Source organism: Methanobrevibacter olleyae, assembly GCF_900114585.1.
Taxonomy (GTDB): Archaea; Methanobacteriota; Methanobacteria; order Methanobacteriales; family Methanobacteriaceae; genus Methanobrevibacter; species Methanobrevibacter olleyae.
The window spans coordinates 1-101,841 of record NZ_FOTL01000006.1; the positions used below are offsets into that span (position 1 = coordinate 1).

Below are 101,841 nucleotides of genomic sequence, written 5' to 3' on the forward strand. Positions count from 1 at the left end.
GACATCTAGCATAATTCATCCTAAAATAAGGAACATCCTTTTTAAAAATTAAATCAAAAGATTTAAAAACTTCACGACAAGAATTAAATAATCTTACAAAATGAGGATTTGAAAGAACAAAATCATCATTAAAATCGCAAAATATATATTGTTCAACATCTAAAATACTATTTGGAGCAATTGTTTTTTGTTTTATCATGAAAAAAACTTTGCTCCAACTCTTTATTAAATTTTACTATTTTTAAATAAAAATCAAACAATTTTTTAAGAAAAAATTCTAAAAACCACTACTTTTTATTAAAAAAATTTTCAAATCAACAAAGTTTTTGAAAGAGCCCAAAATATTTAAAATATATCTTTAATTATATAAATATTTAGGCATCAAATATTTTAAATTGTTTATATAATCTAAGTTATAGAAAATAAAATTCATACTAATATCTTAATTTAAAAAAATAGTTATAATACTTAATTAATTTAACTATAAAAGATTTTATTTTAAAATGAGGTTAAATATAAGATATATTGTAAATATTTATAAATTTAAGATAATATTTATAAATTTAAAAATCAATATAAGATAAAATAAATAAGCTCTAAAAAACATATAAAATAATGATTTTAAAAAATAAAAATCAGGTTTTATTATGACAAATACAATAAGAGAAGATATAAAGCAAATTATTAAGTTTAGTATTTACTTAATTTTAGAAGTTAGTATTTTCTTTCTCATTACCAAAACTATTGGTGGAATAAGAATACCTAATTTTGAAACTGCCTTTATAATCATAATATTATTATCCTTAGTAAATGCAATATTATGGCCTATTTTAAGCTATTTTTCTCTTAGATTTATTGTATTAACCCTTGGTTTTGGAACCTTTTTAATAGACGGAATGCTATTATACATCATCAGTTTATTTATTCCAAATGTTTATATCGAAGGAATATCATTATTTTCCATTCCACTTCTTATTGGATTAATATCTTCTCTAGTTTCACTTATACTAAACATCGATGATGATGCAAGTTACTATCATATTATTTTAGAAAAAGAAATGAAAGTGATTCATAGTAAATCTGCTGGTAAAGAAGGTTTTATATTTTTAGAAATAGATGGTTTATCTTATTCTACCTTAAAAAAAGCATTAGATAATGAAGATATGCCTACATTATCCAGATGGCTAGAAGAAACCCATAAATTAACAGAATGGGAAACAGATCTTTCAAGTCAAACATCTTCATCACAGGCAGGAATACTTCATGGAAATAACAACAATATTCCAGCATTTCGTTGGGTGGAAAAATCAAATAATAATCGGATAATTTCATCTAATGGAATAGATAACTCTAAGCTAATAGAAAAAAGGATTTCAAATGGAAAAGGCCTACTTTCCAATAATGGAGCAAGTCGAAGCAATTTATTTTCAGGTGATGCAAAAGACCATATATTAACATTTAGTAAATTTTACAATTCCTCAAGTATAAAATCAAATAGTTGGTACTATCTATACTCTAAGCCTTATGTAATTACAAGAATTCTAATATTATTTATATTTGATATTATTATGGAATTATTATCAAGAATTAGACATTTATTTAAAAATATTCAGCCTCGTATTAAATGGAGAGGTTTAGCTTACTATATTGCACGTGCTGGTTCTAATGTATTTATGAGAGAAGCTACAACCTTTACTATAATTGGGGATATTTTTGCAGGACAGTACAATGTAATTTATGCAACATATATGGGTTATGATGAAATAGCTCATCACTCTGGTGTTGAAGATTATGATGCATTTTATGCACTTAGACAAATTGATAAACAATTTAAGCGTTTAGAAAAGGCAATAGAAAAATCTAATAGAGATTATAAAATAATTGTCTTATCAGATCACGGCCAATCTAAAGGATTTACATTTAAAGAAAAATTTGGCATAAGCCTAAATGACTTAGTTAAAGATTTATTACCTAAAAATATTTCAATACATAGTATTTTACACTCTAATGATGACCATTTTAGAGAAAAATATTCCCTAAAACCATATGTTGAAGAAAACATTGAAAAGATAGATAAAAGGATTACTAATAGAATAGATAACACAAAAGAAAAAATAGACAATACTATAGATAACACATTTGAAAGAATAGACAATAATATAGATATTAACTTTTCTAATTCATGGGATAGAATTGTTGATTTAAAAAATAAGGCTAAAGATTCAGAATATTTTGAAAAATTAAGAAGTGAAAATGGATTTTTAAATAGTGATGAGCCATTTTCAGTGAGATTAAATAATATTTCAAATGAATTAAATCTAAATATTAAATTTTCAAATAAAACTACAGTTAGTGATGATATTGCACAAACAATAGTACTTTCATCAGGAAATTTAGGATTGATTTATTTTACAGATTGGTCTAGTAGAATGACATATGAACAGATAGAAGATGCATTTCCTAGACTCTTAAATGGATTAGCCCATCATGAAGGAATAGGTTTCATCATGGTAAAATCTGATATATATGATACAATAGTTTTATCAAATGATGATGTCTTTTACTTAGATAGAGAAGAATATTATGGAAATCATTTTCTTGATAAATTTGGAAAAAATATAATTAAAAAACTTAAAAGAACAGATAAATTTGGACATGTTCCAGATATTTTAGTAAATAGTGAATATGATATGGATAATGATGAAGTATATGCTTTTGAGGAATTGATTGGAAGCCATGGAGGAGCTGGGGGTAATCAACAATACCCATTTATCTTATATCCTAATAGCTGGAATTTAGAAGAAGAGATATTAGGGGCTGAAAATGTCTATAAATTCTTTAAAAGAGAAATAGAAAAGTCATGGGATGAAAAATAAATATTAAATATAAAAACAATATTAACTTCAAATCAAAGTCTAGACCCAACGATTAAAAACTATATTAACTTCAAATCACAGCCAACAGACCTAATGATACTAAAATCAGTATTAAAGTAGATATGGAATCTGTTAGACTTGTAGATAATGGAATAACAATATTATCTGGGTCAAGCCCTCTTCTATATGAAATTGTAGATATATAAAATACTACAAGTAACATTATTAAAATTAAAATCAAACCTGCTATAAAGCTTATCAATAGAGAATTAAGGTATCCGACACCAATATTATGGAAAGCTAAAGTAGAAGATTCAGCTAAAAACCCAATTAAAGGATACATTACAATTGATAAAGTAATAATAGCTATAAAATTTTCCATAGTATGTTTTTTAGGTCTAAGTACAGGATCTATTAAACCAGAATGAAGACCAGAGGATAATCTTGCACCTAAGATACTTACTAAGCCACCACTTTCACCAGAGAACAATGGAACTAAGGTTAATAATGTTTGATTTTTAAGTAAAGTGCTAAGTGAATTATTTAATATTCCACCTGCAACTGTTCCTAAAATAGAACATAAGAAGAGTACTGGAGTAGATTGCCTTACAATATTTCTAACTTCATTATCAGAAGTATAAGCTGAAACTAAAGAGACTAGAGTTATTAAAATCACTACAATAAATAAAACAATCTTAACAATCGGATTAAAGCCAAGGAAGTTTACAATTAAAACACTTAAGATAATTGCAGGTAATGTAAAAAAGTCTCCAACTGCTGCAATAAATGGTGTTGTAACATTGTCTGGATCCCAACCACCTTCAAAGCTCTTAAGAGAAATAAACATAGTAATTGGAAGCATGATAATTGTTGATGCTAAACCTGCTATAAATGAAATTAAGACAAAGTCATAAACACTAATACTAGGGAACTTAAATATTATACAAATTACTTTAGCAATAACTGCAAGTAAAACAGAAAGTACCATTGTTAAAATTAAAGAAGCAGTAATATTTTCATCTAAAATATCTGATCTTTTAAATTCAGGAGATAAAGTACCAATGTGAAGGTGAGTACTTAACCTTGAGCCAAAAGATCCAAAAATATTACCTCTCATGCCAATAGCCCCTGGAATAATTACCATAAGGCCAGGATAGGTTTTTAAAAAGAAATCCATATTTCCTAAAATAATACCTGCAGATAAATCACCAACAGCACATATAGAAAGAGCTATTAAACTTTCTTTTAAAACAGAATCAGTGTCAGCTAAAAACTCTCTAATATTGCTTACTAAGCGTGCAGGTAGTGAAACTATGAATTTTATACCATTGAATAAAAATAGAATAAAATTAACAACTAATGTGACGGAAGAGTCCCCAAATTGACGTATCATCTTCAATAGATTTTTCAATTGGTTCACCTCCCATCATCATAGTAGCCACATCCATACATATTAAATTAAATAGAATTTAAAAAATTTTATAAAATATTTAAATTAGTTTTAAAAATTAATAATTAAAATTTATGATTAATCATCATCAATAAATTCTTCAATGTTTCCTAAATCTTCTAGATTAATTTCTCCATCTGCTAATTTTTCAATAATTTCAGTACCAGTTTCAGATCCTTTAGCTATTAAAACATCCCCTGCAAGGATAACAGTATTTTTATCTGGACCATAAATCCAAGAATCTCCACGCCTAATAGAAATAATTCTCATACCAGTACGGTTAAGTAATAATAATTCTCCTAAAGAATTATTTACTAAAACTGAATTTTCATAAACTTTAAAGCGAACGATATTCTTTTCTGATTCTTCCATTACCATTTTAAAAACAGGGTGTGGTTCAAATCCTTTTAAAGTCAAGTCAGCTAAATCCTTTGCTGCATTTCCCATAGATTCAGCAGCTTCTGCAATTTCAAGTAAAGTAGTTAATTTTTCTGCATCTTCAAGTGAACGAGCAGCTACAAGAGATTGCTTTTTAATTTCATAGTTCATACTGTTAAGTCTATTTTCAAGAGTAATTACTTCATCTGCTGCAGCTTTATTATTAAATAAAACAGCAGAATAAGCTAAATCAACCATTAATTCCGACATATCTTTCATTTCAATTAAAATATCTTTAACACTTGGCATTTTAAAACCTTCTTTAATTTTAATATGAATAAACAAGTATAATTTTAAATTATTTATTATTCTTTTTTTAGTTTTGAATAAAACCTTCATTTATCAATAGCTATTTTAAAGTCTTTAAAAGACATCTCCGTCTTAATTTTAATAATTCAATATGTTTATTTTTTAAATCATCAACATCTTCTAGTATATCATCAAGTCCTTCCCTAATATATTGACATGGTTTTTCTAGATGGATCCAATCACAGTTTTGACAGCTCCAAACACCTTTATCTTTAATCCACAGCCCACCAGTTATACCATCGGCACATGGATAGAAAGGACAATAACAGAAATCACATGCCTCTAATGATTTATGGCATGGTAGATAATCACAGTCATAATCAAGACCTTTAGGACTTTCACCATTTAAATACTTTTCAAAAAACTCCATATTGTATGAAATAAACTTTGGTTCAACTATATAATCAGAGGAAGTAATCATATAATCATCAATTTGATAAGTTAATTTATTTCCAATAATTAAAGTTGAATTTTCTTCTAGTTTTCCTTCATCAATATCTTTAAATTGGCAAATTTCATATGAATCCCTATTTACAATTCCAACTAATAATTCATTATTAAAATTAGTTATAATTTCTTTCAATTTCTTAAAGTTATGAAACTTATCTTCATTATTGATAAGATTTAATTTGTCAATTAGATTATGTATAAATAAAACTAAATTATTTTCTATAGCTAAATTAATCTTATTTTCTAGCTCTGTTGAAGATACAATTGGATTATTTAAATTAATAGCTACAAAATCATTTAATGGAGCTCCTAAAATAGATGCTGTATAATCAATTGGAGAAACTCCTGGATAAATTTTTAATTTAACATCATGATATTTTGAACTGATTTGAATTAAAAGATTAGATATAGCTTGAATATTTGAATCATTAGAGCAAATTAATGTTAGATTATTATCAAAAGATTTGCTAATAGATAATTCTATTTTAGAATAAGATTGCTCGAGTTTAGAATAAATAGATTCATTAGAATCTGAAGAAGCTGAGTCACTTTCTTCTATAGTTGAAATAATTTCTTTATCCTTTAAAAAATAATCCAACTCAGTTAAATCTAAATTATCATAATTCATTATAATATCAGAGTCTCTAATAGCTTCTAATGCATTTAAAGTAATGTTTCCAATATCAGACCCAATGTAAATAAGATTAATCATCATATCACCTTTTTAAAAAGGATTTTAATAAGATTTATAATTTTTGTATTTTTTAAAATATTAACCAAAATAATAAATTTAATGAATATCGTATTTAAAAACAATGATTAAATAATTATATTTTGATTAAGGAGAATAAAGGTACTATTAAGTCACTTGTAGCTGCACTAGAGGAACCACCAGAAGAAGACCCACCACCAGAACCACTAGAAGAGGAACCACCAGAAGAACCACCAGAGGAACCACCAGAAGAAGACCCGCCACTAGAGGAACCAGAGGAACCACCAGAAGAAGACCCGCCACTAGAGGAACCAGAGGAAGAACTTCCACTAGAACCACTAGAACTTGAACTACTTGAACTAGAACTTGAATGTTTAGAACGTGACTTATATTTAGAGCTGGAACTTGACTTATATGAAGAGTTAGTATCATCATCAAGGATAGAATATTTATTATTATCGTCAGCATCAAATATTTTTAAAATTGAATCAACTTTTAAAGTATCTAAATCAACTTCAATACCATTAATAGTATGTTTTGCAAGACCTGTAACTATGATTTTATAATCAGGCTCTCCATTAATTATAATAGAGCCAGATTTACCTTGAGGTTTTGAATATCCAAAAGCTGTTACTGTAACATTGAATTCATCATTATCAGTATCTTCAACTGTTGTAATAGTCATGTTTTCTACATTTACACCATCAACATCGGCTATCTCTGATACTTTATCAGCTAATTCATACCTATTAGTTACATTGATTTGGTCTGGATCTTTAATAAGTAAGTTACCAATATTTTCACTACTAAATATTGAAGTAACAGTACTAATTTGCATATTTATTAATTCTCCTGGATCAGGAACTTCTCCAGTTGCTAAAGTGTAAGAACTGAAAAGTCCTATTTCAAAAAATACAAAAAATAGCAATATTATAAGTATGATTCTTGATATTTTCATTTTTTTATCCCTTTTTGAATTAATTTTTCCGAATATGATTGTATTTTCTTTTTCAAATCATTTCGACGATTTTCAATTTTTCTTAAAATTTTTCTTATAGATATCTATAGATAACATCTTTTATTTAAATTAATAAAATTTATATTTGATAAAAATATTATAGTTAATATCTTATAATAATATTGTTTATATTATTTATGTATAATAAAATTATCGAAAAATAGCAATATATAGATTATTTTATTAACTAATAAATAAATAATATATGTATAAAGTTTTAATTGAAAATAATTATTCGAATATGATGGAACTATTTCAAAACTAGTAAAAAAATAACTAGAAAAAAGAAAAAAAGTTAAATACTGGTAAAAATAGCTAAAAAAAGAGATGATAAAGTGTTTGCTGAAATTCTAATTAAATTTGCAAGGAAAGGTATAATTTTATCTCCAGAGGCATATAATATAATTAAAAACTCTGAAAATCCTATAAATTTAAGTTCAGATATTATTTTAAAGTTAAAAAGCGGAAATTACCCTAAAGATATAGTTCCAGTAGATCTAAAAACATTAGAAACTATTGAAGGTATCAGTTTAAATATAAAATCTGCAAATAAAATCATGAAACAGGCACCACAAGACAAACAAAAAACAATAGAAAAAAAACAAACACCACAAGAAAAAACAGAAATAAAAAAACCAAAAACAATAGAAAAAAAACAAACACCACAAGAAGATATAAAAGTTAAAAATCCTGCTTATGCTATTGAGCATGTAGTTAAAATTGAAGATACAGCTGTTTCAGAAGATGCTATATCAAAATACAAACGTAATTTAACTGAATCTAAAGTTAATTTTGATAAATTTAAAGTGCTTAAAGATACAAGTAATAAATCTTATACAAGTGGAGAAATTGGAAACTTAATAGAATATTTCCAAAATAGATATAAAAAATTATCTGGAATCCTATCTAAAAGACCGGAACTTAGAACTTGGCAGAAAATCAATGAAATCACTGATAATCAAACTGATTTAAACTTAATTGTAATGATTACAGAAATCAGAACCACAAAAAATGGCCATTATTTAATTGAAGTAGAAGATGAAACCGGTTCTATACCTATTCTTGTAAGTAAAGATAATGATGAATTAATTAGAGCTACTAAAAACCTTATGAAAGATGAGGTTATTGGAATAATTGCTCAAAAAAGACAGGGAAATGAACTTGCAATATGTCAAAACATTATAGATCCTGGTGTTCCAAGAATGCCTAGAAAAGAAGTTGACTTTGCTACAGTATTTACATCAGATATTCATATTGGCAGTGTAACATTCCTAGAAGAGGCATTTGTTAAATTTACTAGATGGTTAAATGGTGATTTTGGTAATGAACAACAAAGAGAAATGGCTAATAATGTTAAATATATGATTGTTGGCGGAGACATCGTAGATGGTATTGGTGTTTATCCAAATCAAGATAAAGAATTAGCTATTAAAGATATTACAGCTCAATATGATGAAGCTGCTCGCTTGCTTGGTGATATTAGAAGTGATATTAAAATCATCATCACTCCTGGAAACCACGATGCATCAAGAGTTGCAGAGCCTCAACCTGCAGTACCTGAAAAATATGCTAAATCATTATATCAATTAAATAATGCAGAGTTCCTATCTAATCCAAGTATAGTAAGTCTAGATGGTTTAGAAGTATTAATTTACCATGGAAGAGGTATAGATGATATGGTAATGGGTTCTAATGACTTTTCACATGAACGTAACGACCTTGTTATGAAAGAGTTTTTAAATAAAAGGCATTTGGCTCCATTATACGGTGAAAGGACTCCTCTTGCTTCAGAACTTGAAGATCATTTAGTTATTGATAGAGTTCCAGATGTTTTACACACAGGACATGTTCATATTAATACTTATAAAAATTATAAGGGAATTCATTGTATTAACTCTGGTACTTTCCAGACCCAAACAGAGTTCCAGAAAATTTATAATATTGTACCAACTCCTGCAGAGGTTCCTATCATTGATGTAGGTGGCAATTATAAACAATTGAAATTTATAGATTAATCTAGATAGTATTCATTTAAAATAATTTATTATTTAATAATTTAATAAATTAAATTAGTTTTTATATCGTTTAAAGGATGATAAAATGGAAAAAGAAATTGTAAAATCCCTTGTAGAAATGTCAGCTTATGTATTTGAAAGAGGATTAGTTTCAGGTAAAGCTGGAAATCTTAGTGGAAGATTTAAAGGTGAATCTGGTGATATAGTAGCTATTACTCCAACACTTAAATCACTTGCTGATTTGTCTGAGGAAGATATTGTTTTAGTTGATGAAAATGGTAAAAATTTAACAAAGGGAAAGCCCTCTTCTGAACTAGCTATGCATTTAGCTATCTATAGGGAAAAGCCAGATGTTTTTGGAATTGTACACACTCACTCACCTTATGCAACTGGATTTTCATTTTCAAATAAAAAAATCAAGCGTCTTGAAGGTTTTGGAGCTATAAAGTCTAAATATTTAAAAGAGATTGAATATTTTAAACCAGGTAGTGTAGAATTAGCTGAACATGCTGCAGAAGCTTTAAAGACCGAAGATGCAATTGTTTTAAAAAATCATGGTGTTATAGCAACTGGAGAAACTGTAAAAGAAGCAGCTACACTAGTTGAATTTGTTGAAGAAATAGCTAAAACACAATTTGTAAGTCATCTTTTAAATTCTATTGAATAGATTTTAAATCGTTATAAAGATTTATATATATCAAAACCCAATATGATAGTATGAAAATTGAATTTGATAATATTGGAACAATTCATTCCCCATTTAAAGAACTTGAGGGTATGCCTATTCAACCAACTGGTGCAAAAGGCATTAAAGGAACAATATATCTTAAAGATGAATATAAAGCAGGATTAAAAGATATTGATGGTTTTTCACATCTCATATTAATATATCACTTACATAAAACAAAGGGAAATGCTATTGAAGTAAAACCATTTATGGATAATAATACACGTGGTGTCTTTGCAACAAGATCTCCTAAAAGGCCTAATAACATTGGAATGAGTACTGTAAAATTAGATAAAGTAGAGGAGGGTATTTTACATATTTCTAATGTAGATATTCTTGATGGAACTCCACTTCTTGATATTAAACCATATGTTCCACAGTTATTCCAAGACACTTTAGTAGATGACATTAAAATAGGATGGTTTGAAACTAAACACCAAAAAGCTAAAAATCAGAAAGCAGATGATAGATTTTTTAAATAAATATATCATCAATTCTTTTTTTTATGAATCGTTTAAATGTTTTATATACTACGAATTAAATGAAAATAACTAAAATATAATCTTTTTAAATAAGAATAGCTAAAATAATAAGAAATCCCTTAAAATAAGATTATATCGGTTAAAACATTTATCATTCAATGAAAGTATTTCTTAAAATACGAACAATATACATTAAATATATATACTTTGAAGATTATAATACTTAATGTTATATAACTATTTACTATTTTTGAAACTAATTTTACTTATTTTGATAATTTTTCAAAAATTGATGAATAGGGAGGAATTATTATGACTAATGGAACTTTTGAAGAAGTATCTGAAATTTTAAAACATATTATGGAAAATCCAAGTGTACCACGTAATATCAGAAGAGCTGCAGATGAATCTTTTGCTACTTTAAATGATGAAAGTGAAGATGTTACTGTTAGAGCTAGTGCTGTTATTTTGAAATTAGATGAAATTAGTAATGATCCTAATATCCCAGTTCATGCAAGAACCTTAATTTGGGAAATTTTGTCTAAATTAGAAGCTGGTTCAGCTTAACTAAGCTTCCAAGAAGCTTTAAAAACTTTAATCAAAGCTCTTTTTCTTTTATTTTTAATAAAACCCCATATCTATACTATTTTTTATCTCTTTTTATTCTTTATTAAGTATTTTTTTTTAAAAATTATACTAAAATGAAATATGCTATTTTTTAATTAATGAATATGACAATTTCTCAACTGCTAGTTAGAGGAAATTAAATATTACTTCTAGAAAAGTTTGGATATAATTTTAAAACTCTCTATAATATCTATAAACTTATATAGGAAATTTAGACATTAATTTCAAATGTAAAATTAAATAATCTCCTATTTACTTTTTTTATAGTTATTTAAATCCCTCTTTAAATAAAAGATCAAAATTTAAGTTCTGATTCTATAGTTAATATTTAAATCTTTAGAAGAATCAAATCCATAAATACGAAAAAGAAAAAGATTGTAGTTAAAAATATAGTAAACCTGGTTATATCAACCGCTTTATCGATACATTCTACCTTTAATGGATGAATATTATCACCTAAAGTATAAACTCCTTCTTTTTCAAGTTGAATATTTAATGCACCTGCTACAGTTGCCATTGTATAACCTGAATTAGGACTATCACAATTTCTAGCATCTCTTCTCATAATAAAATTAGCTCCTCTCCAATTAAGGCCTAAAATTCCAGAAGAAATAACTATCAATATTCCAGATATTCTTGCAGGTATATAATTTAAGGCATCATCTAAAATAGCAGGTATATAGCCAATATTATAAAGTTCATCACTTTTATATCCAAGCATAGAATCCATAGTATCAACTGCTCTGTGGATTAATGCTGCAAGTATTGCAAGGATAATAACATTAAAGTCATTCAATCCTAAAAGACTTGCTATTATACCAACTATTGAATAATAAAATATTGTAGAAACATAAGAATCAGGTATATTCTCAGTTAACGTTTCAATAACTGCAGATATAATGTGTTCTTTGCTTAATTCATTAGTTTTTCTACTTACTAAATAACTAAGAGATTTACGTGCCTTATTTAAATTATTATTTTTTAAGTCTTTTCTAAGATTGCTAGCTGAATCTAACAATAATTTTACAGAAAATGTAGAAGATAATAATAAAACAGCAATAATCTTAAATAAATAAATCATTCCATCATTAAGGTATAATAAATGCTTTATTAATAACAATGGCACTAAAACAATTAAAGATGAAGTTAATATTATAGATATTGATATTAAAAGCCCAGATAATTTATTGTTTATATTGATAAAATACTTTTTAAAAAAGTTTATTAAATTTCCAATCCATACAACAGGATGTATCTCAACTGGAAATTCAGCTATTAACAAATCAATTGCTATTGCAAATAATAAAGTTGTAAGTAACATATAAATTGAATTTGAATAAATTTCACTTATCATTAAAATTAAATATATTAGCCAACTATATATAATTTATTGATAAGTAAAAAAAAATTAATTAAAATTTATATTTTAAAAGGATATTAAATTAGGAATATTTGAAAAAGTTCATAAAGTGATAAAATGGCAATAGATGAAGAAAAAATTAGAACCTGGTTAATGGAAGAAGATATTATCCGTGAGAAGATTTATGATGAAAATGCTAATTTCCATTATATAATCAATTTTCCAAATGATAATGCAATGGATATCATTCAGCCTAAAACAAAGGAAGATGTTCTTTTAATAGGTTGTGCTACAGAAGTCTCAAAAGAGGAACAGAATATCATTAAAAACAGCTCTAAAAGCACCAATCAAGAATTCATCTGGAAGATAAGATTTACATTAAACGAAATGCTACTTGATTTTAAGCTGGAACATCCGAATGATGAGCTAAAGAGTTTCATTATAACAGAAGATATCTTTGAAGATGGGCTAACAAAACACCTACTTATTAAATCTATTAAAAAGGTATTTAAAGGAAAGTTAGAATGCATTTGGATTCTTGGTAAAACATATGGATCTAATCAACTAAAGAATATATCTGATGAAGAATTTCAATTATAATGATTTATTTAAAATTTTTTATTTTTTATTAATTTAGTTTAGCTTATTATGATTTTTTTTCATTGAATTTTATTATTTTTTATTATTTTTCATGCTAAAATTCTTCATATTTTTTTATTTTTTAGAGAGTGAGAGATGTATTTCAAGTGTAATGATTTTGATGGTCTTGAAAAGATTGACAGGTCTATTTCCACTGAATACATTTGAAATTTAACTCCCTTTCTTTTTATGAAAAATTCCTTTTTAAAATGCTTTAATCATGATTTAGATTGCTTAAATTTGATTTTAATTTTTCAGCTAAAAAATTTTACAGTTGAAATGCATCCCTTAATTTTCCTTTCTTGCAAAAATTCTTTACAGTTGAAATGGTACTCTCTGTCATTTTTTTACTATTTTTAATAAAAAATTAATTTTTAAACTATAATTTTCTTCTTAAATTAATATTGAATTAGGATTTTTGCATAATTTTTAATTTAGATTTAAAAATTAGTTTTATTTTTAATGATTATAATAATACCTTTAAATTTTTTCAATTAAAATATTAATTTTAATTTATTTTAAAATAGACCATCATTTCAACTGTAAAATTTATTTAGACAATCTTAAAACTGATTTTTACACATGAAATTCTACCATTATCATTAGAGTTTCTTCATTGTTTGATTTTTTAAGAATGTTCCTTAATTTTGAAATTATAAAAAACTTTAAATATAAAATTTTATATACAATAGTAATACAGTTGAAATTTTACTTTGAAAATGAAAATTTCTATTTTTAAAAATTATTTTTAATTTGATTTTATTAAAATTTACTATTTTAATTATTATTAAACTTTTTATTATTTTATGAGATGATGTGTATGAGTGATAATATATTTGAGGGGCTTGATGAATACTTACCAGTTGATGATACTATTTTTAAAGATAAAAAACCTTTAGATCATCGTTTTTTACCTGAAAATTTACCACACAGAAAAAATCAAATTACTGCAATTGCAAGATATTGGGTAGAAGCTTTAAAAGGTACCACTCCCTCTAATATAACAATCTATGGAAAAACAGGAACTGGTAAAACAGCAGCAGCTAAATTTGCAAAAGAACAATTAATTGATGCTTCTAAAGATAAGCCTGTTTTTATTAGAGTAGAATATGTTAGATGTACTGATTTTAATACAGAATATCAAGTACTTACTCATTTATGTCAAAGATTAGGTAGAGATGTTCCAAGTCGTGGTTGGACTAAAGGTGAGATTGTTAATGCATTTAGAGATATCTTAAGAAGAAATGCATTTGGGCGAAACTTAATTTTAATTGTTATTTTAGATGAGGTTGATATTCTTCTTGAAAAGGATGGGGATGGTTTATTATACACTCTTACAAGAACTGACAATATTGCTATTTTATCAATTAGCAATTATCTTAACTTTAAACAGTTTATTAAACCAAGAGTTGCAAGTAGCTTAATGGATAAAGAAATAGTATTTCCACCTTATGATGCAGAACAGTTAGCTGATATTTTAGAGGAAAGATCTGAACTTGCATTTTTTGAAGATACCCTTGAAGATAGTGTTATTCCATTATGTTCAGCTATGGCTGCAAAAGAAGAAGGAGATGCAAGATATGCACTTGATTTATTAGAAAGTGCAGGTGATATAGCTATTGATAATGGTTTTGATAAAGTTTTAGGTAAATTTGTACGTGAAGCTAAAGATGTTATTGAGTATAATAAGGTTAAAGATGTTGTTATTACATTACCTACTCAACAACAAAGAGTCCTTGCAGCTATCTTAAAATTAACTCAAGAAGGTGAAGAGATAACTTCTGGTAAGTTATTCGAATCCTATAAGGAGATTTCTAAGGGGGATGCTGTAACTTATAGAAGAATCTTTGACTTTGTTAATGAGTTAGAGATGTTAGGTATTATTTCTACTAATACTGTATCTAAAGGTAGAGCTAAAGGAAGAACTAATATTATTAGTTTACAAATAGATACAGATTTATTAGAAGAGAATTTGTATAATCTTTTATAATCGATCTTCTTTTAATATCTGATTTTAAAAGGTATAATCTTTTATAATAGATCTTCTTTTAATATCTGATTTTAAGGTATAATCTTTTATAACTAGCTTTTTTTTAATATTTAGGCATAATTTTTTATATTCAATCTTTTTTTAATATTTAAAAACCTTGATGAAATTTTTTATCTATTTTTTTTTACTAACTAGCAATTTAATTTTTTTTAAAAAAAGAACTACTCATATCTATGGGTAATTAAGTTCTTTAAAATAGCCATTCTAATAGGTAATGCATTAGCTGCTTGTTCAAAGTATTTATTGTACTTAGTATCATCAACATCATATGCAATTTCATCTATTCTTGGAAGTGGGTGCATAACAATTAAATCCTTACCTTCAAGTAAATCTTTATTGATTGAATAAGCACCTTTAGTTTGTTCATATTCTTCTAAATCTGGGAATCTTTCTTTTTGAATTCTTGTAACGTATAAAACATCAACATAATCAATAACATCTTTTAAGTTATTAGTTTCCTTATACTTAATATTATTATTTCCTAAATCGTGTAATGTTTCTTTAGGCATTTTAAGCTGTTCTGGTGAGACAAAGGTCATTTTTACATCATACATACCTAAGGCACATGCTAGTGAATGTACAGTACGGCCGTATTTTAAATCTCCAAGAAGTGCAATATTTAATCCATCTATTTTTCCAAAGTGTTTTTTAATAGTATAAAGGTCAAGTAATGTTTGAGTTGGGTGTTGGCCTGCACCGTCTCCTGCATTAATAATTGGCACATCTACAATATCTGATAAAAAACGTGATACTCCTTCAAGGTCATGTCTTATTACAATAGCATCACAATAAGATTCAAACATCTTTGCTGTATCTGCAATACTTTCACCTTTTGCTACTGAACTATTTGCTGCATTTCCAAGCTCAATACATTCTCCTCCAAGTCTTTTCATAGAGCTTTCAAAGGATAATCTTGTTCTTGTAGAAGGTTCATAGAATAAAAGTCCTAAGATTTTACCTGCAAGCTCTCTAGATTTTTCTTTTGATTTAGCTACATCTTCAAGTTTACTTGCTTCATCTAAGATAAATTCTATTTCTTCTTTTTCAAAATCTTTTAATGAGATAAGATTTTCATGGCCAAAAATACTATTACACTCCTTAAATTTTACACTTGAAATACAAGTCTATTTTAATAAATTTATTTTTAATATACTTTTTAAGCTTTATTTATATTTTTCTTTCATTGTTTATTATTTTTTTTTAATTACAATGTATTGCTATTGTTTTTTTATTAATTTTTTAATAAAACAATTCTATGCTACTTTTCTTATAATAATAAACCCATTATAAAAAGAGCAATTAATATTGCTATTGCGATTCCTACAAATCTCAATGCAATATCCATGATTTTTTTTGCAACAATTACTAATATTATAAATATGATTGAAAAAATAACAAGTTCTGTAAACATATTCTAACCTCTTAATTTATATGATGTTTTTTCTTCTTAATAATTTTTTATTCTTCTTTTATTAAATAATTTTTTAATGTTCCAATATTTTCTATTGTAACTTCTACAATTGAATCTTCTTTCATTTCTCCAACACCTGGAGGGGTTCCTGTAGCTATTATATCTCCCGGATTTAAAGTCATTGTTTGACTTATATAAGATATAATTTCTTGTGGTGAGAAGATCATCATAGATGTATTTGAGTTTTGTTTTAGCTCTCCATTAACTTTTGTAATTATTTTTTGATTTAATGGGTCTAGTTCTGTTTCTATAAAAGGACCAATTGGTGCAAAGCCATCACAACTCTTTCCTCTTGTCCATTGACCATCACTTAATGTAAAATCTCTTGCAGTTACGTCATTGATGATTGTGTATCCAAAGATGTAGTTATCTGCTTCCTCTAAGCTGACCTGTTTAGTTTCTTTTCCAATAACAACTGCAAGCTCTCCTTCATAATCAACTTGTTTTGACATTTTTGGATAAATTATCACTGAATCATTTTTATTAATTGTTGTAGATGGTTTTATAAATATTACAGGACTATTTGATAGGTCTAAATTTAGTTCTTTAGCATGGTCTTTGTAATTTAGACCAATACAGACTATCTTTGATGGATCAGTTGGAGCTTGTATTTCAATATCTTCTAAGCTATGAGATTCTAATATATTATCTAAAATTGTTTTAATGTCTCTGTTAAAATAGTCTAAAATATCTCCTTTTAGCTCAACTACTTTATTATCTTCATCTAAATACCCTGTTTTAATTTTTTGATTGTTATTTAGACTATTTTCCCTGTTTTTAAATCTTAAAAATTTCATATAACACCATTAAAAAAGTTTTAATAGCTCGAATTTAGAGCCATTATAGTCATTTTAATTATTATTGGATTATTCTTTTATTGGAATTTTAATTTTAGAACTATTAATTTTTAATTATTATTGGATTATTCTTTTATTGGAGGGATTGTTTTTTATTATTGGATTATTCTTTCTATTGGAACTACTAAAATATCACGAGCTCCAGCATTTCTGAGTTTATTTACAAGTTCAAATACCTCGTTTTCATCTACTACTGCTTGAACGGCCATAGTTTCTTCTTTTGATAAAACTTCAGATACAGTTGGTCCACTCATTGCAGGCATAACTTTTTGAACTTCACATAGGTCTTTTTTTGCTACATTCATCATAACTAATTTTTTTCGCCCTGCTTCAAGTACACCTTGAATACTTGTACTTACAGCTTCTACAAGGTTCTTTTTTTCTTTATATGACTCTTTATTTGCTATTAATTTAATTGAACTTTCAAGTATAGTATCAACTATTTTTAAATGATTCATATTTAATGTTGTACCAGTACTTGTTAGGTCTGTTATAGCATCTGCTATTCCAATAAATGGAGCTATTTCAGTTGATCCTGTTAATTTTACAATTTTTATATCTAAATTATCTGATTCAAGATATTCTTTTGTAAGCTTAGGGAATTCTGTAGCTATTGTCATACCATCTTTTAAGTCTTCTTTGCTTTTTATTGGACTGTCATCTGGTGAAGCAAGTACGAGCTTAGTTTGACCAAACTGTAAATCAAGAAGTATTTCAACATCTGCATCATTTTCCTCTATAAGGTCATAACCTGTAATTCCCATGTCACAGATTCCTTCATCTATAAATTCTGGTATGTCTGCTGCACGTGCAAACATCACATTTATATCTTTATTATAAGTTTCTGAGAATAATTTTCTATTTGAGGCATCTTTAAGACCAAGCCCTGCTTTTTCTAATATTTTTACTGCAGGATCACTAATTCTACCTTTTGATGGTACTGCAATTTTAAGTTTCATCTAACTCTTCCTTAATAATTTTTTAAATAGATTTTTTTAATCTTATTTTTTAAATAAATTTCTTTTATCTACTCTTATTTTAGTTTTATTTCTATTTAATTTTAATTAATTTTTAATTTTAAAACACTTAAAAGATTTATAAATTTTAATTAATTTTTAATTTTAAAACACTTAAAAGATTTATAAATTTTAATTAATTTTTAAGTTTAAAAAAACTTAACAACTATAAATTTTTTTATTTTCTAAATTGCAAAATATTTATTTCAAATCATCCGAACTAATATTTTATATCTTATATAAATAGTTGAAACTTTGTTTATATTATATATACTTTATGTTTTTTCATTATAAATAATGTAAAATTATTAGATTTAAATTTCATATTATTATTTATCATATTTTTTAAAATAAGGCATTATATTACCCTATTTTTTAGAAAATTTTATATACTAGTAATTTATAAGATTATATTGTACTTATAAAAAAAGCTTATTTAGCTAGTATTTTTTTAAAATATTTAGTTTAAATAATCTTTTTGTAAAAATATTTTTAAATTTAATGAAAATATTATTGCATTAGTATATAGGTATATTTTTTAAAATAAAATTATGGAGAATGATATTTATGAGTATTCCTGTAGCTCCTATCGGAAGAATTATTAAAGAAGCTGGTGCTGAAAGAGTAAGTGAAGATGCTAAAAAAGAATTAAATGCTTATGTTGAAGCACAAGCTACAGAAATTGCTAAAAAAGCTATCAAATTCGCAGAATTAGCAAAAAGAAAAACCATTAAAGCTGAAGACATTGAATTAGCTATTAAAGAATTATAATTATAAAATTGAAATAATGTTTTTACATTATTAATACAAGCTTTTTAAGGCCTTTGGCCTTAAAGAACTTGAACAAGGTTTTATCACTATAATTAATGGCTTAAAAAGCTTTTTAAAAAACTTTTTCTAATTTTTTTACTATTTTTTACTATTTTTTACTATTTTTTACTATTTTTTATTTATTTAATTTTTTTTAACATCAACTTCTTATCTATTTTTCAAAACTTTAAAAAGGCTTGATTAAAATCATTTCCATATATTCGCTAAAAACCACGATTTTCATTTTATTAATTTTTTAAAGCTTTTAATCTTTATAGATAGCGGTATTTTGTATTTTATAGTATTTGAGTTATTTATTTTTTAAAATTAATTAATTAATTAATTATAATGATACTAAATAATTTAACAACTTTATATTAATTTTTAAATTTTGCTAAATTTTTCAAGTTTAATTAATTCAATGTTTTTTAAATTTTAATATAATATTGAAAAACAAAATCAAAATTTATTTATATAAATTTTAATATAATAAGATTAAAGTGGTGATTCTCATGAAATTTAAATATTTATTTTTGAGTTTAATACTTTTAGTATTGGCATGTAGTATAGCAACTATTGCAGCTGAAGAAGCTATAATCGATGATTATAGTTTTACTATACCTGATGGTTATTCTATTGTAAATCAAAGTGAACAGATGGTTTCAATGCAAATTGATAATGATCATGCTATAGTTATGTCAGCTCCTGATGATGTTCAAAGTCCTAAACAATTTAAGACAGGTCTTGAAAAACAAGGTTATAAATTTGGAGATGAAGAAAATTATACTAAGGGAAATTTTGATATAGAACAATATAATTATGATTATGATAAATATCAGGGATTTTTATATATCTGTGATGATAATACTGATAAAGATGATGATGTAATTTTAATTACCCTTGTAATTCCAAAAACTGATGATGTACCAAGTGAAGATGAAAATCCTGTAACTGGTATTTTAGATTCTTTAAAAGAAGTTGATTAAATTTTCTTTTTTTCTTTTTTCATTTAATTTTTTTTAAATATTATTTTTTATATATTAATATTATAAGTATATCTTGAAATAAAACTAATTTTTTTTAGATAAATGAATAAAAATAGGGAAATTCAAAATTATAAGTATATCTTGAAATAAAACTAATTTTTTTTAGATAAATGAATAAAAATAGGGAAATTCAAAGGAATTTTCATCTAAAAAAATTTTGACCCCTAAAATTTTATATTTTATTAAACAAATAAATATAATTAGCTATTTTAAAAATTTTATGTAATTGAGGTTAATTTAATGAAAGAACTTAATGTGGTTGCTGCTATTATAAAAAAGGATAATAAAATCTTAACTACTCAAAGAGGATATGGGGAATTTAAAGGTCTTTGGGAATTTCCTGGTGGTAAGATAGAAGAGGGGGAAACTAAAGAAGATGCTTTAATTCGTGAAATAAAAGAAGAATTAAATGCAGATATTATAGTTGAAAAATTTGCCTTAGATTTAGAGTGGCAATACCCTAATTTTTACCTTTATATGTCTTGTTTTGAATGTAGTTTAAAAAGCGATATAAAATTATTAGAGCATATGGGTGCTAAATGGTTATCTTTAGATGAAATTGATTCTGTAGAATGGATTGAAGCTGATATTAAGGCTGTAAATTATATTAAAGAATCTTTAACCTTCTAATTATAAAAGATCTTTTTTAAAGGTGAGCTAATGAGTAAAGATATGAATGACATCATTTTAAAAGGAGCAGAAACGGCTTTTATTAATGAAAATTTCCAGTCTTCATTAGAATATAGGCCTAAATTATTAGTTAATAATAGTTGTCACAAGGTCTTAAATTCAATCAAAGATGAATTAAAGGATTGTGAAGAGTTTTTTATTAGTGTTGCATTTATCACTAGGGGTGGACTTACTCCACTTTTACAAGATTTAAAAGAACTTGAGAGGAAAAATATAAAGGGAAAAATACTCACCACTAACTATTTAAATTTTACAGAGCCTAAAGCTTTAAAAAAGCTCAATGACTTATCAAATATAGAAATAAAGCTATACAAAACTGCTGATACTGATGGTTTTCATACTAAAGGATATATTTTTAAAAATGATGGGATATATAAGGCTATTGTAGGTAGCTCAAACCTTACTTTAAATGCTTTAACAATCAATAAAGAGTGGAATATTGGTTTTTCATCTCTTTATGATGGAGAAATTATTAAAGATTTAATTGATGAATTTAACGATTTATGGGATAAATCTTTTATAATAGATGATATCATTGAAGAATATGAAAATATTTATAATTATAAAAAGAACTTTAAAGATTTTAATAGAGATTATATAGAAATTAAAGAAGAAACAAAAGAAAATTTAGTACCAAATTCTATGCAGAGAGACTTTTTAGATAATATCAGAACTCTTATTCAAAATGGAGAAGATAGAGCTCTTTTAGTATCAGCTACTGGTACTGGAAAAACTTATGCAGCTGCATTTGCTGTAGAGGATTATAAACCTCAAAAATTCTTATTTTTAGTTCATAGAGAACAAATCCTAAATCAAGCTACTGAATCATTTAAAAAAGTATTTAATGGTGAAGATAATAAATTTGGCCTTCTTTCAGCTAATTCAAAAGAGTATGATAAAGATTATTTGTTCTCAACTGTACAAACAATGTCTAAAGAGGATGTCTATACAAGATTTGATAGAAAAGAATTTGATTATATAATAATAGATGAAGTTCATAAAGCAGGGGCTCTTAGCTATAAAAAGCTTTTAAATTATTTTAAACCTAAATTTTGGCTTGGAATGACTGCTTCCCCTGATAGAACTGATGGTGAAAATATTTATGAAATATTTGATTATAATGTACCTCTTGATATTAGACTTCAAGATGCATTAGATGAATACTTATTATGTCCTTTCCATTATTTTGGAATAAGTGATTTAACTGTTGATGGTGAAGTTTTAGATGATGAAACTGATTTTAGATATTTAGTATCTAATGATCGTATAAACTATTTACTTGAAAAATCTGAATATTATGGCCATACAGGAGATAGATGTAAAGCTCTTGTATTTTGTAGTACAAAAAGAGAAGCTAATGAATTAGCTCAAGAATTTACAAGAAGAGGCCATCCTTCAGCATTTTTAAGTGGGGATGATTCACAAAAGAAACGTGAAGAAGCTATTAGAAGATTAACTGATGATAATGAAAAAGATTATTTAGAATATATTTTCACAGTAGATATTTTTAATGAGGGAGTAGACATTCCAGAAATTAATCAAGTATTGCTTGTTAGACCAACACAATCTTCTATAATCTTTATTCAACAATTAGGAAGAGGATTACGTAAATTTAAAGATAAAGAATATGTGGTTATCATTGACTTTATTGGAAATTATAAGAATAATTTCTTAATTCCTATAGCTTTATCAGGAGATAGAACCTATGATAAAGATAATATTCGCAGATATTTAATGGAAGGATCTAAGATAATTCCAGGTCAATCTTCAATTAATTTTGATGAAGTTTCTAAAAAGAGAATCTATAAAGCTATTGATAATACAAGCTTTTCAAGAGTTGCTTTATTTAAGGAAAAATATCAAAATCTCAAATTTAGACTTGGAAGAATTCCTTATCTTTGTGATTTTTATGAAAATGGAGAATTTAACCCAGAATTAATTTTAAATCATAATAAGTACGATTCTTATTATAATTTCCTAAAGAAAATAGATGATAGTTATAAGAATTCAATTGATGAATTGGATAATCTTTCTTTAAAATTTATCTCATCAAAAATACTTAAGGGAATAAGGCCACATGAGGCGGTTATTCTTAGATATTTAAGATATAATAAATATTTCACTATAAAATCTATTGAAGAAGTTTTATATGATGAATATGGCCTTAAAGATCAATTCGAATCTATTAAAGGTGCTATTAATTTACTAAGTTTGAATTTTTATAAAAAGGAAAGTAATCAAAATAAAAATAATCAAACTACTTTATTTGAACCGAAAGATAGAGTAAGTTTTGAAGATTATCAAAAAAACACAGTATCAAGTGCTATTGGTAAGATAGATGATTTTGGTTATGAAAATATTTTCTTTAATTTAGATATTGGTTTAGATAGTTTAGAAAATAATAAAAAGCATAAATTTATTATTTCTGATTATTTTAGAAAAGCTTTAACTAATAATACTTATTTAAAACACTTTGAAGATGCTATTGAGTATACTTTATTAAAATATGATTCTGTTTATAGAGTTGAGGATGATGAATTTAAATTAAATGCTAAATATTCAAGAGAAGATGTCTTAAAAATTTTAAATTGGAAATTCTTTATGAACGGCCAAAATATTGGTGGATATAAAATAAAGTATAACACTTGCCCTATTTTTGTAACTTATGATAAAAAAGAAGACATCTCAGAAACTATTAATTATGAAGATGAATTTGAATCAAGAGATGTATTTAGTTGGATGAGCAGAAATAATCGTAAAATTGATAGTAATGAGCTTAAACCTTTAGTTAATTATACTGATATAGATATTCGTTTATTTGTTAAAAAAAGTGATGATGAAGGAATTGACTTTTATTATATTGGCAAATTAAGTCCATTAGGTGAGCCTATTCAACTTTATAGAACTATTGATGGTAGAGAAAATCCTATTGTTAATTTTAAATTTAAAATAGAACATAGTGTTGATGAAAAGCTTTATAATTACTTTATGGATAAATTAGATGAAGAGTAATTAGTTATTAAAATTTCTTCATCTTCTATAATTATTTCTTTAAATTTTATCTAATTCTTTTATACCAATTTCTTGTATGACCTTATAAACAGGGTCTAATTTACGCTAATTAGGTATAAATACTATAAATCCATCTCTACCTCGTGTAAGTAGTACTCTATAAGTATTTCTTCTATATGTATTTTTTTGCTGTTTTATCTTCAAATAGTTTGTATTTTTCCCATTCTTCACCATTCCAAATCCAATTCCCCCTGCTTCAAATCTATTATTCATTCCATATTTTGGAAGGATTCTACTTCTTGATGATGATATCGGCCGTATTTTTTATTTGGTTCATTTTTATATCTATTTCTACAATAAGATTTAGAAGTTTCAACTCTTGTGCAGTACATATTGTATCCTTCAGCAAAAATACTTTCTCCCAATCTTTTTCACTACTATTTATTGTTTTTTACATAATTTTATTCCTTCATTTTCTCCTTTATGTATTTCTTGCCCTTCAACTACTAATCTTAAAAGAACACACCAAATTTAAAACGTTCTTTAGAGAGTTTTATCATTACTTCAGGTATTTAAAACTTTTAAGAAAATTAAGCTTAAATTACTTTATTTTAAAAAATACTTAAATGAAAAAGGTAAAAATTTGTTAAGTAGTTCAGTGAAATTTTGTAAAGTAGTTCGGTAAAAGTTTATTGAGTAGTTCAGTGAAATTTTGTAAAGTAGTTCGGTAAAAGTTTATTGAGTAGTTCAGTGAAATTTTGTAAAGTAGTTCGGTAAAAGTTTATTGAGTAGTTCAGTGAAATTTTGTAAAGTAGTTCGGTAAAAGTTTATTGAGTAGTTCAGTGAAATTTTGTAAAGTAGTTCGGTAAAAGTTTATTGAGTAGTTCGTTCATATATTATAATTAAGAAAATATTTTCATTATAAGTTCTTCATTGCTTAATTAAGGATAGTATATTATTTAATTTTTTATAAAGAAAATTATATCTCCTAGGATTATCATATTTTAAACAGTCAAATATAGTATACAATAGTTCTTTCCTAAAATTTGGGGAATGTTTATTTTCATTTAAAAAGTCTATTAAATATTCAACCAAATCTAATTTGAGTTCATTAAATATTTTAAAATTTCTTATTGAAATTGGGGTCTGACTAATTTTTTCACCAACATGTACTAATCTTGTTGGTTCATCATTTAATAGTAATGATACAAGTTTGTTTAAATAATCTTCATCTATCTCTAATTTAGAGCAACTTAAAATTTTTTGATCGATGTGCAATTTCAAGTGAAAAAGGATTTCAACAAAGTGATTTTTTATTTTTTTACTATTATTATAATATTTATATTTTGAAAAATTGATTTAATCTTGTTTAATTATAATTTAATTATAATTTTTACTATTTATTGAAAATAATTTATAAATTATTATTTTTTAAGGATATGAATCTATATTGATGTTAGTTTTAATAAAAAACTTATATACTCCTTTTTAGTAATACATATACTTTTGTTCTAATTTTTAACTTATCAATCTAATAAACAAATTCTTTAATTGTTTTTAATGTAGGTGCTTGAGCAACTAAAGGAACTGTCATAATAAGAATATCTCCATTTTTAACAACATCTTAATTCAAGAGAAATATCATAATCTTTAAGCTCATCAATAGTTTCATTAGCAACTTTCAATGCTTTTTCTTCTTTTCTTGATTCTACAATTAGATCCTCACCTTCAATAGATAATGTTTTACTATTCCTAAAGTTTGAGGACCTGTAGCTCATATTATACTAATTTTCATTTAAACACCTCTATTTTTGGAATCAACTTTGAATTCTGATAAATATCCATTATTAGTCAAAACAAGGTTTTCATGTTTATTTCCAATAGCTTTATAGATATTTTTAATTATCCTATAAACCGTGTTTCTACTACAACCTACATGATTTGCCATATCGGTTACTGACATAGTATCCATATGGAATAATATAAATTCAATAATACTTATTGGGACTTTTGAATTCTCAAGGAAAGTATTTGTAAAGTCATTAAAATTATTATTACATTTTTTACAGGTGTATTTTCTAATTTTACCTTTGTAATCAGATTTTTTAAGAAATCCTTTTTTATACACATCAAAAGACTTACATTTAGGACAATATACTCCATCAGCCCATCTGATAGATCTAAAAATATCCATAAATAATGTTTCATTTAGATAAACATCAGAGGATTCTTTTGCAATTATTTTTTTATAATCATATGCTCCCATGAGAATCACCTCAATTAAATATCTCCTTTGTTGAAATCCTTTTCACTTGAAATTGCACATCGATCAAAAAAATTTTAAATTACTTTAAATTAGATATAATATTCTAAAAATGATTTAAATTTAGTTAAATTTGAAATATTATTTTAATGTCAAAAAATAATAAATAATAAACTATATTTAATGAAAAAGGGAATAAATATTATTATACATCCTAAAATATTAATTCCTCAATCTTATTTTGGTCATTTATTACAATTAAATCTTTTGGATTTTAAATTAGAAAATCCAGTTGGAACATACATTGAAAGAATAATCAAAGAGCTTGAAAGTAAATCTAACAAGAACGAATTAGAGTGTTTTATCATCTTATGCATTTGAATATTCTAAAATAATATTTCAGGATTATTACAGTAAGTATTCCAAGCATAAAAATGTAGCTAAATTCACAATATTATGTATAAAAACTTATTTAAATTTAACTTACAGAGAAATTTGTGAAGTGATTGAACTTTCAAGTGAAATTCGTAGGATTTTAAAGATTCAGAAAGTTCCCAATTATTCAACTTTGAAAAAATTCTTTAAAAAGCTTGCACCAAATATTCGTGGTTTAAATGAAGTTATTTTAAATAGATTTGTCACTAAATATTAATGAAGAAAACAAAAGCTTTTGCCATCATTCAAAATAAAAAACGAGGCAAAACAGGTTATTTCTAGAACTCAAAGTCCTTATGTTTTCACCAAACCAATATATTCAAGGCATAACTGTTGAAAGTGTATTTAGTGTAATTAAAAGAATATTCAGTGGAATAAATACAAGTAGAAATACTAATTTATCAAATAAAGAAACTAAATTCAAATATTTGATGTATAACATCCACAGATTAATTCAATTAATTAAAAAATAAGGATTTCAACAAAGCCTAAATATCTAAATGGAAAAAAAAATAAATAATTATTAAATTAAGATTCAATAATTATTTTAAAAAAACACTTATTTTTTTGGATAGAAACCGCTTGGTTCTTCTGATAAATTGATCATGATGTTTTTCATTTGAGTATAATGTTCTAAAATAACTTTATGAGTTTCACGACCAATACCAGATTGTTTATAACCTCCAAATGGGGCACCTGCAGGAATTGAATTATAAGTATTTACCCACATACGACCAGTTTCAATTGCATTACACACACGTATAGCACGGTTAATATCACGAGTCCAAACTGCTCCACCTAAACCATAGGCATTGTCATTTGCCATTTCAACAACATCTTTTTCATCTTTAAATGGAATAACAACAGCAACAGGTCCAAATATTTCTTCTTGAGCAACTTTCATATCGTTAGTAACATTAGTTAATAAAGTTGGTTTAAAGAAACTTCCTTCTGAAAGTGAACCTTCAGTATATCTTTCACCACCTACAGCTATTGTAGCACCTTCATTTACACCATCTTGAACACATTTTTCAATTTTTTGAACTTGTCTTTCATCTATTTGGGAACCCATTTGAGTATCTTCTTCCCATGGCATATTAACATTTATTTTGCTAAATTGATCTACTGCTTCTTTAACAAATTTATCATATATCTCCTCTTGTACAAATACACGAGAACCTGCACAACATACTTGGCCTTGGTTAAAGAGAATACCAAGTTGTAATCCATCAATTGCTATATCCCATTTACAATCTGCAAAGTATATATTTGCAGATTTACCACCTAATTCAAGAGTTGATGGAATTAATCTACATGCAGCTGAATCTGCAACATTACAACCAATTTCAGTTGAACCAGTAAATGCTAATTTTCTAAATCCAGGATGATCTAATATATATTGGCCTGATTTTGAACCTTTACCAGTGACAACATTAAATACGCCTTTAGGAATTACTTTTTCAGTTAATTTAGCAAATTCAAGTACACTTAGTGGAGTTGAACTTGACGGTTTAAATACAGTACAACAACCTGCTGCAAGTACAGGTGCTAATTTCCATGCTGCCATTAAAAATGGGAAATTCCAAGGTACAATTTGACCAACAACACCAATTGGTTCTCTTAAGATTAAACTTAAAGTATTGTTATTTAACATTTTTGCAGAACCTTCTTCAGTACGAACAGCACCAGCAAAGTAACGGAAATGATCTGAGGCAAATGGCATATCTATAGCTCTATTTTCTCTTATTGGTTTACCATTATCTAAAGTTTCAATCATTGCTAATTTATCTTTGTTATCATCAATGATATCTGCAATTTTAAGTAAGATTTCTTCTTTTTCAATTGGATCAACTAATTTCCAATCTTCAAAAGCAATATTAGCAGCTTTAACAGCTTCATCTACATCTTCTTTAGTTGCTTCTGCACAAGTAGATAATTTTTCACCATTTGCAGGACAAAATGTATCAAATTTTCCACCATCAGATGCATCCTTCCATTGACCATTGATATATAATTTATATTCTTTATCTGCAGGGTTTTCTGGGATTTTCATATTATTAACTCCTTTAATAATTTACAAATTTAAAAATCAATTTCATCAATACCATAGTAAATATTGTGTAATAATTTTTCAAACAATTCTTCTGTCATTTCTCTAGGGTTTGCAGCAGTACAAGCATCACCCATAGCATTCTCTGCAATCTCTTTTACTTTTTCATTAAATTCATCTTCTTTAATACCAAATTCTTTTAAGTCATGAGGTATACCTAAGTATTTGTTAAAGTCTGCAACAGTATTACATAATTTTTCAACAAGTTCTTCATCTGTTCCTTCCCAACCAAGATATCTACCAATTGCTGCATATCTTGAAGGATCTTTCCTTGCATTAAATCTTGTTGCATATGGTAAATAAATAGCATTAGCTTCACCATGTGGAATATGACCAGTTGAAAAAGCTGCACCAGTTTTATGTGCCATTGAATGAACAATACCTAATAATCCATTAGAAAATGCAATACCTGCTTCACATTGAGCATAATGCATCATTTCTCTTGCATCCATATCACCATCAAATGAAGATTTTAAATTTTCAAATACAAGTCTAATTGCATCTAAAGCCATTGCATCAGCAAATGGTTGGTGAGTTGCTGCAGTATATGCTTCAATAGCATGAGTTAATGCATCCATTCCAGTATGAGCTACTAATTTCTTAGGCATAGTTGCAGGTAATTGAGGATCAACAATTGCAACATCAGGTGTAATTTCAAAATCAGCTATAGGCCATTTTATACCAGTATTATAATCAGTAATTACAGAAAATGCAGTTACTTCAGTAGCAGTACCACTAGTAGAACCAATAGCACAGAATTTTGCTTTATTCCTCATTTTTGGTAAACCAAATGGAACACAAGCTTCTTCAAAAGTTAAATCAGGGTATTCATAGAAAATCCACATTGCTTTTGCTGCATCAATAGGAGAGCCACCACCCATAGCAACAATCCAATCTGGTTCAAATTCACACATTTGTTTAGCACCTTCCATTACAGTATCAACAGAAGGATCAGATTTTACACCTTCAAATAATTTTGTTTCAAAACCTGCTTCATGTAAATAGTCCATTGCTTTATCAAGGAATCCAAAACGTTTAAGGGATCCACCACCGATAACTACAAAAGCTTTTTTACCTTCTAAATCTTTTAAATTCTCTAAAGAATTTTCTCCTACATATATATCTCTAGGTACTGTAAATCTAGTTTTATCCATATTATCTCCTCTAAATAGAAATATTCTCTTAAATATTTTAAAAGTTCATACAAAGACTCACAATACATAAAAAATAATGTTCATTAAAATAAAGAAGAGTAATAAAAAATATTAAATTCCCTTTAATTATTGTTAAAATTCCATAAAATATAATAAAAAAGAAGTAAATTAATAATAAAACTTAAATAACGAATAAATCAAAGGTAAATATCATAAAAATTTAATTTTAACTATTACGAATAGTTTTAATATTAATTAACTTTTTTTTACATATTTTGAACATTATTAGGGCCTGTATTGATTTTACGATTAATAATATAAAATTAAGTTCTATTTAAAGAGTTTGAAATTTAGACAAATGTTAAGAAAATGTTGCAATGTGAAATGTTAGATAAAAATAAAACAAAAATTTAAATCAGAAATATAAGAAAAACAATGAATTAGAAAATAGAATGATTATAAATAATAAATATAAAATAAAAAAATAAACAATTATTAATTCAGAAGAGTAAAGTTTCCAGATTTCCAAATAAAAACGAGTCAAAGCAGGTTATTTCAGAAAGTAGCTATGTTTTCCACAATCCAATATATTCAAGGTGAAACAACGTTAAAAGTGTATTTATTGTGATTAAAAGAATATTTAGTGGAATTAATGCAAGTAAAAGTACTAATTTATCAAATAAATAAACTAAATTTAATGTTTGATATATAACATCCATAGATCAATTCAATTAATTGCGAGATAAGGATTTAAACAAAGCCATTTATTTTTTATTTTTTTACTATTTTTATAATATTTATATTTATTTGCAAATTGATTTAATCATATTAAATTATAATTAAATTTATTCTAATTTTTAATCTATCAAGCTAATAAAGAAATTCTTACTTATTATAAATACAAATTTCTAAAATCTTGATGATATCGTGTAAATAATATAAAAAATGTTATATATTATATCTAACATAAATTCTATTACATAACACAAAACATATTACATATTATATCTAACATAAATTCTATTACATAACACAAAACATATTACATATTATATCTAACATAAAATATCTTATGTTTTTAAATCTTTAAAAAGTTTTATTTTCATATAATTTTTCTTATTAATGTTTTATTTTATTGTAATTTAATTATTTGTGTTGTTTTTATATTATATTTGTTATTTACGATTTAATTCTGCATTACTTTAAAAATAAAAAATAAAAGTGATTAAATGTCTAAATTACCATGGGGAAACAGCAAAGTCTTAACTGATGAAGAGTTTTTTAATAGAGAACAGGAAATAAATAATTTAAAAAATTTATTAAGCTCAACTGGAGAGAATAATGCTCCAGACATACTTTTAACAGGAATAAGAGGAGTGGGAAAAACAGTTTTACTAAATAGAATAAAGAACATCATGGATGATGATTATTTGGTAATATACATGGATTTTACAATATCTTCAGTATATCAAAAAAATCAAATGTCAGTTAAAGGACTACTTGACTATTATTTTCAAGAAATTATTAGTGAATGTAGGGATAAAGGATTGAAATCATTAGATAGTCAAATAAAGAAATTTTTTAAGACAAATAACTTTAAACTAGAGAAATTTTTAAACATTAATGGTATTCCCATACCTCTAATCAGCACTGAAAGAGACATAGAAAAATATAGGGATTTCGTATTTAAGCTAGCTGAAGATATCTATAAAGAAAACCAAGATAAAATAAAAGGAATCATTATAATCATCGATGAATTTCAAGTAATTAAAGAAATAGGAGATTATTTAAATTCTTTTTTATGGAACTTTAGAGGATATGTTACAAGTCAAAGAAATGTCGCCTATGTTTTAAGTGGATCTATGAGTCTGCAAGATAATTTAATATCTGAAATAGCAGGTCAAAATGGAGCATTCGGTGGCAGAATGTTAACAATAAATATCAATCCATTTACAAAAGAAACAGCAAATACTTATTTAAAAGAAAAAGCACCGGAATTAAATTTTACAGAGGAAGGATTTGATAGATTTTATAAATGCACCTCTGGAATACCTTCATATATTAATATTTTTGCAAGACAATTAGATACAAGTACCACCCTTAATGAAGAAGAGGTAATCAATGCATTTGATAATAATTTATCTTTAATACTAAGTCATTTGATTAATGAGTGGAATAGATTAACAATTAAAGAGAAAGACATAATCATTACTTTAATTCATGAGCCATTAAAAAGAATTGAAATAGCAAGAAAATTAAATGTTAAATCAGGCTCTTTAAGTAATAAACTTAATAAATTACAAAATTTAGGACTTATTAAATTTATCGATGGAAAATATGAAATAAATGAGCATTTATTAAAAAGATGGTTAAAATTAGAACATGAACAAAAGGGCATTTATCCCTATAGGGTTATTTAATCATTATCAAAAGTAAATAATCTAGTAAATATGGAGTTATTTAATCATTATCAAAAGTAAATAATCTAGTAAATTGGAGTTATTTAATTATTATTAAGACTAAATAATCTAGATAAAGCTATTTAGATATATACAAAGATAATAGGGCCCTATTTAAATTCCATGATGCACCTTCAGACAGATCAATATTAACTTAATATTAACTTATTTAAGTATAGCATAATAAAATAAAAAAATTAATATATCAATATTCACATATATATCTATAAGAGTAATAGCATGCTATTATTTTGATTATAAGGGTTGGTTACAGTTATCCTAATTAAGAAGGTTTTGTTGATTCTATTAGAAACTTATGACAATTATTAATTATCCTTAGAATTAGACATTAATAATCTTTAAAGGGGTTTGATTAGTATTTCTTAATTTTAGAGATTTTTAATATAAGAAATTGTTATATGGTGAAATAGGCTTGACTAATTTTTTTAAAAAAAGGATAATATTGAGAGTTTTAGTTATTTTTAACTAATATTGTAGGGGTCGGTTATTTGTATTAAATTAATCTATAAGATTGATTTAGCATTTCTATTTTTTTTATTTTTTTATTTTTATTGTGAAACTTCATTTTTCTATTTTTTTTCCTGTTTTAATCTTTTTATAATTTGATATTGATTAAATTTCTTTATTTTGCTTAAATGATTTATTAGGCTTATTATTTTTTTAAAATTTTAGTTTATTTTATTTTATATTTTTAAAAAGTGTTAATCAAAGGATTAATAGCCATAAGTTAAAATATTCCCATCACTATCTACGATTCTAAAGTAGCCATCATCGTATATTATCCTTTGGTTTCCATCTCCAAGGTCTTCACGAGAAACTTCATGTTCACTTGGATTCCAACCATTAATTACATCATCAACTTTATAATTACTTTTATAGTCCTTTTTAGCAGTATCATTTGTATTAGCTACTACTTTCTTATTTACATGTATTTCTCCACTAAGGGTAGATGGTTTATAGTGTTTGTTTCCATAGTATTTAGCTTTAAGACTAAAGTTACCTGCTATTAGATCCTTTAAGCTACATTCACCACTTGAATTGGTTTTTAATGTAAAATTCTCACGAATTCCCTTATCATCAGTTAAATTTATTTCAATCTTTTGATTAGAAATAGCAGATCCATTTTCATCATTGAGCTTTAATATTAAACTATCTCCTTCATTTAGGTTTGAACTACTTGTCATAGTAAGTATTGTAGTTTCACTGCTACTTGAATTAAAAAGCATAAATATTCCAATTGAAAGAAGGAGGATTATTGTTATAGCTATGATTATTAAATCCCTTGCGTTCATATTTACCACCTATCTAAGACTTAATTCTATTTAATTTTATTTTTTATTTTATATACTTTATAATTTTTTATCTTAATATTACTATAATTTTAATACTTTATTAAAATCACTTTCTAAAATTATATTTCATAAGGATAATTAACTTCTTTATAAAATTTTTTAATGGTCAAATATTTCAATAGGTTTATATGAATTATAGAATTTGATATTTTAATCTAATTTTATTAGAGGGGTATATCACTTTAGTTATCAAATCATATTAAGAGCAATATAATCAAAAAATGCTTGTATTGCTCTTTTTTAAAGCTTTTTTTATTTATCTTATTTCACTATTTTTAAATAATTGATTTTTAATTCTAAAGATTAGCTATTTTTTTAAATTTATTCAACACAATTTATAAAAGTTCAATTACATTTAATAAAATTTATATATCACTATTGATATATAGATATTATATAAGGTATGTTGGATATTTTTTCAATTATACTTTATTATGAGGTTTTTATGCTAAGAACTTAAGAATTAAATTACCCTAAAACTATATAATTAAAGTTTATTTAAACTATCAAGCTAAAATTGTAAATAACAACTTATTATTTTCCTTAAAGTATATGTTTTTTAAAAGAGCAAATTCTTCTATAAAAATTATTTAATAAGAAATAGTTCACTTTTTTAAACTAAAAAAAAATCAAAGTCTTTTTATTCATATATTTTAAAATTAAAATCTTATTTTCTTAGCTTTTGACCTTATTATTTTTATAATGAGGTGAAATTTTGAAAATGAAAAAAACGCTTCTTATTTTTTTAGTATTATTATCTCTTGTATCTATAGCTATTGCATCTGTAAGTGCAGCAGGTGATGATATTACATCAGATGGCTCTGATACAATTCAATTAAGTATGGATGATAATAATATAGAGAAAGTTATTTCTAGAGAAAATGATAATTCTATATCTGATTCAATCCAATCAGATGTGGATAGTAGAAAAACTAATGATAAATCTATAGGAGAATCTCCTTTGAAGGATGGTGAAACAACTATCTATGTTTCAAATGATAATGGAGATGATTCTAAAGATGGATTAAGTGAAGAGAATGCTGTAGCAACTATTGCTCATGCAGTAGAAATTGCAGGTGATGGTTCTACAATTAATATTGCTAATGGTACATATAATCAAGCTAGTTCTATTACATTTGATAAGTCTCTGACTTTTATTGGTGTGGATGGTACTATAATTAATAGAACCGGAACTGAAAGTGTATTTACATACATTGGGGAGGATATAAAAACCTTTACTTTTAATAATTTAATATTCACTTCTCCCAATAAAGAAAATCGCCCTATTATAAATATTGCTGGGGCTGGTGTTTTAAAATTAAACAGCTGTAAATTAACTGATGCAGTTCCTGGAAATGGTAATGGGGCTATAAAGTTATATAATGATGCAAAAGCAACTTTAGATTCCTGTGAATTTTATAGCCTTAATGGTACAAGTTCTTCTGGAGCACCATATTTAGCTATTTCAGGTAATTCAGTTGTAGAAGTTAAAAATTCTATTTTCCATAATATTATAATAGCTGATGGCTCATTTTTAAGAGCTATTATTTATGTAAATACAAATACAGCAACAGCTAGTGTTTCTAATTGTAAATTCTATAACATTAGTGGAAATACAATGGGTATTGTAGAAAATAAAGCAGGAACTTTAACTGTATCCAATTCTAGTTTTGAAAATATCACTCTTAATGGCGGAAACTGTAAAGGCATAATATATGTTTCCGAAACTACTGCTGTAGGTAATACATTAGTAAGTGGAAATTCATTCAGTGATAATAATGCAGATTATTCTATTTGGATTTCAGCTTCTCCTACTACTGTAGAATACAATGCATTTGATGTTGCTAATGGTCAATATGCAATTGGAAACAATAAAAATGCAGAACTAACTGTTAACTATAACTACTTCGGTACTAATGATAACCCTAGTGCATTACTTGACAATGTAACTTCTCCTAATTGGGTAATAATATCAGCTAATGCAAGTTCAGACTCTGTAGCTACTGGAGAAGATATTACAATAACTGCTGACTTCAGTAAATACACAGATGGAACTATTACTAGTGATTTAACTGGTCCTATGGCAGAAGTTCCTGTAAAATTCACTAATTCAGATAGCACTAAAGGTATCTTATCAGAAATCACTTATGATAAGAATAAAGCTATTGTAACTTATACTGGTGCTAATGAAGGGAATGATAGTATAACTGTAACAGCTGCTAGTGTATCTACCACTATTCCTATAACAGTAACTTCTGGTGGAAGCTTTACTGGTCCGATTTATGTAGCTAAAGATGGGGATGATGAAAATGAAGGCAGTGAAGATGCTCCTGTAGCTAGTATTAAAAAAGCTATAGAACTTGCTAGTCTTCTAGATGGATTAGTTAAAATCATCATTAAAGAAGGTACTTATACAGAAAATAATATTAATATTAGTGATGATTTAGAAATCAGCACTGTTGGAGATGTTATTTGGGATGCAAATGGTTTACAAGCGTTTAAAATGCATTCTGGCAATGTTAATATTTCTAATATTAGATTTATAAATGGTAATCAATCTACTTCTGGCAGTCTCTTCCTTGTAGATGGTGGTAGTTTATCTATGGATGGATGTAAAATCGCAAGTAACGGTGGGGATGTTAGTGCTGCCAATGGAGTCATTCATATAAAAACTGCTATTTTAAACTTAAAAAATTGTATAGTTGAGAATAATACAGCTACTCAAACTGGAACTAGTTATGGTGTTTTCTATATAGCTGGCTCTAGTTTAATTGTTGATAATTGTAATTTTACAAATAACTATAATAAACAAGGAGTATTCTATATAAGCTATTCTGGCTCTTTACCATCAGTTGTTGTAATTAATAACTCTAGATTTATTGGAAACAATGCTAGTTCATCAAGTGGAGGTAGTGGTGCTGGAATTTATGCTGGTGGTTCTAAAAGTGTTCCTTCTTATTTATATCTAGAAAACTCTCAATTTATAAATAATTCTGCAAAAGCTGGTGGTAGCTATTATGCTGGTGAAGGTGGAGCTATTTATTTAAATAATAATGTAGATGCTACTATTCTAAATTGTAGATTTGAAAATAATTCTGCAATTGATAATACATTTGCTTCTGCTGAGGGTAGAGGTGGAGCAATAGCTAGCTCTGGATGCAACCTTACTGTAATAAATTCAGTATTTCTTGATAATTTTGCTACTAATGCTAGTGTTATCAATATGAAATATAATAAATATGCTGGAAGTCCAGGATTTATGAATATTACTAATTCTATTATTCTTTCAAATGGTGAAAACCAAGTAATTGTAAATAATATTGAAAATGGTACTTTTCTAGCTAATAATAACTGGTGGGGTAATAACTCTAATCCATCAGATAAAGTAAGTGAAGGAATTACAATTGATAATTGGGTAATAATGAATGTAAACACTAATTTAACTACAGATAGCATTGATATTGGTGATGAAGTAGAAATTACTGTTGACTTTAAGCACTATACTAATGGCACTACTACTGGTGATTTAGCTGATAGTATTCCAGAAGTAAATCTTAAAGCTACTGCTACTACTGGTAGTTTAGATAAAGGTGAAGCAATCACTGAAAATAATCAAGCTAAGTTTATATACACTGGGGTAGCTACTGGTGAAGATACTGTAAATATTGAATCTGGAACAGAAAATATAGCTATAAATATTAATGTTATTAGCACCAGTTATGAAGGTATTATTTATGTCTCTAAAGATGGTTCTGATTCTAATGATGGTGCTGAAGGTAGCCCTGTAGCTACTATTGCAAAAGCAGTAGAACTTGCTCAATCTGGATCTGGTCAAATCATCATAAGAGAAGGAATCTATAATGAAAACAATCTTAGCATTAATAGCACTATTCCTATTTCTATTCTCGGTGAAGGGGATGTTTTAATTGATGGCAGTAATCTAGATGCAAACAGCATATTTAATATTAGCACTCCTCAAGCTGTAACTATTGAAAACATTAAATTTACTAATAACAAGGCTAAATATGGAGCTGCTATTAATATAGCTGGTAGCCGTAATGCAAGATTAGATGCTGATTTAACTATTAACAACTGTACCTTTAATAAATTAGAAGCTACTAGTCAAGGTGGAGCTATTTGGACTCAATACCTAGATGGCAAATTAGTAATTAATAATTCTATTTTCACAAACTCTAATTCATCTGGTTGGGGTGGAGCAGTATGTGTTGGATACTCTGCCTATGAAAATGGGCTTGATTTGATTATTAATAATACAGTATTTGAAAATAACTTTGCTAACAATGCTGGTGGAGCATACTTAATGGCAAACACTGTTGCTATTGAAAATACTAGTTTCATTAATAACTCTGCAAAATATTATCCAGGTGCATTAAACTTATACAACTGTACTTGTACTATAAATAATTCTACTTTAGTAGATAATAATGGTTCTAAACAAGCAGCTGCTATAAAGATAGAAGGTGTAACAGGTCAAGCTATAACTACTGTATCTATTAATAATTCTATTATTGAAAATAATGTGGGAATAAACGAAAAGGCAGCAGCTATTTATGTTGATAAGGCTAGCTTAGAAATTTCATACTCTTCAATTGCAAATGATCATGTAATTGAAACCCGTACTGCAACTGGCTATAATGCTGTATATGGTCAAGGTATTGCTATTGCAAATAATAACTGGTTTGGAACCAATGACCCAAGTACTGTTGTAAATGGTACTAATATCACTATTGACAAATGGGTGATAATGAATGTAGAAGCAAATGCTAGTGATGTTCAAGCTGGGGATGAAGTAAAAGTAACTGTTGACTTTAATCATCTAAATACTACTGCTGGTGGTGTTGAAGAATTAACTGGTGGACTAATTCCTAAAGAATTTTATACTGTAAGATTTATTGTTGAAAACGGTACTATTTCACCTGAAACTATTGAAGTAGCAAATGGTGGAAGTGGTGAAGCAGTATTTAGTGCAAATGACTCAAATGCTTTTATTACTGTAAGTAGTGATAATGCCATTGTAAAGCTTATATATGAAGGTGAAATCCCTGAACCTTATACAGGAATTGTATATCTATCTAAAGATGGTTCTGATAGTAATGATGGTTCTGAAGAAGCTCCTGTAGCAAGTATTGCAAAGGCTATTGATATTGCAACTGCAGAAAATGGCTCTGGCCAAATCATTATTAAAGAAGGTACTTACACAGGTAATGATTACTTGATTACTAAAGATTTAACTATTACTGGTGAAGGAAATGTTGTAATTGATGGTGAAGGTCAAGGTAGATTATTCTACATGAACTATGGTGCTGATGTAGATAAATTCTCACTTATAAATTTAACCCTTACTGGTGCAAACAGCAGATACGGTGCTACTGTATACTCCTTTGCAAAAGAAACTGTATTAAATAATCTAACTATAGTAAACAACCCTGGAGCTGGAGATTTAATTACTAGCTATGGCAATTTAACCATTAAAAACTCTTTAATTTCTGGCCATAATGGTGGGGATGTAATACAATCTTCTGGAGATGCAGATATTATTATTAATAGTACTGTATTTGAAAATAATATAGTTACTAGTTCCACTTCTGATTATGGGATTGTATACATCTCTAGCGGTAAAGGTAATTTAATTATAGAGGATTCTAAATTCATTAACAACACTGCAAGACAAGGTATTGTAATAGGGGCTTCTGATACTAATATCACTGTAAAAGGCTCTGAATTTATCAATAACACTAACACTGTATCTTACGGCGGAGCTATCTGTTCATCTGGTAAATTAGATTTAACTGAATCTGTATTTATAAATAACAATGCATACAGAGGTGGTGGAGCTATTTATGTTGGATTTAGAGGAGATGCAACAATCACTAAATCTGAATTCATTAATAACTCAGCTGGCACTGGATACCATGGTGATGCAATATACAATGCTAATAAGGCAACTGTAAACTACTGTATTTTACTTACTAACTCTACTAACTATCTTATCTATAATGATGGTGAAGATAATGTTGTAAATGCTAAATACAACTGGTGGGGTACTAATGATGATCCTAAATCCTTAAATGGTAAAGGTAGCTATGAAGATGACTATGGTGATGAAATTGACTGTGCTGATGTAGATTCCTCTAATTGGATTATTATGAATCTAATATATAATTCTTCTAATCTTAAAGTTGGTTCTAAACTTACTATTACTGTAGACTTTAATCACTATATTGATAGTGCCACTATTGATATTAAAGAACTTGATACTAAATTAGCTCAAGAATTAACTGTAGACTTTAGTTCTATCACTGGTAGCTTAGATAAAGCTACTGTAGAAACTAATGATTTAGTAGCTGTAGCTACATACACTGTAGTTGAAGGGTTTAATAATATTACAGTTAAATCAACTAATGCAGAAATCAATATTTCATTTGATGTCATTCCACCTATTGCAACTGATTTAAGTGCAGATGAAGAAATTACCATTGTATTTGGTTCAGGTAGTTTAGATGTTACTTTAACTAGTGAAGGTAGTCCTATTGAAGGTAAATTAATCATTGTAAAAGTGAATGATGATATTAGTTTAACTGGAACTACTAATGCTCAAGGTATTGCAACAATTGATTTAAGTACTTTAGCTGTAGGAACTTACAATGCAGAAATTAAGTTTGAAGAAGATAATCAATATGCTGCTTCCGCTCTAAACATTAAAATAATTGTAAAAGAAGCTCCAAAAACAGCAAGTGACCTTCAAAAACTCATTGATGAAACACCAATCGCTGGAGTATTAAATTTAACTAATACTGAATTTGTTAATGTTTCTGGCATTAATATAACTAAAGATATTAGTATTGTAGGTGATAATTTATTTATTATCACTGCTGGTGATGGTAAAGCTGTATTTAATATTGCTTCTAATCTAAGTAATGTATGTATTAGTGGTGTTGAGTTTAAAGCTAATAATGGAGATGTACTTGTCAAAGCTATTGCTACTAACGGTACTGATGATTTGTCTATTGTAAATCCAGCTATTGAACTTATTAACAATACTGTTTCTAAAGTAAATGATGATGTAGTTGCTGAATCTATTATCTTTTTTGAACTTGAATCTGAAAGAGCTGTTCTTGCTCCTTTAAATGAAATTAATATTAAAGATAATAATCTAGTAGAAGGTGTAAAAACATTTAACTTTGAGATAACAGGTTTAAACAATGGATCTGGAATTAATATACCTAAAGGAGGATTTATTAATACCAATGGTTCAAATGCAGATTCAGATACTAATAATGGTGCTAACACTGTTAAACAAGCTACAACTATTTCATATAAAAATATGCTAACTACTACTTTTAATACTAAGATCAATGGTAAAAAAGCTGGTAAAAACTTTAGTATTATTTTAAAAGATAAAAATGGAAAAGTTTTAGCAGGTAAAGAAGTTATCATTGCTTTAAATGGTAAGGTTTATAAACGTACTACTAATGCAAAAGGAATTGCAAGCTTAAAAATCAGAATTGCTAAAAAAGGAACTTATGGCATAGTTGTTTCATTCCTTGGTGATGATAAGTACAATGCAAGCTTTATAATAAGTAAAGTTAAAGTTAAACTACAAAAAGTTAAATTAACTGTAGCTAAGAAAAAATATAAACTGAAATCTAAGAAAAAGTACTTATATGCTAGTCTTAAAGCTACCAATAAGAAAGCTATTAAAGGTAAAAATCTTATCTTTAGTGTAAATGGTAAAAAATACAGTGCAAGAACCAATAAAAAAGGTATTGCAAAAGTAAAAATTAAGCTTTCTAAAAAGAAAACTTATAAATTTAATGTAAAGTTTGCAGGAGACAATACTTTTAAGAAAGTTAGCAAAAAAGGCAAAGTTATAATTAAATAAAAAATTTAAAATTAAGAATAGTTTTTCTATTCTTAATCTTTTTTTTTATTCTGTTTGTGTTATTTTTTAGTTTTTATTAATCTTTTTTTTTTGTTCGGTTTGTGTTATTTTTTAGTTTTTTCGGTTTTTAATCATTTTTAGCTATTTAAATAATATTTTTTCATTCTGTTATTTTTATAAAAATCTTTAAATTTATTTAAAATAAATAATAAAATAAATAATAAGTCTATATATTAAAAAGTTAAAAATACCAGCATGCTTAAAAATAATTAATTAGTCGTTTATTTAAACAAAGGTGTTTTAATGGAAAGTCAAAATATATTAATTAAAAATGCAAAGATATTAAATCCATTGGGAAATGGAAAAACAGAAGAAAAAAATGCAGATGTTTTAATTGTTGAAGATAAAATTTCAGAAATAAATAAAGAGATAGAGGAGTCAAATGCAGAAAAAATAATTGATGCTAGTGATAAGATATTAATGCCTGGTTTAGTAAATACTCATACTCATATTTCAATGTCACTTCTTCGTGGTATTGCAGATGATTTAGAATTAGATAGTTGGCTAAATGATTATATATGGCCTATGGAAGCTCACCTTAATAGAGAGTACTGTTATATTGGTGCACTTCTTGGTGCATCTGAAATGATTAAATCAGGCACAACTTGCTTTTCAGATATGTACTTCTATATGGATGGTGTAGCACAAGCAGTTGAAGAAATTGGTATGAGAGCTGTTTTATCATATGGTATGATTGATTTTGGTATTAAAGAAAAACGTGAAAATGAATTTAAAGAAAACATATCCTTAATCAAAAATCACAACAATACTGCAGATGGTAGAATAACTACTATGTTTGGTCCGCACTCATCTTATACAGCATCAGTTGAGCTTCTTGAGAGGGTTAGAAAAGAAGCAGACAGGTATAATGTTGGTATCCATATTCATATGAACGAAACCATGAAGGAAATTAATGATAGTAAGGAAGCTCATGAAAATAAAAGACCTTTTGAGTTATTAGATAGCATTGGCTTCTTAAATAGTGATGTTGTTGCTGCTCACTGTGTATGGTTAGATGAAAAAGAGATAAATTTGATTAAAAACAATGATGTTAAAGTTTCACATAACCCATGTAGTAATATGAAACTTGCCTCAGGTGTAGCACCAATAGGTGAATTATTAAAAGAAAATATTTGTGTATCTCTTGGTACAGATGGAGCAAGTAGTAATAATAATCTTGATGTCTTTGATGAGATGAAATTTGCAGCACTTCTACAGAAAGTTCATACACTTAATCCAAAATTAGCTAATGCTGATGAAGTTATTAATATGGCAAGCTATAATGGTGCTAAAGCATTGAATATTGATGCAGGAGCTATTGAAGTAGGTAAAAAAGCAGATTTAATATTGCTTGATACAAAGCATCCTAATATGACTCCTCAAAGTAATACACTTTCATCAAACCTTGTTTATTCTGCTAATGGTTCAAATGTTGATACTACCATTTGTAATGGTAAAATCCTTATGGAAGGTAGAAAATTACTTACAGTAGATGAAGAACATATACTTTCTGAGGCAAAAAGAGCTATTATAGAAATGAAAGAATTAAAAGAGGCAGAATCTGAATAGATTATTATGTATTAATTTTTTTAATTCTTTTGTCTATTAAACTGATATTAAATAATAAAAAAGAGATACTAGGTGAAATAAATGGCTGATTTAAATTTTGAAGATGAAAGAATTTCTTTTACACCGATTATTTTGTATATGGAATATATTAATTTACAATATGCTCGTTATTTAAGAGAAAATTTTAAAGAAATTACCTCTGGAGATTCTACTTATTTGATTAATATATTCTATCATCAAAATATATCACAAAGAGAATTAGCAGATTTATTATTTGTTTCAGAGTCTAATGTAGCTCAAATAATTAAAAAATTAGAAAATAAAGGTTTTATCGAACGTTTAGTTGATGAGAATAATAAATGTAGAAAAAATCTTCGCTTAACCAATATAGGTAAATTAACAGTATTTTCTTTAATAAAAGTTATTTATGAGGGAGAAAGTAAACTTAATGAAAGCTATAGTCAAGAAGAAATAGAACTATTTAAAAAGATGCTTTATGATTACTCAAATTTAGCTATTGCTGATATTTAAACTATTTTTATTTTTTAGATTTTTTCTACTATTTTTTAATTTTTTTAATTATTTTTTTATGTTCATTGTTTTTAGATATCTATTATATTTTAGTTAAATTTAAATATTTGATTAATAAAAATATTAATAAGACTTAAGAGTCTAAAGTCTTTTATTTATGGTGAAAAAATGTCTGATAGAGAAGAAACAATTAAAATACTACAAGCAATCGTCACTGGTTTATCTGCAAATTCATTTGGACACAGAATTCAATCAAAAATCTTTGAGGGATTAGGTTTTCAATCTCTTGGAGATAAATATGCAACTCATGCAACTGAAGAAATGGATTTTGTAGAACAATTTATGGACCGTATCCTTGATTTAGGTGGAGATATCAAACAAGAAGCACAAGAAGAAAAACCAATTTATTCTGATATTATTGAATTTATAGAGGCAGATTATAATGTATCTGTTGAAGGTATTGCTTTTGTAAATGAAGCAATGGATTCTGGTATCTTTGATGCTACTACTTATGATTTAATGAAATTATATCTTAAAGATGAAGAAGAAGATATGTATTGGAGTGAACAGCAATTAGATCTTATTAAAATGATTGGAAAACAAAACTATTTAACCCAGTTGTTAATTAATGATCAAAATACTACTAATTAAATTTTAAAATATAATTAATTAATTTTCAGATAAATTTAATTTAGTTTATACTTGAAATTTCTAGGAAATAAATAGTTTAATACCTATTATGGTTGAAGCTATTTATTATAAGTATGATGGTGATAAATATGGAAATAAAAGCAATTAAAACCTATGAAAATGGGTTTATGACACAAGCTTTTGCATTTGGTGGAGAAGAAGGAATAGACAACTTTGATTCTTCAATTAAATATAGGTCAAGTATTCAGAATTATTTAATAGATACTGGGGATGAAGTAATTTTAGTTGATACTGATATGCCTATTGAGTTTCCAAAACAAGAAGTTGATGAATCAACTACTTTATTTATGGGTAATAGAATCAATGATTATTTATCTGCTTTAAAAGAATTAGGTTATGAAAAAGAGGATGTTACTAAGATTTTAATAACTCATAAACATCCAGATCATACGGGAGAACTAAGACATTTTCCTAATGCAAAAATATATCTCTCAAAAACAGAAGCAGATGAAGTGGATTATGATGGAGATAATTTAGTGCCTGTTGAATTTAAAGATGGGGAATATTATAACTTTAAAAAATCAGAAAAAATACTTGAGGGTATATATTTAATTGAAGCTATTGGCCATACTATAGGTAACAGCATTGTAATTATAGAAAATGATGGTTTATTTTACATGATTCATGGTGATGTTACATATACTGATGAGGCATTGTATGCAAATAAGTTATCAATTGTTTTTGAAGATGTCGAAAAATCAAGAGAAACTTTAGATGCAGTACGTGAGTTTATTAAAAATAATCCAACAGTTTATTTATCAACACATACACCTCTTGGCTATGAAAATCTTGAAAATAAAAAAGTTATCGATTTAGAAAATCCTCCAAAGAGTATTTATCCAAATTATTAAAAGCAATAATGTGCTTAATTAATTTAAATTAATTTAATTTTTAATTTAATTATTTTTTTCTTTTTATCTTTTTTTAACATTTTTTTTAAAAATATAAAAATATTGTTTAGAGGCTTGAGGATTTTAGTTTTTTCTAATACTATTTTTCTTTTGGAAAATTTAAATGAATTTTTACATGAAGAAATTCAGACCCTCCTAAGAATTTTATGAATTATTAATTTGTAATTTATAAATTTATTTATTCCTATATATTCAAACTATTATAAAATTTAAAAAAATATAGGAAATGAATTACTTATTCATTTACCCAATTTTTAATTTCATCATCTGATTCTCTACCATATAATCTTCTACCTGCTTTCCAATTGATTTTAGGATATGCATTTTTTAAATCATTCTCACAAGCTCTAATTCCAGTTCCACCAGAGGTACAGAAAGCAATAGCAGTTTTTCCAGCCATATCACAAGATTCAATAAAGGTATTTATGATTGTAGGGGCTGTATACCACCATACTGGAAAACCAATCAATATAATATCATATTCGGATATATCAATAGTTTCTTTAATTGGAGGTCTAAAAGATTTATCATTCATTTCAATAGTAGATCTACTGTTTTTATTTGTATAATCTAAATCTGCAGAGCTATAAGGGGTTTCAGGTGAGATTTCAAAGATATCTGCATCAATTGCATCTGCTATTTTTTCTGCTACTCTTTTTGTTACTCCACTTGCAGAGAAATAAGTTACTAAAGTTTTCATTTTTTTCACCTTCATTTTTTATTATTTATTTTAAATTTAATAATTAAGCTTTTTTAATTTTAATTTATATAATATTTTAATCAAAAATTGTCAATTGTTTTCCAATTTATTTTCCAGAATTCTCAAAACAATCAACAACATCTTTTAATAAATCTGGAATATTTAATTTTTGAGTACAGATTTCCATACAAGATTCACATTCACTACATTCAGATGCTGGAGGATTTGTTGCGGATGTTGTTCCATAAATTGCATGTAATGATGGAAGAGAAAACATTTTTTCACTATTATACAATTCAAAGTAATCCGGAATTGGAATGCCTATAGGACATTCTTTTAAACAATATCCACAGTAACTACAATCAATTGCAATAAGTTCTTTAATTTCATTGGATATTTCTAAAACAAACCTGCTTTCTTCTTCATTCAATGGTTTAAATGGTTTAAAGACTTCACAGTTTTCTTTCATCTGTTCAATATTACCCATTCCACTTAAAACTACCTTAACATTTTTAGGACTTCCTGCAAATCTTAAAGCAGCTTCAACTAAGCTCATATTATTGTTTTTGAACTTTTCTTTAATATTATCTGGTAAATTAAATAAGGTTCCACCTTTTATAGGTTCCATAACAACTACATCAATGCCGTATTTTTCACAAATCTCATAGTTTTTTCTTGATTCAGTTAAATTACTTTCCCAGTCAAGGTAGTTTAATTGTAATTGAACAACATCAATTATATCTCCATATTTTTCAAGAATCTCCTTAAGTAGCTTGGATTTATCGTGATAACTGATTCCAATTTTACAAGCTACTCCTTCTTCTTTTGCTTTTTTAATATAGTCAAAACTTTTACAATTTTCAGCTATTTTAAAGAAAGCTTCATTAATATTATGTATTAATAATAGGTCAAAATAATCTATACCAAGTCTTTCAAGCATGATGTTTACATATTTTTCATTGTCTTCTTCACTTTTTAATAACCATGTAGGTATTTTATCAGCTATTTTAAATGATTCACGAGGGTATCGTTCTACAAGTCCGAGTTTTAGCCCCTCTTCTGATGCTCCTTCGTGATATGCGTAGGATGTATCAAAGTAGTTAAAGCCTTGATTCATATAATAGTCAATCATTTCTGTAAAATCATCAAAATTTATTGAGCTTGGATTATTTTCATCTTCTAAGTCTAATCTCATAGCTCCAAATCCAAATATAACATTGTCTGACATTTTTAATCTCCTTAATTAAATTATTTTTATTTTTTTATTAGTAAATCACTAAAATTATTAAAAGCTTATATACTATCGTTTATATATTTAATTATATAAATCTTTCCTTAGGAAATAATTATTTAAAGAAAAAGTTATTTTAAAAACTTTATTAATTTATAAAATAGATATATCTTTGTTAGGAAGTTAATTTTTAAATAATTACTATCGGTAATGAATTATTTATTAAATGATATATAAGTCATAAATAAGATTAAAAGTGGTTTTAATGGTAGTACCTAGTCAGTTTAATGAAGAAAATGTAGAAAGTATTAGAATTTATCATTTTGTAGAAGAGTTAGTAGCTAGCTTTAAAAATTATATTGATGAAGAATTTATTGATGATGATATTAGTATGGTAGAGCTTCCATTTTTACTTAGAATAAGATTTTCAGATAAAGGTAGTCAAAAAGATTTAGTAAATTTATTTAAAGTAAGTGATGGATATACTGCAAAGCTTTTAAGGCGTTTTGAACTTGCTGGCCTTATTAAAAGAATCGAAGATCCATCTAATAGACGTAGAAAATTAGTTAAATTAACTGATAAGGGCCTTAAAAGAACTGATAAAATCCTAAAATCCATTGATTACTGGGAGGATGCAGTAATGGATGGAATGAATGATGATGAAAAGAAAGTTTTAAAAAAAGCTTTATTAAAATTAGTTTTAAACACGGAAAAACTTTAATTATTTTTCAATTAATCTTCATCTTCTTTAATTAATCTTCATCTTCTTTTTTTATTTTTTAATATTTAAAAATTTAGATAAGTCGAGTTTTTTATTTTATTCAATTCTATGAATAGCTTCTGAAGGACAGTTTTCATAACATAAGCCACAATGTAAGCAGTGATTTTGAGCTATTTCAAAGGGACTTCCTTCTTTTATAATTTTTTGTGGACATAAATCTTGACAAGTTCCACATTCAATACACTCTTCACTAATTAAAAATCCTTTTTCTTTTATTTCCCAGTTTCCTATTGTAAATTTTTCTCTTAAAATAGGTTTTTGAGTCAAATCGAAGAATTCTATTTCTCCTTTTTCAATATAAAATGGTTCAAGTATATATCTTGCATCACCTGGATAAACGTTGTTCATATATTTATTTTCCTCAAACATTTTGTCTATCCATTCTTTTTGATTATCTAATTTTTTAGCAATACCAGTAATGCGAACAGATTTATTAGCTCTTAAATTAAGATAACTAACTTGGGGATGATTTATAATTTCTTTATAAACATCTTTTCCACGTGCAGTTAAGAAATAAACGGTTTCTTCATCAATAAGCATTATATCAATAACTCTGCTTTGTGGATTTCCCTCTTCATCAACAGTACTTAGAATACCATCAATAACTTCTCTAATTTGTTTTAAGCAATCTTCTTTTCTAACCATTTATACCCCTCTAAAAGCTAATTTAAATTAAATTTTTTTTAGTATTTTATTTAAGATTTTTTTAAGTTTTTAAGGTTTTTTTATTCATTATAAATCTCTAATTTAGATTATAAATCTCTAATTTAAATTATAAATCTCTAATTTAGATTATAAATCTTCTAATTTAAAAATAATTTTTCCTTGAGCTTTATTTGATTCCATAAGTTTATGTGCTTTAGAAATATCTTCTAAATTAGTGAAAATTTTTGAAATATTAGTTTCTACATTATAATCTATAATAAATTTAAATAATTCATCTATTGCTTCTTGGCTTGGATAATTACTGAAAAATCCTGTAAGATATTTTCCATTAGGAACATAAGTAATTGGATCGAAGTTTTTAATATATTCTTCTCCTCCTAAAACACCAGTAACACAAATTATTCCTCTAAATTTTAATGAATTCATAGAGTCTTTAAGTGATGTAGCACCGATGAAATCTAGTACTTTATCTACTCCATTGTGGGTGATTTTTAAAACTTCATCACTAATATTTCCATTATCTATAATAGTATAATCCACATCTAAATCTTTTAATTTAGCTATTCCTTTTTCGCTACGACTTGTTGCAATGATAGTGGCATTAATAGATTTAGCTAATTGAATGGCACTTAAACCTGCTGCACTTGTTCCTCCTCTAATTAAAAGAATATCTTCTTTTTTTAAATCTAAACATTCAAATAATGAACCAAATGCAGTAAAATAGGTTTCAGGGATTGAAATTAATTTTTCAAGACTTAATTTTTCTAAACTTTCATCCTGTATTTTAAAAGTGTTCTTTATAGGTATTAATGTATACTCTGCATAACTTCCATCATAAGTTCTACCCATTCCTCCCATTAAACAGCAAACGATATCTCCTTTTTTAAAATTACTATTAGATGGATTTATAACCTCTCCAACACATTCAATTCCAGGAATTCTTGGAAGTTTAATATAAGATTCATCAGCTTCATAATCTCTTAAAATAACTTCAGAACGATTTATACCAAATCCTTTTACTCTAATAAGTACTTTATCTTCAACTATTTCTGGAATTGGTACTTCACTTACTTTTAAGTCTTCTGCTTTACAAGTTCTTTCAAGGACTACTGCTTTCATTTTTCCACCTTTAAATTATCATTGTATTGTTTTAGTCATTTACTTAATATTCTCTTTAATACTAATTATTTTCTTAATAGGGGGTTTATTGGGGGTTATTTTTTATTTTACTTTATTTTTAAATCTCTTTCCAGCATTGTGGGTCTGGAGAGTAATAATTGTGAGTATAACCATAACTTATTGATGGACAACCTCTACAGAATCTAAGTAATTCACATTTAGAACATTTTTCAAACTTATCGTATTGTCTGTAGTAATCGATTTTTGGCCCTGTAAAGATATCATAAACACTTTCTTCAAGGGCATTTCCTATCTTACTTTCCATTCTACGACAAGCAAAAACGTCACCATTAGGTAAAATTGTTAAGTGACCTATTCCACAGTTACAACCATCATAGATAATATTTTCATCAAGATTTTCTGGTATTCTAAATAGGCCTTTTTCATATAGGTAAAGTGTCCATAAGTGGTCTTTTAGGCTAAAATTAGTTCCACTATTATTATATTTTTCATATAGTTTAAAACAAGTATCTAATAGATCTCTATATTCTTGTGCTGTCATTTGAGCACTTTTTTCAAAACTTGTTGGAGAGTACCTTGCAAATGTAAATAAATCTGCTTTATATTCAACAACTTTTTCTATTATTCCAGGTATTTCATTAATATTTGTTTTAGAAACAGTTGTCATGATATTTGCATGAATTCCTGCATTTTTTAGTGGAGCTATTTTTTCAAGTGTTGTATAAAAAGACCCTTCCTTTCTAAAATAGTCATGTGTATCTTTAAGCCCATCTAAAGATAATTGGTAAAATCGACAACCATATGATTTTAAATCTCGACAAACATTTTCATTTAGGTGAAATGGATTACCTAAGATTCCAAAGGGTGTTTTATTATCTTTTAAAAATTCTAGAATTTTCCAAAAATATGGGTGTAAGATAGGGTCTCCACCAGTTATTGTAAAAAAAGTTTTTCTTTCTAATCTTTCACACATATCATAACAATTATTGAAGATTTTTATAATATTTTCATAATCCATTGTAATGATTGCTTTATTGTTTTCTTCTGAGAATATGTAGCAATGTTTACATCTTTGATCACATTCATCAGTTATGTGAAATTGAAAAGGGAAAAATTCTGTCATTTTAATGCCACAAAAAATAAGAAATTCCTTAATTTTATAAAAATTATTTTTTTATCTATTTAGATCTTTTTAAAACTTTTTATTATTTTTGAACTATTTTAAAATTATCTTTTTATCTATTTAGAATTATTTAAATAATTTTTTAATTAAGGAATAGGGTTGTTTTAATTTATTTAGTATAAATCAGTTCCACAAGCAGTAAATACTTCTTCTCCGCATGCAGTATTTATTTCTTCTCCACATGCTGTTGAGAGTTTTTCTTCTCCACATGCAGTATTTATTTCTTCTCCGCATGCTGTTGAGAGTTTTTCTTCTCCGCATGCAGTAGAAATCATAGATTTTTTCATGCCAAAGTAATTTCCTGCGATTTTAGAGCTGTAATAAGCATCTTGTTTAGTCCAAGCATTTAATTTGTACATAATTTTATCTCCTATTTTTTAAAAAGTTTAAAGAATTTTTATTTTAATCGATATTTTAAAATGTATTTTAAATTATTAATTAAAACATCACTATTTCAAACTTTTAATAATATTTTATATTAGTATATTAATAAACTAATAAGTTACTTTAAAGTAACTTTTAAACTTTTTATCACATGCCATCTGTTTATTTCCTGTATTAATTTAAATTAATTTCTTTTAGCTATTTTTAACTTAATTTTTACTTTTAATTTTAATTTAAAGAATTATTTTAATATAAAGTTACTTTATGGTTACTTTAGGTTTTTATAAATGAATTTATAAAAATATCATTAGTATTTTAGGAGAATTTAAATGGTTGAAGAAAAAGCAAAGAAATGTCCGGTTGAATTGGCAATGGGATTAATTAATAAAAAATGGGTTATTCAATTATTAAGAGATATGTTTTTCGGTGTGTCTCGTTTTAATGAATTTAAAGAGGATAAACCTAATTTATCTAATAAAGTACTATCTAATTGCCTTAAAGAAATGGAATATAATGGCCTTATTCAAAGGATTGTTGATGATGAAGATCCTTTAAATATTGAATATAAATTAACTGAAAAAGGATTAGCTCTTAATAAAGTTATCTATGAACTTGTTATGTTTTCTTTAACTACTGATATTGATAATGAATATTACTCTGAGGAGGATAAAACAGAAATAGCAAAAATTTTTGAAAAACAACTTTTTGGATAATTATATTTTTTAATAATTTAAATAATTCTTATTTATACGAACTATTATCCCTTTAATAAAAAATGTAGAAAATATATAACTCCATAATAAAAAAAAGTTTTGGTCAAGGTTTTTGAGCCGAAGGCTCAAAAAGCTTGGATTAACGTTTAGCAAATCTAATTTTGGATTTTCCCATAATAATGCTCTTTTTCCAAATATCGTCATTGGTTTGTGGGAAATCTTCTCTAAAGTGTGCTCCTCTACTTTCTCTTCTAAGTATCGCTGATTTTACAATAAGTATACAAATTTCAACCATATTAATTACTTCAAGAGCAGTTAGGAGTGATTCATTAAATTGAGTTCTATCATCAACATCAAGATCTTTTAATTCTTCTTTCATTTTAATAAGCCTTTCTAGAGCTGATTTAAGATCTTGTTCATTTCTAACAATAGACACCTTCTCCCACATTAGTTGTTGGATTTCTTTTTTCATATCTATTGGATTAATAGAACCTTCCTTAATAAGACCTTCAATTCTATCTTTTTCAGCCTCTACATCACTGAAGTTATATTGTATTTCAGATAAATCACATGCAAGAGCAGCTGCAAATCCTGCCCTTTTACCAAATACTTGAGTATCTGCTAAGGCATTTCCACCAAGACGGTTTGCACCATGAACTCCTCCACAGACTTCACCACAGGCAAAGAGATTCTCAACAGTAGATTGGCCATCTTCGTTGATTTTGACCCCTCCCATATGGTGGTGTGCAGTTGGTGCTACTTCCATTGGCTCTTTTTTAATATCTACACCAATATCTTCAAATTGAAGTACCATAGTTTCAAGCTTTTCATCAATTAAATCAGGGTCGAGATGACTTAAATCAAGGTAAACTCCACCATGTTCACTACCTCTTCCCTCCATGATTTCATTATAAATAGATCTTGCAACAACATCACGGGTAGCAAGCTCCATACGGTCGTCGTAACGACCCATGAATCTTTCACCTTCACTATTGATAAGCCTTCCACCTTCAGCTCTTACAGCTTCAGTTACAAGAACACCTTTTCTTGAGTCTGGATAAACCATTCCAGTTGGGTGAAATTGAATCTCTTCCATATCAATTAAATCTGCTCCAAGATTCCATGCAAGTGCAAATCCATCTCCATTTTTTTGAGTTGTATTTGAAGTTACTGGGAATAATTGACCAGCTCCACCACTTGCAAGAATAACTGCTTTAGCTTGGAAATAGATAATATTAGAATTTTTTAAATCAAGTCCAACTGCACCAATAACCTTTGATAAGATATCATTTCTATCATCTTTAATAAGAGCTGTAATCATTACTTCATCGACGGTTTTAATATCACGCTTAATGATTTCTTCTTTAAGTGCAGTCATTATTTCATGGCCAGTTCTATCTCCTTGAAAGCATGTTCTTCTATAAGTTTGGCCACCAAATGGTCTTTGATTTAATTCTCCAGATTCTTGCCTATCAAATAATGCACCATATTCTTCTAAGTCACGGAGTCTATCTGGAGATTCATTAATTAAAATATCTACTAATTTAGGGTCATTAAGGTAACTACCACCTTTTAAGGTGTCTTTTATATGAGATTCTACACTATCTTCCGGATCTACTAATCCAAGTGCAGCATTATATCCTCCTTCAGCCATTCCAGTACAACCAGATCTAAATGAAAGACCCTTTGAAACTATTAATGCTTCTTTTCCTTGATTAGATACCTCTATTGCTGCTCTACAACCAGCACCACCAGAACCTATAATCAAGACATCAGTTTTGATAGTTTTAATTTCCATAATTTCCCTTCTTTAGTTTTTTTAATTAATATTTAATCTATATTTTCTAAAAATTAAAGATTTTATTTATTATAATATCTATTAAAGATAATTTTATAAATTATAAGTTTTTTTTATTTATGCATTGTTTTCTTTACGATATTCAATAATATCTTCAATTGTAACAACAGGCATGTCATGTTCTGCAGAGAATTTAATTACATCAGGCATTCTTGCCATTGTTCCATTAGGTAAAGTGATTTCACATAATACACCACACGGATTAAGACCTGCAAGTTTCATTAAATCAATAGTTGCTTCAGTGTGGCCATCTCTTTCAAGTACTCCACCTTCTCTTGCTCTAAGTGGGAATACATGACCTGGGTGGTGTAAATCACCTGGCTTTGCATCTACTGCAGATGCTGCCTTTACGGTTTTTACTCTGTCTGCTGCAGATACACCGGTAGTTACACCCTCTGCAGCTTCAATTGTTATTGTAAATCCAGTACCATAAGTACTTGTATTATTTTCTACCATTAAAGGAAGTTCTAATGCATCAGCCTTTTCAGGAGTTAAACATAAACATACAATCCCGCTTCCTTCACGAATAAGGAGTGCCATTTGTTCTTCAGTTAAATATTCAGATGAGAAAATCATATCTCCTTCATTTTCTCTATCTTCATTATCAGTTACAATAACTCCCTTTCCATTTCTTATGGCTTCTAATGCAATTTCTACTCTCTCTTTTGGACTTCCTTTTAAACGTTTTTCATGATTCATAGTAAAGCTCCTTGGTTATTTTAAAAGTTTTCTAGATTCTAATACTAGAATCAGGGCAAAAAAAGGATATTTTACTTTAAGTAAATTGTTGATTTTAATTATAAAATAGATCGATAATTAAGGCATAAAATAATCTAATGAATTAATTTAATACTTTTTAGATTAATTAAGTGCTTATTAAATAATCTTATAATATTTACTTAAACTTTCATATTCTCTTCCATCCGGACTATCACCGTCGGTTTTGGATTTTCACCAAAATCAACACAACTGTGCTCGTGGACTTATCATTGAAAAGATATTTGTCATTGATATAGTTTTATCACTATCGAATGAATCACCACCGGTGGAGAATTTCACTCCGCCCTGAGAATTGTATATTAGAATATATTGTAAGTGATTAAAATACTTTATTATATACAATTAAAATTATTCTAATCTTTAAATATTATAAAAGGTATATTAGTATATTATATTTAGATAAAATTTTTAACTTTCTATCAAATTCAATTGATATAGAATACTTAAAAGAAGAAGATTATAAAGTTGCAAAAGATAGATGAGTAGTCTTAATCAAAGCATTAATATGGTGATTGTACTATATTAAAAACAGCAAAATACTAATAAATTCTTTCATTGATTCAGTTTTGATAAAATAAAGGGATTAACAGGATGTGATAATATGAATCTTGAAGATACAATATACAAAAGACAATCTATTAGATTATATGATGATACACCATTAGATAATCAAACATTAAATGAAATAAGAAATTTCATAGAAAATGCAAAAGTATTAAATCCTAATATAAAATGGAGTTATGATATTCTTTCTACTAAAAATATCAGAACAATCATGCGATGGAAAGCACCACATTACTTAGTGCTATTTTCTGAGGAAAAGGAAAACTACTATCAAAATATTGGATTTATCTTCCAGCAAGTAGATTTATTCTTACAAAGTAAGGAAATTGGAACATGTTGGATAGGGATGGCAAGTCCTAAAAAATATAAAAATGAGGATAAAAATCAAAAATTTATAATTACAATAGCCTTTGGTAAATCACCTAACAATATCAAAAGAGAAATTAATCAGTTTAAAAGAAAAGATTTAGATGAAATATCTGATAAATCAGATGAAAAACTAGTCCCAGCAAAACTTGCACCATCTGCTTCAAATAGCCAACCTTGGTATTTTACACATAATGATGATGGTAGCTATGATTTATACAGAGTAAAACTTGGAATTATTAGAAATAAATTCGTAGGAAAATGGAATAAGATTGATACAGGAATAGCTTTAGCACATCTTTATGTATCTAATAGAGATAGTTTTAAATTCTATAAAAAGGACAGTCCTAAAGAGTTAAAAGGATATTATTATGATGGAAGCTTTATTATTTAAGTAATTAAATATTTAAGATATTTATCATTTAAATATTAATCTCCATTAATTTTAATAAGAGTTTTTCCTTTAGATCCTCTGTTATCTACTTTTTTAAGAGCTTTATTAACATCTACTAAGTCATAGATTTCATCAATAGAACATTCAAGCTTATTATTTTCAAATATTTTAGAGATTTTTTCTAATTGTTTTCCATTTGATTCAACAAATATAAAATGATAAGTTTGTTGATTTTTCTTAGCTAAATTATCATATTTTCTACCTAATATTTTAAATAATAATTTCTTTACAGTAGATAAACCCATACGTTCTGCAAATCTTTCGTTAGGCATTCCTTTTAATGAAACAAGTGTCCCACCTTTTTTTAGAATTTTAAATTCTTTTTCTAATTCTTCATCTCCAAGAGTATCTAAAACATAATCAATATTAGTTAATTTTTCTGAATAATCTTCTTTTTTATAATCGAAAAATTCATCAACACCTAATTTCATTACTCTTTCTTTATTTGGAGCACTTCCACTTGTAATTACTTTAAGGCCTAAGCTTTTAGCTATTGGAATAGCCATTGCTCCAAGGCTTCCAGTTCCTCCAGATATAAAAATACTTTCATCTTTTTTGACATTCATCAATTCAAAAGATTGCATAGCTGTTAGAGCAGTTAATGGAATACAAGCAGCTTCTTTAAAGCTTAAATAATCAGGTATTTTTGCAATAGCTTCTTTATCTACTGCAGTCAATTCAGTAAAAGCACCGATTTTATCTAAAGGCATTCTACAGTAAACCCTATCTCCAATATTAAATTCACTTACATTTTCTCCAATTTCTTCAACAATCCCTGAAAACTCATTTCCCATAACTAATGGCAATTTATAAGGAATAAGTAATTTAACTTCTTTACGAATAATCATATTATCTAATGGGTTAACACCAGCATATTTGATTTTAACAAGAACTTCATTTTTATCTATTTTAGGTATTGGAATATCAGATATTTCTAAATCATTTCCTTTTTTATTATATTTTTTTAATATTGCTGCTTTCATTTTATCACCTAATATTTATTTTAATCTAAAATTACAGTAGTTTTAAAAGGATTTTTAATTTTTAGAGTTTTTTTAGCTGTCTTTATTTAAACTTTTAATAATTCAGCATAATATTCTTTAAACATATTAATTATTTCTAAATCTCCTTCATCACCACATTCTAGCTCATCTATACCAAAAATAGCCATTTCATATAAAATTCTATTTAATCTAGAACCTTTTTTTCTTAGATAATATTCTGTAGATGGTTTATTATTAACTAGAGATTTCTTTTTTTCAATTAGGTTATTATTTTCCATAAATTTTAATGTCTCGGCTAAAACAGTATTTGATAAGTTTGGTTTGTTCTCATTAAATTCTTTAAAGTGTTTTTTACCTGTAAACATATCTCTAATCAATACAATTACCCATTTACGATTAATTAATTTCAACGTATTCTCAATTGGGCAAGTAATCATATCTTTTGTCAAATTAATCATCCTTAAGTTTATCTTATTAAAATTATTTTAATCCCTATTATACTATATATTATAAAAAATTTCTATATATAATCAATAGTTAGTGATGACTAACTCAAAAAGTTTATATAAAAAATTTTTTATTATTTTTATCTTATTAATATCGGGTTCTAATTATTAATCTTTTTGATGAATATAGTTTTTTATATTTATGAATTAGAAATATATTATTAAATTTAATTACTAAAATTTTTAATTACTAAAAATTAGGGAATATTTATGAAGTGGAAAATTGCTAATGTTGAAATAGATAATCAGATAGTTTTAGCTCCAATGGCTGGTGTATGTGATTCAGCTTTTAGAAGCATTGTTAAATCAATGGGCTGTGGGCTAATTGAAACTGAAATGGTTTCAGATAAAGCTATTATGTATGGCAATTGGAAAACTAAAGAAATGCTATATATGACTGATTATGAAAGGCCTATCTCTCAACAAATTCTTGGTTCTGATATAAAATCACTGACCTTTGCATCTAAATACATATATGAAAATACAAATGTAGATATCATTGATATTAATATGGGTTGTCCTGTAACAAAGGTAACCAATCGGTCTAAAGCTGGAAGTGCATTATTAAAAGACCCATTTAAAGTAAAATCTATTGTAGAATCTATTGTAGAATCTGTAGCAACTCCAGTAACTGTGAAAATTAGAAGTGGTTGGAATAAAAATTCTATTAATGCAGTAGAAATAGCTCGAATAATAGAAGAAGCTGGTGCATCAGCTATTACAGTTCACCCTCGTACAAAAGATCAAGGATATTCTGGTAAGGCAGATTGGACTATAATTAAAGAAGTTAAAGAAAATATTTCTATTCCAGTTATTGGTAATGGAGATGTAAAATCATGTTTTGATGCAAAGAGAATGATAGATGAAACAGATTGTGATGCAGTTATGATTGGAAGAGCCGCACTTGGTAATCCATGGCTAATTAAGGAATCTGTAGATTATCTTGAAAATGAAACATTACCAAGTGAAATAACTATAGAAGAGAGAATAGAAATGTTAAAAAGGCATGTAAACCTCCTTGTTGAAAATAAAGGAGAGGCATTTGCAATTCCTAAAATGAGAACTCATGCAGCCTATTATGCTAAAAAATTACCAAGAACAATTGAATTGAAACAGCAAATATTTAAAATGAACACAAAAGAAGATTTATTTAATCTATTAGATGATTATCTAGATTCTCTTTAGAATTGATTAAAAATACTAATTAAATAGTTAAAAATTGAAAAAATCAAAAAAATAAATAAAAAAGAAATTAGTAAGAGTGAATACTTATAACTAGTAAAATATTTTGTTCAAACTTTTTTTAAAAGTTTGAGCTAGTAATAGACTTTTACAGCTTCATCAAGATCATCATGTAGACCAAGTGCTGCAAGTGCACCTATTTTACCTTGATCTCCTGTAACTGCTATAAGAGGAATATTGAGTTCTTCTGCTAATTTTTCAGCAGTTTCAACATCCATCATACCAGTTTTAGTAGCTATTGCATATTTTCTAAGTTTTTCTGGAATACCAATACCTTCTAAAATAGCTATTGCAGTTTTATCAGATAAAGTGTCCTGCTTTAATATTTCAATAAGTCTATTGATTAATTTTTCTTTATCCTCTTCCATAACTGCAAAGGTAAGAGCTATAGAAACACAGTTTTGGGTTTTATGAGGGTTATGTGGGAATAATTGAAGGATAATATGGTCAAGATACTCATAACCTTCTTCTTTTAATTGAATACCAATATTATGAGCCATAGTCCAAGTTGCTCCAGCATCTTTTACATCAGTATCATCAATTCCAATAACTAATTTTTCATATTTTGGAGTTACAACAGTAGCCTTGCCTTCTTTACTACCTCCTCCAACTTCAAGAAGTTCGATGTATTTTACACCTTCCCCCATTCCTCTACACATACCAGCACCTACACCAGCACCTGCAAGACCTCCATGAGTAACTTTAACTTCATTGTTCTCATTATCAATTACTACTTCTTCGATTCCAGCAGCATTGATACTTGCTTTAAGGTCTATTGGTTTTTTACCTACTTTACAGATATAAGTATGCTTATTTCCATCTCTTTTAGCATCAATAATAAGTTCACTACTGTGTTGGTATTGGTAAACTAACCAGTTGGAACCACTTGGGCATGGGTGATATTCAATAAGTTCTACTGTATCTCCATCAGCCATAGTTATGACTTTTTCATAAGGAGCAATCCATGGGTCATTAAATTTTTCTTTTAACTCTTCAGGTTTTAAAATTTCCATATTATCATCTATAAAGATAAATTTTTTAAAAAATAATAAATTGGATAATATTATTTGAATAAATAGATAGTTTTAAAAAAAGTATTTAAAAGAATTCATATGAATTCTTTTTTAGATTTAGATATCTTGTAATCTAATCACACATTTAACTAAAATTTAGATTTAAATATTGTAATTGTTACATATTTAACTAAAATTTAGATTTAGATATCTTGTAATCTGTCGCACATTTTAACAGCTGCTTCAACAGCACTTTTACCATATGTAACTCTTCTGTGTGCATCTAATCTAGTCATTCCTGGTCCACTAATTCCAAGAGAAATTGGCTTACCCCATTCTAGAGATAAGTCAGCTATTTTACGAGATGCATGTTGTGCTACGATTTGGTCGTGATCAGTTGCACCCTCAATAACAGTACCAAGAGTAATTATACAGTCAAGGTCAATTTTCCCCTCTTTATCTGCTTCAGTTAATTTTTTAATTGCAATTGGCATGTCAAACACACCAGGTACCATAACAATTTTAGTAATTTCACAATCACGAACTTCAGCTTCTGCTTTAGCAAGTTCTAACATCATATGAGTAATATCATAATTAAATTCTGCAACAACTGCACCTATATTATACTTTACCATTTTTAATCCTCCATTAAAGACTCATTTTTATTTAATTAGAATAAAATTATTAATCTTTTTTATTAATTATTTTTTTTAATTATTTTTTATTTTATCTATTTATCATTTTTTATCATTTTTTTAAAATTTATTTTATGTAACTACATTACCATTACGATAAAACTAGCTACTGCACTGAAAACCATAATAAATATGATAAATAAAGCTGCAATTTTTACTGTTGACATATTTATTCTCCTTTTTTTATAGATTAATAAAATTTATAATTAATTTAATTTTTTAGTATTTTTATATATTATTATAATTGTTTATAAATGTTTTATTTTTAATGTTTTGTTTTTTATTTAATTGGAATATTTTAAAAATTTTAATGTTTTATTTTTTATTTAATTAGAATATTTTAAAATAATATGAATTTAAAAAGAATATGAAATTACTATTTTCAATTAATATTCTGGATTGTTCTTTTTAAATTCAGTATAATTATCATATTTTAAGATATCTAAGAAGAATTTTTTCTTTTTAGGTCCTAAATTATCTAAATAATCCTGGTAATACTTAGTTTTTTTAATTTTTTCATAGTCTTCTTTAATAAGCTTAAAAAGCGGTTTTTTAGCATCTTCTCTAATATCCATTAATGCCATTCTTGGGCCGTTTATTTTATATGCTATAAGGTCGAACTTATAATCCTCATAGAATCCATTGTCTATAAATCTTCTCATAAGTTCACAACCTGCTTCTACTGTATCTAAGTAATTTGCATCTACAACGTGAGTAATAGAAGCATCATGCTTTCTTCTATAATATAAATGTTTTCTAATAATTGATATTCTCTTAGCTTTTAGATAAACATGGAAGAAAAATGGCATATCTTCAAAATATATTCCTTCTGGAAAGCTAGCATTAATTGATTTTAAAAAGCTATTTCTATAAATCTTTTGACAGCTGCTTACTGAAAGGTCAAATAAGAAGTTTTTAGTTTTTTCAGGTGAAAAAACAATATTATCAAAACTTTCATCAAGATTATTTAAATTAAACCAATCATTTTCATATACTCTTCCACTTTCATCATCATAATTAATCATTTGATACATTGTTATATCTGTGTTTTTTGATTTTGCTTCCTTATATGATATTTCAAATGCATCAGTAGCAAACCAATCATCTCCATCAAGAAAAGTTATATATTCCCCACTAGCTATTTTCATACCTTTATTTCTACTTGCTCCAAGACCTATATTTTCTTGGTTAATGACTTTAATTCTAGAGTCACTATTTCCATAGCTATTTATGATGTTTAAGGTATCATCTGTAGATCCATCGTTTACTATGATTATTTCAATATCTTTAAGAGTTTGATTTATCACACTTTCAATAGCTTTTTTAATGAATTTTTCTTCATTATATGCAGAAAGAATAAGGGATATTTTTGGATTAGTCATTTAAACTCTCCATTATTAATGATTGATTTAAGATTTTAGCAATAAAAAGCTCTCCACTTAATGATTACATTAGTATTTTTAATAATAAAAATGAAAAAATTAATTTAAAGCAGATATAATAGCTTCACCTACTTCTGTTGTTGTAGCAGTTCCTCCTAAATCGGGAGTAAGAACTTTTCCTTCATTTAAAACAGTTAATATAGCATTATTTAAGTTTTCTTCTGCTTCGTATTCTTCGAGATAGTTTAACATCATAGAAGCTGAAAGTATCATAGCCATTGGATTAGCTATACCTTTTCCTGCAATATCTGGTGCAGAACCATGAACTGGCTCAAATAATGCTCCATCTTCTCCAATATTTCCTGATGGAATCATTCCAAGTCCTCCAACAAGTCCTGCTCCTTCATCTGATAAAATATCTCCAAATAAATTAGTAGTAACAATAACTTCAAAGCTTTCAGGTCTTGTAATAAGGTACATTGCAGTAGCATCAACATAGAAGTCTTCTACTTCTACCTCACCTTCATAGTCTTTAGCTACTTCGTATAGTACTTCCTTGAATAAGCCATCAGTCACTTTTAAAACATTTGCTTTATGAACTCCTGTAACTTTTGATTTATTATTGTTTTTTGCAAATTGGAAAGCATAATCTATAATACGCTTGCTTGCTTTTTTAGTGATGATTCTTCTTGCAATGGCTCCTTCTTCTGTATATTCTTCTTCTTTTGCAACATATATTCCTTCGGTATTTTCTCTAACAATCATAAAGTCAAGATTATTAAATAATGCATTTGTATTTGGATAAGATTTAACAGGTCTTAAATTGGCGAATAAGTTCAATTCTTGTCTAAGTCTTACAATAACATCTGCTGCTGTTTCTCCAGCAGCTCCAAATAAACAGGCATCTGCATTTTTTGCAAGTTCAATTGTTGTATCTGGTAAAGCTTCACCATTTTCTAATAGGCATTCATCTCCTGCTTCGCCATAAGTAAAATTAAAATCAATATCCAATGATTTTAATACATTTATACATGCCTTCATAACTTCCTTTCCAATTCCATCTCCAGGAATTACAGCAATATTATACATTATTACACCATAAAACTATTAAATTTAAATAAAAAATTTTATTGTTAATTTATTCATTTCTATTTTTTAAGTAATTGATTAAACCACCAGATTCAAGAATTTCTAACATAAATGGAGGTAATTTTTTAAATTCATATTCTTTCCCACTTTCAGATATGATGATGCCTTTTTCCATATCTACTTCGATTTCTTCACCGTTTTCAATTATTTCACTTATTCCTGGTGCTTCTAAAAGCGGAACTCCTACATTTGTTGCATTTCTATAAAATATTCTTGCAAAGGATTCAGCAATTACAGCAGATATTCCACATCCTTTAATAGCTATTGGAGCATGTTCTCTAGAAGATCCACATCCAAAATTGGTTCCTCCAAGAATAAAATCTCCCTTTTTGACTTTTGATTTAAAATCAGGGTCTAAGCCTTCCATACAATGCTGGGATAATCTTTCTTCATCAGTATAAATTAAATATCTACCTGGAAGAATAATGTCTGTATCGATGTCATTTCCAAACTTCCAAACTTTTCCTTTCATATTATTCCTCCTATTTTGGTATGGCAATTTTTCCTTCAATAGCTGACTGTGCAGCTACTTTTGCTGAGGATAGGTATACTTCTCCTTCTGGACTTCCCTGTCTTCCTTTAAAGTTTCTATTAGAGGTAGAAAGACTTACCTCATCTGATCCAATAAGGCCGGTATGGCCTCCAAGACATGGCCCACAGCACGGTGCTGAAACAAGAGCACCAGCTTCAACAAATATTTTAATTAAACCTTCATCTAACCCTTTAAGGTAAACCTCTTTGGATGCTGGAATAACTAACATTCTAAGATTAGAATTGATTTGATTTCCTTTTAATATTTTTGCAGCATCTCTTAAATCTTCAATTCTGCCATTAGTGCATGAACCAATGAATACTTGGTCTATTTCAACATCACTTAATTCACTTGCTGGCTTAACATTATCAACGTTATGTGGACAAGCTATTTGTGGTTCAAGTTCACTAACATCCATATCTATAATTTCAAGACTAGTAGAATCAAGGTCAGTTTTAAGATTAGATTTTTCAATAAATGCCCTTAATCTATTTTTATTTTCACCACTTACACGGCCTTTAAGGTAATCATATGTCCTTTTATCTGGTTCTATAAGTCCAGTTTTTCCTCCCATTTCAATAGCCATATTGGATAAAACCATTCTCCCTGATACATTCATATTAGAGATAGTTTCTCCTGCAAATTCACAAGATTTGTAGGTAGCACCATCTGCTCCAACTTGACCAATTATATTTAAAATCAAATCTTTTGGGGAGGTGTTTTCTTTTAATTCACCCTTTATCTCAAATCTAATTGTTTCAGGAACTTTAAACCATAACTGTCCTGTAGATAAAACCATTGCCATATCAGTAGAACCAATTCCAGTTGCAAATGCTCCAAGGGCTCCATAGGTACATGTATGTGAGTCTGCACCTACAATTACAGTACCTGGTATTACATGGCCTTTTTCAGGTAAAACCTGATGACAAACTCCTTCTTTTACATCATAGAAGTTTTCAATATTTTGTTCTTTTACAAATTTTCTCATTAAAATATGATTATTTGCAGAATCAAGAGAGTCTGCTGGAACTTGGTGATCAAAGGGAATCACGATTTTCGATGAGTCCCATACTTTACCAGTTCCAATTTTATTAAATGATTCAACTGCAAGAGGCCCAGTTAAATCATGTATCATAGCTATATCAATATCTGCCATTACTATATCTCCAGCTTCTACTTTTCCTTTACCAGAAGCTCTAGCAAATATCTTTTCAGCAATTGTCGGCATATTTTCACCTCATTAAAAAGACTTATGATAGTTATATTAAAGTGATATTATTTAGTTAAAAATTATAATTTATTACATTACTTACTATTTTTGAATAATTTAGCTTGTTTAGTTGGATATTTTTTAATTTAATCACTTATTTAATTAATTATTAAATTTATACAAATTAGCATACCATAATTAATTAAATTAAACTAAATTTATACAAATTAGCATACCATAATTAATTAAATTTAACTAAATTTATACAAATTACCATAATTAATTAAAGTAAAATCCTCTGGAACTTCTTTAATTATGTTTTTAGTATCGAAGATAATTTTTGTTTTCATATTTTTACATAATAAATCATAATCTAGGTCTTTAAACTGATCATGATCGGTTAAGATTAAAATCAATGACGAATCTTTTATTGCTTCATCAAAGTCTAAATATTCTGAATTATCAAAGTGTGGGTCATGAATAGCAATTTCGTATCCTGCTGTTTTTAATCCAGTGATTATTTCAAATGCTGGACTTTCTCTTGCATCATCTGTATTTCCTTTATATGCTACTCCAAATACACTGATTTTTTTAGCTTCTTTATCAAGATTACTTAGAATTTTACCAGTATTTTCAATAACAAATCCAGGCATGCTATTGTTGGTATCTCTTGCTAATTTAATTATTTTTGCAACATCAGGAGCTTTTGCATAAATAAAATAAGGATCAATAGCTAAACAGTGTCCACCTACACCAGGACCAGGGCTATGAATATTTACTCTAGGGTGTTTATTAGCCATTTCAATAACATCAAGTGCATTTACCCCAATTTCAGCTCCTATTTTAGCAAGTTCATTGGCAAGTGCAATATTTACATCTCTGAATGTATTTTCCATACATTTGGATAATTCTGCAGTTTTTGCTTCAGTTTCGATTATTTCTCCTTTAACAAAGGTTCTATAAATATCTGCAGCTTTACGACTACATTCTTCTGTAATTCCACCTACGATTCTATTATTATTTACTAATTCTTCCATAATTTGGCCAGGAAGAACTCTTTCAGGGCAATGAGCAAGGAATAAATCTTTTCCAATAACGAATCCTTTTTTTTCAAATATTGGTTTTATAATTTCATCAGTAGACATTGGTGCTATTGTTGATTCAATAATAACAATATTTCCTTTCTTTAAAACATCTAAAATTGACTTACATGCAGATATTACATAAGTTAAATCACAACTTAAATCTTCTTTTAGATAAGGTGTGGGAACGGTAATAATAAATGTATCTGCCTCTTCTACTTTAGAGGATGCATGATAATGCCCTTCTTCTACAGCGTTTTTAATAGAATCAGAAATTCCAGGTTCCTCTATATGAGCTATTCCTTGATTTAATTTTTTAACAATTTCTTCATTAACATCTACACCAAGAACTTCACAACCATTTTTAGCAAATAATGCTGCAGTTGGCAATCCAATATATCCTTGTCCTACAATACAAATTTTCATAAATATCGCCCTGATTATTTGATTAATAGCTTACACGTTTTTATATATTATTTTTATTTAATATAAATATTATATAATTAAAATTAAAAAAATAATATTAGAATTTCAAATATAGTAAAGTTTAGAAATTTTTTTTTTTAAAAAATTAAAGTTTTGAAATAAGTCTCATTTATTTAAATATATTTATATTTTATAAAATAAAGAAATTGTATTATAATAATTTATTAAAACTATCATTTTGAAAATTTTTTTACTTTGAGATTTATAGTGTTTTTAAAAATTATTTCTAATAATTTTATTTGAGGAATATTATGAAAATATTGATAACTGGTGCTTATGGAATGTTAGGTTCTGATTTAAGGGAAATTCTTAAAAATCATGAATTAATTGCTACTGGATTTAAAGAGTTAGATATTACTAATGAAGAAAAAGTTATTGAGTTTATTTGTGAAAACTCTCCTGAGATAGTTATTAATGCTGCAGCATATACAGCAGTTGATGATTGTGAAACTAACTATGATGATGCATATGCAGTAAATGCAATTGGCCCTCGTAATTTAGCTATTGCTTGTAATAAAATCGATATTCCTTTGATACATATCAGTACAGATTATGTTTTTGATGGTAGTAAAAACACTCCCCTTCTTGAAGATGATGAACTAGGTCCTCAAAGTGCCTATGGTAAAACTAAACTCGAAGGTGAAAAATTTATTCAAGAAAACACTGAAAAGTACTTTATTCTTCGTACTGCTTGGTTATATGGTGTCCATGGCGGAAATTTTGTTCAAACAATGTTAAATTTAGCTAAAGAACATGATAAGATTACAGTTGTTAATGATCAAATAGGTTCTCCAACATTTTCTTATGACTTAGCTAAAGGAATTTCTAATTTGCTTAATAGTGAAAAATATGGCATTTATCATTTAACTAATGAAGGGGAATGTTCTTGGTATGAATTTGCTAAAGATATATTTGAATTATCTAAAATTGACCTAAAGCTTATACCGGTAAGTACTGAAGAATTTCCAAGACCTGCTCCAAGGCCACATTATTCGGTTTTAAGCAATGAAAAATGGATTAAAGCAGGGTTTCCTCCAATGAGAAATTACAAAGAAGCTTTAAATGAATATTTAGCTTTATTAAATTTTATGAAAGCCTTTGGTAAGATTTAATATTATGAAATAAATATTATGAAATAATTATAGAAAATTATTTTTTATATTGTGAAATGATTATATAAGGAATGATTTAATTATAAGGAATTATTTAATGACTAAGAAGTGATTATATGAAAGGAATTGTATTAGCTGGTGGTTCTGGAACTAGATTGTATCCAATTACAAAAGCTATTTCTAAACAGTTATTGCCTTTATATGATAAACCAATGATTTATTATCCAATATCTGTTTTGATGTTAGCTAACATTAAGGATATTTTAATTATTTCCACTCCCCGTGACTTACCGATGTATAAAGAGTTATTAGGGGATGGTTCTGATTTGGGAATATCTTTCTCTTATGCAGAGCAAGAAAATCCAAATGGCTTAGCTGAAGCATTCATCATTGGTGAAGACTTTATTGGTGATGAAAATGTAGCTCTTATTTTAGGAGATAATGTATTTCATGGACATAGATTTACTGAGATATTAGAAAGAGCATGTAATCTTGAAGAAGGCGCAGTTGTTTTTGGTTATTATACTCATAATCCAGAGGCATTTGGTGTTGTAGAATTTGATGATGGGTGGAATGTTTTATCAATTGAAGAAAAACCAGAAAATCCAAAATCTAACTATATAGTTCCTGGACTTTATTTCTATGATAATGATGTTATAAAAATAGCTAAAAAGGTTAAACCATCAAATAGAGGTGAACTTGAAATTACTTCTATTAATGAAGAGTATCTTAAATGTGGAAAACTTAAAGTTGAATTACTTGGTAGGGGAATGGCTTGGTTAGATACTGGAACTCATGATGGTTTACTTGAAGCAGGAAACTTTATAGAAACTGTTCAAAAAAGACAAAGCTTGTATATTGCTTGTTTAGAAGAAATAGCATATCTTAAAGGTTATATATCAAAAGAGGATGTTTTAAAATTGGCAGAATCTCTTAAAAAAACTGAATATGGCCAATATTTAATAGATTTAGCTAATAGAAAACTTTAATATTAGTGGTGTAAGAAATGGGGAAATTTAAAATTATTAAAAGTGAAATTGAAGATGTCTTCACAGTTGAACCGACAGTATTTGGTGATGAGAGGGGATATTTCATGGAAACTTATAATGAAAATGATTTTAAAGAAGAGGGTATTGATTTGACTTTTGTTCAAGACAATCAATCAAAATCATCTAAAGGGGTCCTTAGAGGACTTCATTTTCAATATACTCAACCTCAAGGTAAATTGGTCCGTGTTATTAAAGGTGAAGTATTTGATGTAGCTGTTGATTTAAGAAAAAAATCAAAAACATACGGTAAGTGGATAGGTGAAATTCTTTCTGAAGAAAATAAAAAACAGCTTTTTATTCCAAAGGGATTTGCCCATGGATTTTTAGTTTTATCTGATGAAGCTGAATTTGTATATAAATGCACTGATTTCTATAATGGGGATGATGAAGGGGGAATCATTTGGAATGACTCAGATATAGCTATTGACTGGCCTTTAGATGATATTGGCGAAGAAAATATACTTTTATCTGAAAAAGATAAGCTATTTAAATCATTTAAAGAAACTGAAACGGATTTTTAAATTTAGGTGATGTACTTAATTTAATTTAGATGATGTATTAATTAGATGGTATTTAATTAGGTGATGTATTTAAGGTAATATTTAATTTAATTTATTACTAATATTATTCAAATAAGTGATATTTATGACTAAATTATTAATAACTGGTGGAGCTGGATTTATAGGTAGTAATTTTGTAAAATATATCCTTGATAGGTATCCTAACTATGAAATTACTAATTTAGATGCTCTTACTTACTGTGGAAATCTTGAAAATTTGGAGGATATTGAAGATAATCCTAACTATACCTTTGTTAAGGGAGATATTCAAGATGGGAAATTAGTTGATGAGATTGTAAAAGATGTAGATTATATTGTTCATTTTGCTGCTGAAAGTCATGTAGACCGCAGTATAGAAGATCCTCAAATATTTATAAAAACAAACATTATTGGAACTCAGGTTTTATTAGATTCAGCAAAAAAACATAATATTAAAAAATTTCTACAGGTTTCTACAGATGAAGTTTATGGAAGCTTAGGAAGTGAAGGTTACTTTAGAGAAGAAACTCCTCTTCAAGCAAATAGTCCATATTCTGCTTCAAAAGCAGGTGCAGATTTAATGGTAAGAGCTTATGGTGAAACATTTAAGCTACCAATTAATATTACACGCTGTTCTAATAACTATGGCCCTTATCAATTTCCTGAAAAATTGATTCCTTTAATGATTTCCAATGCTTTAGAAGATAAAGAGTTACCTATTTATGGGGATGGAAAGAACATTAGAGACTGGTTACATGTTTATGACCATTGTACAGCTCTTGATCTAGTTCTTCATAAAGGAAAACTTGGAGAAGTTTATAATATCGGCGGTAATAACGAAAAACAAAATATTGAAATTGTAAAACTTATTTTAAAAGAACTTGATAAGCCAGAATCTTTAATTAAATTTGTTAAAGATAGATTAGGGCATGATAGACGTTATGCAATTGATTCTACTAAAATTACTGAAGAATTAGGCTGGAAACCTAAATATACCTTTGAAACAGGTATTATAGAAACAATTCATTGGTATTTGGAAAATCAAGATTGGATGGAAAAAGTAAAATCTGGAGAATACCAAGAGTACTATGAGAAAATCTATTCTAAAAAATAACTTAAAATGAGATTTTGCCCTTTAAAAAAGCAAAGATTCTTTAAACAATTCAATTCTTAGTGATTATATGAAAGTATCAGTAATAACTCCAAATTATAATGGTTTGAAATTCTTAAATAAATATTTTGAAACTCTATTAATTCAAGCTAGATTTATTGAAGAGATAATTATAATTGATAATGCATCTACTGATGGCAGTATTGAATTTATAGAAGAACTTATTAAAAGTCCTAACTATCCAATTAATATAAAACTCATTAAAAATGAAGCTAATTTAGGCTTTGCTGTTGCTGTTAATCAAGGAATTGAAATAGCTAAATCTGAATATATCTATTCAGTTAACAACGATGTTGAGTTAGAATGGAATGCTTTAGAAGAGATTATTAAAGCTATGGATGAATCTATCAAATTAGGTGAAAACCCATTTTCAATTCAATCAAAAATGATTCAACAGCACAATAGAAATTTAATAGATGATGCTGGAGATGAATATACTATACTTGCTTGGACAAAAAAGATAGGGGATAATCAGCCAGTAGAGAAATACAACGATAGAAAAGAAATTTTCTCCTCCTGTGCTGGTGCAACTTTGTATAGAAAATCTGTTTTATTTGAAATTGGCTTATTTGATGAAAGTTTCTTTGCCTATGTTGAAGATATAGATCTTTCTTATAGAGCTCAAATATATGGTTATAAGAATTATTTCGCTCCGAATTCAATTATTTATCATTATGGAAGTGGAACAAGCGGTAGCAGGTATAATGAATTTAAAATAAGATTATCAGCTCGAAATAATGTTTTTTTAGTTTATAAAAACTTCCCAACTATTCAAAAAATAATTAATTTCATATTTCTTTTTTTAGGATTTTTAATAAAGTATCTTTTCTTCCTAAATAAAGGCTATGGTCATATTTATTTAGATGGGCTTAAAGAGGGATTAAAAGATAGAAAAAAATTAAATAAAACTCCTTTTTTAAGAAAAAACTGGAAAAACTACTTTAAAATAGAATGGAAACTTATCAAAAATACCTTTACCTATTTAAAGAAATAATTATTATATTCATTTATAGCAATTCTGAAGTTTAATAGGGGTAAATTCTTTTCTTTAGATAAGTTTATAGCAATTTCTGAAGTTTAATAGGGGTAAATTCTTTTCTTTAGCTAAGTTTATAGCAATTTCTGAAGTTTAATATGGGTGAATTCTTTTCTTTAGGTGTAAAAATGAGAAATAATTTAGATTTGTCAATTATAGTTGTTAACTATAATACTTTTAAGTTAACAAAAGAAACTATTGATTCCTGTTTAGCTGAACCATGTCATTATAGATATGAAATACTTCTTGTAGACAATAAATCAACTGATGATAGTCTTCTTAAATTAGAAGAATACTTTAAAGATGAAATATCTCGAGGAATCATTAATCTTATTGCTAATTCTAGCAATGAAGGTTTTGCAAAAGCTAATAATTTAGCTATTGAAGAAGCTAAAGGAGAATATATTCTTCTTTTAAACTCTGATACTCTTATAAAAGAAGCTACAATTGATAGATGTATGGATTATATAACTAAAGGAACAAATGCTGATGTTGGTGCTTTAGGTTGTAAAGTTAGTTTAGCTGATGGATCTTTAGATAAAGCATGTAAGCGTAGTTTTCCAAATCCAGTTAACTCCTTTTATAAATTATTTAATATTCAGACAAATAGTGGAAAAGATAATTATAATTTAGATGATTTAGATGATGATGGTGTTTATGAAATTGATTGCCTTGTAGGAGCATTTATGCTTGTTAGAAGAACTACAATTGATGACATTGGCCTTTTAGATGATACTTTCTTTATGTATGGAGAAGATATTGATTGGTGCTATCGAATAAAGCAAGCAGGCTGGAGAATTGTTTACTTTGGCCAAGCAGAAATAATCCATTATAAAGGAGCAAGTAGTGAAGATAAAAAGACTAAAAAAAGAAATCCTAAATTGATTTATGAGTTTTATAGAGCTATGTATATTTTTTATAAAAAGCATTATACTAAAAAATATAATTTCTTTGTAAATATTGCTGTTTATATTGGAATAGCAGTTCTTTTAGTTTTTAATTTAATTAAAAATACTTTAAGGTTTTAATAATTAAAATAATGCTGTTTTTATTATTTGTAGCTCTTTTTTTAAATAGTTTAAATTTTTTACTATTTTTTACCTAATTAAACTATTTTTTCTAGCTCTTTTTTTAAATATTTTAAATTTTTACCTAATTAACTTATATTTAATAATTTTTTATATTTTTTTTATTATTGATTAGATTCAGGTTATATATATGCTATTTTTTATAAAAATAGGTAATTTTATAAATAATAGTTTTTATAATTATAATTAGTATATATAATTATTATAAGATTGTATTTTTTAAATTAAATTTTTAAATCAATTAATATAGGGTGGGTAATATGATTAAAGAAAATCAAAGAATTTTAAATGCAATACTTGTTATAATAGACATTTTTGTTATTCTATTTTCATTAGTTTTTGCTTATTTTGTAAGGTTTAAAACCACTCTATTTGGCCCATTAGGTGAATCTTTACCCTTTAGTGCCTATTTAATATTTACTGTTGTATGTATTATTCCTACATATCTTCTTCTTTACTACTTCTTTGGCTTATATAAACCCTTTAGGAATAAATCTTCTATATTCTCAGGGGCTGAAGATATTATAAAATCAGACATGATGGCTTTTATTATTTTAGTAGCTATTTTGTTTGTAATTAAGCAGCCAGATTTTTCAAGGATAATGCTATTCTTATTAAGCCTATTTGGTATGATCTTTGCAATTATTGAAAGGGCACTTGTAGTTTTAGTTTTAAGATTTATGAGAATAAATAATCATAATTTAAAACATATGCTTATTATTGGAGATAATGAACTTGCATTTAATTTTGCACATAAAATTAAATCCAAAACTTTTTTAGGATACAATATTGCCGGATTTCTAGGAAGAGAAGAACATTTAGGAAATACATTTGAAGGAATTAAATTTATTGGTACTTTTAATGATTTACCTAAGATTTTAAAAACTAATAAATTCGATAGAGTTGTTATAGCTATTCCATTAAAATATTATTATCACTTAAATGAAATTGTAGATGCCTGTGAGGAAGAGGGTATTAAAGCAGAGATTATTCCAGATTATTATGAATATTTACCGGCAAAACCTTCTGTTGATATGTTAGATGATTTACCAATTATTAATATCCGTTATGTTCCTTTAGATGATGCATTTAATAAGTTTAAAAAGATTGTATCAGATTATTTTGTTGCTATAATTGCAATTATTATTACCTCTCCAATAATGCTTATTACAGCTATTGCCATTAAAATAGAATCTCCAGGACCTATTATTTTTAAACAAGAAAGAATTGGTTATAATGGTAATCCATTTATGATGTATAAATTTAGAAGTATGAGGGTTCAAGATGAAACAGATGAAAAATCTCAATGGACAATTGAAGATGATCCAAGAAAAACAAAAGTAGGTGCATTTATTAGAAAAATGAGTATAGATGAATTACCTCAGTTTTTCAATGTTTTAAAAAGAGAGATGAGCGTTGTTGGGCCTCGTCCTGAAAGACCATTTTTCGTTGAAAAATTTAAAAAAACAATTCCAAAATATATGGTAAAACACCAAGTAAGGCCAGGTCTTACAGGTCTTGCTCAAGTTAATGGTTATAGAGGAAATACTTCAATTGAAAAACGTATTGAATATGATATTCGTTATGTAGAAAATTGGAGATTACTTTTAGATATACAAATTATGTTTAAAACGGTTTTTAAAATAAAGGATAATGCTTATTAACCAAACTTTTACGAGCCTTCGGCTCGCAAAAGTTTGATCAAAATTTTTTTAATTTTTGGGTTTAATATTATTTTTTTTTTTTTTTTAATTCTTGAGATTAGTTGCTGTTTTTAATTAGTTAATTAGTTATGATTTTTGATTTTTTGAGTTTATTTTATTTTTAGTATAATTATAGAATTATTTATAATGTTGTAATATTAGTATAATGTTGTATTTTTTAGTTTAACTTATTAAATTTAGTTTAAATTATTAAATTGATTTGTTTTTCGATTTTTATAATGAAAAAAAGCATATATTTATATATTTAGTTGTTTAATTGATAATAAAAGACTTAATTTTTAAATTAATAGTTTTTTGTTAGTATTTATAGAAATTATTAGATATTATTTAACTAATTTTATTAATTTAGAAATTCTTTTAAAAATTTTAGCAGGGATATTTAAATTTTAAAAAGCTTAAAATCTAAAGTTTTATAAATAATAATGTTTTTATAGTATAGTAAAAAATTCAGATTAAAATGAAAATTCAATATTTAAAAATATTAAAATATTATAGTTTATAAATATAATTATATAAAATTAATAATTAGATGATAATTGAATGATTTTAGTAATTTTAGTATTTTTAATAATTTTATAATATATGAAATTTTATCGTTATAAAAAGTTTTTTTACTTTTCATTTAATTATTTAAATATCTTATATGCTTAATATTTTTAAATGATTGCTTTGAAAATTAATAAATTTTTTCACTTGAAATATTAGTATTAGTTTTCAAATGCTCTGTCTTAATTATTATATATAGAAAAAATTAAATTATAATTTAACTTGAAAAAATTATAATAAAATTAATAGTCATATCTTAGTCATATCTTATTTAATAGATATTTTATTAGATAAATTATTTATTATATTTTTATTATTTTAATAGATATTTTATTAGAATAGATTATTTATTATTTTAATAGACATTTTAGATAGATTATTCTATTTTATTAAATTATTTTTACTAAATTTATAATTTAAAAAAAACGAGGGTTTGGTATGGATAAAGAATTTTTCAATGGAATGAATTTAGCTGAAGATATTAATGAAGAAGATTTCCAATACATAGTAGAAGGTTGGGAGAAAATTCAAGATCTTTTATCTAAAGATGAATTCATTAGTAAATTTAATAAAGTTAAAGAAGAATACAAAGATGCTTCTTTTTTTAGTGATAAAGACTTCATAGACATGGTGGTAAATCCATTTACTGGAGAAAAAGCAGAACCTATATCTAATTTTGATAATGAAACTCCTAAAACAATTTCTGAAGTTGAACCTGGTAATAATGGCTTCAGTATTGTTGCAAGAGTAATGAGTATTTCTAATCCAAAAATATTTACTACAAGAAAAGGAGAGGCTGGAAAACTTGCTAATATGCAAATTGCAGATAATACTGGTGAAGTAAGACTTGTTCTTTGGACAGAAAATATTAAACATCTTAAACATATTTCTGAAGGAGATATTGTAGAAATCACTGATATTGACTGTAAAGATGGATTTAGAGGAGGTAAGGAATTTTCATTACGTCCTAGATCATTACTTCGAACAATTGATGAAACAAGTGAAAACTATCCAAAGAATATTGATGCTTTCCCAGTTTATGAGGAAAATATTATTTCAATTGAAGGTATTGAGCCTGATGAGAAGGTAAGTATTATTGGAAGATTGATAAGAGTTCCAACTCCACATTCTTATGAAAGTAATGGTAAGAAAGGAAAAGTCACTTCTCTTGAGATTCAAGATAATACAGGTAAAATTTCCTATACTTTATGGAATAATGATGTTAAATTAGTTAGTAGCCTTGATTTAAAAGAAGGAGATATTGTTAAAATTCTCAATGAACAATCTAGAGAAAGAAATGGAGAAGTTTCATTATCTCACTGGGACGGTAGAATCCTTAAAGTTGAGGGAGACTTCGATATTCCAGAGTATGAAGAAAATATTATTAAAATTGGTGATGCTCAAGAGATTAAAGATGTTACTTTAATTGGTATTGTAACTAAAATCCAAGATACTATTCAATTTAATAGACAAGACGGAACAAAAGGTTTTGTAAAATCAATTGAAATTACTGATGATACCGGTTCTATAAGAGTTACTCTCTGGGGTGATGATACTAAATTGAAAGTATCTAAAGGAGATATTCTTAAGATCATTGGTGGAAATATTGAATATGACGATTATGCAAGTAGCGGATATAGAGTAAATACTAATTGGAATAGTGAATTAAAAGTAAATCCTGAAGGAAGTGAGGATTTAGCTGAAGAATTAAAGGATATTTTAGATAAATTGGGACCAATACCTATTGGTGAAATTCAAGACCATGAAGATGATGGTGAAGAAGTAGATATTATTGGCAGATTAATTACCATTAATGATAGTCATTCCTTCCAAAGAGATGATGGATCTACTGGTGTTGTTCGCTCAGGTGATATTGCTGATTCTACTGGAATGGTTAGAATTTCCTTTTGGGATGAAAAGGCAGAAGCTTCTTACGGCATAGGTAAAGCATATCAAGTTGAAAATGCTAGAACTAGATTAGGTATGTATGCTGTTGAACTTAATGCTGGTAAAACAACCAGAGTAATTGAGCTTAATGATGCTGAATCATCTGATTTACCTTCATTTGAAGAATTAGAAGAAACAGTTTATGAAACTAAGAAAATTGATGATTTAGATGAAGATGATATGAATATTAAAGTTGTTGCAAGAATATTAGAAATGGAAGATACTCGTGAATTCCCTAGACAAGATGGAACTAAAGGTTTAGTTAGAAATATGACCATTGGTGATGAGTCTGGATTTATATCTGTTACTTTATGGGATGATAAAACTAATTTACCTTATGATATTAATGAGGCAATTAAAATTCAAAATCCTCGTGTCAACTATAATGATAGAAGCAATCGCTTAGATTTGTCTATAGGTAATTCAACTAATATTTTACAACCTTCATATAAAGAATTAACAAATCTTCCAGATATTAAAGAATTACAAGATACTTTATACACTTCTAAAGATATTGCAAGCCTTGAACTAGAAGATAGAAATGTTAAAATAGAAGGTACTTTCTCTAATCCATATTCTGAAAGAATCTTAATTCCTAAATGCCCTATCTGTAATCATACCCTTGATGTTGATGAGGAAGAATGTTCTGAATGTGGAAATATAATTGATGAACCAAAATATCTTTTAATGCTTCCTGGAAAGCTTAATGATGATACTGGTGAAATTCAAATCACTTTCTTTAATGATTTAGTTGAAGAGTTAATTGGTATGGCACATGATGATATAGTTGCTCAATATGAAGAAGAAGGGGATTTCGGATTCTTAGAAACTAAAATTAATGATCTTGAAGGTAGAACTTTAGAAGTAATTGCTGATATAACTTATAATAATTATGATGAGGAAATAAGACTTAGACCTAAGAAAATTCTTAAAAATGAGTTATAAGTCCTATTCTGATATGGTATGATGAACTTTAATGAAATTTATTTAATGGGTTGATAATTATGGTAGAACTTGAAGACTTACCAAATGTTGGAGAAAAAACTGCAGAAAAATTAAGAGATGCAGGATTTGCTGATATGATGAGATTAGCTACTGCTACTGCTAAAGAATTATCTGTAAAAGCAGAAATTGGTGAAGGTGTAGCTGAAAAAGTTATTGAAGCAGCACGTAAGGCAGAAAAAATTGATTTTGAAACTGCATTTGATGTAATGGAAAGAAGACGAGATGTTGGACGTATAACTACTGGAAGTAAAGGAGTAGATGAGTTAATAGGTGGTGGAATTGAAACCCAAGCTATTACTGAAGTATTTGGTGAGTTTGGATCAGGTAAAAGTCAAATCTCCCATGAATTAGCGGTTACTGTTCAATTACCTAAGGAGAAAGGTGGTTTAGATGGTGAATGCGTATTTATTGATACAGAAAACACATTTAGGCCAGAAAGAGTTGAACAAATAGCAGATGCTTTTGGTCTTGATCGTGATGAAGTATTAAGAAAAATCCACATTGCAAGAGCTTTTAACTCTTCTCATCAAATCTTAATGGCTGAAAAGATTAATGAATTGATTCAAAGTGGATGTAATCTAAGATTAGTCATTGTTGACTCACTTATGGCACATTTCAGAGCTGAATATGTTGGAAGAGAATCTTTAGCTGTAAGACAGCAAAAATTAAACCAACACCTACATGCATTACAACAAGTAGCTAACACTTACAATGTAGCGGTTTTCCTTACTAACCAAGTTCAAGCAAGACCTGATGCTTTCTTTGGAAGCCCAACTAAAGCTATTGGAGGGCATGTTTTAGGGCACGCTTCTACTTACAGAATTTGGCTTAAAAAAGGTTTAGCAGGTAAAAGAATTGCTAGATTAGTAGACAGCCCTCACTTACCAGAAGGAGAAGCTGTATTTAAAGTTACTACTGATGGTGTTGTAGATTAACTCCCAAGCTTTTTGAGGCTTCGCCTTAAAAACCTTGATCAAAATTCTTTTTGATATTTGAGAGTAATTTATTCTTAATATTATTTTTTCTTATTTTTACTGGTTTTTTCAAAAACTATTTTAACTAATTTTTAATATTGTTTTTTCTTATTTTTGCTGATTTTTTCAAAAACTATTTTAACTAATTTTAATAAATAAAGATTTAATATTTAGAACTTATTTATTTTAAAAATATTTTGTTGATTTTATGGATTTTAGAATTATTATTGTTTCAATCATTGTAATGATTTTAATAGGAGTTTTATCTAAAAAGCTTAATCTCTTAAAAGAAGAAGATGTTGAAACTCTTAATAATTTAGTAATCAATATATCTCTACCATGTCTAATTTTCAATGCTTTGTATACTGTTGATGTTTCCTTACTTCCACGATTAAGCATTTTGACAGTTTATATATTAATCACTAGTTTAATTGTAGGTGTATTAACTTATTTGCTATTAAAATTTTTAGGATGGAACAAAAGGACAATTTGGAGTATAATAGTGGTTGTAGTTTTAGGTAATACTGGTTTTTTAGGTTATCCAATTACACAAGGAATTTATGGAAGTGCTGGTTTAATTAGAGCGGTGTTTTGTGATTGTGCTACTTCGATAACTTTTGTCATTTTAAGTTTTCTTTTAATTTTAATTTTTGATGGATCAACTAAACTAGCTATTAAAAGGATTATAACATTTCTACCCTTATGGTCAATAATTTTAGGAATTGTTTTCAATATATTTAATATTCCAATTACATCTGTAGGGTCAACTGTTGTAAATTATTTGGCAGGTTCTACCATTCCTCTTATTATGATATCTTTGGGATTATCATTAAAAATCGATGGTTTAAAAAATCACTTTAAAGAGGTAGGATTAGCATCATTTATCAAATTAATTATTTATCCTTTGATTGGTTTAGCTGTCTTGTCTTTACTTAATATAACTGAGCTTAATCATACAATTGGCTTTATAGAAGCTACTATGTCTTCAGCTATGTTAGGATTGGTTATTTCTATAATTTATAACTTAGATTCTAATTTAACTTCTGATTGCATTTTTACTTCTACTTTGTTTAGTCTAGTTACAATTCCTATATTCTTAATGCTTATGCTTTAAGGAAGGTTTAAGGATTTTTGTCTATTTTTTTATTTATTATGATTGTTATAAAATATTATTATGATTGTTATAAAATATTATCATAATTGGTATAAAAATTAATATAAAATTGCTTTTTTATGGTGTTTCAAAAAAGGTTACACTATTCTTATTTCTCTTTTGTTTCATTCATAGTTTTAAAAAAAGCTATTTCTTTATCTATAATATTCAATTTAAATCGATTATTATTATTTTATTATTTAAGTAGTAGATTTCTATTTAAACTTAGTTTAAAAACTAAAGAACTCTTATTTTTCTTCAAAAATTTTTTATTTTTTAAAGGCTTTTCCTTCTTTCTTTGAATTTTTTTTTAAAATTTCTTATTTTTTAGGCATATAAAAATCTATTTTATTTTCTGATTTTGAGGATTATTATCTCTTTATTTTTATAAAAATCTATAATGTTATCTTATTTTATCTTAATTATTCTTAATTAATATTTTTTAATTATTTGATTGATTTTAATCAATTTAAATTTTTCTCATATATATACTTTACTCCTACTTATTTATAGAAAGCTTTATATACTCAATTTTTAAAAGTTTAAATTGTATCTAATATTTTATATATAATATATTAAAATTAGATCAATGATTAATCATTTTACTTGTACAAGGTGATTTAATGGCAGAAGAAAATGTAAATGAAGAAGAAATTAGAATAGGAGTATATGTTTGCCACTGTGGTGTAAACGTTGGTGGAGTAGTAGACTGTCCTGAAGTAGCAGAATACTCAAAAACTTTACCTAATGTAGTTATTGCAAAAGATTACAAATACATGTGTTCTGACCCAGGTCAAAATCTTATTCAAGATGATATTAAAGAACATAACTTAAACAGAATCGTAGTAGCAGCATGTTCTCCAAGACTTCACGAACCTACATTCAGAAGATGTGTAGAAGAAGCTGGATTAAACAAATTTTTATTTGAATTTGCTAACTTAAGAGAACAAGACTCTTGGGTACACATGACCCAACCTGTTGAAGCAACTGCAAAAGCAAAAGACTTAACTCGTATGGCTGTTGCAAAAGCTAGATTATTAGAACCTCTTGAAGCTTCTAAAGTAGCTGTAGATAAAAAAAGTCTTGTTATCGGTGGTGGAGTAGCAGGTATTCAATCTGCATTAGACTTAGCTGATATGGGATTCAAAACCTACTTAGTAGAAAGAAACCCAACTATCGGTGGAAGAATGGGTCAATTAGACAAAACCTTCCCTACCTTAGACTGTTCCATGTGTATTCTCGCACCTAAGATGGTAGACACTTCCAAACACGAAAACATTGAATTAATTACTTACGCTGAAGTTAAAGAAGTAGATGGATACATTGGTAACTTCACTGTAAAAGTAGAGAAAAAACCAAGATATGTTAGAGAAGAGGATTGTACTGGATGTGGACAATGTCAAGAAGTTTGTCCTATCGAAATACCTAACTACTATGACGAAGGTGTCGGTATGGTAAAAGCAGCTTACATCCCATTCCCTCAAGCAGTACCTCTCTGTGCAACTATCGACAAAAACTACTGTATTGACTGTGGTCTTTGTGAAACTGTATGTGGTCCTGAATGTATCGACCGTGACATGGAACCTGAAGAAATCGAACTTCATGTTGGTACCATTATTGCAGCAACTGGTTATGATCCATATGACCCAACTGAAAAATACGAATATGGTTATGGTAGATACACTAACGTAATTACCGCAATGGAAATTGAAAGAATGATCAATGCATCAGGTCCTACTGGTGGTCATGTAATTAAACCATCTGATGGAATCGAACCTAAACGTATTGCATTCATCCACTGTGTCGGTTCAAGAGATGAACAAATCGGTAAATCCTACTGTTCAAGAGTATGTTGTATGTACTCTATGAAAAATGCTCAATTATGTATTGACCACGAACCTGACACTGAAGTAACTTGTTACTACATGGATATCCGTTCATTCGGTAAAGGATTCGAAGAGTTCTACAAAACTTCCCAAGAAAAATATGGTATTGAGTTCTTAAGAGGACGTCCTGCTGAAATCATTGAAAACGATGATTTAACATTAACTATCAGAGCAGAAGATACCTTACTTGGAAAAATAACTGAATACACCTATGACTTAGTTGTATTATCTATTGGATTAGAACCTCCTGAAGGATCTAACAAACTCAGACAAACCTTAGGTTTATCTAGAACTAGTGACGGATTCTACATGGAAGCTCACCCAAAACTCAGACCTGTTGACACTTTAACTGATGGTGTTTACATTGCTGGTGTAGCACAAGGTCCTAAAGATATTCCTGACGCAGTAGCACAAGGTTCTGCTGCAGCATCAAGAGCATCTATCCCAATGGCTAAAGGTGAAGTAGAAATCGAACCTATTACTGCTGACACTGATGCTACTGTTTGTGGTGCATGTGAAGTATGTGTAGAATTATGTCCATACGGTGCTGTAAGTATTGAAGGTGAAGACGCTGAGAAACATGCAGCAATTAATGTTGCATTATGTAAAGGATGTGGTACCTGTGTAGGTGCATGTCCATCTGGTGCTATGAACCAAAACCACTTCAAAACCGAACAAATTATGGCACAAATCTCTGCAGCTCTTGAAGACGTAGCAAAATAGATTAAGAGATTTATTCTCTTTTTCTTTTTTCTTTTTTTAATTAATTTTTAAAACGTTTTTATATTTACTAACTATTTTTTTAATTAATTTTTAAACATTCATATATTCAATATCTATTTTTTTAATTAATTTTTAAACATTCATATATTTAATATCTATTTTTTTAATTAATTTTTAAACATTCATATATTCAATATATATCTTTTTAATTAATTTTTTTAAATAAATTAAAATTTTTAAATAAGAAATTATTTTTTAAATTTATCTCTTATTTTTTTTCAAAATGATATACTATTTTAAGAAATAATATATTTAATATGTAAATTAATAAAAACTTTTATTTAATTTAAAAATTATATTCTATATTAATAAGAATTTTATAGAGATTATATTTTTTAGATTATCCTTCTGATTTTTATAAACTTTTTAATTTTTTATTTTTATTTAATTTAATTTAATTTTTATTAATATTGACTAAAATTAATAAAAATCATATTTTAAGATTTAATCATTTATTTAAGAAAATATAGGTGTTATGACATGTATCAATATGAAGAAGATGTTAATAGGTTTAATGAATTAATGAAAGTTCATAATGACTGGATGAGAGATAGTATTAACCTTATTGCAAGTGAAAACATTACAAGCAATCAAGTAAAAACTGCTATGGTATCAGATTTGTCTCACAGGTATGCTGAAGGACAAGCTTACCAGAGATTATACCAAGGTTGTACTTACATTGACCAAATAGAAGACTTAGCAAAGCAATTATCTTGTAAAGTTTATGACTGTACTTATGCGAATGTTCAACCGGTATCTGGTGTAACTGCAAACTTAGCGGCTTTCTTTGGTTTTGCTAAATCTGGAGATAAAATGATGGCTATGAATATTCCATTTGGTGGACACATAAGCCATGCAAATGTAAGTGCAGCAGGTATCAGAGGATTAAAAACTTTAGAACATCCTTTTGACCCTTCAATTATGAATATTGATATTGATGCAATGAATAAAATGATTTTAGAAGAAAAACCTAAAATTATTCTCTTTGGAGGAAGTTTATTCTTATTCCCACACCCAGTAAAAGAAGCTGTTGATGCAGCACAAGAAGTAGGAGCAACTATTATGTATGATGGTGCTCATGTACTTGGTTTAATTGCAGGTAAACAATTCCAAGATCCTTTAAAGGAAGGAGCTGAAATTTTAATGGGCAGTACTCACAAAACTTTCCCAGGTCCTCAAGGCGGGATTATCTTATCTCAAGAAGAAAACAAAGACTTGATTGATAATGCTGTTTTCCCAGGTGTGGTAAGTAACCACCACTTACACCACTTAGCTGGTTTAGGTATTGCCACTGCTGAAATGTTAGAGTTTGGTGAAGATTATGCTAAACAAACTATTAAAAACGCTAAAGCCTTAGCAGGTGCACTTGCTGAGGAGGGATTCAATGTTTTATGTGAAGATTTAGGATACACTGAATCTCACCAAGTAGCTATGGATGTTTCTGATGTAAAAAGAGCAACCCTATTAGCTAAAGAGTTAGAACAAAACAATGTAATTCTTAATAAAAACCTTATTCCAGGAGACAATGTTAATGATAGTGACAATCCATCTGGTATAAGAATTGGTACCCAAGAAATTACAAGACGTGGTATGAAAGAAAAAGAAATGGAAGAAGTAGCTAAATTTATCTGGAGAGTTGCTGAAGGTGAAAGTTTAGATATTAAAGATGAAGTTACTGAATTTATGAGCCAATACAGAACTATTCACTATGCTTTCAAAGAAGAAGAAGGTTATAAGTATATTCAATATTAGGCCAAGCAGAAGAAGGTTATAAGTATATTCAATATTAGGCCAAGCAGAAGCTTTTTGAGGATTTGCCTAAAAACCTTCCAAAATTCTTTCTAAAGCAAATCTTTTCTAATTTATTTTTAAATTAGAAATTCTTTTTTTTATTTTATTTAGATATGCAAATTTTATAAAGATTATTATAGATATTTTTCAATTGGAGTTTTAAGATGAAAATAGGATGGGCTTTTACTGGTGCAGGACATTTACTTAGAGAAAGTGTTGAAGCTATGGAAGAGTTAGCAAATGACCATGATATAACTGTTTTTTTATCACATGCAGCTGAAGAAGTTTTAAAGATGTATGGGCTTTATGATAGAGTTCTTGCTGTTACTGGTGGAAGATATAGAGAATTAGCAAGTGATTCTAATCAAAAATTCAGTTTTCCTATTACAGGTAGACTTTCACTTGGAAAGTATGATTTACTTATTGTTTCTCCTACAACTGCAAATACAGTAGCAAAAATAGTTTATGGAATATCCGATACTCTTGTAACTAATGCAGTTGCTCAAGCTGGAAAAGGAAAAGTTAGAACACTTATGGTTCCTGTAGATATTGAAGAAGAGGATATTGAAACTGTTTTGCCTTCAAAACTTGAAAAAACTAAATGTAAATCATGTGATAAGTGTGAAGCGGCTCTTGTTTGTCCAAATGCTGCAATTATTCCTCATGAAGAAATAGATTTATTAAAATGTATTGGTTGTGGAGCCTGTAAAGATATTTGTCCTTATGATGCAGTTTCTGAAGGTAAAATTATCACAATGCACATGAGGCCAATAGACATTCTAAATACTCGTAAACTAGAAAAAATGGAGGGAATCGAGATTTTTGAAAACCCATCCAAACTTTTAGAGAAACTTTTATAAAAAGTTTGATTAAAAACCTTTCTATTTTATTTTCAATTTATTTTATTTCTATTTCATCCCCTATTTTTAAATCAAAATTATCAAATTCTATTTTATCAAATTCTATTATGTATTTGGCAGGTTTTTTAGGAACATAATATCGCCATGGTTTTAAATCAGCTATTTCATAAATAATATTCTTTCTATCAATAAAAACCAATCTTATCTCAAATCTCATAAAAAAGCTATGTATGGATGATTTTTCTTTTCTATTGATTTTTTGTGGAATTTCAAACAATAAGGGATATTTTGTTGTTTTTTTAAACATTAATCCAATTAAACGCTTTTTAAAGCTATTTGCTATTTTAACTTTTGTAATAATTTTTTTAGAATTTTTTAAATATAATATTTTCAAGTTATCATTTTTTCTATAGCTTAGATTATTTTTATTCCTTTGATTATTTGCAATTTCATTGGCATTTGAATATTCCTCTTTATTTCTATTTATTTTTTTAATAAAATTCATTCATATCTTATTTTCTATTTAATTTTAATATTAATAAATATTTTCTTTTTTAAATAATTTTTTACATTTTTAAATCAATTTTACTAAATTATATTAATTTTTTATTTCATTAGAATATTATAATAATCATATAATTATTATTTTTCTAACTACTAATAATAATAAACTTTATTTATATTTAAAATAAGAAATATAAATCATAATAATTTATATTTAATATTTTGTTTCAATTTATTAAAATTAAATTAATTATTTAGAAAGATTTTGTTTCAATTTATTAAAATTAAATTAATTATTTAGAAAGATTTTGTTTAAATTTTTATCAAAGTATTTTGAAATATAAAATATTTAAGAAAATTATTTTTATAGAATAATGAATTTATAAAAACTAAAATTATTTGACTAAATCTGTGAGGGATTTTATGAGAAATATTTTTATTAAAGAATTAAATCAAACTTTTATTGAAGATCTTGATATTGAAATTGTAGAGAGAAAAGGTATTGGTCACCCAGACAGTATCAGTGATGGTATTGGTGAATCTGTAAGTGAAGCACTTTGTAAGATGTATATGGATGAATTAGGTGGGGTATTACACCACAACACTGATGAAGTTCAAATTACTGCAGGTGAATCACATCCTGTCTTCGGTGGTGGAGAAATTATTAAACCTATCGATATTCTTTTAACTGGTAGAGGAGTATCTGAATACGAAGGACACAAATTCCCTCTTGATAGAGTTGCAATTGAAGCAGCAAAAGAATTTTTAGATAAAACTGTAATTAACTTAGATGTTAATGTTGATACAATTGTACAATGTAAAATTGGACATGGTTCTGGTGATTTAGTAGATGTATTTAGTAGAGAAGGTGCACCTTCTTCTAACGACACTTCCTTTGGTGTAGGATATGCACCATTTTCTGAAGTGGAAACTATCGTAATGGAAACTGAGAAATTATTAAACTCTAAAGGATTCAAAAAGCAACATCCTGCTGTAGGTGAAGATATTAAGGTAATGGGTCTTAGAGATGGAGATAAAATTACTTTAACTATTGGCTGTGCTATGGTTTCTAAATACTTAGCTAATCGAGATGAATATATTACAGTAAGAGAGGGTTTAAAAGACATTGTAATTGACCTTGCTTTAAAATACACCAACAGAGAGGTAGAAGTATTTGTAAACACTGCTGATAGTGATGAAGCAAAAGATGAATCTGGATACTACTTAACTGTAACTGGTACTTCTGCTGAAATGGGGGATGATGGTTCTGTAGGAAGAGGAAACAGAGCTAATGGTTTGATTACTCCATGCAGACCAATGTCTATGGAAGCAACTTCTGGTAAAAACCCAATTAATCATGTAGGTAAAATTTATAATATTTTATCTAATGAAATTGCAAATGATGTTGTTGCTAATGTTGAAGGTATTAAACAAATCAACTTGATGATTTTATCTCAAATTGGTAAACCTATTGACCAACCTAAAGCAGCTTCTGCTGGTTTAATCTTAGAAGATGGTTATGATATGGAGAAAGTTACTCCACAAGTTAACAAAATCATCGATGATTGGTTAGAAAATATATCTGTAATTACTGAAAATGTAGTTCAAGGTAAAGCAAGAACATTTTAAACATTTCTAATTGAATAATAGGATGGCTAATTCTATTACTATTCATTTCCTTTAAGGAACTTTTAATTTAAAAGACTTTTTCATTTTACTTATTTTTCTTTTTGTTTTTTAAATTAATTTTATGTTTTTTAAAAAAGTAAAAATTCTTATTAGACTTTAAATAATTTTAAATTTTATAAATTCATTATTTAAATTAAATTTTTAATTATTTTAAATTATATCAATTATATTAATTCATTATTTAAATTAAATTTTTAATTATTTTAAATTATATCAATTATATTAATTCATTATTTAAATTAAATTTTTAATATATTTATTTCAAATTAAAATTAATTATTCTAAATTTAATCATTATTCAAAATAAAAATCATATTTATTTAATCATTGTTAAAAAATTTAAAAAATCACTGTTATTAGGAGAATCATTATGCCGTTAAAAGAGGCGGAGAAAAATTATGACTTTAAGAAAATAGAAGAAAAGGTCCAAAACTTTTGGGAAGATTCTGATATTTATGCTAAAACAAATAAATTACGAGCTAATGGTCCAAAATATTCCTTTTTAGATGGACCTCCATATTGTAGTGGTAAAATACATTTAGGTACTACTTGGAATAAAGTTATTAAAGATACTTTGTTACGTTATAAATCTATGAATGGATTTAAATTAAGAAGACAAGCTGGATGGGATATGCATGGTTTACCTATTGAACATAGGGTAGAACAATTATTAGGTATTGAATCTAAGCAAGAGATAGAAGAAAAATATGGAATAGATAATTTCATTGATAAATGTAAAGAATTTGCAATGGAAAATAAATTTGCAATGACTGAACAGTTTAAAAGATTAGGAGTTTGGATGGATTGGGATAATCCTTACATGACATTAGATCCTAAATATATGGAATCAGCTTGGTGGACTCTTAAAAAGACTCATGAGAAAAATTTACTTACAAAAGATAAAAGGGTAATCAGTTGGTGTCCTCATTGTGAAACTGCACTTGCTGCAGCTGAGATTGATTATACTGAAGGAGAAGACCCATCTATTTATCTACGTTTCCCATTAAAAGAAAAATTAATCACTGATGATGCTTATCTAAATTTAAGACAATCTTTCTTAGTATGGACAACTACACCTTGGACACTTCCTGGAAACTTGGCTATTTGTTTAAATGAAGATTTTGAATATTCTTTTGTTAAAGTTGATGGGAGATTAAATCAAGGTGAAGATGAAATTTTAATCATTGCATCTGAGCTTTTAGAAAGTGTTTTAGGACCAATTGAAGTGATTCATAAAAATAAATTACCGAATCCTAAATATGATCCAGAAAACGAAGAATCTAGTGAGAAAAAATACATCATTGAAGAAGTACATGAAGTGATGTATGAAATCATTAAAACTCTAAAGGGGTCTGAGCTTTTAGGTTTAAGTTACCTTTATCCTTTAGCTGAAGAAGTACCTAAACAAATGGAAATTGAAGCTGAAAATGAATTAGTTCACACAACTTTCCATGGAGATCATGTAGAATTAGGTGAAGGTACTGGTTTTGTACATACTGCTCCTGGACATGGTCCTGAGGACTTTGAAATTGGTCAAGAAATCGGACTTCCTATTCACTGTCCTGTAGATGAAGCAGGCTGCTTTAATGCTGATGGTGGTACCTATGCTGATGGATTTACTAAAGATTTAAATGATACAATCATTGCTGATTTAATTGCAAAAGACTTAATCTTTAAACATGAGACTATTAACCACAGATATGGTGTATGTTGGAGATGTAAAACTCCTATTATTTACTTAGCTACTGAACAATGGTTTATTAAAGTGCCTGAAATTAAGGAAAAAATGTTATCTGAGATTGATAGAGTAGAATGGGTACCTAAATGGGCTGGTGAAGGAAGATTCTATGACTGGGTAGCTAATGCTAAGGATTGGACTATTTCAAGACAAAGATACTGGGGTATTCCAATACCTATTTGGATTTGTCCAGATTGTGGTGAAATTAAAGTAATAGGCTCTGTAGAGGAACTTAAAAAAGAATCTATTAATGAAATAACTGCAAGTGATGAAGATTTAGTTCACAGACCTTATGTTGATGAGGTATTAATTAAATGTAATTGTAGCTGTGAAAGTCCAATGAAGCGTATTCCTGATGTTTTGGATGTATGGATTGACTCAGGAGTAGCAGGCTGGGCGGCTCTATACTATCCTCAAGAGGAAAAAATGTTTAAGGAGTGGTATCCTTATGACTTTATTTGTGAAGGCCATGACCAAACAAGAGGATGGTTCTATTCTCAACTAGGTACAGGTGTAATTGTATTAGACCAAGCTCCATATAATAAAGTTTTAATGCATGGATTTGTATTAGACGAAGAAGGTAAAAAAATGAGTAAGTCTTTAGGTAACGTAGTTCAACCTGAAGAAGTTATTGAAAAGTATGGTGTAGATGTACTTAGATTCTACCTTTTATGGGCTTGTAAACCATGGGATGACCTTAAATTTGTTTGGGATGAATTAAACAATGTTAAAAAGATGTTTAATATCTTTTGGAATGTATATGTCTTTTCAACTACTTATATGGCTCTTGATGAATTTGACCCAGCAAAATGTATAGTGGATGGTCCAGATGCAAATATCACACTTAGAAATGAAGATAAATGGATTTTATCCTCTGTAAATTCACTTGCAAAAGAAGTAGGTGAAGATATTAATAATGTCTATTTCCATTTAGCAACTAGAAAAATTAATAATTTCATACTTGAAGATTTAAGTAGATGGTATGTAAGATTAATTAGGGGAAGAACTTGGGTAGAAAGTGATGATCCTGATAAATTAGGTGCATACTACTCACTTTACACTACTCTTAATACATTAATCCATTTAATGGCTCCTATCACTCCTCATTTATCTGAAGAAGTATATGAAAACTTAGTTAAAAACTTAGATGATGGTGCAGCTGAAAGTATTCATATGGATGATTGGATTTATGATGAAGCTTTAATTGACAAAGAACTTGAAGCTAAAATGGATAATCTAAGAGATATTATTGAAGCAGCTGCAAGAGCAAGAGATGTTGCAAGATATAAACTTAGATGGCCTGTAAGTGATATTACAGTTGTATCTCAAGATGATGAAATCTTAGAAAGTGTAGCTTATCTTGAAGATGTAATTAAAGATCAATCTAATACAAAAGAAGTTTTAACTGCAACAGAGTTTGAAAACCTTACTTTCATTGTAAAACCTAATCTTAAAACATTAGGTCCAAGACTTAAAGGAGATATGGGCATTGTACAAAAATTCTTTGCAAAAGCAAAAGCAGATGGAATTGGCAATTCTATAAAAGACAGTTTAGATGGCACTGGTAAGTATATTGTAAGAGGGGAAGATAGAGAAGGTAATTTAAAGGAAATTGAACTTTCAGCAGATGATGTTCTTTATGATTCTGAACTTCCTGATGATGTTGTAAGTGCTGAATTTAGCGGAGGAAATGTATTTGTAAATACTAAAATCACTCCAGAGATTTTATCTGAAGCTATGGCTCGTGAACTTATTAGAAGAATCCAAGATATGAGAAAAGATATGGATTTAGATGTTGAAGCTAATGTTGGTGTTATGGTAAACACTGATAGTGAATTTAAAGAATTAGTTGAAAAACAGTCTGGTTTAATAAGTGAGGAAGTTAGAGCTAAATCCCTTATAATCTTTGATGGAAAAGCTTGTGAAATTTGTACGGATAAGGGCAGTGAAGAAAATCTTGATGAGGATATTTCTATTGAATACTCAAAAGAATGGATTATTGAAGATAATAAAGTAATTATTTCTGTTGTTAAACTTAGTTAGGTGTTTAAATGACTTTGACAGATTCTGAAGTAAAATATATTGAAGGAATTCTAAAAAGAGAAATGAACGACTTAGAAGAGGGGATGTTAGATGTAATGTTCTCTGAACATTGTTCATATAAAAGTAGTAGGCCAATTTTAAGATTGTTCCCTACTGAAGGAGAAAAGATAATTTTAGGGCCTGGAGATGATGCAGGTCTTGTATCTATTACAGATGAATATGCTCTTGCTGTAGGTATGGAAAGTCATAATCACCCTTCAGCTATTGAACCTTACGGTGGAGCAGGTACTGGTATTGGAGGTATCTTAAGAGATATTATATCTATGGGTGCAATGCCAATAGCTCTTCTTGATAGTCTACGTTTTGGCCCACTTGAAGATCAGAAATCAAGATACTTATTTGAACATGTGGTGGAAGGAATATCTGACTATGGTAATAGGGTAGGTGTTCCAACTGTTGGTGGAGAAATTGAATTTGATGAATCTTTTAGAACAAATCCCCTTGTTAATGTATTATGTGTAGGGCTTGTTAAAAAAGATGAAATTGTACGTGGAATTGCTCCAAATGTTGGAGATGTTTTCTTACTTATGGGTGGAACTACTGGCCGTGATGGAATTCATGGAGTAACCTTTGCATCTGAAGAGTTAACTTCTAACTCTGAAACTGAAGATCGCCCTGCTGTTCAAGTAGCTGATCCATTTACTAAAAAAAGAGTACTTGAAGCGTCACTTGAAATCTTAGAAAAAATCGATTGTTCTGGTGTAAAAGATTTAGGTGGAGGAGGCTTAACTTGCTGTGTTTCTGAACTTGTAGATAGTTCAGAAAATGGTGCAGTTGTAGACCTTAGAGCTATTCCTCTTCGTGAAGAAGGAATGACTCCTTATGAAATTATGCTTTCAGAATCACAAGAACGTATGATTTTTGTAATTAATCCAAAAGATGTAGAACTAGCACAGGCTATTTGTGATAAACATGAAATTCCTTCTGCTGTAATTGGAGAAGTTACTGATGGAAACCATATGATTGTTAAAGACTTCGATGCTGATGTGGATTTACAAATATTATGTGATTTACCGACCATTCTTTTAGCAGATCCTCCTTCATTAGATAGAGAAATGAAAGAGCCTATTAAAGCTAATGATTTAGTGGAAGTTGTTGATGGTCCAATTGATGAATCATTAATTAAAATATTATCTTCTCCTAATATTGCAAGTAAAAAATGGGTTTACAAGCAATATGATCATGAAGTTCAAACTAGAACTCTTGTAAAACCAGGAGATGATGCAGCAGTATTACAAATTGATGATGAAACAGCTATTGCAATATCTGCAGATTCTAATACAATTCACACTAAATTATCTCCATATGATGGCGGGGCAGGAAGTGTAGCTGAAGCTATTCGTAATGTGGTTTCAATGGGTGCAAAACCCTATGCTGTTGTAGATTGCCTAAACTTTGGTAATCCAGAAACTCCTGAAATCCTTTGGCAATTTAAGGAATGTATTAAAGGTATGTCTGATATTGCAGAGAAATTTGAATCTCCAGTTATTAGTGGAAATGTAAGTTTCTATAATGAAACAGAGGGCATTAAAATTAATCCAACTCCTGCAGTTGGAGTTATTGGTGTTGAAAACCTAGGAAACATTAGAACTCTTCCATTTAAACAAGAAGGAGATAAAATCATAATCATTGGTAAAACTTATGATGAAGTTGAAGGTTCTGAATATCACAGGGCTCTACACTCTCTTGAACAAGGAGATGCTCCTAAAATTAGAATTGAAGATGAGTTAGCAGCTGCTAATACAGTTTTAAACCTTATTGATAAAGATAAAGATTACATTAAATATCTTGAAGGTGAGGAAGAACTTGATATAACTGCTGTTCACGATGTTTCTGCTGGGGGAATAGCTATTGCATTATCTGAAATGATTATATCTAGTAATTTAGGTTGTGAAATAGATATTAATTTAGTTCCTAAAGAAGCAGATATCAGTGAAAATAATCTATTATTCTCTGAATCTCATGGAAGATACATTATATCTGTCAGCCCAGAAAAATCAGATGAAATCATCAATGCTATTGATATAGAAGCTGCTATTATTGGTGAAGTTAAAGGAGATTCATTAATAATCAACAATAAAGATGAGAATATTGTAGATTTAGCTGTTAATAAATTAAATAATGCTTATAATGGTGTTATTGAAAAGTATATGGCTTAATAAGAAATTATAAAAATTTAAATGTGAAATAAAGATTTAGGGTTTTTTAGGTTTTTTCTCTATTTATTTATTTTCACATTTTTATTTAAACTAATTTTATTAGTTTTTTCTTTATTTTATTGGTTAATTATTTAATAAATTATTTTAAAATTAATTTAATTGTAATTTATTAAATAATTAATTGAATTTATTTTAATTAATTTTCATTTTAATATTTAAAGGTAATTTAGGTAAATAATAAGTATAGGGCGATAATATGAAGTTTATATCAAATTTAATTCCATTAGAAGATGCTTTAGCTAAAATTGATAAGAATCAAAAGATTATGGATACAGAAAAAGTTCATGTTAAAGATTCTCAAGGTAGAGTTTTAGCTAATCCTATATCTTCTTATCATAATTCTCCTCCATTTGATAAATCTGCTATGGATGGTTATGCAGTAATAGCAGAAGATACATTTGGAGCTTCTAATAATCTGATAAAAGAATTAAAAATTATTGATAGAATTGGAGCAGGTGACTTTTCAGATAAAACTTTAGCTCATGGTGAAGCTATTGTAATCGCTACTGGTGCACCAATTCCAAATGGTGCAAATGCAGTTTTAATGAAAGAATATAGTTATGAAGATGGAGATAATTTAGAAATCCACTCTCAAGTTACTCCTAGTGAGAATATTTCTCCAAAAGCTGAAGACATAGCTAAAGGAGATGAAATATTAGGTTCAAATGTTTTAATTAGACCACAAGAAATGGGTTTAATTGCATCAGCAGGACATAGTGAAGTAGAAGTTTATAAAAAGCCAAGAGTGAAATTAATTATCACTGGAAATGAATTAGTAGAACCTTCTCCAGAACTTGATAAAGCTAAAATAATTAATTCTAATCAATTTACCATTGCAGCGCTAATTAGAAGTGCTGGAGCTATTGTAGATATAGATCATGCTTGTGATGATTTTGAAGAAGTAAAAGAAACTATCAATAAAGCAACAAAAGAGTATGATGTTGTTATTACAACTGGCGGAACAGCTATTAGTAAAGGAGATGTAGTTGTTGATGCAGTTGAAGAATTAGGTGAAGTATTATTCCATGGTGTTGCAATGAGGCCAGGAAAACCTGTTGGTGCTGGAATTGTTAATGGTACTCAATTATTTATGCTTTCAGGGCAACCTGTAGCTGCCATGGCTCAATTTGATATCATTGCAAGGGATTATTTATTTAAAATGCAAGGAATCGATTATTCTCATAAAGTTATTAGAAGGTGCTCTGATACTAAAATACCATCATCTCTTGGAAGAACTGATTACATAAGGGCAGTAGCTGATGATGAAAGTGTATATCATGTATTAAATAGAGGTTCTGGCATTATACGTTCTATGGTTGAAGCTAATTGTTATATTATTATTGATGAAAACCATGAAGGTATTGAAAAAGGAGATATGGTTGATTTAATTTTCTTTAATGATATGGTATGGCCTACTCTTTAGAGTTTAGGTTATTATTTTTAAATACTATTAAATACTATTAAATACTATTAAATACTATTAAATACTATTGAAAACTATTAAAAATTATTTAAAATTTTTAAAACTTTAAAAAAAGAACTTTAGATAAGAATTTTTAAAATTCTTATCATCACTATTTTTTAATTATTTTATTTTTTATTAATATTATTAATTAACTATCTTTATCAGTTAACAATTCTTATAATTTTTTTCTTTATTTAATATCGACTTCTCTGTCCTAATTTATAGAATAAATAGTATGCAAAGTAATCGTCATGTTTATTTCTACTGCTCTTAGTTCCTTTGGAATATCCATTTCTATAGCCTTCTTCATAGGCATATGCTTCTTCATATTCTCTTTGATTTTCAATATAATCTTTTTGAGCAGTATTTAATTTTTCATTAAATTTTTCTTTAGAAAATGATGATTTAGGGCTATAAGAAACGATTTTTTTCATAGTTGAATTAACATCATTTCCATCATAGGATAATGCATAGAATGTTTTATTTGATTCAAAGAATAAATAAGTTACATTATGATTAACGATATTTCTATGACTATAATAAGCAACGGCATGATGCCCATCAATTTCCATCTCTTCAACATCATAAACTTCTTTATTTGTTGATTCATAACCATAATTATCTCTTAAGGATTTATCATTATCCATACTTACCAAGCCAAAGGTAAATACATTATTTAAAAGATAATCCCCACTTGTATTTCTTCCACCTCCATACTCTGGTGGAATTTGGAAATCAATGTTATTTATAGTTATATTTACCCAATCAGAACTCTCTACATCATTATTTTTAGCAATTGCTGAACTGATAGATAAAAGTGCTATAATCCCTATTACACATATTAAAAAAATAATTTTTTTATTCATATTTTATTCTATAGCTCTTTTTATTTTTAAAAATTTCTTTTTTATTTAAACTCTTTATTTTTGAGTATTGCTTTAAAATTATTTTATAAAACTTAAAATTATTTTATAAAACAATATATAATACTTTAAATAAATTATTATTATTTAAGAAATTTCATTTGGAGTTGTTATTATATTTTTCAAATCTAAGTTTAAAAAAATAACTTTGTTCATTTTAATCGTATTTCTCATTTTATTAGGTGTTGGGCTTGTATCTGCTATAGATATTGATGATAATTCTGACGATTATATTTTAAATGAAAATCCGTCATTATTAGTGAGTTCTGTTCCATATACTGCTAAAACACCATCAAAAATTAGCACTATTGTTAAAGCTCCAAAAGTAACTAGTAAATATAATAAAAATACTTATTTTAAAGTTACAGTTAAGGACAAATCAAATAAAAACCCTATTAAAGGTCTTAAACTAAAGCTTAAAGTTTTTACAGGAAAAAAATATAAAACTTATACTGTTAAAACTAATTCTAAGGGTGTAGCTAAATTTAAAACTAAGGAATTGAAGATTGGCACTCACAAAGTTCTTATTAAGTCTGCTGATAAAAGATATTCTCTAAGTTCTAAATCATCAATTGTAATTAAAAAGACTCCCACTAAAAGGAAAGGCTATTATGTAGCTAGTCGAAATTCTGATAAGTTCCATTATTCTTCATGTGCTTCTGCAAAAAGAATAAAGTCTTATAATAGAATCACTTTTAGTAGCAGGTCTTCAGCTATAAATCAAGGATACAGACCTTGTGCAAGATGCCATCCTTAATTAATTCTATTGTTTTTTATTTTTCTATTTTTAAAGCATCATTTCAAAATTTAAAGTTTTGAATTTGATACTTTTTTATAGTATAAAACTTAATAATAGTATTAAAATAAAAATTTTAATTCTTTTAATATTTTTCAATTAGTTTATTAAAATCAATTTAGTTTATTAAAATCAATTTAGTTTATTAAAATCAATTTAGTTTATTAAAATCAATTAATGTGTTAATATGAACGGTATATATTATTATGTAATAGCTTTTTTAGTTATTTGGACTATTGCAATTGTATTTAAAGATAAACTCATAAATTATGGGCTTGAAGTTAATTTTCCTCTTTTGATGTGGAAAACACAGAGATTGAGAGGTTTTATAGATAGATTAGCGAGTCTTGCTCCAAGATTTTGGAAAGGGTATATGAATATAGGGATTGTTATATCTACTGGGCTTATGATTCTAATGGCTGTTAGCTTGGTTTATTCCTTAAAAACTTTAATGTATACTCCTACAGTTAGCTTAATCGTTCCAGGAGTTGAAGTTCCAGGATCTCCAATATTCATTCCTCTACTTTCAGGCCTTATAGCACTTACAACAGTTTTAATAGTACATGAATTTAGTCATGGAATCTTATCAAGAGTAGAAAAAATTAGTATAAATTCTATAGGCTTATTGTTATTTGCAATTCTTCCAGGAGCTTTTGTTGAACCTAACGAAGAGGAATTAAATGAATTAAGCCGTCCTGCAAAGATGAGAATTTATGTAGCAGGTTCTATGGCTAATTTATCCTTAGCAGCTATTGCTATTGTTATTATGATGACTTTATCTTCATTTGTTATACCTGCTGTATTTGATGAAGATGGTGTTGTAGTTAATAGATTAACCGAAGATGGTAATGCAATTAATTATTTATCTGAAGGAATGGTAATTAAAGAAATAAACAATATCACTATAAATGATTCTCAATCTTATCAAAAAGCAGTTGCTACTTTAAAACCAAATACAAATATTAATATTCAAACGGATCAAGGAGATTATAGTTTCCAATTAAAGCATAATCCTAAAAATAAATCTTTAGCTTATATGGGTATTCAAGCTAAATCAAATAAGGTTATTGGAGATGATTATGATAATCAGTTTTATACTCCTTTATTATGGATTTTAATCCCCTTAAATGAACTATTATTTTGGATATTTTTCCTAAACTTTGCAGTTGGTACATTTAATTTACTTCCAATGAAACCTTTAGATGGCGGACATTTATTTGAGAATTTATTATCTTATATTGCACCAGAAGGTCTTTATAGGCCAATTGTAACTTTTATGTCTTTTTTTATAGGGATTATAATTATTGTTAGCTTAGTTGTTGGCTTTGTTGGAGTGACCTTATAATTATTTTCTATTTTTTTTATAATAAAAAAATTTGTTCGTATTCTACAAAACCAAAACTTTATATATATTAAAATTCATATAAATAATTGTTTAATTATTTACGAACTAATAATAACTATTAGTTTGAAAATATTAAATTAGTAATACTTTAAAAATTTATTTTTATAGAATCTTAAGGATTAAGCTTTCTAAAAAATAAATTTAAATGAATCAAAGTATTAATAAATTTAGTTGAGGAATTGAAATGAAAGCAAAATCTGAAAAAATAGGTGATGGGGTATACTGGATTGGTGTACTTGACTGGGACTTAAGATCTTATCATGGATACACTTTATATGGAACTACTTACAATGCATACATTGTTTTTGGTGAAAAGGTAGCAATTATTGATAATGCTTATCCTGGAAAAACTGAAGAGATGATGGCACGTATCGAAGATGCATTTGAACAAGAAGGTAGAGAAATGAAAGTTGACTACATTGTTCAAAACCATGTTGAAAAAGACCACAGTGGTGTTTTATATGATTTATGGAAGAAATTCGATGCACCAATTTACTGCAGTAAAATTGCTGAAGGCGGTTTACTTAGACACTATCCTAAATTAGAAGAAGCAGACTTCAACATCGTTGGAACTGGCGACTCTCTTGATTTAGGTGGTAAAACTTTAGCATTCTTAGATGCATTCTTACTTCACTGGCCTGACAGTATGTTTACCTTACTTGCAGAAGATGGAATACTATTCCCTAACGATGCATTTGGCCAACACTTATGTTATGCAAAAAGATATGATACTGACATTCCAGAAAACATAGTTATGGATGCAGCTCAAAAATTCTATGGTAACTTAATCACTCCATTAAGTAAAAAAGTACTTAATAAATTTGATGAGATTATTGAATTAGGTCTTTTAGAAAAAGTGAAAATGATTGCTCCTTCCCACGGACAAATCTGGACTGATCCAATGAAAATCATTGGGGCATACAGTGATTGGGCTACTGGTAAAGCTGCAGAAGATAAAGTAACCATTGTTTATGACACTATGCACTACTCTACCCAAAAAATGGCTCATGAAGTAGCTGAAGGAATAATAGCAGAAGGATACGATGTAGAAATGTACTTCTTACATGAAGATGAAAGAAGTGAAATAGTAAAAAGCATATTAACCAGTAAAGCTGTTGCTTTTGGTATTCCTACTATTAACGACTTCCCATTCCCAAGTATGGGAGACATTATTTACTACTTAAAAGGCCTTCACTTTAACAGAACTGGATTTAAAAGACCTGCTATAACCTTTGGTTCTATGGGGGGAAGAGGCGGAGCTGTTGAATTTATTGCAAATGAATTAACTGAATGTGGATTCGAAGTTCTAGATCAACAAGAAATTTACTATGTCCCTGCTGCTGAGGATGATGAAGCAAGTTTCAAATTAGGTCAAAAATTAGTAGAAGAAGCAAAGAAATTAGAACTTTAAATTTAGATTTAAATCAAGTTTTAAATTAAGAAAATAGAATTTAAGTTAAATTTTAAATTAAGAAAATAGAATTTAGCTTAAATTTATAATTAAGTATTTGTAAGAAATAATTTATAAAATTCTAAAATTTTATTTTAAGATTATTTTCTTATAAATGCTCATTTTTTATTTAAAATTTTATTTTAAGATTAAATTCTTTAAACAATCATTTTAAACATTTTTTTATTAATTAGTTCCTATAAAAATTAAAAATTAGCTTAAACTAAAATTAAACACTCATAAATATTTTTAAAACTAATTAATATTGCATGTATAAATCTCTTAGAAATTTCATAATTTTTATATAAATCTCTTAGAAATTTCATAATTTTAAAAATTATTAATCATATATTGAAGTTTTTATGAGATTTTCAATATTTTAATAAACTATAATTTTATTGGAGGCACAACAATGGCTGAATATGAACGTAAAGTTGGAGTAACTAAAGGTACTCCTGTAGAAAAAGAAGTACAAGCAAATTACATGGGTGAATGTCAAGAAGTAGGTATTTACATGGCTATGGCTAGACAAGCATCTAGTGAAGGATACGGAGAATTAGCAGAAGTCTTTAAAAGATTAGCATTTGAAGAAGCTGAACATGGTGCAAGATTTGCTGAAATGAATGGAGTAATTAAACCAAGTTTATCTGAAAACATTGACATGATGTTAGAAGGAGAGTTAATGGCTAATGTAGAAAAAAGAGAAGCTGCTGATAAAGCTCAAGAAGCAGGTATCGAAGATGCAGCTGACTTCTTTAGAGAAAGTTCCAAAGATGAAGGACGTCATTCCAGAATCTTAAAAGGAATTAAAGAAAGATACGGGTTATAATCAATCTTAATCTTTTCTTTTTTAAACAAAATCATTTAAATCAAATCAAAATCAAATCTCAAATCAATTAAAGTTTAAATTTTTTATTTTTTCTAGTTTTATTAATTAATTTTTTTATAAATTTTTTATTTTTTCTAGTTTTATTAATTAATTTTTTTAATAAATTTTTCATAATTTTTTATAAAAATTTTAAACTTATTAAAACTCTTATAATAAGTAATATTTTTAAAATTTGTTCGTATTTTTTCCTTTATACTTTATATTTTATACAAAATATTCGTGTTTTTAACTAAAAATTCTTATAATTATAATAAACTGTTCGCACTCAAATCTAAAAAATAAAACATTTTGTAAATATAAGAACAAGTATATATGTTAGAAAGTTTATACTATAGGTATAAAACAAATTTATTGCTTTAATTATTTTAGAATTTTTTATTAAATTAATATAATTACAAATTATTTAAGTTTTTTGAGGGTTAAAAATGGTAAATGAAGAAAAAACTATTCAACCAAAGGCGATTCAAATTTTTGCAAAAGCTCCTGGTGAGCTTGGTGTAAATGTAGTTAAAAGTCCTGTAAAATTAACTATTCTTTCTATGTTAAAAGATACTGATATGGAATTTGATGAGATTGTTAAAAACACCGGTAAATCAAAATCTACTATTTCTGTTCATTTAAAATCTTTAAGAGAAGATGGAATTGTAAGTTACAGGTTTGATGCAAATGACCACAGAAAGAAAATCTTCTTTATTAATTCTAAATTCTTAGGTGAAGTTGAATCTGGAGATGAAAAAGAATTAGAAGAAAGACAATCTGAATTCTTGGTTAAAAATATCTTAGATGTAGATAACTTTAAATTCTCATTCCTTTTATTCCACACTTTAAGATCTAACTTAATCCAAGAAGGAATTAATATCAACCCTGTATTGAACCAATCTGGTAAAAATATAGGTGCAGCAATGTATGAAAAACTTTATGAGGATGACATTAACAAATTCTGTGACAATATTTGTGAGTTTTGGGATGAAAATGGTTTAGGTAAACTTGAAATCAAATTAGGGGATATTATTGACATTACTGCTTATGAATGTTTCGAATGTAGTTTACTTCCTAAAAAAGGAAAGCCAACTTGTTACTTAGATGCAGGTATTTTTGAAGCTTTATTTGCAAATTATCTTAAAAAAGATGTTTTAGTAACTGAAGTAAAATGTTTCTCAATGGGTGATGACTGTTGTAATTTCTTAATAGAATCCCCAGATGGAGAAGCTTTTTCCTATTAAGTTAATAATTTTTATTATTTCTTTTTTATTTTATTTTATTTTATTTTATTTTATTTTATTTTATTTTATTTTATTTTATTTTATTTTATTTTATTTTATTTTATTTTATTTTATTTTA

At 27.2% G+C, this 101,841-nt stretch carries 81 protein-coding genes and 1 riboswitch; of the genes, 45 read left to right on the forward strand and 36 right to left on the reverse strand.

Annotated features, from left to right (window positions below; all coding sequences use genetic code 11):
- Positions 1–199, reverse strand: a 199-nt coding sequence (locus BM020_RS02680) for a hypothetical protein (protein WP_143743939.1), incomplete at its 3' end; no start/stop codon positions are given.
- A 448-nt stretch (positions 200–647) separates the two neighbouring features.
- Between BM020_RS02680 and BM020_RS02685 the strand changes: the two genes are divergently transcribed.
- Positions 648–2,876 (forward strand): phage holin family protein, encoded by a 2,229-nt coding sequence (locus BM020_RS02685; RefSeq protein WP_067148330.1) that lies wholly within the window; start codon positions 648–650, stop codon positions 2,874–2,876.
- Between the two features lie 70 nt (positions 2,877–2,946).
- Here the strand turns inward: BM020_RS02685 and BM020_RS02690 are convergent, their stop codons facing one another.
- The 4 genes from BM020_RS02690 to BM020_RS09715 all read right to left on the reverse strand — a co-directional run bounded on the left by BM020_RS02690 (position 2,947) and on the right by BM020_RS09715 (position 7,193).
- Positions 2,947–4,287, reverse strand: a complete 1,341-nt coding sequence (locus BM020_RS02690; RefSeq protein ID WP_234970503.1) for a magnesium transporter — start codon at positions 4,285–4,287, stop codon at positions 2,947–2,949.
- A gap of 117 nt (positions 4,288–4,404) precedes the next feature.
- Positions 4,405–5,013, reverse strand: a complete 609-nt coding sequence (locus tag BM020_RS02695; RefSeq protein ID WP_067149166.1) for a potassium channel family protein — start codon at positions 5,011–5,013, stop codon at positions 4,405–4,407.
- A gap of 100 nt (positions 5,014–5,113) precedes the next feature.
- Positions 5,114–6,235, reverse strand: coding sequence for a cysteine-rich small domain-containing protein (locus BM020_RS02700; protein WP_067148327.1), 1,122 nt, complete (start codon positions 6,233–6,235; stop codon positions 5,114–5,116).
- Between the two features lie 115 nt (positions 6,236–6,350).
- Positions 6,351–7,193 (reverse strand): hypothetical protein, encoded by an 843-nt coding sequence (locus tag BM020_RS09715; protein ID WP_074798109.1) that lies wholly within the window; start codon positions 7,191–7,193, stop codon positions 6,351–6,353.
- Positions 7,194–7,588: 395 nt separating this feature from the next.
- Here BM020_RS09715 and BM020_RS02710 point away from each other — a divergent pair, with 395 nt between their 5' ends.
- From BM020_RS02710 to BM020_RS02725, 4 genes are all read left to right on the forward strand, one after another.
- Positions 7,589–9,268 (forward strand): DNA-directed DNA polymerase II small subunit, encoded by a 1,680-nt coding sequence (locus BM020_RS02710; RefSeq protein ID WP_067148321.1) that lies wholly within the window; start codon positions 7,589–7,591, stop codon positions 9,266–9,268.
- Positions 9,269–9,353: 85 nt separating this feature from the next.
- Positions 9,354–9,935 carry a class II aldolase/adducin family protein gene (locus tag BM020_RS02715; protein ID WP_067148318.1) on the forward strand — a complete coding sequence of 194 codons (582 nt, stop codon included), beginning with the start codon at positions 9,354–9,356 and terminating at the stop codon, positions 9,933–9,935.
- A gap of 50 nt (positions 9,936–9,985) precedes the next feature.
- Positions 9,986–10,477 carry a tRNA (N6-threonylcarbamoyladenosine(37)-N6)-methyltransferase TrmO gene (gene tsaA, locus BM020_RS02720; protein WP_067148315.1) on the forward strand — a complete coding sequence of 164 codons (492 nt, stop codon included), beginning with the start codon at positions 9,986–9,988 and terminating at the stop codon, positions 10,475–10,477.
- A 312-nt stretch (positions 10,478–10,789) separates the two neighbouring features.
- A complete protein-coding gene (locus tag BM020_RS02725) occupies positions 10,790–11,044 on the forward strand; it encodes a stationary phase-response protein (protein WP_067148312.1) in 255 nt (84 codons plus the stop codon).
- 388 nt (positions 11,045–11,432) lie between these two features.
- Here BM020_RS02725 and BM020_RS02730 read toward each other — a convergent pair whose 3' ends face one another.
- On the reverse strand, positions 11,433–12,458 hold the full coding sequence (locus tag BM020_RS02730; protein ID WP_067148309.1) for a cobalamin biosynthesis protein: 1,026 nt from the start codon (positions 12,456–12,458) through the stop codon (positions 11,433–11,435).
- A 123-nt stretch (positions 12,459–12,581) separates the two neighbouring features.
- Here BM020_RS02730 and BM020_RS02735 point away from each other — a divergent pair, with 123 nt between their 5' ends.
- Positions 12,582–13,064 carry a DUF2299 domain-containing protein gene (locus tag BM020_RS02735; RefSeq protein WP_067148306.1) on the forward strand — a complete coding sequence of 161 codons (483 nt, stop codon included), beginning with the start codon at positions 12,582–12,584 and terminating at the stop codon, positions 13,062–13,064.
- An 859-nt stretch (positions 13,065–13,923) separates the two neighbouring features.
- Positions 13,924–15,093 carry a Cdc6/Cdc18 family protein gene (locus BM020_RS02740; protein WP_067148303.1) on the forward strand — a complete coding sequence of 390 codons (1,170 nt, stop codon included), beginning with the start codon at positions 13,924–13,926 and terminating at the stop codon, positions 15,091–15,093.
- 221 nt (positions 15,094–15,314) lie between these two features.
- Here BM020_RS02740 and pyrB read toward each other — a convergent pair whose 3' ends face one another.
- The 4 genes from pyrB to hisG form a co-directional block, all read right to left on the reverse strand.
- Positions 15,315–16,238, reverse strand: coding sequence for an aspartate carbamoyltransferase (gene pyrB / locus BM020_RS02745; RefSeq protein WP_067148300.1), 924 nt, complete (start codon positions 16,236–16,238; stop codon positions 15,315–15,317).
- Positions 16,239–16,420: 182 nt separating this feature from the next.
- Positions 16,421–16,564 (reverse strand): hypothetical protein, encoded by a 144-nt coding sequence (locus BM020_RS09550; protein WP_158499609.1) that lies wholly within the window; start codon positions 16,562–16,564, stop codon positions 16,421–16,423.
- 47 nt (positions 16,565–16,611) lie between these two features.
- Positions 16,612–17,421 (reverse strand): fumarylacetoacetate hydrolase family protein, encoded by an 810-nt coding sequence (locus BM020_RS02750; protein WP_067148297.1) that lies wholly within the window; start codon positions 17,419–17,421, stop codon positions 16,612–16,614.
- Positions 17,422–17,576: 155 nt separating this feature from the next.
- On the reverse strand, positions 17,577–18,440 hold the full coding sequence (gene hisG, locus BM020_RS02755; RefSeq protein ID WP_067148294.1) for an ATP phosphoribosyltransferase: 864 nt from the start codon (positions 18,438–18,440) through the stop codon (positions 17,577–17,579).
- A 624-nt stretch (positions 18,441–19,064) separates the two neighbouring features.
- Here hisG and BM020_RS02760 point away from each other — a divergent pair.
- The 4 genes from BM020_RS02760 (at position 19,065) to BM020_RS02775 (ending at position 24,055) form a co-directional block, all read left to right on the forward strand.
- Positions 19,065–19,268, forward strand: a complete 204-nt coding sequence (locus BM020_RS02760; protein WP_067148291.1) for a histone family protein — start codon at positions 19,065–19,067, stop codon at positions 19,266–19,268.
- Positions 19,269–19,819: 551 nt separating this feature from the next.
- Positions 19,820–20,293 (forward strand): hypothetical protein, encoded by a 474-nt coding sequence (locus tag BM020_RS02765; RefSeq protein WP_067148288.1) that lies wholly within the window; start codon positions 19,820–19,822, stop codon positions 20,291–20,293.
- Positions 20,294–20,593: 300 nt separating this feature from the next.
- Positions 20,594–20,983, forward strand: coding sequence for a (deoxy)nucleoside triphosphate pyrophosphohydrolase (locus BM020_RS02770; protein ID WP_067148285.1), 390 nt, complete (start codon positions 20,594–20,596; stop codon positions 20,981–20,983).
- Positions 20,984–21,013: 30 nt separating this feature from the next.
- Entirely contained in the window at positions 21,014–24,055 is a 3,042-nt protein-coding gene (locus tag BM020_RS02775) for a DEAD/DEAH box helicase (protein WP_234970504.1), read from the forward strand.
- A gap of 105 nt (positions 24,056–24,160) precedes the next feature.
- On the opposite strand, the gene BM020_RS09965 is transcribed toward BM020_RS02775, so the two are convergent.
- The 4 genes from BM020_RS09965 to BM020_RS02790 form a co-directional block, all read right to left on the reverse strand.
- Positions 24,161–24,328 (reverse strand): DNA/RNA helicase domain-containing protein, encoded by a 168-nt coding sequence (locus BM020_RS09965; RefSeq protein ID WP_143743940.1) that lies wholly within the window; start codon positions 24,326–24,328, stop codon positions 24,161–24,163.
- Positions 24,325–24,480: a hypothetical protein gene (locus tag BM020_RS09555; protein ID WP_158499607.1), complete on the reverse strand. Its 156-nt coding sequence runs from the start codon at positions 24,478–24,480 to the stop codon at positions 24,325–24,327. The genes BM020_RS09965 and BM020_RS09555 overlap by 4 nt, the downstream gene beginning before the upstream one ends.
- 1,188 nt (positions 24,481–25,668) lie before the next feature.
- A complete protein-coding gene (locus BM020_RS09720) occupies positions 25,669–25,833 on the reverse strand; it encodes a hypothetical protein (protein WP_200781240.1) in 165 nt (54 codons plus the stop codon).
- 17 nt (positions 25,834–25,850) lie between these two features.
- Positions 25,851–26,321: a helix-turn-helix domain-containing protein gene (locus BM020_RS02790; RefSeq protein WP_067148272.1), complete on the reverse strand. Its 471-nt coding sequence runs from the start codon at positions 26,319–26,321 to the stop codon at positions 25,851–25,853.
- 448 nt (positions 26,322–26,769) lie between these two features.
- Here BM020_RS02790 and BM020_RS09795 point away from each other — a divergent pair, with 448 nt between their 5' ends.
- Together BM020_RS09795 and BM020_RS09560 are read left to right on the forward strand one after the other, a co-directional pair.
- Positions 26,770–26,970: a transposase gene (locus tag BM020_RS09795; protein WP_256379549.1), complete on the forward strand. Its 201-nt coding sequence runs from the start codon at positions 26,770–26,772 to the stop codon at positions 26,968–26,970.
- 79 nt (positions 26,971–27,049) lie between these two features.
- Positions 27,050–27,226, forward strand: a complete 177-nt coding sequence (locus tag BM020_RS09560; RefSeq protein WP_158499606.1) for a hypothetical protein — start codon at positions 27,050–27,052, stop codon at positions 27,224–27,226.
- 86 nt (positions 27,227–27,312) lie between these two features.
- Here the strand turns inward: BM020_RS09560 and BM020_RS02800 are convergent, their stop codons facing one another.
- Both BM020_RS02800 and BM020_RS02805 read right to left on the reverse strand, forming a co-directional pair.
- Positions 27,313–28,806 (reverse strand): aldehyde dehydrogenase family protein, encoded by a 1,494-nt coding sequence (locus tag BM020_RS02800; protein WP_074798111.1) that lies wholly within the window; start codon positions 28,804–28,806, stop codon positions 27,313–27,315.
- Positions 28,807–28,835: 29 nt separating this feature from the next.
- On the reverse strand, positions 28,836–30,017 hold the full coding sequence (locus tag BM020_RS02805; RefSeq protein ID WP_074798113.1) for an iron-containing alcohol dehydrogenase: 1,182 nt from the start codon (positions 30,015–30,017) through the stop codon (positions 28,836–28,838).
- Positions 30,018–31,246: 1,229 nt separating this feature from the next.
- Here BM020_RS02805 and BM020_RS02810 point away from each other — a divergent pair.
- Positions 31,247–32,437: an AAA family ATPase gene (locus BM020_RS02810; protein ID WP_067148264.1), complete on the forward strand. Its 1,191-nt coding sequence runs from the start codon at positions 31,247–31,249 to the stop codon at positions 32,435–32,437.
- 773 nt (positions 32,438–33,210) lie between these two features.
- Here BM020_RS02810 and BM020_RS02815 read toward each other — a convergent pair.
- Positions 33,211–33,789, reverse strand: a complete 579-nt coding sequence (locus BM020_RS02815; protein WP_067148262.1) for a carboxypeptidase-like regulatory domain-containing protein — start codon at positions 33,787–33,789, stop codon at positions 33,211–33,213.
- A gap of 781 nt (positions 33,790–34,570) precedes the next feature.
- On the opposite strand from BM020_RS02815, the gene BM020_RS02820 reads away from it, so the two are divergent.
- From BM020_RS02820 to BM020_RS02840, 5 genes are all read left to right on the forward strand, one after another.
- Positions 34,571–41,752: a beta strand repeat-containing protein gene (locus BM020_RS02820; RefSeq protein ID WP_074798115.1), complete on the forward strand. Its 7,182-nt coding sequence runs from the start codon at positions 34,571–34,573 to the stop codon at positions 41,750–41,752.
- 303 nt (positions 41,753–42,055) lie between these two features.
- A complete protein-coding gene (locus BM020_RS02825) occupies positions 42,056–43,381 on the forward strand; it encodes an amidohydrolase family protein (RefSeq protein WP_067148256.1) in 1,326 nt (441 codons plus the stop codon).
- 81 nt (positions 43,382–43,462) lie between these two features.
- Positions 43,463–43,912: a MarR family winged helix-turn-helix transcriptional regulator gene (locus BM020_RS02830; RefSeq protein WP_067148254.1), complete on the forward strand. Its 450-nt coding sequence runs from the start codon at positions 43,463–43,465 to the stop codon at positions 43,910–43,912.
- A 168-nt stretch (positions 43,913–44,080) separates the two neighbouring features.
- Complete coding sequence (locus BM020_RS02835) at positions 44,081–44,563, forward strand: ferritin-like domain-containing protein (RefSeq protein WP_067148250.1); 483 nt, start codon at positions 44,081–44,083, stop codon at positions 44,561–44,563.
- A 128-nt stretch (positions 44,564–44,691) separates the two neighbouring features.
- A complete protein-coding gene (locus BM020_RS02840) occupies positions 44,692–45,474 on the forward strand; it encodes an MBL fold metallo-hydrolase (RefSeq protein ID WP_067148247.1) in 783 nt (260 codons plus the stop codon).
- A 295-nt stretch (positions 45,475–45,769) separates the two neighbouring features.
- Here the strand turns inward: BM020_RS02840 and BM020_RS02845 are convergent, their stop codons facing one another.
- The gene (locus tag BM020_RS02845; protein WP_067148244.1) at positions 45,770–46,234 is read right to left on the reverse strand and encodes a flavodoxin; all 465 of its coding nucleotides are present in this window, start codon (positions 46,232–46,234) and stop codon (positions 45,770–45,772) included.
- A 106-nt stretch (positions 46,235–46,340) separates the two neighbouring features.
- Positions 46,341–47,462 (reverse strand): aldo/keto reductase, encoded by a 1,122-nt coding sequence (locus BM020_RS02850; RefSeq protein WP_067148241.1) that lies wholly within the window; start codon positions 47,460–47,462, stop codon positions 46,341–46,343.
- Positions 47,463–47,730: 268 nt separating this feature from the next.
- On the opposite strand from BM020_RS02850, the gene BM020_RS02855 reads away from it, so the two are divergent.
- The gene (locus BM020_RS02855) at positions 47,731–48,186 is read left to right on the forward strand and encodes a MarR family winged helix-turn-helix transcriptional regulator (protein ID WP_074798117.1); all 456 of its coding nucleotides are present in this window, start codon (positions 47,731–47,733) and stop codon (positions 48,184–48,186) included.
- 96 nt (positions 48,187–48,282) lie between these two features.
- Here BM020_RS02855 and BM020_RS02860 read toward each other — a convergent pair whose 3' ends face one another.
- The 4 genes from BM020_RS02860 to BM020_RS02875 form a co-directional block, all read right to left on the reverse strand.
- Positions 48,283–48,891, reverse strand: coding sequence for a 4Fe-4S binding protein (locus BM020_RS02860; protein ID WP_067148236.1), 609 nt, complete (start codon positions 48,889–48,891; stop codon positions 48,283–48,285).
- 147 nt (positions 48,892–49,038) lie between these two features.
- The gene (locus BM020_RS02865; RefSeq protein ID WP_067148233.1) at positions 49,039–50,031 is read right to left on the reverse strand and encodes a zinc-binding dehydrogenase; all 993 of its coding nucleotides are present in this window, start codon (positions 50,029–50,031) and stop codon (positions 49,039–49,041) included.
- Between the two features lie 118 nt (positions 50,032–50,149).
- Positions 50,150–51,175 carry a radical SAM/SPASM domain protein, ACGX system gene (acgM, locus tag BM020_RS02870; RefSeq protein WP_067148230.1) on the reverse strand — a complete coding sequence of 342 codons (1,026 nt, stop codon included), beginning with the start codon at positions 51,173–51,175 and terminating at the stop codon, positions 50,150–50,152.
- A 173-nt stretch (positions 51,176–51,348) separates the two neighbouring features.
- The gene (locus BM020_RS02875) at positions 51,349–51,594 is read right to left on the reverse strand and encodes a hypothetical protein (RefSeq protein ID WP_067148227.1); all 246 of its coding nucleotides are present in this window, start codon (positions 51,592–51,594) and stop codon (positions 51,349–51,351) included.
- 354 nt (positions 51,595–51,948) lie between these two features.
- Here BM020_RS02875 and BM020_RS02880 point away from each other — a divergent pair, with 354 nt between their 5' ends.
- Positions 51,949–52,332: a winged helix-turn-helix transcriptional regulator gene (locus BM020_RS02880; RefSeq protein ID WP_067148224.1), complete on the forward strand. Its 384-nt coding sequence runs from the start codon at positions 51,949–51,951 to the stop codon at positions 52,330–52,332.
- A 139-nt stretch (positions 52,333–52,471) separates the two neighbouring features.
- On the opposite strand, the gene tfrA is transcribed toward BM020_RS02880, so the two are convergent.
- Both tfrA and ribB read right to left on the reverse strand, forming a co-directional pair.
- On the reverse strand, positions 52,472–54,130 hold the full coding sequence (gene tfrA / locus BM020_RS02885; protein WP_067148221.1) for a fumarate reductase (CoM/CoB) subunit TfrA: 1,659 nt from the start codon (positions 54,128–54,130) through the stop codon (positions 52,472–52,474).
- A gap of 117 nt (positions 54,131–54,247) precedes the next feature.
- Positions 54,248–54,889 (reverse strand): 3,4-dihydroxy-2-butanone-4-phosphate synthase, encoded by a 642-nt coding sequence (gene ribB, locus BM020_RS02890; RefSeq protein ID WP_067148218.1) that lies wholly within the window; start codon positions 54,887–54,889, stop codon positions 54,248–54,250.
- Between the two features lie 208 nt (positions 54,890–55,097).
- Positions 55,098–55,267: riboswitch (FMN riboswitch) on the reverse strand.
- 304 nt (positions 55,268–55,571) lie between these two features.
- On the opposite strand from ribB, the gene BM020_RS02895 reads away from it, so the two are divergent.
- Positions 55,572–56,294: a nitroreductase family protein gene (locus tag BM020_RS02895; RefSeq protein WP_067148216.1), complete on the forward strand. Its 723-nt coding sequence runs from the start codon at positions 55,572–55,574 to the stop codon at positions 56,292–56,294.
- Positions 56,295–56,329: 35 nt separating this feature from the next.
- Here the strand turns inward: BM020_RS02895 and BM020_RS02900 are convergent, their stop codons facing one another.
- Together BM020_RS02900 and BM020_RS02905 are read right to left on the reverse strand one after the other, a co-directional pair.
- Complete coding sequence (locus BM020_RS02900; RefSeq protein WP_067148213.1) at positions 56,330–57,337, reverse strand: NADP-dependent oxidoreductase; 1,008 nt, start codon at positions 57,335–57,337, stop codon at positions 56,330–56,332.
- Positions 57,338–57,423: 86 nt separating this feature from the next.
- Positions 57,424–57,807: a winged helix-turn-helix transcriptional regulator gene (locus tag BM020_RS02905; RefSeq protein ID WP_234970506.1), complete on the reverse strand. Its 384-nt coding sequence runs from the start codon at positions 57,805–57,807 to the stop codon at positions 57,424–57,426.
- 267 nt (positions 57,808–58,074) lie between these two features.
- On the opposite strand from BM020_RS02905, the gene dusB reads away from it, so the two are divergent.
- A complete protein-coding gene (gene dusB / locus BM020_RS02910; protein ID WP_067148210.1) occupies positions 58,075–59,049 on the forward strand; it encodes a tRNA dihydrouridine synthase DusB in 975 nt (324 codons plus the stop codon).
- Between the two features lie 131 nt (positions 59,050–59,180).
- Here the strand turns inward: dusB and mmp11 are convergent, their stop codons facing one another.
- From mmp11 to BM020_RS02945, 7 genes are all read right to left on the reverse strand, one after another.
- Positions 59,181–60,119 (reverse strand): methanogenesis marker protein 11, encoded by a 939-nt coding sequence (mmp11, locus tag BM020_RS02915; RefSeq protein WP_067148207.1) that lies wholly within the window; start codon positions 60,117–60,119, stop codon positions 59,181–59,183.
- Positions 60,120–60,322: 203 nt separating this feature from the next.
- Entirely contained in the window at positions 60,323–60,754 is a 432-nt protein-coding gene (gene ribH, locus BM020_RS02920) for a 6,7-dimethyl-8-ribityllumazine synthase (protein WP_067148204.1), read from the reverse strand.
- A gap of 446 nt (positions 60,755–61,200) precedes the next feature.
- Positions 61,201–62,196 carry a glycosyltransferase family 2 protein gene (locus tag BM020_RS02925; RefSeq protein WP_067148201.1) on the reverse strand — a complete coding sequence of 332 codons (996 nt, stop codon included), beginning with the start codon at positions 62,194–62,196 and terminating at the stop codon, positions 61,201–61,203.
- A gap of 99 nt (positions 62,197–62,295) precedes the next feature.
- On the reverse strand, positions 62,296–63,285 hold the full coding sequence (locus tag BM020_RS02930; protein WP_067148198.1) for an isocitrate/isopropylmalate family dehydrogenase: 990 nt from the start codon (positions 63,283–63,285) through the stop codon (positions 62,296–62,298).
- A gap of 49 nt (positions 63,286–63,334) precedes the next feature.
- Entirely contained in the window at positions 63,335–63,817 is a 483-nt protein-coding gene (locus BM020_RS02935; protein ID WP_067148194.1) for a 3-isopropylmalate dehydratase small subunit, read from the reverse strand.
- Positions 63,818–63,827: 10 nt separating this feature from the next.
- The gene (gene hacA, locus BM020_RS02940; protein ID WP_067148191.1) at positions 63,828–65,105 is read right to left on the reverse strand and encodes a homoaconitase large subunit; all 1,278 of its coding nucleotides are present in this window, start codon (positions 65,103–65,105) and stop codon (positions 63,828–63,830) included.
- Between the two features lie 233 nt (positions 65,106–65,338).
- Positions 65,339–66,595, reverse strand: a complete 1,257-nt coding sequence (locus tag BM020_RS02945; RefSeq protein WP_067148189.1) for a nucleotide sugar dehydrogenase — start codon at positions 66,593–66,595, stop codon at positions 65,339–65,341.
- Between the two features lie 311 nt (positions 66,596–66,906).
- Between BM020_RS02945 and rfbD the strand changes: the two genes are divergently transcribed.
- From rfbD to BM020_RS03010, 13 genes are all read left to right on the forward strand, one after another.
- Entirely contained in the window at positions 66,907–67,767 is an 861-nt protein-coding gene (rfbD, locus tag BM020_RS02950) for a dTDP-4-dehydrorhamnose reductase (RefSeq protein WP_067148186.1), read from the forward strand.
- 116 nt (positions 67,768–67,883) lie between these two features.
- The gene (gene rfbA, locus BM020_RS02955; RefSeq protein WP_067148184.1) at positions 67,884–68,756 is read left to right on the forward strand and encodes a glucose-1-phosphate thymidylyltransferase RfbA; all 873 of its coding nucleotides are present in this window, start codon (positions 67,884–67,886) and stop codon (positions 68,754–68,756) included.
- Positions 68,757–68,773: 17 nt separating this feature from the next.
- Positions 68,774–69,337, forward strand: coding sequence for a dTDP-4-dehydrorhamnose 3,5-epimerase (gene rfbC / locus BM020_RS02960; RefSeq protein ID WP_067148181.1), 564 nt, complete (start codon positions 68,774–68,776; stop codon positions 69,335–69,337).
- Positions 69,338–69,461: 124 nt separating this feature from the next.
- Entirely contained in the window at positions 69,462–70,469 is a 1,008-nt protein-coding gene (gene rfbB, locus BM020_RS02965; RefSeq protein WP_067148178.1) for a dTDP-glucose 4,6-dehydratase, read from the forward strand.
- A 67-nt stretch (positions 70,470–70,536) separates the two neighbouring features.
- A complete protein-coding gene (locus tag BM020_RS02970; protein ID WP_067148175.1) occupies positions 70,537–71,520 on the forward strand; it encodes a glycosyltransferase family 2 protein in 984 nt (327 codons plus the stop codon).
- A 170-nt stretch (positions 71,521–71,690) separates the two neighbouring features.
- The gene (locus tag BM020_RS02975; protein ID WP_067149161.1) at positions 71,691–72,590 is read left to right on the forward strand and encodes a glycosyltransferase family 2 protein; all 900 of its coding nucleotides are present in this window, start codon (positions 71,691–71,693) and stop codon (positions 72,588–72,590) included.
- 320 nt (positions 72,591–72,910) lie between these two features.
- Entirely contained in the window at positions 72,911–74,314 is a 1,404-nt protein-coding gene (locus BM020_RS02980) for an undecaprenyl-phosphate glucose phosphotransferase (RefSeq protein WP_067148172.1), read from the forward strand.
- A 1,044-nt stretch (positions 74,315–75,358) separates the two neighbouring features.
- Positions 75,359–77,812, forward strand: a complete 2,454-nt coding sequence (locus BM020_RS02985; RefSeq protein WP_082762188.1) for an OB-fold nucleic acid binding domain-containing protein — start codon at positions 75,359–75,361, stop codon at positions 77,810–77,812.
- Positions 77,813–77,871: 59 nt separating this feature from the next.
- On the forward strand, positions 77,872–78,807 hold the full coding sequence (radA, locus tag BM020_RS02990; RefSeq protein ID WP_067148169.1) for a DNA repair and recombination protein RadA: 936 nt from the start codon (positions 77,872–77,874) through the stop codon (positions 78,805–78,807).
- Positions 78,808–79,054: 247 nt separating this feature from the next.
- Positions 79,055–79,960: an AEC family transporter gene (locus BM020_RS02995; protein WP_074798119.1), complete on the forward strand. Its 906-nt coding sequence runs from the start codon at positions 79,055–79,057 to the stop codon at positions 79,958–79,960.
- Positions 79,961–80,622: 662 nt separating this feature from the next.
- Entirely contained in the window at positions 80,623–82,608 is a 1,986-nt protein-coding gene (locus BM020_RS03000) for a CoB--CoM heterodisulfide reductase iron-sulfur subunit A family protein (protein ID WP_067148163.1), read from the forward strand.
- Between the two features lie 540 nt (positions 82,609–83,148).
- Positions 83,149–84,420 carry a serine hydroxymethyltransferase gene (glyA, locus tag BM020_RS03005; RefSeq protein ID WP_074798121.1) on the forward strand — a complete coding sequence of 424 codons (1,272 nt, stop codon included), beginning with the start codon at positions 83,149–83,151 and terminating at the stop codon, positions 84,418–84,420.
- 203 nt (positions 84,421–84,623) lie between these two features.
- A complete protein-coding gene (locus BM020_RS03010) occupies positions 84,624–85,319 on the forward strand; it encodes a dihydromethanopterin reductase (acceptor) (RefSeq protein WP_067148157.1) in 696 nt (231 codons plus the stop codon).
- 37 nt (positions 85,320–85,356) lie between these two features.
- Here BM020_RS03010 and BM020_RS09875 read toward each other — a convergent pair whose 3' ends face one another.
- Positions 85,357–85,824: a DUF192 domain-containing protein gene (locus BM020_RS09875; protein ID WP_083405359.1), complete on the reverse strand. Its 468-nt coding sequence runs from the start codon at positions 85,822–85,824 to the stop codon at positions 85,357–85,359.
- Between the two features lie 422 nt (positions 85,825–86,246).
- Here BM020_RS09875 and BM020_RS03020 point away from each other — a divergent pair, with 422 nt between their 5' ends.
- The 4 genes from BM020_RS03020 to BM020_RS03035 all read left to right on the forward strand — a co-directional run bounded on the left by BM020_RS03020 (position 86,247) and on the right by BM020_RS03035 (position 94,995).
- Entirely contained in the window at positions 86,247–87,452 is a 1,206-nt protein-coding gene (locus BM020_RS03020) for a methionine adenosyltransferase (RefSeq protein WP_067148153.1), read from the forward strand.
- A 430-nt stretch (positions 87,453–87,882) separates the two neighbouring features.
- Positions 87,883–91,293 carry an isoleucine--tRNA ligase gene (ileS, locus tag BM020_RS03025; RefSeq protein WP_074798123.1) on the forward strand — a complete coding sequence of 1,137 codons (3,411 nt, stop codon included), beginning with the start codon at positions 87,883–87,885 and terminating at the stop codon, positions 91,291–91,293.
- 8 nt (positions 91,294–91,301) lie between these two features.
- Complete coding sequence (gene purL, locus BM020_RS03030; protein WP_067148148.1) at positions 91,302–93,512, forward strand: phosphoribosylformylglycinamidine synthase subunit PurL; 2,211 nt, start codon at positions 91,302–91,304, stop codon at positions 93,510–93,512.
- 256 nt (positions 93,513–93,768) lie between these two features.
- A complete protein-coding gene (locus BM020_RS03035; protein WP_067148146.1) occupies positions 93,769–94,995 on the forward strand; it encodes a molybdopterin molybdotransferase MoeA in 1,227 nt (408 codons plus the stop codon).
- Between the two features lie 236 nt (positions 94,996–95,231).
- Here BM020_RS03035 and BM020_RS03040 read toward each other — a convergent pair whose 3' ends face one another.
- The gene (locus BM020_RS03040; protein ID WP_074798125.1) at positions 95,232–95,903 is read right to left on the reverse strand and encodes a hypothetical protein; all 672 of its coding nucleotides are present in this window, start codon (positions 95,901–95,903) and stop codon (positions 95,232–95,234) included.
- Between the two features lie 205 nt (positions 95,904–96,108).
- Here BM020_RS03040 and BM020_RS03045 point away from each other — a divergent pair, with 205 nt between their 5' ends.
- The 5 genes from BM020_RS03045 (at position 96,109) to BM020_RS03065 (ending at position 101,723) form a co-directional block, all read left to right on the forward strand.
- Positions 96,109–96,717: an Ada metal-binding domain-containing protein gene (locus BM020_RS03045; RefSeq protein WP_074798127.1), complete on the forward strand. Its 609-nt coding sequence runs from the start codon at positions 96,109–96,111 to the stop codon at positions 96,715–96,717.
- A gap of 226 nt (positions 96,718–96,943) precedes the next feature.
- Positions 96,944–98,101: a site-2 protease family protein gene (locus tag BM020_RS03050; RefSeq protein ID WP_074798129.1), complete on the forward strand. Its 1,158-nt coding sequence runs from the start codon at positions 96,944–96,946 to the stop codon at positions 98,099–98,101.
- Positions 98,102–98,345: 244 nt separating this feature from the next.
- Positions 98,346–99,572 (forward strand): FprA family A-type flavoprotein, encoded by a 1,227-nt coding sequence (locus BM020_RS03055; RefSeq protein ID WP_074798131.1) that lies wholly within the window; start codon positions 98,346–98,348, stop codon positions 99,570–99,572.
- Positions 99,573–100,023: 451 nt separating this feature from the next.
- Positions 100,024–100,440: a ferritin-like domain-containing protein gene (locus BM020_RS03060; RefSeq protein ID WP_067148131.1), complete on the forward strand. Its 417-nt coding sequence runs from the start codon at positions 100,024–100,026 to the stop codon at positions 100,438–100,440.
- A 485-nt stretch (positions 100,441–100,925) separates the two neighbouring features.
- The gene (locus BM020_RS03065) at positions 100,926–101,723 is read left to right on the forward strand and encodes a transcriptional factor MsvR (RefSeq protein ID WP_067148127.1); all 798 of its coding nucleotides are present in this window, start codon (positions 100,926–100,928) and stop codon (positions 101,721–101,723) included.
- Positions 101,724–101,841 lie beyond the last annotated feature (118 nt).

Excerpts from the sequence above, each read along its gene's own strand:
- tsaA (WP_067148315.1), top strand. The coding sequence starts at position 9,986 with ATGAAAATTGAATTTGATAATATTGGAACAATTCATTCCCCATTTAAA.
- BM020_RS02845 (WP_067148244.1), bottom strand. The coding sequence starts at position 46,234 with ATGAAAACTTTAGTAACTTATTTCTCTGCAAGTGGAGTAACAAAAAGA.
- BM020_RS02790 (WP_067148272.1), bottom strand. The coding sequence starts at position 26,321 with ATGGGAGCATATGATTATAAAAAAATAATTGCAAAAGAATCCTCTGAT.
- BM020_RS02815 (WP_067148262.1), bottom strand. The coding sequence starts at position 33,789 with ATGAACGCAAGGGATTTAATAATCATAGCTATAACAATAATCCTCCTT.
- rfbD (WP_067148186.1), top strand. The coding sequence starts at position 66,907 with ATGAAAATATTGATAACTGGTGCTTATGGAATGTTAGGTTCTGATTTA.
- BM020_RS02980 (WP_067148172.1), top strand. The coding sequence starts at position 72,911 with ATGATTAAAGAAAATCAAAGAATTTTAAATGCAATACTTGTTATAATA.
- BM020_RS02945 (WP_067148189.1), bottom strand. The coding sequence starts at position 66,595 with ATGAAAATTTGTATTGTAGGACAAGGATATATTGGATTGCCAACTGCA.
- BM020_RS02935 (WP_067148194.1), bottom strand. The coding sequence starts at position 63,817 with ATGAAAGGAAAAGTTTGGAAGTTTGGAAATGACATCGATACAGACATT.
- BM020_RS03040 (WP_074798125.1), bottom strand. The coding sequence starts at position 95,903 with ATGAATAAAAAAATTATTTTTTTAATATGTGTAATAGGGATTATAGCA.
- BM020_RS02725 (WP_067148312.1), top strand. The coding sequence starts at position 10,790 with ATGACTAATGGAACTTTTGAAGAAGTATCTGAAATTTTAAAACATATT.
- BM020_RS02860 (WP_067148236.1), bottom strand. The coding sequence starts at position 48,891 with ATGGTTAGAAAAGAAGATTGCTTAAAACAAATTAGAGAAGTTATTGAT.
- BM020_RS02775 (WP_234970504.1), top strand. The coding sequence starts at position 21,014 with ATGAGTAAAGATATGAATGACATCATTTTAAAAGGAGCAGAAACGGCT.
- BM020_RS02765 (WP_067148288.1), top strand. The coding sequence starts at position 19,820 with ATGAAATTTAAATATTTATTTTTGAGTTTAATACTTTTAGTATTGGCA.
- BM020_RS02695 (WP_067149166.1), bottom strand. The coding sequence starts at position 5,013 with ATGCCAAGTGTTAAAGATATTTTAATTGAAATGAAAGATATGTCGGAA.
- BM020_RS02715 (WP_067148318.1), top strand. The coding sequence starts at position 9,354 with ATGGAAAAAGAAATTGTAAAATCCCTTGTAGAAATGTCAGCTTATGTA.
- hacA (WP_067148191.1), bottom strand. The coding sequence starts at position 65,105 with ATGCCGACAATTGCTGAAAAGATATTTGCTAGAGCTTCTGGTAAAGGA.
- BM020_RS09560 (WP_158499606.1), top strand. The coding sequence starts at position 27,050 with ATGTTTTCACCAAACCAATATATTCAAGGCATAACTGTTGAAAGTGTA.
- BM020_RS02930 (WP_067148198.1), bottom strand. The coding sequence starts at position 63,285 with ATGTATAATATTGCTGTAATTCCTGGAGATGGAATTGGAAAGGAAGTT.
- BM020_RS02820 (WP_074798115.1), top strand. The coding sequence starts at position 34,571 with ATGAAAAAAACGCTTCTTATTTTTTTAGTATTATTATCTCTTGTATCT.
- BM020_RS03050 (WP_074798129.1), top strand. The coding sequence starts at position 96,944 with ATGAACGGTATATATTATTATGTAATAGCTTTTTTAGTTATTTGGACT.
- dusB (WP_067148210.1), top strand. The coding sequence starts at position 58,075 with ATGAAGTGGAAAATTGCTAATGTTGAAATAGATAATCAGATAGTTTTA.
- BM020_RS02735 (WP_067148306.1), top strand. The coding sequence starts at position 12,582 with ATGGCAATAGATGAAGAAAAAATTAGAACCTGGTTAATGGAAGAAGAT.
- BM020_RS02810 (WP_067148264.1), top strand. The coding sequence starts at position 31,247 with ATGTCTAAATTACCATGGGGAAACAGCAAAGTCTTAACTGATGAAGAG.
- BM020_RS02685 (WP_067148330.1), top strand. The coding sequence starts at position 648 with ATGACAAATACAATAAGAGAAGATATAAAGCAAATTATTAAGTTTAGT.
- BM020_RS02895 (WP_067148216.1), top strand. The coding sequence starts at position 55,572 with ATGAATCTTGAAGATACAATATACAAAAGACAATCTATTAGATTATAT.
- BM020_RS02865 (WP_067148233.1), bottom strand. The coding sequence starts at position 50,031 with ATGAAAGCAGTAGTCCTTGAAAGAACTTGTAAAGCAGAAGACTTAAAA.
- BM020_RS03065 (WP_067148127.1), top strand. The coding sequence starts at position 100,926 with ATGGTAAATGAAGAAAAAACTATTCAACCAAAGGCGATTCAAATTTTT.
- ribB (WP_067148218.1), bottom strand. The coding sequence starts at position 54,889 with ATGAATCATGAAAAACGTTTAAAAGGAAGTCCAAAAGAGAGAGTAGAA.
- BM020_RS09875 (WP_083405359.1), bottom strand. The coding sequence starts at position 85,824 with ATGAATTTTATTAAAAAAATAAATAGAAATAAAGAGGAATATTCAAAT.
- BM020_RS09720 (WP_200781240.1), bottom strand. The coding sequence starts at position 25,833 with ATGAGCTACAGGTCCTCAAACTTTAGGAATAGTAAAACATTATCTATT.
- BM020_RS02760 (WP_067148291.1), top strand. The coding sequence starts at position 19,065 with ATGAGTATTCCTGTAGCTCCTATCGGAAGAATTATTAAAGAAGCTGGT.
- BM020_RS03000 (WP_067148163.1), top strand. The coding sequence starts at position 80,623 with ATGGCAGAAGAAAATGTAAATGAAGAAGAAATTAGAATAGGAGTATAT.
- BM020_RS02805 (WP_074798113.1), bottom strand. The coding sequence starts at position 30,017 with ATGGATAAAACTAGATTTACAGTACCTAGAGATATATATGTAGGAGAA.
- BM020_RS02850 (WP_067148241.1), bottom strand. The coding sequence starts at position 47,462 with ATGTCAGACAATGTTATATTTGGATTTGGAGCTATGAGATTAGACTTA.
- BM020_RS02855 (WP_074798117.1), top strand. The coding sequence starts at position 47,731 with ATGGTAGTACCTAGTCAGTTTAATGAAGAAAATGTAGAAAGTATTAGA.
- BM020_RS02995 (WP_074798119.1), top strand. The coding sequence starts at position 79,055 with ATGGATTTTAGAATTATTATTGTTTCAATCATTGTAATGATTTTAATA.
- rfbC (WP_067148181.1), top strand. The coding sequence starts at position 68,774 with ATGGGGAAATTTAAAATTATTAAAAGTGAAATTGAAGATGTCTTCACA.
- BM020_RS09965 (WP_143743940.1), bottom strand. The coding sequence starts at position 24,328 with ATGAATAATAGATTTGAAGCAGGGGGAATTGGATTTGGAATGGTGAAG.
- hisG (WP_067148294.1), bottom strand. The coding sequence starts at position 18,440 with ATGAAACTTAAAATTGCAGTACCATCAAAAGGTAGAATTAGTGATCCT.
- rfbB (WP_067148178.1), top strand. The coding sequence starts at position 69,462 with ATGACTAAATTATTAATAACTGGTGGAGCTGGATTTATAGGTAGTAAT.
- ribH (WP_067148204.1), bottom strand. The coding sequence starts at position 60,754 with ATGGTAAAGTATAATATAGGTGCAGTTGTTGCAGAATTTAATTATGAT.
- rfbA (WP_067148184.1), top strand. The coding sequence starts at position 67,884 with ATGAAAGGAATTGTATTAGCTGGTGGTTCTGGAACTAGATTGTATCCA.
- BM020_RS09550 (WP_158499609.1), bottom strand. The coding sequence starts at position 16,564 with ATGTTTACAGAACTTGTTATTTTTTCAATCATATTTATAATATTAGTA.
- BM020_RS02975 (WP_067149161.1), top strand. The coding sequence starts at position 71,691 with ATGAGAAATAATTTAGATTTGTCAATTATAGTTGTTAACTATAATACT.
- purL (WP_067148148.1), top strand. The coding sequence starts at position 91,302 with ATGACTTTGACAGATTCTGAAGTAAAATATATTGAAGGAATTCTAAAA.
- BM020_RS02970 (WP_067148175.1), top strand. The coding sequence starts at position 70,537 with ATGAAAGTATCAGTAATAACTCCAAATTATAATGGTTTGAAATTCTTA.
- glyA (WP_074798121.1), top strand. The coding sequence starts at position 83,149 with ATGTATCAATATGAAGAAGATGTTAATAGGTTTAATGAATTAATGAAA.
- BM020_RS03035 (WP_067148146.1), top strand. The coding sequence starts at position 93,769 with ATGAAGTTTATATCAAATTTAATTCCATTAGAAGATGCTTTAGCTAAA.
- BM020_RS02985 (WP_082762188.1), top strand. The coding sequence starts at position 75,359 with ATGGATAAAGAATTTTTCAATGGAATGAATTTAGCTGAAGATATTAAT.
- BM020_RS02830 (WP_067148254.1), top strand. The coding sequence starts at position 43,463 with ATGGCTGATTTAAATTTTGAAGATGAAAGAATTTCTTTTACACCGATT.
- BM020_RS03055 (WP_074798131.1), top strand. The coding sequence starts at position 98,346 with ATGAAAGCAAAATCTGAAAAAATAGGTGATGGGGTATACTGGATTGGT.
- BM020_RS02875 (WP_067148227.1), bottom strand. The coding sequence starts at position 51,594 with ATGTACAAATTAAATGCTTGGACTAAACAAGATGCTTATTACAGCTCT.
- BM020_RS03010 (WP_067148157.1), top strand. The coding sequence starts at position 84,624 with ATGAAAATAGGATGGGCTTTTACTGGTGCAGGACATTTACTTAGAGAA.
- BM020_RS02835 (WP_067148250.1), top strand. The coding sequence starts at position 44,081 with ATGTCTGATAGAGAAGAAACAATTAAAATACTACAAGCAATCGTCACT.
- BM020_RS02925 (WP_067148201.1), bottom strand. The coding sequence starts at position 62,196 with ATGACTAATCCAAAAATATCCCTTATTCTTTCTGCATATAATGAAGAA.
- acgM (WP_067148230.1), bottom strand. The coding sequence starts at position 51,175 with ATGACAGAATTTTTCCCTTTTCAATTTCACATAACTGATGAATGTGAT.
- BM020_RS03020 (WP_067148153.1), top strand. The coding sequence starts at position 86,247 with ATGAGAAATATTTTTATTAAAGAATTAAATCAAACTTTTATTGAAGAT.
- ileS (WP_074798123.1), top strand. The coding sequence starts at position 87,883 with ATGCCGTTAAAAGAGGCGGAGAAAAATTATGACTTTAAGAAAATAGAA.
- BM020_RS02900 (WP_067148213.1), bottom strand. The coding sequence starts at position 57,337 with ATGAAAGCAGCAATATTAAAAAAATATAATAAAAAAGGAAATGATTTA.
- BM020_RS02770 (WP_067148285.1), top strand. The coding sequence starts at position 20,594 with ATGAAAGAACTTAATGTGGTTGCTGCTATTATAAAAAAGGATAATAAA.
- tfrA (WP_067148221.1), bottom strand. The coding sequence starts at position 54,130 with ATGGAAATTAAAACTATCAAAACTGATGTCTTGATTATAGGTTCTGGT.
- BM020_RS02730 (WP_067148309.1), bottom strand. The coding sequence starts at position 12,458 with ATGATAAGTGAAATTTATTCAAATTCAATTTATATGTTACTTACAACT.
- radA (WP_067148169.1), top strand. The coding sequence starts at position 77,872 with ATGGTAGAACTTGAAGACTTACCAAATGTTGGAGAAAAAACTGCAGAA.
- BM020_RS02800 (WP_074798111.1), bottom strand. The coding sequence starts at position 28,806 with ATGAAAATCCCAGAAAACCCTGCAGATAAAGAATATAAATTATATATC.
- BM020_RS03060 (WP_067148131.1), top strand. The coding sequence starts at position 100,024 with ATGGCTGAATATGAACGTAAAGTTGGAGTAACTAAAGGTACTCCTGTA.
- BM020_RS09715 (WP_074798109.1), bottom strand. The coding sequence starts at position 7,193 with ATGAAAATATCAAGAATCATACTTATAATATTGCTATTTTTTGTATTT.
- BM020_RS02880 (WP_067148224.1), top strand. The coding sequence starts at position 51,949 with ATGGTTGAAGAAAAAGCAAAGAAATGTCCGGTTGAATTGGCAATGGGA.
- BM020_RS02825 (WP_067148256.1), top strand. The coding sequence starts at position 42,056 with ATGGAAAGTCAAAATATATTAATTAAAAATGCAAAGATATTAAATCCA.
- BM020_RS02750 (WP_067148297.1), bottom strand. The coding sequence starts at position 17,421 with ATGAAATTTTTAAGATTTAAAAACAGGGAAAATAGTCTAAATAACAAT.
- BM020_RS02740 (WP_067148303.1), top strand. The coding sequence starts at position 13,924 with ATGAGTGATAATATATTTGAGGGGCTTGATGAATACTTACCAGTTGAT.
- BM020_RS02840 (WP_067148247.1), top strand. The coding sequence starts at position 44,692 with ATGGAAATAAAAGCAATTAAAACCTATGAAAATGGGTTTATGACACAA.
- BM020_RS02700 (WP_067148327.1), bottom strand. The coding sequence starts at position 6,235 with ATGATTAATCTTATTTACATTGGGTCTGATATTGGAAACATTACTTTA.
- mmp11 (WP_067148207.1), bottom strand. The coding sequence starts at position 60,119 with ATGGAAATTTTAAAACCTGAAGAGTTAAAAGAAAAATTTAATGACCCA.